Source organism: Streptomyces sp. NPDC053750, from assembly GCF_044544295.1.
Taxonomy (GTDB): Bacteria; Actinomycetota; Actinomycetes; order Streptomycetales; family Streptomycetaceae; genus Streptomyces.
Genome location: NZ_JBITXB010000018.1, coordinates 57,672 through 156,934 on the forward strand (window position 1 = coordinate 57,672; position 99,263 = coordinate 156,934).

93 protein-coding genes and 5 pseudogenes (1 of these 98 only partly in view) are annotated in these 99,263 nt (G+C 72.6%); 39 read left to right on the forward strand and 59 right to left on the reverse strand.

The features are described 5' to 3' along the window. The 6 genes and pseudogenes from ACIGO6_RS34355 to ACIGO6_RS34380 form a co-directional block, all read left to right on the forward strand. Window positions 1–477 carry the 3' end of an acyl-CoA synthetase gene (locus ACIGO6_RS34355; protein WP_399883256.1) on the forward strand. The gene continues 1,029 nt to the left of window position 1, outside the view, so 477 of the gene's 1,506 nt are visible here — the last part of the coding sequence; the start codon falls outside the window, past its left edge; the stop codon is at window positions 475–477. Window positions 478–553: 76 nt separating this feature from the next. Further along, a pseudogene (locus ACIGO6_RS34360) lies at window positions 554–818 on the forward strand (alpha/beta fold hydrolase); the annotation flags it as partial. Window positions 819–854: 36 nt separating this feature from the next. Next, window positions 855–1,097, forward strand: coding sequence for a DUF397 domain-containing protein (locus tag ACIGO6_RS34365; RefSeq protein ID WP_399883258.1), 243 nt, complete (start codon window positions 855–857; stop codon window positions 1,095–1,097). Between the two features lie 185 nt (window positions 1,098–1,282). Continuing rightward, a complete protein-coding gene (locus ACIGO6_RS34370; RefSeq protein WP_399883260.1) occupies window positions 1,283–2,191 on the forward strand; it encodes a universal stress protein in 909 nt (302 codons plus the stop codon). A 372-nt stretch (window positions 2,192–2,563) separates the two neighbouring features. Further along, complete coding sequence (locus tag ACIGO6_RS34375) at window positions 2,564–3,184, forward strand: CGNR zinc finger domain-containing protein (RefSeq protein ID WP_399883262.1); 621 nt, start codon at window positions 2,564–2,566, stop codon at window positions 3,182–3,184. A gap of 58 nt (window positions 3,185–3,242) precedes the next feature. After that, window positions 3,243–3,740 carry a hypothetical protein gene (locus tag ACIGO6_RS34380; protein ID WP_399883264.1) on the forward strand — a complete coding sequence of 166 codons (498 nt, stop codon included), beginning with the start codon at window positions 3,243–3,245 and terminating at the stop codon, window positions 3,738–3,740. Window positions 3,741–3,744: 4 nt separating this feature from the next. Here the strand turns inward: ACIGO6_RS34380 and ACIGO6_RS34385 are convergent, their stop codons facing one another. Then, window positions 3,745–5,664 (reverse strand): N-acetylmuramoyl-L-alanine amidase, encoded by a 1,920-nt coding sequence (locus ACIGO6_RS34385; RefSeq protein WP_399883430.1) that lies wholly within the window; start codon window positions 5,662–5,664, stop codon window positions 3,745–3,747. Between the two features lie 282 nt (window positions 5,665–5,946). Beyond that, a complete protein-coding gene (locus tag ACIGO6_RS34390) occupies window positions 5,947–7,089 on the reverse strand; it encodes an aminoglycoside phosphotransferase family protein (RefSeq protein WP_399883266.1) in 1,143 nt (380 codons plus the stop codon). Between the two features lie 297 nt (window positions 7,090–7,386). Here ACIGO6_RS34390 and ACIGO6_RS34395 point away from each other — a divergent pair, with 297 nt between their 5' ends. Continuing rightward, complete coding sequence (locus ACIGO6_RS34395) at window positions 7,387–8,916, forward strand: hypothetical protein (protein ID WP_399883268.1); 1,530 nt, start codon at window positions 7,387–7,389, stop codon at window positions 8,914–8,916. Window positions 8,917–8,931: 15 nt separating this feature from the next. Here the strand turns inward: ACIGO6_RS34395 and ACIGO6_RS34400 are convergent, their stop codons facing one another. The 4 genes from ACIGO6_RS34400 to ACIGO6_RS34415 form a co-directional block, all read right to left on the reverse strand. Further along, on the reverse strand, window positions 8,932–10,257 hold the full coding sequence (locus ACIGO6_RS34400; protein WP_399883270.1) for a SpoIIE family protein phosphatase: 1,326 nt from the start codon (window positions 10,255–10,257) through the stop codon (window positions 8,932–8,934). A 283-nt stretch (window positions 10,258–10,540) separates the two neighbouring features. Further along, window positions 10,541–11,560 carry a Gfo/Idh/MocA family protein gene (locus ACIGO6_RS34405; protein WP_399883272.1) on the reverse strand — a complete coding sequence of 340 codons (1,020 nt, stop codon included), beginning with the start codon at window positions 11,558–11,560 and terminating at the stop codon, window positions 10,541–10,543. A gap of 105 nt (window positions 11,561–11,665) precedes the next feature. Then, window positions 11,666–12,760 carry a chemotaxis protein gene (locus ACIGO6_RS34410; RefSeq protein ID WP_399883274.1) on the reverse strand — a complete coding sequence of 365 codons (1,095 nt, stop codon included), beginning with the start codon at window positions 12,758–12,760 and terminating at the stop codon, window positions 11,666–11,668. Between the two features lie 52 nt (window positions 12,761–12,812). Continuing rightward, on the reverse strand, window positions 12,813–14,429 hold the full coding sequence (locus tag ACIGO6_RS34415; RefSeq protein WP_399883276.1) for an alpha/beta hydrolase: 1,617 nt from the start codon (window positions 14,427–14,429) through the stop codon (window positions 12,813–12,815). A 259-nt stretch (window positions 14,430–14,688) separates the two neighbouring features. On the opposite strand from ACIGO6_RS34415, the gene ACIGO6_RS34420 reads away from it, so the two are divergent. Further along, window positions 14,689–15,381 carry a chaplin family protein gene (locus tag ACIGO6_RS34420; RefSeq protein ID WP_399883278.1) on the forward strand — a complete coding sequence of 231 codons (693 nt, stop codon included), beginning with the start codon at window positions 14,689–14,691 and terminating at the stop codon, window positions 15,379–15,381. A gap of 173 nt (window positions 15,382–15,554) precedes the next feature. Here ACIGO6_RS34420 and ACIGO6_RS34425 read toward each other — a convergent pair whose 3' ends face one another. Beyond that, complete coding sequence (locus ACIGO6_RS34425; protein ID WP_399883432.1) at window positions 15,555–16,040, reverse strand: nucleoside deaminase; 486 nt, start codon at window positions 16,038–16,040, stop codon at window positions 15,555–15,557. A 175-nt stretch (window positions 16,041–16,215) separates the two neighbouring features. Between ACIGO6_RS34425 and ACIGO6_RS34430 the strand changes: the two genes are divergently transcribed. Further along, on the forward strand, window positions 16,216–17,181 hold the full coding sequence (locus ACIGO6_RS34430; protein ID WP_399883280.1) for an NAD-dependent epimerase/dehydratase family protein: 966 nt from the start codon (window positions 16,216–16,218) through the stop codon (window positions 17,179–17,181). Between the two features lie 61 nt (window positions 17,182–17,242). Here the strand turns inward: ACIGO6_RS34430 and ACIGO6_RS34435 are convergent, their stop codons facing one another. Beyond that, window positions 17,243–17,512 (reverse strand): GlsB/YeaQ/YmgE family stress response membrane protein, encoded by a 270-nt coding sequence (locus tag ACIGO6_RS34435; protein WP_399883282.1) that lies wholly within the window; start codon window positions 17,510–17,512, stop codon window positions 17,243–17,245. A 154-nt stretch (window positions 17,513–17,666) separates the two neighbouring features. Next, complete coding sequence (locus tag ACIGO6_RS34440; protein WP_399883284.1) at window positions 17,667–18,107, reverse strand: SPW repeat protein; 441 nt, start codon at window positions 18,105–18,107, stop codon at window positions 17,667–17,669. A gap of 320 nt (window positions 18,108–18,427) precedes the next feature. On the opposite strand from ACIGO6_RS34440, the gene ACIGO6_RS34445 reads away from it, so the two are divergent. Together ACIGO6_RS34445 and ACIGO6_RS34450 are read left to right on the forward strand one after the other, a co-directional pair. Beyond that, window positions 18,428–19,318, forward strand: coding sequence for a glycoside hydrolase family 19 protein (locus tag ACIGO6_RS34445; protein WP_399883286.1), 891 nt, complete (start codon window positions 18,428–18,430; stop codon window positions 19,316–19,318). Between the two features lie 30 nt (window positions 19,319–19,348). After that, complete coding sequence (locus tag ACIGO6_RS34450) at window positions 19,349–20,248, forward strand: aldo/keto reductase (RefSeq protein ID WP_399883288.1); 900 nt, start codon at window positions 19,349–19,351, stop codon at window positions 20,246–20,248. Between the two features lie 4 nt (window positions 20,249–20,252). On the opposite strand, the gene ACIGO6_RS34455 is transcribed toward ACIGO6_RS34450, so the two are convergent. Continuing rightward, entirely contained in the window at window positions 20,253–20,711 is a 459-nt protein-coding gene (locus ACIGO6_RS34455) for a pyridoxamine 5'-phosphate oxidase family protein (RefSeq protein WP_399883290.1), read from the reverse strand. A gap of 171 nt (window positions 20,712–20,882) precedes the next feature. Between ACIGO6_RS34455 and ACIGO6_RS34460 the strand changes: the two genes are divergently transcribed. Then, the gene (locus ACIGO6_RS34460) at window positions 20,883–21,278 is read left to right on the forward strand and encodes a VOC family protein (protein ID WP_399883292.1); all 396 of its coding nucleotides are present in this window, start codon (window positions 20,883–20,885) and stop codon (window positions 21,276–21,278) included. A 47-nt stretch (window positions 21,279–21,325) separates the two neighbouring features. After that, window positions 21,326–22,405, forward strand: coding sequence for an adenosine deaminase (locus ACIGO6_RS34465; RefSeq protein WP_399883294.1), 1,080 nt, complete (start codon window positions 21,326–21,328; stop codon window positions 22,403–22,405). Here the strand turns inward: ACIGO6_RS34465 and ACIGO6_RS34470 are convergent. After that, window positions 22,387–22,902 carry a DinB family protein gene (locus ACIGO6_RS34470; protein ID WP_399883296.1) on the reverse strand — a complete coding sequence of 172 codons (516 nt, stop codon included), beginning with the start codon at window positions 22,900–22,902 and terminating at the stop codon, window positions 22,387–22,389. The two genes, ACIGO6_RS34465 and ACIGO6_RS34470, sit on opposite strands and share 19 nt — an antisense overlap. Window positions 22,903–22,927: 25 nt before the next feature. Next, window positions 22,928–23,812 carry a LysR substrate-binding domain-containing protein gene (locus ACIGO6_RS34475; RefSeq protein ID WP_399883298.1) on the reverse strand — a complete coding sequence of 295 codons (885 nt, stop codon included), beginning with the start codon at window positions 23,810–23,812 and terminating at the stop codon, window positions 22,928–22,930. Window positions 23,813–23,939: 127 nt separating this feature from the next. Between ACIGO6_RS34475 and mgrA the strand changes: the two genes are divergently transcribed. From mgrA to ACIGO6_RS34500, 5 genes and pseudogenes are all read left to right on the forward strand, one after another. Then, window positions 23,940–24,932 carry an L-glyceraldehyde 3-phosphate reductase gene (gene mgrA, locus ACIGO6_RS34480; protein WP_399883300.1) on the forward strand — a complete coding sequence of 331 codons (993 nt, stop codon included), beginning with the start codon at window positions 23,940–23,942 and terminating at the stop codon, window positions 24,930–24,932. 259 nt (window positions 24,933–25,191) lie between these two features. Continuing rightward, window positions 25,192–25,602 (forward strand): hypothetical protein, encoded by a 411-nt coding sequence (locus ACIGO6_RS34485; protein ID WP_399883302.1) that lies wholly within the window; start codon window positions 25,192–25,194, stop codon window positions 25,600–25,602. A gap of 46 nt (window positions 25,603–25,648) precedes the next feature. Beyond that, the gene (locus tag ACIGO6_RS34490) at window positions 25,649–25,819 is read left to right on the forward strand and encodes a hypothetical protein (protein ID WP_399883304.1); all 171 of its coding nucleotides are present in this window, start codon (window positions 25,649–25,651) and stop codon (window positions 25,817–25,819) included. A gap of 272 nt (window positions 25,820–26,091) precedes the next feature. Then, a pseudogene (locus tag ACIGO6_RS34495) lies at window positions 26,092–26,220 on the forward strand (Atu4866 domain-containing protein); the annotation flags it as partial. Then, a complete protein-coding gene (locus ACIGO6_RS34500) occupies window positions 26,217–26,951 on the forward strand; it encodes an SDR family oxidoreductase (protein WP_399883306.1) in 735 nt (244 codons plus the stop codon). The pseudogene ACIGO6_RS34495 and the gene ACIGO6_RS34500, both read left to right, overlap by 4 nt. A gap of 185 nt (window positions 26,952–27,136) precedes the next feature. On the opposite strand, the gene ACIGO6_RS34505 is transcribed toward ACIGO6_RS34500, so the two are convergent. Further along, window positions 27,137–27,691, reverse strand: coding sequence for a GNAT family N-acetyltransferase (locus tag ACIGO6_RS34505; protein ID WP_399883434.1), 555 nt, complete (start codon window positions 27,689–27,691; stop codon window positions 27,137–27,139). A 76-nt stretch (window positions 27,692–27,767) separates the two neighbouring features. Beyond that, complete coding sequence (locus ACIGO6_RS34510) at window positions 27,768–28,037, reverse strand: hypothetical protein (RefSeq protein WP_399883308.1); 270 nt, start codon at window positions 28,035–28,037, stop codon at window positions 27,768–27,770. A gap of 381 nt (window positions 28,038–28,418) precedes the next feature. On the opposite strand from ACIGO6_RS34510, the gene ACIGO6_RS34515 reads away from it, so the two are divergent. Then, on the forward strand, window positions 28,419–29,756 hold the full coding sequence (locus tag ACIGO6_RS34515) for a cytochrome P450 (protein ID WP_399883310.1): 1,338 nt from the start codon (window positions 28,419–28,421) through the stop codon (window positions 29,754–29,756). A gap of 123 nt (window positions 29,757–29,879) precedes the next feature. Then, window positions 29,880–30,122, forward strand: a pseudogene (locus ACIGO6_RS34520) (cytochrome P450); the annotation flags it as partial. Window positions 30,123–30,678: 556 nt separating this feature from the next. Here ACIGO6_RS34520 and ACIGO6_RS34525 read toward each other — a convergent pair. The 8 genes from ACIGO6_RS34525 to ACIGO6_RS34560 all read right to left on the reverse strand — a co-directional run bounded on the left by ACIGO6_RS34525 (window position 30,679) and on the right by ACIGO6_RS34560 (window position 38,687). Beyond that, window positions 30,679–31,326: a ScbR family autoregulator-binding transcription factor gene (locus ACIGO6_RS34525; protein ID WP_399883313.1), complete on the reverse strand. Its 648-nt coding sequence runs from the start codon at window positions 31,324–31,326 to the stop codon at window positions 30,679–30,681. Window positions 31,327–31,525: 199 nt separating this feature from the next. Beyond that, on the reverse strand, window positions 31,526–32,386 hold the full coding sequence (locus ACIGO6_RS34530) for an aldo/keto reductase (RefSeq protein WP_399883315.1): 861 nt from the start codon (window positions 32,384–32,386) through the stop codon (window positions 31,526–31,528). Between the two features lie 47 nt (window positions 32,387–32,433). Further along, entirely contained in the window at window positions 32,434–33,432 is a 999-nt protein-coding gene (locus ACIGO6_RS34535; RefSeq protein ID WP_399883317.1) for an aldo/keto reductase family protein, read from the reverse strand. A gap of 30 nt (window positions 33,433–33,462) precedes the next feature. Beyond that, complete coding sequence (locus ACIGO6_RS34540) at window positions 33,463–34,848, reverse strand: MFS transporter (protein WP_399883319.1); 1,386 nt, start codon at window positions 34,846–34,848, stop codon at window positions 33,463–33,465. Window positions 34,849–35,147: 299 nt separating this feature from the next. Beyond that, window positions 35,148–36,026 carry a helix-turn-helix transcriptional regulator gene (locus ACIGO6_RS34545; RefSeq protein ID WP_399883321.1) on the reverse strand — a complete coding sequence of 293 codons (879 nt, stop codon included), beginning with the start codon at window positions 36,024–36,026 and terminating at the stop codon, window positions 35,148–35,150. 293 nt (window positions 36,027–36,319) lie between these two features. Continuing rightward, a complete protein-coding gene (locus tag ACIGO6_RS34550; protein ID WP_399883323.1) occupies window positions 36,320–37,615 on the reverse strand; it encodes a streptophobe family protein in 1,296 nt (431 codons plus the stop codon). Window positions 37,616–37,689: 74 nt separating this feature from the next. Next, window positions 37,690–38,106 carry a PRC-barrel domain-containing protein gene (locus ACIGO6_RS34555; protein WP_399883325.1) on the reverse strand — a complete coding sequence of 139 codons (417 nt, stop codon included), beginning with the start codon at window positions 38,104–38,106 and terminating at the stop codon, window positions 37,690–37,692. Next, window positions 38,103–38,687, reverse strand: coding sequence for a PRC-barrel domain-containing protein (locus ACIGO6_RS34560; RefSeq protein WP_399883327.1), 585 nt, complete (start codon window positions 38,685–38,687; stop codon window positions 38,103–38,105). Before ACIGO6_RS34560 ends, ACIGO6_RS34555 begins: the two co-directional genes overlap by 4 nt. Window positions 38,688–38,832: 145 nt before the next feature. On the opposite strand from ACIGO6_RS34560, the gene ACIGO6_RS34565 reads away from it, so the two are divergent. Then, a complete protein-coding gene (locus ACIGO6_RS34565) occupies window positions 38,833–39,288 on the forward strand; it encodes an ATP-binding protein (protein ID WP_399883329.1) in 456 nt (151 codons plus the stop codon). Between the two features lie 24 nt (window positions 39,289–39,312). On the opposite strand, the gene ACIGO6_RS34570 is transcribed toward ACIGO6_RS34565, so the two are convergent. Next, on the reverse strand, window positions 39,313–40,200 hold the full coding sequence (locus tag ACIGO6_RS34570) for an RNA polymerase sigma factor SigF (RefSeq protein WP_399883331.1): 888 nt from the start codon (window positions 40,198–40,200) through the stop codon (window positions 39,313–39,315). A 213-nt stretch (window positions 40,201–40,413) separates the two neighbouring features. Between ACIGO6_RS34570 and ACIGO6_RS34575 the strand changes: the two genes are divergently transcribed. Further along, window positions 40,414–40,836 carry a helix-turn-helix domain-containing protein gene (locus ACIGO6_RS34575; protein WP_399883333.1) on the forward strand — a complete coding sequence of 141 codons (423 nt, stop codon included), beginning with the start codon at window positions 40,414–40,416 and terminating at the stop codon, window positions 40,834–40,836. Window positions 40,837–40,876: 40 nt separating this feature from the next. Here ACIGO6_RS34575 and ACIGO6_RS34580 read toward each other — a convergent pair whose 3' ends face one another. Next, window positions 40,877–41,479, reverse strand: a complete 603-nt coding sequence (locus ACIGO6_RS34580) for a ClpP family protease (RefSeq protein WP_399883335.1) — start codon at window positions 41,477–41,479, stop codon at window positions 40,877–40,879. 1 nt (window position 41,480) lies between these two features. Then, the gene (locus tag ACIGO6_RS34585; RefSeq protein WP_399883337.1) at window positions 41,481–42,134 is read right to left on the reverse strand and encodes an ATP-dependent Clp protease proteolytic subunit; all 654 of its coding nucleotides are present in this window, start codon (window positions 42,132–42,134) and stop codon (window positions 41,481–41,483) included. A gap of 256 nt (window positions 42,135–42,390) precedes the next feature. Between ACIGO6_RS34585 and ACIGO6_RS34590 the strand changes: the two genes are divergently transcribed. The 4 genes from ACIGO6_RS34590 (at window position 42,391) to ACIGO6_RS34605 (ending at window position 45,514) form a co-directional block, all read left to right on the forward strand. Further along, entirely contained in the window at window positions 42,391–42,873 is a 483-nt protein-coding gene (locus ACIGO6_RS34590) for a VOC family protein (protein ID WP_399883339.1), read from the forward strand. Window positions 42,874–42,961: 88 nt separating this feature from the next. Then, complete coding sequence (locus ACIGO6_RS34595; RefSeq protein ID WP_399883341.1) at window positions 42,962–43,759, forward strand: VOC family protein; 798 nt, start codon at window positions 42,962–42,964, stop codon at window positions 43,757–43,759. 31 nt (window positions 43,760–43,790) lie between these two features. Then, window positions 43,791–44,489, forward strand: a complete 699-nt coding sequence (locus tag ACIGO6_RS34600; protein WP_399883343.1) for a ribonuclease H — start codon at window positions 43,791–43,793, stop codon at window positions 44,487–44,489. 41 nt (window positions 44,490–44,530) lie between these two features. Next, window positions 44,531–45,514: an aldo/keto reductase gene (locus ACIGO6_RS34605; protein ID WP_399883345.1), complete on the forward strand. Its 984-nt coding sequence runs from the start codon at window positions 44,531–44,533 to the stop codon at window positions 45,512–45,514. A gap of 41 nt (window positions 45,515–45,555) precedes the next feature. On the opposite strand, the gene ACIGO6_RS34610 is transcribed toward ACIGO6_RS34605, so the two are convergent. Continuing rightward, complete coding sequence (locus ACIGO6_RS34610) at window positions 45,556–45,903, reverse strand: hypothetical protein (RefSeq protein ID WP_399883347.1); 348 nt, start codon at window positions 45,901–45,903, stop codon at window positions 45,556–45,558. Between the two features lie 150 nt (window positions 45,904–46,053). Here ACIGO6_RS34610 and ACIGO6_RS34615 point away from each other — a divergent pair, with 150 nt between their 5' ends. Continuing rightward, on the forward strand, window positions 46,054–46,551 hold the full coding sequence (locus ACIGO6_RS34615; RefSeq protein ID WP_399883349.1) for a DUF6328 family protein: 498 nt from the start codon (window positions 46,054–46,056) through the stop codon (window positions 46,549–46,551). A gap of 16 nt (window positions 46,552–46,567) precedes the next feature. Here the strand turns inward: ACIGO6_RS34615 and ACIGO6_RS34620 are convergent, their stop codons facing one another. From ACIGO6_RS34620 to ACIGO6_RS34645, 6 genes are all read right to left on the reverse strand, one after another. Further along, entirely contained in the window at window positions 46,568–47,545 is a 978-nt protein-coding gene (locus tag ACIGO6_RS34620; protein WP_399883351.1) for an LLM class F420-dependent oxidoreductase, read from the reverse strand. Between the two features lie 69 nt (window positions 47,546–47,614). Beyond that, complete coding sequence (locus tag ACIGO6_RS34625) at window positions 47,615–49,207, reverse strand: serine/threonine protein kinase (protein ID WP_399883353.1); 1,593 nt, start codon at window positions 49,205–49,207, stop codon at window positions 47,615–47,617. Between the two features lie 137 nt (window positions 49,208–49,344). Further along, window positions 49,345–50,304 carry a threonine/serine dehydratase gene (locus ACIGO6_RS34630; protein WP_399883355.1) on the reverse strand — a complete coding sequence of 320 codons (960 nt, stop codon included), beginning with the start codon at window positions 50,302–50,304 and terminating at the stop codon, window positions 49,345–49,347. 98 nt (window positions 50,305–50,402) lie between these two features. After that, window positions 50,403–51,080 (reverse strand): AIM24 family protein, encoded by a 678-nt coding sequence (locus ACIGO6_RS34635; protein ID WP_399883357.1) that lies wholly within the window; start codon window positions 51,078–51,080, stop codon window positions 50,403–50,405. Between the two features lie 12 nt (window positions 51,081–51,092). Then, entirely contained in the window at window positions 51,093–52,409 is a 1,317-nt protein-coding gene (locus ACIGO6_RS34640) for a CAP domain-containing protein (protein ID WP_399883359.1), read from the reverse strand. A 122-nt stretch (window positions 52,410–52,531) separates the two neighbouring features. Beyond that, window positions 52,532–55,513, reverse strand: coding sequence for an AAA family ATPase (locus ACIGO6_RS34645; RefSeq protein WP_399883361.1), 2,982 nt, complete (start codon window positions 55,511–55,513; stop codon window positions 52,532–52,534). Window positions 55,514–55,642: 129 nt separating this feature from the next. On the opposite strand from ACIGO6_RS34645, the gene ACIGO6_RS34650 reads away from it, so the two are divergent. Further along, entirely contained in the window at window positions 55,643–56,518 is an 876-nt protein-coding gene (locus ACIGO6_RS34650; RefSeq protein WP_399883363.1) for a universal stress protein, read from the forward strand. Between the two features lie 21 nt (window positions 56,519–56,539). Here the strand turns inward: ACIGO6_RS34650 and ACIGO6_RS34655 are convergent, their stop codons facing one another. The 4 genes from ACIGO6_RS34655 to ACIGO6_RS34670 form a co-directional block, all read right to left on the reverse strand. Further along, entirely contained in the window at window positions 56,540–57,772 is a 1,233-nt protein-coding gene (locus ACIGO6_RS34655; RefSeq protein WP_399883365.1) for a DUF4032 domain-containing protein, read from the reverse strand. A 9-nt stretch (window positions 57,773–57,781) separates the two neighbouring features. After that, window positions 57,782–58,528 carry an MBL fold metallo-hydrolase gene (locus ACIGO6_RS34660; RefSeq protein ID WP_399883436.1) on the reverse strand — a complete coding sequence of 249 codons (747 nt, stop codon included), beginning with the start codon at window positions 58,526–58,528 and terminating at the stop codon, window positions 57,782–57,784. 50 nt (window positions 58,529–58,578) lie between these two features. Continuing rightward, complete coding sequence (locus tag ACIGO6_RS34665) at window positions 58,579–59,823, reverse strand: acyltransferase family protein (RefSeq protein WP_399883367.1); 1,245 nt, start codon at window positions 59,821–59,823, stop codon at window positions 58,579–58,581. A gap of 90 nt (window positions 59,824–59,913) precedes the next feature. Continuing rightward, complete coding sequence (locus tag ACIGO6_RS34670) at window positions 59,914–60,543, reverse strand: alpha-ketoglutarate-dependent dioxygenase AlkB (RefSeq protein ID WP_399883369.1); 630 nt, start codon at window positions 60,541–60,543, stop codon at window positions 59,914–59,916. A gap of 130 nt (window positions 60,544–60,673) precedes the next feature. On the opposite strand from ACIGO6_RS34670, the gene ACIGO6_RS34675 reads away from it, so the two are divergent. Both ACIGO6_RS34675 and ACIGO6_RS34680 read left to right on the forward strand, forming a co-directional pair. Beyond that, window positions 60,674–61,309 carry a TetR/AcrR family transcriptional regulator gene (locus ACIGO6_RS34675; protein WP_399883370.1) on the forward strand — a complete coding sequence of 212 codons (636 nt, stop codon included), beginning with the start codon at window positions 60,674–60,676 and terminating at the stop codon, window positions 61,307–61,309. 37 nt (window positions 61,310–61,346) lie between these two features. Continuing rightward, complete coding sequence (locus tag ACIGO6_RS34680) at window positions 61,347–63,020, forward strand: FAD-binding dehydrogenase (RefSeq protein ID WP_399883372.1); 1,674 nt, start codon at window positions 61,347–61,349, stop codon at window positions 63,018–63,020. 22 nt (window positions 63,021–63,042) lie between these two features. Here ACIGO6_RS34680 and ACIGO6_RS34685 read toward each other — a convergent pair whose 3' ends face one another. From ACIGO6_RS34685 to ACIGO6_RS34695, 3 genes are all read right to left on the reverse strand, one after another. Beyond that, window positions 63,043–63,396 carry a DUF488 domain-containing protein gene (locus ACIGO6_RS34685; protein WP_399883374.1) on the reverse strand — a complete coding sequence of 118 codons (354 nt, stop codon included), beginning with the start codon at window positions 63,394–63,396 and terminating at the stop codon, window positions 63,043–63,045. 133 nt (window positions 63,397–63,529) lie between these two features. Then, window positions 63,530–63,781 carry a WhiB family transcriptional regulator gene (locus ACIGO6_RS34690; protein ID WP_399883376.1) on the reverse strand — a complete coding sequence of 84 codons (252 nt, stop codon included), beginning with the start codon at window positions 63,779–63,781 and terminating at the stop codon, window positions 63,530–63,532. A gap of 113 nt (window positions 63,782–63,894) precedes the next feature. Beyond that, entirely contained in the window at window positions 63,895–64,815 is a 921-nt protein-coding gene (locus tag ACIGO6_RS34695) for a LysR family transcriptional regulator ArgP (RefSeq protein ID WP_399883378.1), read from the reverse strand. 77 nt (window positions 64,816–64,892) lie between these two features. Here ACIGO6_RS34695 and ACIGO6_RS34700 point away from each other — a divergent pair, with 77 nt between their 5' ends. Continuing rightward, window positions 64,893–65,507, forward strand: coding sequence for a LysE/ArgO family amino acid transporter (locus tag ACIGO6_RS34700; protein WP_399883380.1), 615 nt, complete (start codon window positions 64,893–64,895; stop codon window positions 65,505–65,507). A 70-nt stretch (window positions 65,508–65,577) separates the two neighbouring features. Beyond that, window positions 65,578–66,910 (forward strand): annotated as a pseudogene (locus ACIGO6_RS34705) (MFS transporter). 16 nt (window positions 66,911–66,926) lie between these two features. On the opposite strand, the gene ACIGO6_RS34710 reads toward ACIGO6_RS34705, so the two are convergent. The 3 genes from ACIGO6_RS34710 to ACIGO6_RS34720 form a co-directional block, all read right to left on the reverse strand. Continuing rightward, entirely contained in the window at window positions 66,927–67,382 is a 456-nt protein-coding gene (locus tag ACIGO6_RS34710) for a cyclic nucleotide-binding domain-containing protein (protein WP_399883382.1), read from the reverse strand. Window positions 67,383–67,675: 293 nt separating this feature from the next. Beyond that, window positions 67,676–69,145: an aminotransferase class I/II-fold pyridoxal phosphate-dependent enzyme gene (locus tag ACIGO6_RS34715; RefSeq protein ID WP_399883384.1), complete on the reverse strand. Its 1,470-nt coding sequence runs from the start codon at window positions 69,143–69,145 to the stop codon at window positions 67,676–67,678. Window positions 69,146–69,173: 28 nt separating this feature from the next. After that, entirely contained in the window at window positions 69,174–69,389 is a 216-nt protein-coding gene (locus ACIGO6_RS34720) for a hypothetical protein (protein ID WP_399883386.1), read from the reverse strand. A gap of 128 nt (window positions 69,390–69,517) precedes the next feature. Between ACIGO6_RS34720 and ACIGO6_RS34725 the strand changes: the two genes are divergently transcribed. The 4 genes from ACIGO6_RS34725 (at window position 69,518) to ACIGO6_RS34740 (ending at window position 72,379) form a co-directional block, all read left to right on the forward strand. After that, entirely contained in the window at window positions 69,518–69,964 is a 447-nt protein-coding gene (locus ACIGO6_RS34725; RefSeq protein WP_399883388.1) for an ATP-binding protein, read from the forward strand. A 173-nt stretch (window positions 69,965–70,137) separates the two neighbouring features. Further along, on the forward strand, window positions 70,138–71,016 hold the full coding sequence (locus ACIGO6_RS34730; protein ID WP_399883390.1) for a SigB/SigF/SigG family RNA polymerase sigma factor: 879 nt from the start codon (window positions 70,138–70,140) through the stop codon (window positions 71,014–71,016). A gap of 66 nt (window positions 71,017–71,082) precedes the next feature. Further along, window positions 71,083–71,916: a DUF1206 domain-containing protein gene (locus ACIGO6_RS34735; RefSeq protein WP_399883392.1), complete on the forward strand. Its 834-nt coding sequence runs from the start codon at window positions 71,083–71,085 to the stop codon at window positions 71,914–71,916. Between the two features lie 28 nt (window positions 71,917–71,944). Further along, entirely contained in the window at window positions 71,945–72,379 is a 435-nt protein-coding gene (locus ACIGO6_RS34740; RefSeq protein WP_399883394.1) for a hypothetical protein, read from the forward strand. 3 nt (window positions 72,380–72,382) lie between these two features. Here ACIGO6_RS34740 and ACIGO6_RS34745 read toward each other — a convergent pair whose 3' ends face one another. From ACIGO6_RS34745 to ACIGO6_RS34790, 10 genes are all read right to left on the reverse strand, one after another. Then, window positions 72,383–74,629 (reverse strand): FUSC family protein, encoded by a 2,247-nt coding sequence (locus ACIGO6_RS34745; RefSeq protein ID WP_399883396.1) that lies wholly within the window; start codon window positions 74,627–74,629, stop codon window positions 72,383–72,385. 98 nt (window positions 74,630–74,727) lie between these two features. Then, a complete protein-coding gene (locus ACIGO6_RS34750) occupies window positions 74,728–76,104 on the reverse strand; it encodes an NAD(P)/FAD-dependent oxidoreductase (protein ID WP_399883398.1) in 1,377 nt (458 codons plus the stop codon). Between the two features lie 215 nt (window positions 76,105–76,319). Next, window positions 76,320–78,059 (reverse strand): PP2C family protein-serine/threonine phosphatase, encoded by a 1,740-nt coding sequence (locus ACIGO6_RS34755; RefSeq protein ID WP_399883400.1) that lies wholly within the window; start codon window positions 78,057–78,059, stop codon window positions 76,320–76,322. Further along, entirely contained in the window at window positions 78,056–79,117 is a 1,062-nt protein-coding gene (locus tag ACIGO6_RS34760) for a SpoIIE family protein phosphatase (RefSeq protein WP_399883402.1), read from the reverse strand. Before ACIGO6_RS34760 ends, ACIGO6_RS34755 begins: the two co-directional genes overlap by 4 nt. After that, on the reverse strand, window positions 79,117–79,557 hold the full coding sequence (locus ACIGO6_RS34765) for an anti-sigma regulatory factor (protein WP_399883438.1): 441 nt from the start codon (window positions 79,555–79,557) through the stop codon (window positions 79,117–79,119). The genes ACIGO6_RS34760 and ACIGO6_RS34765 overlap by 1 nt, the downstream gene beginning before the upstream one ends. After that, window positions 79,557–79,979, reverse strand: a complete 423-nt coding sequence (locus ACIGO6_RS34770) for an STAS domain-containing protein (RefSeq protein ID WP_399883440.1) — start codon at window positions 79,977–79,979, stop codon at window positions 79,557–79,559. Before ACIGO6_RS34770 ends, ACIGO6_RS34765 begins: the two co-directional genes overlap by 1 nt. Before the next feature lie 5 nt (window positions 79,980–79,984). Further along, window positions 79,985–80,881 carry an STAS domain-containing protein gene (locus tag ACIGO6_RS34775; RefSeq protein ID WP_399883404.1) on the reverse strand — a complete coding sequence of 299 codons (897 nt, stop codon included), beginning with the start codon at window positions 80,879–80,881 and terminating at the stop codon, window positions 79,985–79,987. Window positions 80,882–81,037: 156 nt separating this feature from the next. Further along, window positions 81,038–81,430, reverse strand: a complete 393-nt coding sequence (locus ACIGO6_RS34780; RefSeq protein WP_399883406.1) for an STAS domain-containing protein — start codon at window positions 81,428–81,430, stop codon at window positions 81,038–81,040. A gap of 121 nt (window positions 81,431–81,551) precedes the next feature. Beyond that, the gene (locus ACIGO6_RS34785; protein WP_399883408.1) at window positions 81,552–84,026 is read right to left on the reverse strand and encodes a SpoIIE family protein phosphatase; all 2,475 of its coding nucleotides are present in this window, start codon (window positions 84,024–84,026) and stop codon (window positions 81,552–81,554) included. Window positions 84,027–84,123: 97 nt separating this feature from the next. After that, on the reverse strand, window positions 84,124–88,122 hold the full coding sequence (locus ACIGO6_RS34790; protein WP_399883410.1) for a HAMP domain-containing protein: 3,999 nt from the start codon (window positions 88,120–88,122) through the stop codon (window positions 84,124–84,126). Window positions 88,123–88,395: 273 nt separating this feature from the next. On the opposite strand from ACIGO6_RS34790, the gene ACIGO6_RS34795 reads away from it, so the two are divergent. Both ACIGO6_RS34795 and ACIGO6_RS34800 read left to right on the forward strand, forming a co-directional pair. Continuing rightward, window positions 88,396–88,767, forward strand: coding sequence for a PRC-barrel domain-containing protein (locus tag ACIGO6_RS34795; protein ID WP_399883412.1), 372 nt, complete (start codon window positions 88,396–88,398; stop codon window positions 88,765–88,767). A 73-nt stretch (window positions 88,768–88,840) separates the two neighbouring features. Further along, window positions 88,841–89,296 (forward strand): ATP-binding protein, encoded by a 456-nt coding sequence (locus ACIGO6_RS34800; RefSeq protein ID WP_399883414.1) that lies wholly within the window; start codon window positions 88,841–88,843, stop codon window positions 89,294–89,296. Between the two features lie 9 nt (window positions 89,297–89,305). Here the strand turns inward: ACIGO6_RS34800 and ACIGO6_RS34805 are convergent, their stop codons facing one another. After that, entirely contained in the window at window positions 89,306–89,740 is a 435-nt protein-coding gene (locus ACIGO6_RS34805) for an ATP-binding protein (RefSeq protein WP_399883416.1), read from the reverse strand. A 157-nt stretch (window positions 89,741–89,897) separates the two neighbouring features. After that, complete coding sequence (locus ACIGO6_RS34810; protein ID WP_399883418.1) at window positions 89,898–91,805, reverse strand: AMP-dependent synthetase/ligase; 1,908 nt, start codon at window positions 91,803–91,805, stop codon at window positions 89,898–89,900. A 154-nt stretch (window positions 91,806–91,959) separates the two neighbouring features. Between ACIGO6_RS34810 and ACIGO6_RS34815 the strand changes: the two genes are divergently transcribed. Continuing rightward, window positions 91,960–92,193: a DUF6480 family protein gene (locus ACIGO6_RS34815; RefSeq protein WP_399883420.1), complete on the forward strand. Its 234-nt coding sequence runs from the start codon at window positions 91,960–91,962 to the stop codon at window positions 92,191–92,193. Window positions 92,194–92,251: 58 nt separating this feature from the next. Here ACIGO6_RS34815 and ACIGO6_RS34820 read toward each other — a convergent pair whose 3' ends face one another. The 5 genes and pseudogenes from ACIGO6_RS34820 to ACIGO6_RS34840 form a co-directional block, all read right to left on the reverse strand. Beyond that, window positions 92,252–93,343, reverse strand: coding sequence for a glutamate--cysteine ligase (locus tag ACIGO6_RS34820; protein WP_399883422.1), 1,092 nt, complete (start codon window positions 93,341–93,343; stop codon window positions 92,252–92,254). Window positions 93,344–93,465: 122 nt separating this feature from the next. Further along, window positions 93,466–95,691, reverse strand: coding sequence for a 1,4-alpha-glucan branching enzyme (gene glgB, locus ACIGO6_RS34825; RefSeq protein WP_399883424.1), 2,226 nt, complete (start codon window positions 95,689–95,691; stop codon window positions 93,466–93,468). A 3-nt stretch (window positions 95,692–95,694) separates the two neighbouring features. Beyond that, complete coding sequence (locus tag ACIGO6_RS34830; RefSeq protein WP_399883426.1) at window positions 95,695–97,056, reverse strand: maltokinase; 1,362 nt, start codon at window positions 97,054–97,056, stop codon at window positions 95,695–95,697. A gap of 28 nt (window positions 97,057–97,084) precedes the next feature. After that, entirely contained in the window at window positions 97,085–98,803 is a 1,719-nt protein-coding gene (gene treS, locus ACIGO6_RS34835) for a maltose alpha-D-glucosyltransferase (protein ID WP_399883428.1), read from the reverse strand. Further along, window positions 98,800–99,263 (reverse strand): annotated as a pseudogene (locus ACIGO6_RS34840) (alpha-1,4-glucan--maltose-1-phosphate maltosyltransferase); the annotation flags it as partial. The gene treS and the pseudogene ACIGO6_RS34840, both read right to left, overlap by 4 nt.

The following is a 99,263-nucleotide window of genomic DNA, read 5'->3' on the forward strand; positions in this document are numbered from 1 at the left end:
GACGCGCCCGACGGCACCCCCGGCGAAGTCGTCTACCGCTCCCCGCAGTTGTGCGAGGGCTACTGGGACAAGCCCGAGGAGACGGAAGCGGCCTTCCGTGACGGTTGGTTCCACTCCGGCGACCTCGCCGTGCGGGACGCGGACGGGTACTTCACGATCGTCGACCGGGTCAAGGACGTCATCAACTCCGGTGGCGTACTGGTCGCCTCCCGCCAGGTGGAGGACGCCCTCTACACACACGAGGCCGTCGCCGAGGCCGCCGTTGTCGGCCTGCCCGACGAGCGCTGGATCGAGGCCGTCACGGCGATCGTCGTGACGCGCACAGAGGTCACGGAGGGCGAACTGATCGCCCACGCCCGCGAGAAGCTCACCGCGTTCAAGGCGCCCAAGCGCGTGCTGTTCGTGGACGCACTGCCCCGCAACGCCAGCGGGAAGATCCTCAAACGCGAGCTGCGGGACCGGTTCGCCGGTTCCTAGGGCCGCGGCCAGCCGGTCCTCCGCCGTCGCCGGCATGCCCAGCGCCCTGGGGGTGACGGCGATCAGGGCGAGACGCGCCACGCGTGCCGGGTGCACCGGCCCGGTCCTCGTCCTCGCCGGTGAGCTCGACGGAGGTCCCCCGGCCGGAACTCGCCCGCCGCTGCGCCGACGCCCTCCCGCACGCCGAGCTCGCCGTCCAGCCCGGTGCCGGGCACTGTCCGTGGCTGGACGATCCGCGGGCGTTCGTACGGCGTGTCGGGGCGTTCCTCGGTCAACCGCGGCGCCGATCTTCCGAAAGGCACCCGTCATGTGGCCTGTCGGCGGTCGGACCCGATCGCTAGGCTGGCCGCGGACGACGAATCGGGAGGAGCACCGACGTGGCCGAGAGCACCACCCACCAGCGCTCGCTCAAGGGCTGGGACAAGCCGGAGCTGGACCTCAGCAACGCGCAGTGGCAGTCCAGCAGCCGGGGCCTGGGGGATGTCCAGATCGCCTTTGTCGAGGGGTTCATCGCGATGCGGAACAGCGGCAGCCCGGAAAGCCCCTCTCTGATCTTCACCCCCGCGGAATGGGGCGCGTTCGTGTCGGGAGCGCGGGAAGGGGAGTTCGACCTCACGTGAGCCACCGGCCGGGGAGGTGAACCGGCCCGGGGTGGGGCCGTCCGTTGCGTCCGGTCCGTCCGGCCGATCCGGGGGTGTTCCGCCCGTTTTTCCGGACACGCGACCATGAGCGCCCTCGCGGAGGCGACGCCTGAGCGACGCTGACGCCGGGAGGGACAAGGTCGTACCCCGGAGGTGAGGAACCCATGAGCACCACCAGCCTGCCGGTCGTCGCGGCGGTCGACGGTTCGGACGACAGCCTGCGCGCCCTGGACTGGGCCCTCGACGCCGCCCACCGGCGCGAGGCACCGCTGCGGGTGGTGCACGTGCGCCAGTACGCCGCCTGGGCACAGGCCGACGTCCTGGTCGCGGGCCCGCCCGACACGGGCGAGGACCCGGTGCTCGACCAGGCCCGCGCCCACCTTCAGGGGCGGTCCTTCGGGGTCGCGACGGAGTACGTCGGCATGGAGGGCGTGCCGGGCGCCGTGCTCCCGGAACTGGGCGCCGACGCCCAGGCGCTGGTGCTCGGCTCCCGGGGCCGCGGCGGCTTCGCGAGCCTGCTGCTCGGCTCCAACGGCCTCGCCGCGGCCCGCGACGCCGAGTGCCCCGTCGTCGTGGTGCCCCGTCCCGGCCGCGAGGTCCACGGCGAGCCACCGGCCGAACCCGGCCCGCGGGTGGTCGTCGGCCTGCACGTGGACAGCCCCGACGACGCCACGCTGTCCTTCGCCTTCACCGAGGCCGCCCTGCGCGGCGCCCGGCTCCAGGTGGTCGCCGCCTACCCGTGGCCGGTGCAGACCTGGGCCGCCGCGGGCCAGATGATGCCCCTGGTGATCGACGAGGTGTCCGTCGAGACCGAGACCCGGGTCCTGGCCGACGGCTTCCTCGCCCCTTACCGGGGACGCCACCCCGACGTCCGGGTCGAGACGAACGTCGCACCCGGCGACGCCGCCGGACACCTCGTCGCGGCCTCCCGGGACGCGGAGCTGGTCGTCGTCGGCCGCCATCGCCGCCGCCTGCTGGCCCCCGCCCGCATGATGGGCTCCGTCACCCACGCCGTCCTGCTGCACGCGGCGGCCCCGATCGCGGTGGTACCACCGGCTCCGCCGGAGGACTGAGGGCGCCGTCCGCGCCGGGACCTCCGAAGCCCCGCGCCGTTCGCGGCAACGGCGGGCGCCCGACGGCCACGCGGTCGGAGAGGACGCCGCGCTGTCGGTCCTGGGGGACGTCCGGATGGCGGGGCGCCGGGGTGTCGTCGGCCGCGCGTCCGACTTCGACGGCCCGGACGGACCCCGCGACGGCCACGCGGTCGGTGAAGCCCGGACGGAGGCGCGCCAAGGTGTCACGGGCCAGAGTGCGTCGCCGGCCGCGCGTCCACCTTCGACGCCCCGTGCGAGCCCCGTCACGGCCACCTCCGAGGCCCCGCGCGCCCGCCCCCGGCACGACGCACCCGGCCTCCGGTGGAACCCGGCGTGCCTATCATCGGGCGCATGCAGGACTCGCCCCGCAGGGACACCCGGATCGCCCTCGACCTCGCGCTGACCGTCCGGCACGACGGGCGCGGCGGGGTCGTCGACGACCTGGCCGATGTCGCAGGGCTCGGCGCCTGGGTGCGGGCCCACCCAGACACCGTGCCGGACGCCGAGCGCTTCGCCGCCGACGCCCCGGCCCTGGCCGCCGTCCGCGAGGTGCGGTCCGCCGCCCGCGCCCTCTTCGCACGCGCCGTACGCCCCGGCGAACCGAGTCCCGCCGACGCCGCCCGCCTGCTCCCCGTCCCCGAGGCCCTGCGGTGCCTGAACACGGCAGCCGCGCGCACCCCCATCGTCCCCGTCCTGGACTGGCCCGACGCAGACGCAGACGCAGACGCCGACGCACCCGTCGTGCGCGCCCGGCCCGCGGCCGGTGCCCGGCCCGACCTCGCGGCGGCCCTCGCGCAGGCGGTGATCGGCTTCCTGACGGGCCCCGACCGGCAGCGGCTGCGGGCCTGTCACGCACCGCGCTGCGTGCGCTACTTCCTCAAGGAGCACCCCCGCCAGGAATGGTGCAGGCCGTCCTGCGGCAACCGGGCCCGGGTGGCCCGCCACCACGAACGGCAGAAGCGGACCGCGTAGCCCGACCGGGTACCCGCCCGCACGCCGTTCGCACGGTCCGGCCACGTACCATGGCGGCATGTCGTTCCTCCGCCGCCGCAGCGCAACGCCCGCCGGGCCCGACTTCGACGTACTGGCCATGGACCCGGGCGACTGGCCCGGGAATCTGGGCGCCGGACTGCTGCCCGCGCCCGACGGCAGCTGTCAGGGCGTCTTCCTGCGCTACGACCTGTTCGGCGGCCGCGGCCCCGCGATGATCATCGGCAACCTTCCGGAGGGCTCCCCGGCCCGCGAGGTCCCCGAGGGGGAGATCCCGTTCGAGGTGGCCCAGCTGCTGCTGGCCCTGGAGAACGACGAGGAGGTCACCGTCGTCGGCGCCGAGGACGTACCGGTGATGCAGGGCGACAACCTGCTGATCGTGCGCCGCCTCAAGCTCTCCGAGAGCCGGATCTCCTGCGTGCAGTTCGACCGCAGCGACAGCGTCCTGGTGACCATCGCCGCGTGGGACCGCCCCATCACCGACGACCTGTACGCCCTGCTGAAGCCGCTCCCGGCGGAGCTTTTCCAGCAGGGCTGACCGGCTACTTCCCCACGGCCCGGAGCGTGACGTCGGCGGCGCGCACGTACGCGACCCGGTGGCCGTACTGGATCTCGTAGTACTGGTCCTCGCCGACCACCACCCGGTGGGAGGCGTCGTCGAAGGTGGCCGCGTAGTAGTACTCGCCCGGCACCTTCTCCCCGACCACGTACTTCTGCCCCGCCGGCAGCCGGTACGGCAGCGGTGACACGGCCTGGGCGGGCACCCCCGCCGGGTAGGCGGCCTTCTCCGGGTACGCGCGGCCGTACACCGGGACGCTCGCCAGGCCCTTCTTCGGTGTGATCACCCGGCCCGAGGCGGGCACCACGACCGGGTTCTTCTTCGGGTTGTGGAACCAGGCCTTCTGGCCCAGGTACCAGATGGCCGTCCAGTCGCCCCACCGGTCGGCCACCGCGTACTGCTGGCCCGTGGAGACCCGCGACGACAGGTCGTTCACCCCGGTCGTCGGGGTGGTGCCCAGGCCGACGTCCCTGATCAGGGGCGCGTTCACATCGTGGTCGGAGTACAGCCGCACCTCGCTGGAGCCGTGCGCCGCGCACGGCTCGCCCTTGGTCTCACAGCCGGTGTACCCCGGGCGGTTCGTGTCGTAGTCGGGGCGGATCGTCACCAGGTCTGACTTCTTGCCGGCGGTCGGCTCGAAGGGGCTGCCGAGCAGCTGGAAGTAGTGCCGCCAGTCCCAGTACGGGCCCGGGTCGGTGTGCATGCCCGGGATCGTGGCGGTGGTCGTGCCCGGGACGTTGCCGTGGCCGAGGATGTGCTGCCGGTCCAGCGGGATGTCGTACTTCTTCGCCAGGTACTTCACCAGCCGCGCCGACGACCGGTACATCGCCTCCGTGTACCAGGCGTCCGGATCCGCCAGGAAACCCTCGTGCTCCAGGCCGATCGACTTCGCGTTGACGTACCAGTTGCCCGCGTGCCAGGCCACGTCCTTCGCCTTCACATGCTGCGCGATGTGACCGTCGGTGGAGCGGAGCGTGTAGTTCCAGGAGACGTAGGTCGGGTCCTGCACCATCCGGAGGACCCCGTTCCAGGCGCCCTCCGTGTCGTGCACGACGATGTACCGGATGCGCTGGGAGGCGGGCCGGTTCCCCAGGTCGTGGTTGCCGTAGTCGCCGTCCCCGAACTCCTCGTACGGTGCCGGGATCCACTCGCAGGACACCGACTTCGGGCACTCGGTGCCGGCCGCCGAAGCGGCACGCAGGCCGGTGCCTCCGAGCTGCGCGACGTCGGGGGCCACGTCGGGACGGGCGGTCAGCGCGACCCGCTGCCCGGCGTCCGTGGTCCGCTGCTCGCCGGTGCGGATCACCTCGTACACGTCGTTGGCGTACGCCGCCGCCGTCGCGGAGTCCTCCGCGCCCGAGAAACGGGCGACCGCCGCGTACCAGTCCGCCGGGTCCGCGCTGAGCGGCTCGCCCACGGCCCGCTGGGCGGCGGCGAGCAGCGCGGCGCCCCCGGACACGTTCGCGGCCGGGTCGGTGCGCAGCGCCGCGGGGCTCAGCCCGGTCAGCTCCGCCGCCTTCGGCAGCGTGGTCAGCCGGGCCGGCAACTCGGTGGGCAGCGCGGCGTCGGACGGGGGATGCAGCGGGGCGCGGGAGTCGTCGCCGCGCGGGTCCTCGGTGCCGTCGCTGTGGTGGGACGCCCCGGCCAGTGCCGTGCGGGCGTCGGTGAGGTGCATCGGGCCGTAGCCGCCGGTCACGCTCGGCGCACCGTCGTGCGCGTCCCAGCGGGACTGGAGGTAGGAGACGCCGAGCAGCACGCTCTGCGGCACGTGGTACTCGGCCGCTGCCGCGGCGAACGCCCGCTGGAGGCGGTCCGGGGCGGGCGGTGCGGCGGACGGCCCGGCGGCGGACGGTGCCGCGCCGAGCAGCGGCAGCAGCAGTGCCGCCGTGGCCAGGGCGGGCACGGTGGGGGATCCTCGCAAAGCGGCCTCCTGTGACGGTCGGGCGGAGCGGGACGTGCGGGGCCGGGCGTGGGTCAGTGGTACCCGGCGGTCCGACGATCCGTCAATCATGCCGTCGGCATGGTGATTTCCCACGTCAGTGAGGGGTCGGGCGAGTTTCGTGGCGGCGGCTCACGGGCCTGCGCGGCGTCAGTGGCGTACACCAGTGGCCCCGCGCCGAGGCAGGACGCACAAAAGTCCGCGGTGCGCCCCTGGGGAGCGCACCGCGGACCGTCGTCCCGTCCGTCAGCGCGTGCCGACCGCCGCGCGCACGGCCCTTCGGGCCATCTGGCAGTCGTCGTGCAGCCGCCGCAGCAGCAGCCGCTGCTCCTCGCCGGACGGCGCGGCGCCCGGGTGGACCGCCGTCGGCGGGGTCGGGGCCGTGTCGTGCATCGACCGCTGCACGGCCGTCTCGTACGTGCGGATCTCCCGGGTCAGCACGAGCATCAGATTCACCAGGAACGCGTCGCGCGCGGCCGGTCCCGCCGACTGGGCGAGCTGGCTGATCTGGCGGCGCGCCACCGGGGCGTCACCCAGCACCGCCCACAGGGTCGCCAGGTCGTAGCCGGGGAGATACCAGCCCGCGTGCTCCCAGTCCACCAGCACCGGACCGGCCGGGGACATCAGGATGTTGGACAGCAGCGCGTCACCGTGGCAGAACTGCCCCATGCCCTGGCGCCCGGCCGCGTGCGCGATGCCGTGCAGCAGCTTCTGCAGGTCACCCAGGTCCCGGTCGGTGAGCAGGCCCAGCTCGTGGTACCGGGAGATCCGGGCCGCGTAGTCCAGCGGGGCGTCGAAGGTGCCGGCCGGCGGGCGCCAGGCGTTGAGCCGGCAGATCGCGCCGAGCGCGGCCCTGATGTCCGCCCGCGGCGGAGCCTCCAGCGGGTGCCGCTGCAGCGCCGCCACCCGTCCCGGCATCCGCTCGATCACCAGCGTGCAGTTGTCCGGATCCGCTGCGATCAGCCTCGGCACCCGCACCGGGGGGCGGTGCCGGACGAACGAGCGGTATGCCCCTATCTCGTGCCGGATCCGCTCCGCCCAGGCGGGGGAGTGGTCCAGTAAACACTTGGCGACCGCGGTGCTGCGCCCGGTCGTACCGACCAGGAGCACGGACCGCCCGCTGCGGCGCAGCACCTGCACCGGGGCGAACTCCGGGCAGATCCGGTGCACGGAGGCGATCGCCGTGCGCAGTTGGGCGCCCTGCGGGCCGGACAGGTCGATTCTCCCGCTGAGCGGTTGGGTGCCGGGTCCCGCGCCGCGCCGCGCCCTGCTCGCCCCGAGCACCGGGGCCGCCGGACGCGCGGGGGCGAGGTAGGGGCCGCCGCCCGCCGCCGGGCGGGGGTGAAGCGATCGCTGCGGGGCGGACACGGAGGACGATGCTGCGTACATGGGCGAGACAGATCCCTTCGTGTGCCTGCTGTGCCTGCCGGAAGTGCGGTGCCCGACCGTTTCGTCGTGGCGTACGGAGGGCGCGCCTTCTTTTAAGCCTTCGCGCCACCCGCCCGGCCGCCCGGGGCCACCCTGGGGAGTAACCCCACGGCAACCGGGTCGGGGTGGCGCTTTCCTACCTGACACCCGTCCGCCCGTGGCACACCATCTGGCGCACCCTGGCGAACGGTGGCGAATAGTCGCCCGGCAACCGGCACGGGGCTACTGTCAACTCAGCCGAGAACCTGGGGGCTTGACGTGAGCGGAGAACCCAACACCCGTCTGTCGGACCTGTTCGGCCTGGCCGGCTGGTCCAAGGGCGAGCTCGCGAGGCTGGTCAACCGGCAGGCGGCGGCCATGGGCCACCCCCAGCTGGCGACCGACACCTCGCGGGTGCGGCGGTGGATCGACATGGGAGAGATCCCGCGCGATCCGGTGCCGCGGGTGCTGGCGGTTCTGTTCACCGAGCGTCTCGGCCGTGTCGTGACCATCGAGGACCTCGGTCTGGTCCGGCACGGGCGCGCGGGGAAACGGCAGGGCGGCGGGAGCGAGGAGCATCCCGACGGAGTGCCGTGGGCGCCCGAGCGGACCGCGGCGGTCCTCACCGAATTCACGGGAATGGACCTCATGCTCAACCGACGCGGCTTGGTGGGCGCGGGCGCCGCGCTCGCCGCGGGCTCCGCACTCAGCAGCGCCATGCACGACTGGCTGCACACCGACCCGGCCCTGGCTGCCGACGCACCCGACCTCCGCCACCCCCTGCACGCCGACCCCGCCGGGTTCGACCGCTACGAGGCCGCCCCCATCGGGTCCCAGGAAGTGGAGGAACTGGAGCGCTCGGTCGAAGTGTTCCGTGCCTGGGACGCCGCCCGTGGCGGCGGGCTCCAGCGCAAGGCCGTGGTGGGCCAGCTCAACGAGGTGGGCGGCATGCTCGCCTACCACCACCCACCCCATCTCCAGCGGCGCCTGTGGGGCGTCGCAGCCAACCTCGCCGTCCTCGCGGGCTGGATGTCGCACGACGTCGGCCTGGAGCCCACGGCCCAGAAGTACTTCGTCATCGCCGCCCACGCCGCGCGCGAGGGCGGCGACCGTCCCCGGGCCGGCGAGGCGCTCTCCCGGGCGGCCCGCCAGATGGTGCACCTGGGCCGGCCGGACGACGCGCTGGACCTGATGAAGCTCGCCACGTCCGGTTCCGGCGAGCGGCTGCTGCCGCGCACCCAGGCGATGTTCCACACCATCGAGGCGTGGGCGCAGGCGTCGATGGGCAAGGGCCAGGCGATGCGCCGCACCCTCGGGCGGGCCGAGGACCTGTTCGTCTCCGACCGGAACGACACCGAGCCGCCGGACTGGATGCAGACCTTCAAGGACGAGGATCTGTACGGCATGACGGCGCTCGCCTACCGCACGCTGGCCGAGTTCGACCCGGGCGCCGCGGCGCACGCCCAGCACTACGCCGAGAAGGCGCTGGAACTGAGGATCGACGGCCGCGAGCGGTCCAAGATCTTCGACCATCTGTCCATGGCCTCGGCCTGCTTCATCGCGGACGACCCGGAACAGGCGGACCGCTATGCCCGGTTGGCCCTGATGTCGATGGGCTCCAACTCCTCCCAGCGGACCTGGGACCGGCTCCGCCAGATGTACCGGCTCACCGCCCAGTACGCCGGTTACCCGAAGATCCAGGAGCTGCGGGAGGAGATCGAACTGGCGCTGCCGAAAGGCAAGTCGGCGGCCAAGTCGGCCAAGCCGGGCCGGGGAAAGGGCAGGGGCGGCAACATCGCTCCTGCGTAGACCCCGACACGCTCCCTACGGTGTCACCCGGGCCACCAGCAGGCAGGCGGCCGCCTCCTGCCCGGGGCACTCGCAGATTCCCTCCGTCACGATCCGTACGCCGTCCTGTGCGGAGTCCGCCTCGGTCAGGCGGGGTGCCAGCGCGAGAAGGTGCCGCACGGCTGCCGGCCCGAGTCCGCCGGTGTGCAGGAGCAGGAGGTCGCCGGCTTCGAGGGTCGCCTCGGCCTGCCCGGCCAGCCCGCGCCCCGTCCCCCTGCGGAACAGCAGTGGGGCGGGGCGTCCGGCGTGGGCCCATGTCAGGGTGCGGGTGTCGGGCCGGTAGGCGCAGTACACGGCGCCGCGCACGGGCGGCAGGGTGGTGGCCTCGAGTAACCGGGCGAGCCCGTCCGGGAGTTGCGCGGGGCGCGTGCCCGCCCGGGCCAGGCCGCGCAGGGCACCGATCAGCAGCGCCGGCGCCTGCGCGGTCTCGGCGTCCGGGCGGGTGAGGTCGCCGACGCTGAGCAGTGTCTCGTCGCCGCCGAGTGGGCAGGCGTCGTACCAGCCGCCGCCCCCGGGTGCGTGGGCCGTCGACGGCAGGTATGCGGCGGCCAGGTCCAGGCCCGGCCGCCCCAGGTGCGGGAACCGCAGGAGGCCGTGCCAGGGCGGCGGCACGGCTTCCCGCGGTTCGACCGCGGCCCGTCGCTCGCTGCCCGCGGACAGCGGATGGCGGCGGAGCGAGTCACGGGTCTCGCTCACCGCCCGCTGACTGCGCCGCAGTTCGCTGACGTCCCGCAGTACCGCCCACATCGAGGCGGTACTGCCGTCGGCGTCGAGCACGGGCTCGCCCATCATGTGCACGGTCCGCACGGTGTCGTCGGGGCGCACGATGCGGAACTCCCCGTCGATCGGCCGGGCGTCGACGAGGCAGCCCGTGACCATCGCGGTCAGCTTGGGCCGGTCCTCGGCGAGCACCACGGACGGGAGTTCGTCGAGACTGAGCGGGACGGACGCGGGGTCGCGGCCGAGGATCTGGAAGAGCTCCCCGGACCACTCGGCCTCGTCCGTCAGCAGGTTCCACTCTGCGCTGCCGACCCGGCTGAGCAGCGAACCGGGCCGTGGCGCGGGCGCCGGGCCGTCCCGCAGCTGCGCCAGATGCTCGTCCAGGTCGCTGAGCTGGTGCAGCGCCAGGTCGTACAGCGCACGCTGCCAGCGTCCGCGGGCGTCCGTGCCGTCGTCCTCGCTGTCCCGCCGCACCGCGTCCACATCGCCCCGCAGTCGCCGCGCCTGCGATATCAGCGCCTCGACCGAGCCGCGCCCCGGCGGCTGGGCGGCTGGGCGGTCCGCGGAGAGAGGGGACGACATGACGCACTCCGATGTGCAGACGGTACGACCAAGGCGGAACCGAGGCTGGCGGAAGGACCGTTACGACTGTTGCACAGCCCGCGACGCCCCGTAAGGGATTCGGCCACACACGTTACGGTGGTGCTCCCGGCATATGCCACAGTCTTCCCGGAGTGACTTCCGTGCGCGGACCGGGTACGCGCCCCGACGGTCAAGTCGTAGCGTTCGTACGTGACTTGACGGTCGTCGCAGCCCGATGGGGTCGTCGCGCTGGTGTTCGCCGAACCTGTGTTCTGGAACTGGTCTATGCCGGGTTGCTCAGGGCCGGCCGGGGCGCCAGGTCGACGGGTGCGCGGGCGCCCGTCTCCAGCGCCCGGACGCCGGCTTCGGCGACCGCGGAGGCGGCGTACCCGTCCCAGGTGTCCGGACCGGTGACCCGGCCCTGCCGGGTGGCGTCGACCCAGATCTGCACCTCGCGGTCATAGGCGTCCGCGAACCGTACGAGGTAGTCCTGCGCCACCTCCTCCCGGGCACCGCCCGCCGCCGTCACCACCATGGTGTGCGCCCGGCCGATCCGGGCGCTGCCCGCCTCGCAGACGGCCTCGCAGCGGACCTCGTAGCCGAAGCCGCAGTTGACGAAGACCTCGACGTCGACGACGGCCCCGCCCTCGGTCTCGAAGAGCACGAACTGCGGGTCGGACAGCCCCTCGGGCGCGCCCGCGGACGGCCGCGGCCGCAGCACGGTCACCGCGGTCAGCTCCTGACCCAGCAGCCAGCGGGCCGCGTCGATCTCGTGCGAGACGGAGCTGTTGACCAGCATCGCGGACGTGAAGTGCTGCGGGGAGGAGACGTTGCGGTGGACGCAGTGCAGCATCAGCGGCCGGCCCAGACGCCCGCTGTCCAGCAGCGACTTCAGCTGCCGGTACTCGGCGTCGTACCGCCGCATGAACCCGATCTGCGCCAGCCTCCGGCCGAGCCGCGCCTCCGCCTCCACCACGCGCAGCGCGCCCGCGGAGTCCGGCACCATGGGCTTCTCGCACAGCACCGGCAGCCCCCGCGCGAACGCGGCCAGCAGCGCCTCCTCGTGCGCCTCGCCGGGCGAGGCGACCAGGACCGCCTCGACGCCCGGCGCGTCGAGCGCGGCCTCGACGTCCGTGTGCACCACCACCCCGTCGATCCCGCCCACGGCCTCCTTGGCCCGCTCGGCGTCGGGGTCCGCGACGGCGGCGACCCTGGCGCCGCTCACCACCCGATCGAGGCGCCTTATGTGGTCGGCGCCCATGTGTCCCGCGCCCAGGACCGCCACACCCAGAAGTTCGCTCACGCTCCGCCGGCTCCTTCCCCGTCCCCGCGCACCCGCGAGGGCGGGTACGTGTACCGGGAACAGGGTTTCATGGTCGTCAAGAGGGGCCGGCTCTCTCGGCGGGCGTCAGTACCGCAGTACTCCCGCGATACCGTCCGCGTCCCCGAGCGCACCGTCCGGCACGAAGCGGACGTCGGCGCCGGTCTCCAGGCACTGTTCGACGATCTCGTCCACGATGTCGTCGCGGGCGTCGAGGTCGCCGGTCTCCGCCGGGATCAGATGGTCGCCGTCGTCGCGCATGGTCACCCGGAAGCCCTCCTCGACGGCGAGCAGCCGTACCCGGCCGGTGTGGGCGCTCACCCACAACTCGTCGACACCGGCCGCGAAGTCCTTGCGCCCGCGGGCCGCGTCCAGTTCCTTGGCCACCGCCTCGACGGACCCGCGCGCCTCGTTCTCGAGGACCGGCCGCACCGCCTGCCACACCGCCTCGGCGGTGCCGCGCGCGAGGCCCCCGTGCGGGACCAGCACCGCGTCCGCGGCGAGCGTGCCGGCCTCGTCGAACAGGGACAGCGCGGGGTCGGGGCCGGTGATGTACAGCGGCCGGGGATGCGTGCGCAGGATCCTGGCCATCGCGGCGTCGGCGTCGCGCAGGAACCTGCGGGTGCCCTCGTCCCGGAAGGTGCTCGGCGCGTCGCCGATCCGTTCCTGGCGCTCGGGGTCGAAGTCCTCCGCGGGCCGGTCGAGCGGGAAGCCCGCGATGCGCTCCTCGACGACCCGGCCCGCGCCGCCGCTCCACAGCGTGACGCGGTCGGTGGCGACCGACAGCACCCAGAACGGCCGCTCGGCGGCCTGCGCGGCGACGAGGTTGCGGGTCAGGAAGGTGTCCGAGAGGACCACCCGCTCGGGGACGGAACGGGCGAGCGTCCAGACCTGGTGCTCACCCGGGGCGGCGAAGATCGCGAGCCCGTCCTCGGCGTGCGTCAGGTCGACCTCGGCGAGCGCGCGGTCGAGCTCCCGGGCCACCTCCATACGCCGTTCCCGGGTGACCGCCGGGTCGTCCTCCAGCTGTTTCTTGGCCTCGGCGACCACATTGCGCAGCCGGACCGAATCCTGGGCGTTGTCCGGTTCGCGGCGGTGCGTCGGCGTCAGCACGGACACGGCCGGGTACGGACGGGGGCGCCGCAGTTCGGCGAGGGTGGCGGGACTCAGTTCGTGCTCCATGTCAGCACGATAGGACCAATGGGCATATCGGGCATTCGGAGCGTCCCGGTGCTCAGTCGTCCTCGGCGCCCGCGTCGTCGTCCTCGGCACCGCAGGAGCTGCCGTCGGGCGGCAGGGAGCCGTACAGCAGGAAGTCGTCGACCTTGCGGTGCACGCACTCGGAGGACGCGTAGCCGGTGTGCCCCTCGCCCTTGTTGTCGAGGACCACCGCCGACGGGCCGAGCCGCTCGGCCGTCTCCACGGTCCAGTGGTACGGCGTGGCCGGATCGCCCCGGGTGCCGACCAGCAGCATCTTCGCGGTGTCGAGATCCTTGACGTGCTCGCGGATGTAGTCGGTGCCCGGGGGACGGCCGTAGCACATCAGCACCTGGACCAGCCGGTACCGGCCGAAGACCGGCGAGACCTCCTCGTACCGCGCGCGCAGCCGCTCCAGGGATCCCGCGACCCGGTCGGCGCTGGGGCGGTCGGGGTCGTCCGCGCAGTTGATCGCCATCAGGGCGGCCGGCAGGTTGTCCATGGGGACGTCCTCAGGGTCGGTGAGGTCGCCGGCGGCGGCCACCCGGTGCTCGGCACGCCCGGCCGCACGGACCGGGAAGGTGACACCGCCGGACACGAACCCCTCCAGACCGCTGGTGTCGCCGCCCTCCATCAGCTGCGCGAGCGCCCGCTCCAGCGACGGCCACAGCTCCTTGCTGTACAGCGCCTGACCGATGGCGCCCACCATGTCCTGTCCGGTGAAGGGTTCGCCGAAGCCCGTCGGCAACGGGTCGGCGTCGAGCGAGGCGACGAGCTGCACGACCTGGCGACGGGCGGCCCGGGCATCCTGTCCGAACGGGCAGGCGATGTCCTCCACACACCATCCGAGGAAGTGCTCCAGCGCGGTCTGCTGCCCGCGCGCGCCCGCCAGGCCCTGCTCGGTCAGCGGTTCCGTCAGGGTGTCCACGCCGTCCAGGACCATCCGGCCCACCCTGTCGGGGAACCGGGCCGCGTAGACCGCGCCCAGCCGGGTGCCGTAGGAGAAGCCCAGGTAGTTGAGCCGGTCGTCGCCGAGCGCCCGGCGTATCACGTCCATGTCGCGCGCGGCGTCGACCGTGCCCATGTGGCGCAGCACGGGGCCGGAGTGCCGGGCGCACTCGGCGGCCGCGTCCCGCAGGCGCCGGAGCACGTCCTGCGGGTCGGTCAGCTCCTCGTCCCCGTCCGTCGCCTCCACGATGTCCATGGTGGCCGGGCCGCAGGAGACCGGCGAGGACCGGCCGACGCCGCGGGGGTCGAAGGTCACCACGTCGTAGCCGTTGGTCAGATGCATGAAGATCTTGCCGGACGAGGCGAGTTCACGGACACCGGAGCCGCCCGGCCCGCCGAAGTTCAGCAGCACGGAGCCCCGCGAGTCCCCGGTCGCCCGGTACCGGGCGAGCGCCAGGTCGAGGGTGGCGGCCTTGGGCCGGTCGTAGTCGAGCGGGACGGTGACCTTGCCGCACTGCAGGTCCTTCGACACGTCCATGCCCTCGCAGGCCGACCATCTGATCCTCTGGTCGTAGAACCGGGACAGGCCGGCCCCGGTGTCGTCCGCGCCGGCGGCGGGCAGCCCCGCACCCAGCAGGGCCAGCCCGAGCGCGCCGGTGACCGCGCAGCGCCGGGCCGAGAGCCGGGTCGACAGCTTGGCCAGCATCGATGCCTCCCGGGCGCCCCGTCGCGGACCGGTGGTCGGCGCCCTCGCTCACCATAAGCGGGCCCCGGACGACCCGCCTCCGGGCGCAGTTCCCGGCATCGAGGGGGCCTCCGTGCCCGTACGGACGCTTTGCCGCCAGTTCGACAAACCGGCCACTCGATGGAGTGAAAGGCAGATAAGCCATAACTCGGATGGTGCGCCCGCGTTTTAACCGGTGCGGGCGAGCGCCCGTGACCATGTCTGGAAGGCAGGGAACCTCATGAGAAGGGTTACCCGAAACGGTGTGTTCGCTGTCGCCGCCTCCGGCGCGCTGGCCGTGACGATGCCGGCGTACGCGGCGTTCGCGTCCGACGGCGCCACCGCCGACGGCCACGCGGCCGGCTCGCCCGGGGTGCTCTCGGGCAACACCGTCCAGGTCCCGGTGGACGTTCCGGTGAACGTGTGCGGGAACACGGTGAACGTGGTCGGGGTCCTCAACCCGGCCGTGGGCAACAGCTGCACCAACGCCGGGAGCGCCGAGGCGACGCGGGGGGCGGGCGACTCCACGGGCACGTCCACCGGCCCGTCCGGAGGGGCCGTGGCCGAGGGCGGGGCGACGGATTCCTCGGGCGTGCTCTCCGGCAACAGCGTGCAGGTGCCGGTCCACGTCCCGGTGAACGTGAGCGGCAACAGCGTGAACGTGGTCGGCATCGGCAACGCGGCCACCGGCAACGAGTCGACGAACTCCTCCGGCCGTCACGTCGACGAGCCGCAGCGCCCCGAGGTACCGGCGTCGAAGCCCTCCGCGCCCACCGAGGAGCGCGCGCAGCGGTCGTACACGGCGCCACGTGCCGTCGAATCCCTCGCGCACACGGGTACGGACGCGGCCGTGCCCACTCTCGCGGGCGGCGCCGCGCTCATCCTGGGCGGCGCCGTGCTCTACCGGCGTTTCCGCCCGCGCACGGACGCCTGAGCCGGACGCGATCCGCTCCTGAGCCGGACGCGATCCGGTCCTGATCCGGACGTGAAGCGATCCTGATGCGGTCCTGATCCGGATCCCCGATCCCGGCGCCCGATCCCGGCGCCCGGCCCCGTCGGCGAGCAGCCGGCGGGGCCGACGCGTTCCGTCTCCGCCCGCGCCGTGCGTCAGGCGCGCCCCGCGTGGAAGCGGTGGTGCAGGGCCCGGATCTCCTCCGTCAGCCGGGGCACCGGGCCCTCCACCGTCACGCCGGGTGCGACGTCGCCGATCGGCAGTGCGCGCACGGGCGGTGCGGGTACCCCCAACTCGCCGAGCCACGAGGCGAGTTGCTCGGAAGAGGCGACGTACACTATGCGCCCGAGGCCCACCCAGGCGTGGGCGGCGGCGCACATCGGGCAGTGCTCGCCCGACGTGTACACCGTGGCGGCGGCCCGCTCCTCGGGGGTGAGATGGGCGGCGGACCAGCGCGCGAGCTCGAACTCGGGGTGCCGGGTGTGGTCGCCGGAGGCCACCCGGTTGTGGTCCTCGGCCAGCACGGTGCCGTCCGCGCCCACCAGAACCGACCCGAACGGCTCGTCCCCGGCCTCCAGTGCCTCCGCCGCCAACTCCACGCAGCGGCGCAGATACGGCAGTTCGGCGTCCTTCACGACCATGGCGTACGGCCCTCCTCGCGACGTGATCCTCATCGGCAGCCTATGCCCGCCGGTCTTGCTATGACTCATCGCGACAGTTACAGTCTCTAACTAAAGGGAGTGGCCATAGCGACACTCCCGTCGGCAGTGCCGAGGCGCCGGGCGGCGTCTGGGCGACAGAGAGAAGAGGCCCGCCATGTCCGCAGCCGCCACCACTCCGCAGCCGCGCGCCCCGCACGCCGTCCTCGGGTCCGGCCCCGCCGGTACGGCGCTCGCCCGTGAGCTGGTGCGCAGGGGGCATCCCGTCCGACTCGTCGACCGGAAGGCCGACGGACCCGCGATCGAGGGAGTCGAGCGTTTCGCCGCCGACGTGAGCACGGCCGACGGTGCCCGGGCCGCCCTGGGCGATGCGGCCGTCGTGTACCACTGCGTCAACGTCGCCTATCACCTCCAGGTCGAGGTGATGCCCCGCGTGCAGGATGCCGTCCTGGCCGCGGTCGAGGCCCGCGGGGCCCGGCTGGTCGTGCTCGACACGCTCTACCCGTACGGCGAGACCGGGGGAGCGGTGATGACCGAGGACAGCCCGTGGCAGGCGACCGGCCGCAAGGGGCGGATGCGTGCCGAGCTCGACGAGCGGTACCTCGCCGCGCACCGGGCCGGCCGGGCGCGCGTGGTCCTCGGCCGCAGCGCCGACTTCGTCGGTCCCGGCGTCCTCAACTCGTCGCTCGGCGCCGCCGTCTTCCCGGGCGCGCTCACCGGCGGGGAGGTCGTCGGGATGGGTGACCTGGACCTGCTCCACAGCTACACCGACATCAGGGACGTGGCGGCCGGGCTCGCGACGCTCGGTGAGCGCCCGGAGGGCGACGGCCGTGTCTGGCACCTGCCGACCGCGCCCGCCGTCAGCACGCGCGAGATCCACACGATGATCGAGAAGCGCGTGGGCCGGCCGCTGAACGTCGTGGTGCTCGCGGAGCCCCGGCCCTTCGGGCCGTTCGACGAACGGTTCATGGCCGAGTACGCGGAGATGTTCTACCAGCACACGGAGGCCCAGATCGTGGACTCCACCGCCTTCGCGCAGGCCTTCGGGACGGTGCCGACGCCGCTGGCGGACACCGTGGACGCCACGGTGGTCTGGTACGAGGGGTGGCTGGCGAACCGGTGACGGTCGCACGGGTGCGGCGCGCCGGCCGGACCGGCGCGCCGCACCCGCGGGATGGCAGCCGTCAGCGGCGTGTGCGTGCCCGTGACCGGTCCAGCGCGGCCACGCCGAGTGCGGCCAGACCGATCTGGATGAGCCACTCGGCCCAGTCCACGCCGTCGGTGTCGGCGACGTCGAACGCCGCTGCGATCCAGGAGCCGATCAGCGCGGCCACGATGCCCACGAGGATCGTCCACAGGATGCCGATGCGCTGACGGCCCGGGACCACGAGTCGGCCCAGGACGCCGATGACGATGCCGATGACGATGGCACTGATGATCCCGTCGATCTCCATCTCCGCCCCTTCTCGTCAGTACCCCCGCAGTCATGCGGGTGCCCGCTGCGGGCGGGCGCAGTCCGCTCGGGCTTCACCTGCATTCCCCGTCGTGCGCGCGAGGGGGCCGGCCCCTGGAGGCAGGACCGGCCCGTGGTGTTCCTTTCCGGAGTGTCTAGGTCCTCGGGGCGCTCTTCGCCGCCGTGCCGGCGCAGACCATGCCCAGGACAAGGGCCAGGGCGCCGATGATGATGTTGTTCCAGATGACGCCGGCGTCGGGGCTCGTGCCGACGATCCATGGCGAGATGATCATCCACACACCCATCGCGCACATGGCCCAGCTGAGGCCGTACATGCGTTCCGGGGCGCGGGTGAATCCGAGGGCCAGCAGACCGATGGCGATACCCACGATCAGATTGTGGGCCACGAGCGAGGGCTGGCTGGTGGTGAAGTGGAGTATCCACGGGGACACAGCGCAGTAGAGGCCGAGCAGGAACACCGGCCCGTCCACGAGTGCCACGTCGCGACCGCCGAGCATGCGGGCGTAGCGTGCCTGCATTTCCTGAGCGTCGGGGTGGCTGGTGATGTCACCTCTGGTGTGCGAGACGTTGGCCATGAGTCGTCTCCTTCGACTTACCGGGCCGACCGCGTCCGGGGCGGTGTGCGGCAGCGCCGCATACACCCATTCTGCCCTTATTTGGTCCTTATGTGTAGTGGTGGGCGGGGGTGTGCGTCCCGACCCGACCGGAACCCGTGGGAGTTGAACTGGTCTAAACCCTTGACTGGTACATACCAAGACGGTTGAGTGTGCCTCCACACCCCCCACCACGGCCGCCCCCACGCCCTGGCCGGTCCCGCCGGCGCGTGCGCACAAGGCTCTGCCCCGCCCTGTCCTTGTACGGGAGCGGCCGTGCTCCCCCCCAAGGAGGCAGACCTGTGTCGAGGCGCCGTATGTCCGCCGTGATCACCGCACTCGCCCTCGCCGGAGCCGTCCCCGCGTTCCTGCCCGCCCCCGAGGCGTCCGCCGCCTCCTGCGCCGGCTACCCGGCCTGGTCGGCCGACGCGAACTACAACGCCGGCGACATCGTCCGCTACACGGACGGCAAGGCGTACATCGCCGAGCACGCCAACCCGGGCTACGACCCGCTGATCAGCACCTGGTACTGGGAGCCGTACGCCTGCGACGGCGGCTCCCAGACGCCGGTCGGCAACTTCGTGGTGACCGAGGCGCAGTTCAACCAGATGTTCCCGGGCAGGAACTCGTTCTACAGCTACAGCGGCCTCACCGCCGCGCTCAGCGCCTACCCCGGCTTCGCCAACACCGGCAGCGACACGGTGAAGAAGCAGGAGGCCGCCGCCTTCCTCGCCAACGTCAGCCACGAGACCGGCGGACTGGTGCACATCGTCGAGCAGAACACCGCCAACTACCCCCACTACTGCGACTGGAGCCGGCCCTACGGCTGCCCGGCCGGCCAGGCCGCCTACTACGGGCGCGGTCCCATCCAGCTGAGCTGGAACTTCAACTACAAGGCAGCGGGCGACGCGCTCGGCATCGACCTGCTGAACAACCCCTGGCTGGTGCAGAACGACTCGGCCGTCGCCTGGAAGACCGCCCTGTGGTACTGGAACACCCAGTCCGGGCCCGGCAGCACGACCGCGCACAACGCCATGGTGAGCGGCGCCGGTTTCGGCCAGACGATCCGCTCCATCAACGGCTCCCTGGAGTGCGACGGCAAGAATCCCGCGCAGGTCCAGAGCCGCGTCACCAAGTACCAGCAGTTCAGCCAGATCCTCGGCGTCTCCCCGGGCGGAAACCTGTACTGCTGACCCGCGCCGCGTGTGTGCGACACTCCGCCGATGACCTCGGAAACGATCACCGCGGAGTCCGCGGGCACCTGGCACCTCGGCGACCTGCCCGTCCGCCGCGTCGGCTTCGGCGCGATGCGGTTGACGGGCAGCGCCGCCTTCCACCTCGGCACCCCGAGCGACCGCGAGCGCTCCCTCGCGGTGCTGCGCAGCGCGGTCGACCTCGGCGTCAACCACATCGACACCGCCGCCTTCTACTTCTCGACCCTGCGCTCCGCCAACGAACTGATCAACAGCGCACTGGCGCCGTACGCCGACGACCTGGTCATCGCCACGAAGGTCGGCCCGTACCGCGAGTGGTCGGGGGAGTGGGGTACCTCCGCCCGTCCCGAGGACCTCCGCGCCCACGTCGAGGAGAACCTGCGTCAGCTCGGCCGGGACCACCTCGACGTCGTCTACCTGCGCCGCATGCGGCAGGAGTCGATCGCCGAGCACTTCGGCGCCCTCGCCGAACTGCGCGAGGCGGGCCTCATCCGCCACCTCGGCATCTCCGACGTCGAGCCGCGGCACCTCGCCGAGGCCCAGGCCATCGCGCCCGTGGTCGCGGTCCAGAACCGCTACGGCCTCGGCTTCCACGACCCCGCCACCGACGCACTCCTCACCCAGTGCCGCACGCAGGGCATCGCCTTCGTGCCGTTCTACGCCATCGCCGGCGAGGCCGGACCCCAGGGCGCCGGCGCCGCCCACGACGACGAGGTCCGCACCGTCGCCCGGACGCACGGCGCGAGCCCCGCCCAGGTCCGGATCGCCTGGACCCTGCACCAGGGCCCGAACGTCCTCGCCATCCCCGGCACCGGCGACCCCGGGCACCTCGCCGAGAACGTGGCCGCGGGCGCCCTGCGCCTCACCGAGGAGGACCTGGCGCTGCTCGACGGCGCACGGACGGGCTGACGCACTACACGGTCCAGGCGCCGTCCCGCATGAGGTGCCGCTGTTTCAGCTCGCGCTCCTCGTGCCACGCCTGTACCGCGAGCGGACGCACCCGGAACCAGGCGTACGACGCGCTGTCCTCGCGCGGATCCCAGCCGGTCTTCGCGAGGAACGCCTCGGCCGCCCCGGGCGGCGCCTCCCGCAGCCCGAACGTCTCCACGGTGCCGTCGATCAGGACGACGTTCCGGGTGTGCCCGAACGCCAGCCGGGTCCGGCCGCCGTCCCGCAGGTTGCGCCCGGTCGGGTTGGTGAGCCGCGTGCACAGCCAGACCGACCCCTCGTGCCACACGAACCACAGCGGAACCATGCACGGCAGCCCTTGGGCGTCCGCCGTGGCCACCCAGATGTCGATCTCCCGTTCCAGACGGTCCAGCACGTCCTGCTTGCGTTGCGCGGGCTCGCGCGGTGGTGCGGTGATCTTCATGCCGGTGACGGTAATGGACGGGCCGCGTGCGGGCCTCGGGCGCGAGGCCTAGGACCGAAGGCTCACGAGGCTCAGGACCGAAGCCTCACGAGGCCCAGGAGCGAGGACTGGCGTCCCGGTGAGTTTTACGTATAACCTCTCCCGTCAATCGCCCGTCCCCGAAAGGCCCCGATGGCACGCATCGCCCTGGTCACCCTCGTCGTCGACGACTACGACGAGGCGATCCGCTTCTACACCGAGGCCCTCGGCTTCCGCCTCGCCGAGGACACGCCCCGGCCCGACGGCTCCCGCTGGGTCGTCGTCGAGCCCGGTGATCCGGCGCAGAGCACCGCCCTGCTGCTGGCGCGCGCCAAGGGCGAGGTCCAGCGTGCGCGGATCGGCGACCAGACGGGCGGGCGCGTCGGGTTCTTCCTGTACACCGACGACTTCGCCCGGGCGCACGCCCGGATGAAGGCCGCCGGTGTGACCTTCCTGGAGGAGCCCCGGCACGAGCCCTACGGGTCGGTCGCCGTCTTCCAGGACCTGTACGGCAACCGCTGGGACCTGCTCCAGCCCGCCGCCTCCTGACCTTCCCCGCACTCCCGTCCAGCACTCTCCGAGGAGCGAACCGCACCATGTCATCTACGCGCATAGACGCCGAGAGCCTCCGCCGCCTCCCCAAGGCGGTGCTGCACGACCACCTCGACGGCGGCCTGCGCCCCGCGACCGTCGTGGAGCTGGCCGAGTCCGTCGGACACACCCTGCCCACCACCGACCCCGGCGAGCTGGCCGCCTGGTACTACGAGGCCGCCAACTCCGGCGACCTGGTGCGCTACATCGCCACCTTCGAGCACACCCTCGCCGTGATGCAGAACCGCGAGGGCCTGCTGCGCACCGCCGAGGAGTACGTCCTCGACCTCGCCGCCGACGGCGTCGTCTACGGCGAGGTCCGCTACGCCCCCGAGCTGATGCTGAAGGGCGGTCTGGCCCTCGCCGAGGTCGTCGAGACCGTCCAGGAGGGCCTGGCGGCCGGCATGGCCAAGGCGGCCGCCGCCGGCACGCCGGTCCGCGTCGGCACGCTGCTGTGCGGCATGCGGATGTTCGACCGCACCCGCGCCACCGCCGACCTCGCGGTCGCGTTCCGGGACGCCGGTGTCGTCGGCTTCGACATCGCCGGCGCCGAGGACGGCTTCCCGCCCGCCGACCACCTCGACGCCTTCGAACACCTGCGCCGCGAGAACGTGCCCTTCACCATCCACGCCGGCGAGGCGCACGGGCTGCCCAGCATCCACCAGGCCCTCCAGGTGTGCGGCGCCCAGCGCATCGGCCACGGCGTGCGCATCACCGACGACATCCCCGACCTCGCGGCGGGCAAGCTCGGCCGGCTCGCCGGCTGGGTGCGCGACCGCCGTATCGCCCTGGAGATGTGCCCCACCTCCAACCTCCAGACCGGCGCCGCGACCTCGATCGCCGAGCACCCGATCACCGCGCTGAAGGACCTCGGCTTCCGCGTCACCCTCAACACCGACAACCGACTCGTCTCCGGCACGACGATGACCCGGGAGATGTCCCTCCTCGTCGAGCAGGCCGGCTGGGGTGTCGAGGACCTGCGCACGGTGACGGTGAACGCCCTCAAGAGCGCCTTCATCCCGTTCGACGAGCGCATGGCCCTGATCGAGGACGTCGTCCTGCCGGGCTACGCCTCCGCGCTCTGAACGAGCCCGCGCACATAGGCGGCCTGTCCGACGTGCTGGAGATCGTCGGACAGGACGCTGACCAGGCGTACGCCCAGCGTGACCGGCGGGTCCCAGTTGTCGTCCACGACCTGCTCCAGGTCCTTGGCGGCCACGGAGCGCAGGGCACCGAGCGTCTGCTCGTGCACGGCGTCGTAGTAGCCGCTCAGCAGGTCGGCCGAGTCGACCCGCACCTTCGCGACCTGGGTGGAGCTGTGGCCGTACCCGGTGTCCCCGCGGGGCAGGCCCAGCCCGAAGCGCTTCTCCCAGTCCTGGGTCAGCCATACCTGGTCCAGCCCGAAGGCGTCCGCGATGTGGTCGTCCTGGACCCGGGTGAGGTGCCAGACCAGCCAGGCGACGGAGTTCGCGTCGTCGGCAGGGCGGGCGTTCAGGCCGTCGGGGTCCAGGCCCTCGACGACGGCGTGGACTTCTTCCTGGATGCGGCCGTAGGCCTCGATGAGGATGTCCTTCGCATGCATGCGTCCACCATCGCGCAGTCGGCCCTCATGCGCTCCCCGTTCCCAGCAGTCCCATCAGGGCCCGCGCGGCGGGGCTGGTGCCTTGCGCGGGCGGCAGCAGCGCGATCGTCTCGTACTCCGTCCCGCCGGAGTCCTTCAGCGGCAGCGAGGTGAGCGAGGACCGCTTGTGCCGGAAGTGCCGTGGCACGACCGCGATGCCCAGGTTCTCGTCGATCAGGTCGAGCAGGCCGTGCACGTCGTTCACCTCCAGCGGGACGGTCCGCCGTACGCCCGCCGCGGCGAAGACGGCGTCGGTGACGCGACGCGGGCCCCAGTCCGGGTGGAAGTCGACGAAGACCTCGTCGGCGAGATCGTGCGGGGTGAGCACCGCGCCGCCCGCCGCGAGCCGGTGACCGGGGTGGCACAGCACCGTCATCGGCTCACCCGCCAGCGACACCGAACGCAGCTGGTCGGTGTCCGCCTGGGTCCGGTAGGCGAAGGCCAGGTCGAGCCGCCCGGCCGCGACCTCCTCGGCCAGCTCGCCCGACCCCGCCTGGCGCAACCGGATCTCCACGTCCGGATGCCGGCGCCGGAACCCGGCCAGCAGCCCCGCCACCGGCACCCCGGCGATGCACTGCTCGGCGCCCAGGGAGAGCGTGCCGCGCAGCACGCCCTGCACCGCGGCCACCGCCTCGTGCGCCGACCGCACCTGTGCGAGGATCCGCTGCGCCTCGCCCAGCAGCGCCCGTCCGGCCTCCGTCAGCGTCACCCGGCGGGTCGTGCGCACGAACAGCGGCGCCCGCAACTCCCGCTCCAGCGCCCGGATGGACGCCGACAGGCCGGACTGGGAAACCAGCAGCCGTTCCGCCGCGCGGGTGAAGTGCTGGTCCTCGGCGACCGCGACGAAGTGCTGGAGGTGGCGCAGTTCCATGATTGAGAAGCCTAACCGCTGAATCCCATCGGATTCTTCTGTTGGACCACTGTCCGCAGGTCACGACAGAGTGGGGAGCGGTTCCGCCAAAGACCCGTACCTCGGGTGCCAACCCCCTGGAGTCGCGTTGTACACCGCACACCCCGACCGCTACGCGGACATGCCCTACCGGCGCACCGGACGCAGCGGCCTGAAGCTCCCCGCGCTCTCGCTCGGCCTGTGGCACAACTTCGGCCCGGACCGCCCCGTCGAGACCCAGCGCGCCATCCTGCGCCGCGCCTTCGACCTCGGCGTCACCCACTTCGACCTCGCCAACAACTACGGCCCGCCGCCCGGCGCCGCCGAGTCCGCCCTCGGCGAGGCCCTCAAGGCCGACTTCGCGCCGTACCGCGACGAGCTGGTCGTCTCCACCAAGGCCGGGTACCTGATGTGGCCCGGCCCGTACGGCGAGTGGGGCTCGCGCAAGTACCTGCTGTCGTCCCTGGACCAGAGCCTGACCCGGATGGGCCTGGACTACGTCGACATCTTCTACTCGCACCGCCCCGACCCGGACACTCCGCTCGAGGAGACGATGGGCGCCCTGCACACGGCGGTGCAGCAGGGCAAGGCGCTGTACGTCGGCGTCTCCAACTACTCCGCGGAGCAGACCCGGGAGGCCGCCCGCATCCTCGCCGACCTGGGCACCCCGCTCCTGATCCACCAGCCGCGCTACTCGATGCTGGACCGCCGTCCCGAGGCGGGCGGCCTGCTGGACACCCTCGACGAGCTCCAGGTCGGCTCCATCGCCTACTCCCCGCTGGAGCAGGGCCTGCTGACGGGCCGCTACCTCGACGGCATCCCGGAGGACTCGCGGGCCGCGAGCGACAGCCCGTTCCTGAACTCGGACGCGGTCACCGGGGAACTCGTCGGCAAGCTGCGCGCCCTCAACGAGATCGCGGCCTCCCGCGGCCAGTCGCTGGCCCAGATGGCCCTGGCCTGGGTGCTGCGCGAGGGCAGGGTGACCTCCGCCCTGGTCGGCGCGAGCAGCCCGCGGCAGCTGGAGGACAGCGTCTCGGCCGTCCGCAACCTCGCCTTCGACGCCGACGAGCTGGCCCGGATCGACCGGATCGCCGCGAAGTAGGGACACGCGCCGAGGTCCCGGAGGTGGTCGCCCGCCTCCGGGACCTTCGCGTGTGCCGGTGGCGGAGTCTTTCGGCCAACAATCGCCGTGAATATGCCAGGAGACTGGCCGGAAATTCATGGTGACAGTGGTTCAGTAGTGAACATACTCACCTCTAGGGCCTCTCACACCACGCGACAGCGCCCTCACGCACCGCACACGAGCGTCACGGACGCCATGCCGGACCGGCAGGCGGGCTGCGCGACGGGGGAGGGGAGCAGTGCACGACGAGTTCCTGTGCCATGTCACCGCCTACGGTGTCTGCGACGGCCGACGCATCGGAGTACCCCTGGGGACCTACCGGGCTCCCACCCTCGCCCTGGCCCTGTGGTGGCTCCGCGACCGCGCGACCTGGATCGCCGAGCGGCTGGACCCGCAGCCCGACCTCCCCCACTTACCGCGCGGCGCCCTGACTCCGGTCGCCGACGACGCCCCCGACGTGCCGCACGTGCTGCGCACCTGGTGCGCCGACGGCGGCCAACAGGAGCTGGTCGCCGACGAGTTGGCCGCAGGGCGCCTGGTGCGCATCGCGACCAGCGATGAGACCACCGAGTACGAACTGCTGGCCGAGTCCGTGGACGCACTGCGCATGCAGCGGGCCGCACCGCCGCTCGTCGTCCCTGTCGCCTGACACGGTCCCGTCGCATGGCGTGGTCCCCGACGGAGACCGGGAAAAGGTGGCGTCCAAGCCGCCCTCGGCGTTCCAGCAAGCACTCAAGGATCGCGCCGCCGAACTAGGCCCGGACATCCTGGCCGCCGTCGAGGCCGCCATCAACGACTGGCGCGACAGCACGAGCGGGGGCACCGAGGCGGACACCGCCGGTGCGAGGTCGTTCTCCGGCCAGTAGGCTCCCGAATCCGTCCCCGAGCCGCGTACCGGCGTTGCAGCGGTGTCCGGGACGGCGAACGCAGAAGCGGCGCAGCCCAAGTAATCCGCGTTCACCCCGGCCGGCCAGGGCCGCGACCTCCCCATGGCGCAGTCCGGCGCCCCCTGCGCACGCCGTAGCTCACCATGCCGACGACCTGCGGCCGCAGGGGCGGTGTGCTGCCTGGGTGCGGTGCACCCAGGCAGCACACGTCCTGGTCTGCGGTCTTCGACCTGTCCAGACTCGGTCGGGTCCGCCACACGGTGACCGGCAGCCACTTCGACTACGTCGACGACTCCGGGTTCACCGCGACGGGCGACATCCGTGACGGGGTACTCCACCACGAGCACCTGGTGCTCTACCGAGAGGAAACGCAGGTATGAAAGACGCAGCCAAGGTCGTGGCGGTCACCGGAGCGAGCAGCGGGATCGGAGAGGCGACCGCCCGCCGGCTTGCCGCCGATGGCCACAGCTTGTTCCTCGGGGCACGACGCACCGATCGACTCGATGCGTTGACCAAGGAGATCACCACCGCGGGCGGCACTGCGGCGTTCCGTCGGCTGGACGTCACGGATGCCGCCGACGTCCAGGCCTTCATGTCCGCCGCCCACGAGCGCTACGGCCGACTGGACGTGGTGGTCAACAACGCCGGAGTGATGCCGCTCTCGCCGCTGGAAGCGCTGAAGACCGATGAGTGGGACCGAATGATCGACGTGAACGTGCGGGGTGTCCTGCACGGTATCGCCGCCGCACTGCCCATGATGCGTGCTCAGGGCGGCGGGCACTTCGTGAACATCGCCTCCGTCGGCGCGTACGAGGTCTCTCCCACCGCAGCCGTCTACTGCGCGACCAAGTTCGCCGTCCGCGCGATCTCCGAAGGACTGCGCCAGGAGTCCACCGGGGACATCCGGGTCACTCTCGTCTCCCCGGGCGTGACCGAGTCCGAACTCGCCGACAGCATCTCGGACCCTGCTGCCAGGGAGGCCATGAACACCTACCGCGCCGTGGCTCTGCCCGCCTCCGCCATAGCGGAGGCCATTGCCTACGCGATTTCCCAGCCTTCGGAGGTCGACGTCAACGAAATCGTCGTCCGCCCCTCCGCAAGCGCCCAGTGACCCGCGGTAGCGCCACACCTGTTGCACGCGGCAGTCTCGATCACACCGGCGCCGAGCCGGGCAGCGCACCAGCCCGGTGTCGGCGGACACGTACACCGAGCGCCGGCCGTGGCCCTGAAGGAGATCGGTGTCCGGCCGGCGCGGCGGACCATGTGCGGCCGCAGGGCGGCGGACAGTGATGAGACCTAGCCCGGCGCTGAGGCCCACTCGCGGTCGAGGATGGCGTGCACCACTGAGTCCCGCCATTGGCCCGCTTTGAGCACGTGCTCGCGCACGATGCCCTCTTCGGTCATGCCTGCGGCCGCCATGGTCTTGGCCGAGGCCTCGTTGAGAGGGGACCGGGCGCCCCAGATCCGATGCAGGCCCAGGTCGTCGAAGCCGAGGCCGAGCAGCAGCTGCACGGTTTCGAGGCCGTAACCCACGCCCCAGGCATCCGGCCGCAGCGCGAAGCCCATGGTGGCTCCGCGCTGCTGGTGGGGGTCGGCGGCCAGACGGCCGAACCCGATCGGTTCGTCGGTGTTCCGCTCCACCACAGCGACAGCGAATTCCGTTCGGGGCGTCACGGTGGCGGCCGCGATGGACCGGGCGACGATCTGCCCCACCTGCTCACGCGTACGTGGCTCGAACGACAGGTGTTCCGTCGCCTCGGGGCTGCCGTAGACGGCACATACCGCAGTGACATCGTCGATGGTGAGTTCGCGGAGGCGCAGGCGATGACTCGAACGGTCGACCGGGTACATGTCGGGCACTCTACCGCTGCGTTCCCGCCGGAAGGCCTGGGCGTCGGGGGCGTACACAGCGATCTCCTCGCGCAGGTCACGGGCCACAGCCGCGGTGCGGACGCTGCTGGTCATCAGTGCGTGCCGTACTCGCTGGGCGGAGCCGTCCACCTCGCCACTGACCCTGAACGGCCTGTTCTGCCTGAGCCGTGAGGTCCGTGTTGCCGTGGCCGAGGAGAGCCTCGGACTCCACGGTGCAGTACGCCTGCTGCTCCGGCGAGTAGGTGAGCAGGCCGCCGAGTCCGTCGAGGTCGTCCGGCTCGACGCAGTTCCGTCGCCGGACGGCTTCCGGGTTCGCGGTACGCACCGTCTCCTCATCGCCGATGACGGCCGCAGCACGCGCCTCGAGGCCGGGCAGCCACAGCCCGACCGTCCCGTTGAGGCTGGACGACGAGAGCGCCGCGCCTTGTAGTCCGCGTGCGGCCGCCGATCGTGTTCAGGTCCGCCGGACCGAACTGCCGTGAAAACTGGGCAAGTTGTGGCTACGGTGATACCCCGCCGGCCTGCTCGGCTCGTGCTGTGCACAGGCCGCCCGAGCGTAGCGAGGAAGTCGTGTGGGATCCGGCCCGTCTGACGTCATTCCCGTCCCGCCCGCGAGCGTGTGGGATGCCGAAGGGGGTGGCCGATGGCCGGCAGACGTCTCTCTCTGCTTACCGCACCGTGACCGCGCCAGAAGGAGCAAGACGACATGAATGTCCATTCCGCACCTGTGCCACCGCCGGGGTGCCCCGCTCATGACCCTGGCGGCAGAGTGCCGCTGTACGGCCCGGATTTCGCGGCCGATCCGCAGGCGTACTACGACTACCTGCGCCACTACGGGCCGACGGCACCCGTGGAACTCGCGCCGGGTGTGGAGGCCACCCTCGTCACGGACTACACGGCGGCGCTGAATCTGCTGCGCGATCCCGCATTCCGCAAGGACGCCCGCCAGTGGCGGGACCTCCACAGCGGCAAGGTTCCCGAGGACAGCCCGGTCGTGCCGCTGCTCGCGTACCGGCCGAACTGCATGTTCGCCGACGGTGCCGAGCACCAGCGGCTACGGCAAGCGGTGACCGAGAGCATGACCCGCATCGACTCCCGCCACCTGGCCCAGATCACCGAGCAGGTCTCCGCGTACCTCATCGCCCAGTTCAGCGCCCGCGGCTCGGCCGACCTGATGGCCGACTACGCCGGACAGCTCCCGCTGTTCGTCTTCAACGAACTGTTCGGCTGTCCTGCGGAGATCGGTGACCGGGTGCTGTTCGGCATCTCCGGCATGTTCGACGGAGTCAACGCCGCGGAGTCGGCCCAGCTGCTGCACGGGGCGGTCGGTGAGCTCGTATCCCTCAAGCGAGACCGGCCCGGCGACGACGTCACCTCGTGGCTGATGGAGCACGAGGCCGACCTGACCGACGACGAGATGGTCCATCAGCTCTCCCTGCTCCTCGGGGCGGGCGCGGAGCCGCTGCGGAATCTGATCGGCAACACCCTGCACCGCGTCCTCACCCACGACCGGGGTGCCTACCAGGACGTTCGCAATGCCATCAACGACACGCTGTGGAAGAACCCGCCCATAGCGAACTTCGCCGCCCACTATCCGGCGGACGACCGGATGTACGCCGGCCGGCAGGTGTCGGCGGGCCAGCTGATGATGGTCAGCTTCGCGGCCGCCAACACCGGCATGGCACAGACGGAGGACCACCATGCCGCCAATCGGGCCTCGCTGGCGTGGAGCGCCGGCCCGCACGCCTGCCCTTCGCAGAGGCCGGCGACGGGCATCACCGTCACCGCCGTCGACAACCTGCTCGGCCGGCTCCCGGACATCGAACTCGCGGTGCCGGCGCATCTGCTGACCTGGCGCCCCGGCCCCTTCCACCGCGCTCTGAGCGCGCTTCCCGTCCGCTTCGGCGCGGTCCAGGCAGTGGGGCGGCCCACTGCGCCGGTGTCCCCGCAGCACACGACGACACGGGCTGAGCACCCCGCAGAGCAACGCCGGGCCGGCGGCCCTGGGAAATGGACCCAGTTCCTGGCCTGGCTGAGGAAGTGACCGAACACCCCGTGCGCTCTGCACGGCGGCCCGCACGACGTAACCTGCCATCGAGGCACGACCGTTGCCCTGTATCCCACCCCGGTCCCCTCGAGACCGTGCCCCAGGAGTAAGCAAGCCGTCGTGGACGCCCACACCCCCGACGCGGTGCCCCCGCCCGGATGCCCCGCCCACGCCGACGGGCGAATACCGCCGTACGGGCCCGATTTCGCGGCCGACCCGCACGCCTACTACGACTACGCGCGGAATTACGGCCCCACCGCACCCGTCGAACTCGCCCCAGGTGTCGACGCCTCCCTCGTCACCGACTACGCGACGGCACTGCGCACTGCGCAGCCCCTGGGAAAGCCCTACGTCGATACCCGCTGGACGCTGCCTGCCCTCAACAGGCGGGCAGCTTCCCGCATCATTCGGAGGAACACAATGATCCGCCAGGAAACCGCCTGGGTCCTTTTCGCTGCCGGCCTGATCTTCACGGCATCACTGATCCTCGGGGTGTGGAAATGGCAGCAGTCGATATCGTCCCCAGACGGAACGGCACACCGATACGTCAACGTCGCACATAACTCCGGACTGATGTACAGCTTCGCGACATCGGCCATCGTGGCACCGCTTGTCCAGTTCTCCGGCTGGCCCTCCGCAGTGAACGTCGTCGCCGCAGCCGCGATCGTCGGCATGTTCATCGTGACGATCTCGAACTACGTGCGGCTCGGAATCCAGGCCCGAACCGACAACCAGATGCGCGACTTGAGGCCCAGCCTGCGCGGTGTACGCGAAGCGCTGATCATCGGTGAGATCGGCGGCACCGCCGTCCTGCTGACCGGCTTCGCCTCGGCCCAGTTGTAGCTCAGGACGGTCGCATCGCCGCGGGGCCGGGCGCGGCGCGCAGCCTGCCGCTCGCCGCATACACGTCACCGTACCGTCAGACCGTGACGGTCTCCCGTTCCAGAAGGGCCGCGAGGGTGAGGTAGCGGGCGCGCCGGGGCACCGGGACCATGCCGCGGATCCGGATGTACCACATCTCGGCGAGGCGACGGGGCTGGCGTCCAGCCGGTTCGATGGTGCCGCCCACGACACAGGTGCCGACGACGGAGGAGACGAGGGTGTGGGCGACGGAGTCGACGTCGATGTCCGGATGTATGTCGGACTGCCGTACGGCGTTCAGCAGCAGGGACGTGGCCGTCTCCCGCCACTCGGTGAAGGGGTGCGGCAGCGGCGGCCGTACCGGTACTCCCGCGGTGGCGAGCCGCGTACCGGCCCGCAGCACCGGCCCCTCCTCGTAGACCCGGGCCATGTCGAAGGTGAGGCGCATCAGCGCCTCCAGCGAGGAGTAGCCCCGCCCGTCCAGGTCCTTCACCAGCCGGCGGAAGGTGCGGAACTGCATCTCCATGATGGCCTGGGCGAGGTCTTCCTTCGCCGCGAAGTGGAAGTACAGGGCGCCCTTGGTGACCCCGGCGTGGGCGACGATCTCGCTCAGGCTGGTCGACTCGTAGCCGTGGCGGTCGAACAGGTCGGCGGCGGCACCGAGGATCGTCGCGCGGGTCTGCTCGGCGCGTAGCTGCCTCGCCATCGGCTGAACTCTCCCAGGCTGGAACTCAACAGACCGTGTGCCTGCTCTTACCCCCCGCACACGATAACTCACGGACTAACTGCCCATCAGATCAGCCCTGTGGAACCGCCGCGCACCGCGGACACCACGCTCCGGACCGCACCCCTCAGGGTGCAGCCCTGGCCGCGCCGTCCACAGGCAGCTCCGGAGCGGGGCGGGATCAGGTGTCGAACCGCACTCCACCGAGCCACTTGACTCCGGCGGGGTCGTGGTGGTCGAAGACCTGGCTGCGGCCCGTGTCCAGGTCGGCGATGCGGGCCATGTCGTCCTTGGTGAGCTGGAAGTCGAAGACGTCGAGGTTCTCCGCCATGCGTTGAGGGCGCACCGACTTCGGGATGACGACGATCTCCTGCTGGACGAGCCAGCGCAGGGCGATCTGGGCGACGGACTTGCCGTGGGTGCGGGCGATGTCGGCGAGGACGGGGTTGTCGAAGAAGCCCTGGCCGCCCTGGGACAGGGGTCCCCAGGCCTCGTGCCGGACGCCGTGCTCGCGCATCAGCTCGTGGTCGTCGGTGCGCTGGAAGAAGACGTGGGTCTCGATCTGGTTGACGGCGGGGACGATCTCGTTGTGGGTGATGAGGTCGGCGAGCCGGTCGGGGTAGAAGTTGCTGACGCCGATCGCCCGGATGCGGCCGGCCCGGCTGGGGTCCTCCATCGCCCGCCAGGCGCCGTAGTAGTCGCCGAAGGGCTGGTGGATCAGGTAGAGGTCGAGATGGTCGAGACCGAGGCGGTCGAGCGAGCGGTCGAAGGCGCGCTCGGTGCTGTCCTGACCGTAGTCCTGGATCCACAGCTTGGTGGTGACGAACAGTTCGTCACGGGGGATGCCGCTGGCGGCGATGGCCCGGCCGACGGCCCGCTCGTTCTCGTAGGCCGCGGCGGTGTCGATGAGACGGTAGCCGGCTTCGAGTGCGTCCTCGACCGCCTGCTGGGTCTGGTCGTCGGGGATCTGGAAGACGCCGAAGCCGAGGAGCGGCATCCGGACGCCGTTGTTGAGGGTGACGTAGGGAATCTGCGTGGTCATGAGGAGGGCCTTGCTCTTTCCGGTGGGTCGGGTGAGTGGTGGGGTGGTCAGCGGTGCAGGACGCCGGGCTGGGCGCCGGGGGCGAGGGTGGGGGTGGTGACGGGGACGTCGCCGAGCGCCTGGTCGACGGCGGCCAGCAGGTCGTCGGAGAGTGCGGTGCCGGAGGCGGCGGCGTTGGCGTGGACCTGTTCGGGGCGGGAGGCGCCGGTGATCGCGGAGGCGACCTCGGTGCGGCGCAGGACCCAGGCGAGAGCCAGGGTGGGCATGCTCATCCCGGCCTGTTCGGCGACGGCGACGAGGCGCTGGACCGCTTCGAGGGCGACGTCGCTGTAGACGAGGTCCTGGGAGACCGCCATGTCGGCGGAGGCGAAGCGGCTGCCCTCGGGGACGGGCTGTCCGGGCTTGTACTTGCCGGTCAGAACGCCCTGGGCGAGCGGGGACCAGACGATCTGGGAGATGCCGTTCGCGGCGCACAGGGGAAAGACCTCGGCCTCGGGGGCCTGCCACAGCATGGAGTACTGCGGCTGGGAGGAGACGAACAGGCCCGGGCCGGCGATGGCGATGCCGGCCTGGATCTGCTCGGGGGTCCACTCGCTGAAGCCGATGTAGCGGGCCTTGCCCTGCTCCACGACCTTCTGGAACGCCTCGACGGTGTCCTCGACCGGTACCGAGGGGTCGAAGCGGTGCGCCTGGTAGAGGTCGACGTAGTCGGTCTTCAGCCGGGTGAGGGAGGCGTCGGCCTGCTGGGCGATCTGCGCCGGGGACAGTCCCTGGTCGGCCGGGTCGTCCGACATCGGGCCCCAGACCTTGGTGGCCAGGATGTAGGAGTCACGCGGGTGGGCGGAGAGGATCTCGCCCCACGCCGTCTCGGCTGCGCCCTGGCCGTAGACGTTGGCGGTGTCAAAGAAGTTGATGCCCGCGTCGAACGCCGCTTCGGTGCAGGCGCGGGTCCGGTCGGCCTCGATGCCGCCGGAGTAGGTCAGCCAGGAGCCGAGGGAGATCTCCGAGACCTGAAGGTCCGAACTGCCGAGTGTGCGGTATCGCATGGTGTGCTCCTTCGGGAACGGGGGGTGTGGTCAGCGTCGGCGGGCCGACGGCTCGGGGGCGGGATCGACGCGGCGGGTGTCGGCCGGATCGGTGACGGATCGAGATGACGGATGGCCGACGGCTGGGTCCTGGCCTGCTTCTCCGCTCGGCCGGCCCGGTGCTGGTGCCGCCTTGCGGTGCGTGGCGGCCAGCAGGCCGAGCGGTACCAGTGCCAGCAGGGCGAGGATCACGCCGGCCAGCGGCGGCCCCTGCAGGTGCAGGGTGGAAGTGAGGGCGGCGCCGCCGATCCAGGAGCCGAGGGCGATGCCGACCTGGAACGCGGACGTGGCCAGCGCCATGGGCAGGGCCCGGCCGGCTCCGGCGACACGGACCACCTCACCGACCACGACCGGGTTGGTCGCGAAGCCGGCGGTACCGAGGAACACGACCAGGACCACGGCCACGACGCTGTGGGTCGCCCACAGGGTGAGCGCGGCCAGGACCGCGGCGGTGACCGCGGTGGCGGGGATGAGGGTGCCGTAGGGCTTGGCGTCACCGCGGCGTCCGCCGAGCGCGGTGCCGGCCAGCGCGCCGGCGCCGAAGCCGAACATGGCCAGCGGTACCGCCGCCTCGGCGAGGCCGGCGCGGTCGGTCAGCAGCGGGGCGACGTAGCTGTAGAAGGCCATGATGCCGCCCTGGACGAGCGCGATGGCCAAGTAGACCAGCCACAGGCGCGGGTGCTTGAGCGAGGCCGTCTCGGCGCGCAGGGTGCTGTCTGCCCCGCCGCGGTCGGCGGGCAGCCGGCGGACGATCACAGCGGCAGCGGCCACGGCGAGAGCGGCGAGCGCCCAGAAGGGGGTCTGCCAGCCGGACAGCTGACCTGCGGCCGTGCCCAGCGGCACACCGACGACGTTGGCGAGGGTGGTGCCGCCGACCATGACGCCCATGGCTCGGGTGCTGGCGGCCGGACCGGCGGCGGCGGTCGCGATCACCGCGCCCACGGCCCAGAACGTGCCGTTGCCCAGCGCCGCGGCGAACCGGCCCACCACGGCGAGCCCCAGACTGGAGCTCAGTGCGCCGACGACGTGGCCGGCGGCGAAGACGAGCAGTGCGGCGATCAATGCGGTGCGGCGCGGCAGGCGCAGGGTGGCCATGGACATCGCGGGCGCGCCGATCATCATGCCGACGGCGAAGACGGTGATCAGCATGCCGGCGCTGGACACGCTCACGCCAAGGGCGCCGGAGAGCTGCGGCAGCAGGCCGGTGACGATCATCTCGCTGGTGCCCATGACGAACGTGATGGCACCCAGCAGCCACACCACCGGCGGCAGCTTGACCTTCCCGGCATGGGCGGGCGCTCCGCCGCCGTGCTGCGGCGGAGCGCCCGCTGGAGGGCCTTGCCGGGTGGCGGGGGAGGGGGATGCGGTGGAAACCACCGGAGATCCTTTCGACGGGCGGCGCGTGCCGGAGCCGCCGGGAAGCGGCCGGGGGCGGCGGACGTGCCGTGGGGACGTACGGGCGGGGTCGTTCACACCCCGCCGGCATCTACGGAACCAGCTGCGGCCTGCGGCAGACAGTCACGCTCGTGAGGGGTAACGCCAGGGACCCCCTCCGCCCCGCCCCCGCGCAGGGGCGCGCCGGCACACGCAGGGCAGGACCCGGCCGTCCCGGCCGGCGGCGACGGCCACACGGCTGCCGGGAGAGCGTGGGGCCGGCCTCGTGGCCGGGTCTGGTGTCAGAGCTCGGACCGGGTCTGTGTGGCGGGCGTGTCCTGCTGCCGGGTGGCGGCCCAGCCGGCCAGCAGCTTCAGGGCGTCCGCGGCCGGAGTCCCGGGATCGGCGCTGTAGACGGTGATGGCCAGACCGTCGTCACCGGGCAGGTTCAACGTCTCGTGGACCAGCTCCATCTCGCCCACCGCCGGATGCAGGAACCGCTTCGTCCCCTCCGTGAAGACGTGCACGCCATGGGCACCCCACATGGTGCGGAAGGCGTCACTGCGGGTCGACAGCTCACCGATCAGGTTCGACAGCTCGCGATCGTAGGGGTTCTTGGCGGCCTCGACCCGCAGGACCCCCACGCCTTCGCGGGCCACCCGCTCCCAGTCGGGGTAGAGGCGGGTGGCCCGGGGGTCGAGGAAGACGAACCGGCAGGTGTTGGCCGGCTCTTTCTCGAACAGCTCGCAGTGCAGGGCCCGGGCGAGCGGGTTGGCGGCCAGGATGTCCATACGGTTGTTGCGCACGTACGCGGGCTGGTCGTGCAGACCCTCGACGATGCGCAGCACACTGGGCCGCACGGTCGCCTGCTTCGGCCGGCGCCGCCCCCGGGCAGGGCCGGTGCCGGCCGCCCGCGCCAGCGCGTACAGGTGGTCCCGCTCGGTGTCGTCCAGGCGCAGGGCCGTCGCCAGAGCGCCCAGGACGCTGTCGGAGGCCCCGGAGAGGTTGCCGCGCTCGAGGCGCGTGTAGTACTCGACGCTCACCCCGGCGAGCATGGCGACCTCGCCCCGGCGCAGTCCCGGTACCCGACGGTGCCCGTACACGGGTAGGCCCGCCTGCTCCGGGGTGATCCTGGCCCGGCGCGATTTCAGGAATGCGCTGACTTCTTCCTGGTTGTCCATGCGGCCAGCGTAGGAAGACGCCGACGCAGGTGGGGGACCCTGCCGTTACCCCCCCACGACACAGACTTCTTCCGGCATCGGTGACACCAGCCCGACCTTCAGCCACGGCGAATTCACCCAGCAGGCATGACCGGCACCCGGGCAGCTCTCCACACGGGCACGGCTCGTCGCGCACAGACCCGCGATCACAGCGAACCCAGCCGTTCGACCTGGAAGTGCACCGTCCGCCCCGTACCAGGCGAGACCACGACCGGCGACTGCACCGCACCGCAGCCGCACGCACCCGGCACCGCTCACCCGCGCCGATCGGGTGTCGGCCGTCTTCCCCGACCTGATCCGCCGTGCCGGCCCGCCCAGCGCGCGAGCAGCGCGCCGAGGAACCCGGCGACAAGCCCCCACAGCAGAGCGAGACCCACCGCTCCCCACAGCCGCGGGCGCAGGAACAAACGTCCCGACAGGGCGCCGTCCAGGTCGCCGATGCCCAGCACTGACAGGCCGAAGTGCGCGGAGATCCGGCCGACGAGGCCGATCATCAGCACCGTGAGCGCCAGCGCCACGGCCAGGTGTACGGCGTGCCGCCAGACCGGCAGGCCGGCCGGGGAGCGGGCCGCCGCCACGAACCCGGCGGCCAGGAGCAGCACGGCCGCGGCGACCAGGAGCCACCACATCCGCACGTCGCGCTCGGTGAGCGTGCCGAGGTTCAGCGTCGAGACGTCCGGCGTGCGCAGTACGTCGTCGAGCACCTGGGGCATCGGCAGCCCGAACGGTCCCTCCACACGCCCGTTCCAGGTGGCGCCGAGACCAATCGTGAGCGTGGGCCAGGCCAGGTTCGGCAGGCCGAGCAGCACCACGGCCAAGGTGTCCGCAGGGTGCCCCCGCGTCCCCGCGACGACCAGACCGACGACGACGCCGATGACGACGTAGGCGAGCAGCAGCGCGACCATCGCGTACGCGACCGGGCGCACCGACCTCTGCAGCCGCGGCAGCCGACCCGGCAGCGGCACCTCACGCGCCACCGACAGGGCGAGTACCAGCACGCCCGCCAGCCACAGCAGCCCGAACAGGACTGTCAGCCCGACGTCCGTGGTGAAGCCGACCCTCGGCGCGATGCCGAACAGGTCGCCGAGGTCGTCCAGCAGGCCTTCCCCGAGCGGGACCTCGAAGGTCTGGCGTGCGGCGAACGCCAGCCCGAGGAGGGCCAGGAGCCACAGGACGGCGATCCGCCCGGCCCAGCCGGCCAGCTCCGGGACACCGGCGACGGCACGGTGGCGCAGCGGCCGCAGGAAGCCCCGGGCGATCACGAGTGCGCCGGTCAGTGTGATGGACAGCGGCATCACGATCAGCCCCGCGTCGGTGTGGGCGTATCCTCCGGCGTCACCCGCCGGCTCCAGTGAGCCGCCCACGGCGGTGACCACGGTCGCCGTGACGACCCGGGGGAAGGCGTTGTCGGGCAGGTCCGTGGCCCCGGCCGCCCACAGCCCGAGCGCGGCGACGACTCCCATGGCGACCAGGCCGGCCAGCACCGTACCCAGGGCCTGGACCCAGCCGGGACGGGCGGTTGCCCGGTCGGAGGGGGTGCGTGCGCTCACGCTGCCACGCTAAGCAGCCTCCGGGCGGCGCGCCCGCCGACAGGGCCCGTCCGCGTCGGCCCGCGACCCGTGCCTCAGCCCGCCCGCACGACCAGCGCGTAGTCGCCGAGACCCAGCATGCGGTCGGCCGGCACCTCGCCCCGCGTGGTGAAGACCGTGAGGACCCGGCCGGTCTCCGGAGCGAACGCCACGTCCAGCACCGTGCCGTGCTCGGTGCCCGCCTCGGTCAGGACCCGACGGCCCAGCAGGTCGTGGCGGGGCGGGACCGTGTCGGGGGCGGTGGCGGCACGGAGCCGCACGGCGGTCGGGCCGATCGTGTGCACCGCGTCCCAGGCCAGGGCGGTCTCCCGGCGCAGGCGGCCGCCCCGGATCCGGAGGTGGCTGACCGTGCCGGACGCGGGGTCCACGGTCAGGGACGTCACCGTGCCGAGCGGCCCCGCCTCGGCCGGCAGCACCACGGGCAGCCCCCGCACCTCGGTGAACAGCATCACGGCAGCGAGCCTCGCCGGCGGCCGGGGACGCCCCCGACCAGGGCGGTGAAACCGGACAGGTCGTCGGCGACGTGCCGCACCGCGTCGTCGGGGAGCACGAGGGCCCGGCCGGTGACCGTGACGGTCTCGCCGCGCGGCACGTACACCCTGCGTCGGTGTCGCGTGGGACCGGGCACGAACCGTTTGCTCGCCGCCACCCGGAAGCCGACGACCCGGCCGCCGGTGCCGCCCTCCACCACGACGTCGAGCACCGTGCCGATCTCGGTGCCCGAGTCGGTCAGCACCCTCGCCCCCAGGATCCGGGACCGCAGGGCCTGCTGGTGCGCCATCATGGCGGCGGCGCTCACCAGGCCCCGCCGGTCCCGGATCATCACCGCGTCGTGGCCCAGCGCGTACACGGCCGGCCAGGGCAGGCCGTCCTTCAGGGGGCCGGACCACAGGCTCCGTCCCGTCAGGGTGAAACCGGTGATCCGGCTCGCCACGGCGTCGCATACGGTGTCCTTGACGTGGGCGACGGCGTCGCCGCCCAGGGTGACCACCGGCCGGGTGGTGAGGCTCCGTGCGGCCATCAGTTCGTTCATCGCACACCCTTCCCGCACCCCCGGGTTCCCCGCCCCACTGTGACGATGCCCGCAGTACGAGGAGACGGGGACTGCGGGGGCGGAGGCGGGGTACGAGGACGGGTGCAGCAGCGTCCGGCCAGTCCGGCTTCCGAGAGAGAAACGCATGACCGACCACCTGGACGGGGCAGTGATACCGACTGGTTTCGACGTACCCGTTGACCCGCTGAGGCGGGCGGCACACTACTCCGGCGAGCCGGGATGCATCGCGCAGGCGCGTGCCTTCGCCTCGCTCTTCCTCGACCAGCTCAGGACCGAGTGGTGCGCCACGATCGGCGGGCGCGCCGACGGCGCGGTGCTGCTGGTGGTGAGCGAGCTGGTCACCAACGCCGACCGGCACAGCGCGGGTCCGTACATCCTGGAGCTGGAGGGCACGGACGCCACCGTGGCGGTGACCGTCTACGACAGCAGCGGCGCGGTGCCCCAGCGCTTCCCCCGCGACCCCGAGCGCGTCGGCCGGCACGGCCTGGAGATCGTCCACGCCCTGGCACAGACGGTCGTCGTCGAACGGGTGCCGGTCGGCAAGCGGGTCCGCGCGGTGGTGCGCCTCACCGAGGAGTGAAACCGCCGGGGCGTGAAGCCGCCGTCAGGCGCAGCCGAGTTCGCCCAGCATGCCCTCGCGCAGCCGCGTGATGATCCGCTTGATCAGCCGGGAGACGTGCATCTGCGAGCAGCCGAGCTGCTCGCCGATCTCCGCCTGGGTGGCCTCCTCCACGAACCGCATGTGGATGATCCGCCGGTCGCGCTCACTGAGCTCGGCCATCAGCGGGGCGAGCGAATGGAAGTCCTCGACGAGCCGCAGCCCGTCCTCCTCGACACCGATGAAGTCGGCCAGCACCGACTCGCCGCTCTCGGGGCCGTCCCCGGTCAGGGCGGCGTCCAGCGACGAGGAGTTGTAGCCGTTGGAGGCGATCTGACCCTCGACCACCTCCTGCTCGCTGATGTTCATCAGGGTGGCGAGTTCGGCGACGGTGGGCTCGCGGTCCAGACGGGAGGAGAGCTCTTCGCGGGCCTTGGCCAGTTCCACGCGCAGTTCCTGGAGCCGCCGCGGCACGTGCACCGCCCAGGTGGTGTCACGGAAGAAGCGCTTGATCTCGCCGACGATGTACGGCAGCGCGAACGACGTGAACTCGACCTCGCGCGACAGTTCGAACCGGTCGATGGCCTTGATCAGGCCGATCATGCCGGTCTGGACGATGTCCTCCATGTCGTTCCCGCGACCGCGGAACCGGCCGGCGGCGAACCGCACGAGCGACATGTTCATCTCGATGAGCGTGTTGCGCGCGTACTGGTACTCGTGCGTGCCCTCTTCGATCTCCGCGAGCCGCTGGAAGAACTGACGGGACAGCTGCCGCGCGTCACGCGGCGCCACGGTGCGGGCGTCCACGACGCCCGGCAGTGATCCGGCACCCGTCCTGCTCTCCGCGGTCTCCTCGACGACCTGCGCTCCCGGCCGGATCACGGCGGTCTCCATTGCCTCTCCCACGAAAGTCACGGTTGGACGTCTCCCTAGGTTCTTCCCGCTTGCGGATACCCGGGGTGCGGCGACCCATGCCTCCCGATCTCAGCGTAGTCCCGGGCGCGGTGACCGGCATCTGCGGATGCGTCTGCGGAATTCCCGCGGATTTCCCTCTGGGCGGAACGCCGAACCCCTTCCGCCCGGTGATCCGGCTCCTAGGCTGGGGAGGTGACCAGCCACGTGCCGAACGAAGCCCGCGTCATTCCTCTGCGCCCACAGGCAGCGCGCCAACAGGCCGTGCGCCCGCAGCCGGTGCGCCCGGAGGACCGCCCCGCCGTCAGAGAGCCCCTGTGGCGCGACCTGGTCGGCGACGTCCTGCGGCGTGAACGCCTCGCCCAGGAACGCACGCTGAAGGAGGTGGCGGAGGCCGCCCGGATCTCCATGCCGTACCTGTCGGAGGTGGAGCGCGGCCGCAAGGAGGCGTCGTCGGAGGTGCTGGCCGCCGCCGCGGGCGCCCTCGGACTGGGCCTGGGCGACCTGCTGGTGCGGGCCCAGGGAGAGCTGGTCCGCCTCACCTCGCGGCACACCGGCGCCGGCCGGGACCGCGGTACCTCCGGTGCCCGCTACGACGGGATGTGCCTGGCCGCCTGACCCGCACGGGCCGGCGCCCCGCGGGCGCCGGCCCGGCCTGTCACACCCTCACCAGGCGTCGGCTGAGCACCTCGTCGGCCAGCCCGTACGCCACCGCTTCCTCGGCGGTGAACACCTTGTCGCGGTCCATGTCCGCGCGCAGTGTCGCGACGTCGTGGTGCGTGTGCCGGGCCAGCACCTCCTCCACCTGGGAGCGGATCCGCACCATCTCCTTGGCCTGGAGCGCCAGGTCGGAGACCGTGCCCTGCCGTCCACCGCTCGCCGGCTGCCCGAGCAGGACCCGTGCGTGCTCCAGCACGAACCGCCGGCCGGGGTCCCCGCCGGCCAGCAGCACGGCCGCTGTGGACGCCGCCTGCCCGACACAGAACGTCGAGATCGGCGCCTGTACGAACGTCATCGTGTCGTAGATCGCCATCAGCGACGTGAACGAGCCGCCGGGGGAGTTGATGTAGACGGCGATCTCGCTCTCCGGCGCCGAGGACTCCAGATGGAGGAGCTGTGCGATGACGACGTTGGCCACGCCGTCGTCGATCTCGGTGCCCAGGAAGATGATCCGCTCCGACAGCAGCCGGCTGAACACGTCGTAGGACCGCTCGCCCTGCGGAGTGCGCTCCACGACGTTCGGAATCGTGTAGGTCCCCATGTCACAGCCCCATCCGTCGCCTGGTGGCGGCCGGCCGCACGTCCGCGAGGGACTCGACGACCCGGTCCACCATTCCGTACTCCCTGGCCTCCTCGGCCGTGAACCAGCGGTCGCGGTCGCCGTCCCGTGAGATGGTCTCCGGGCTCTGGCCGGTGTGCTCGGCGGTGATCCGCTCGATGGTCCGCTTGGTGAACTCCAGGTTGTCCGCCTGGATCTCGATGTCGGCGGTGGTGCCCCCGATGCCCGCGGACGGCTGGTGCATCATGACCCGGGCGTTCGGAAGGGCGTAGCGCTTGCCGGCCGCGCCGACGCTCAGCAGGAACTGCCCCATGCTGGCGGCGAAGCCCATGGCGAGCGTCGAGACGTCGTTGGGGATCAGCCGCATCGTGTCGTAGATGGCGAGGCCCGCGTGGACGGAGCCGCCCGGGCTGTTGATGTACAGGCTGATGTCGGTGCGCGGGTCCTCCGCGGACAGGATCAGCAGCTGGGCGCAGACCCGGTTCGCGGAGACCTCGTCGACCTGCGTGCCCAGCAGCACGATCCGTTGCGCGAGCAGCTGCGCGGCCAGTTGGTCGTCGAACCGGGTCGGAGGGGTCTCGCCCTCCTGGGCCCGGGGCGGTGCGGCCGGGGCGGGGTCGGTGAAGAGTGGGGACATCGGCGCTCCTTGTCGCGTCGTCGGAGGAGTCGTACGCGGCTGACGGCGCCGCGGTTCCTCCACTCTCGGCCCGCCGCCGTGCCCGGCGGGGAATTCTCTGCCGGCGGCAGATTCGCCACGGGCAGAGCGCGTCCGAAACGTCCGGCGCCGCGACCGATGAGTTCCGCGGCCCGCGCCGGTCGACAGTGGTGACCGCAGTCACGCACCGCGTGCGGGCACCGCGCACACGCACCGCGAACACATCCAGGAGGTACTCATGAGCACCGACGGATTCACCACGTGTCTCTGGTTCGACGGCCAGGCGGAGGAGGCCGCCCACTTCTACGTCTCGCTCTTCAAGAACAGCGGTATCGGCCCCGTCACCCGCTACCCCGAGGGAGGGCACCAGCCCGCCGGCACCGTGCTCACCGTCGAGTTCACGGCCAACGGCCAGAAGTTCGTCGCGCTCAACGGCGGCCCGCAGTTCCGGTTCAACGAGGCGGTCTCGTTCCAGATCTCCTGCGAGAACCAGGAAGAGGTCGACCACTACTGGGCCAGGCTCACCGAGGGCGGCGGCGAGGAGGGCCCCTGCGGCTGGCTCAAGGACCGGTTCGGCGTCTCCTGGCAGGTCGTCCCGGTCCGGCTCGAGGAGATGTTCCGCGACCCGGATCCCGCGAAGGTGGCCCGCGCCAACGAAGCCATGATGGCGATGCACAAGCTCGACATCGCCGCGCTGGAGAAGGCGTACGCGGGGCAGTGAGCCGCGCGCCGGCGCGCGGAGCCCGGAGGGGCTGGCTAGCGTGAGGAAACGGACTGGAAACGGACTATTCGTATGAAAGGCGGCAGTCATGGCCGTACAGCCTGAAGGAGCCCCCTGCTGGGCCGACGCGATGTTCGGCGACCTCGAGGGAGCCAAACGCTTCTACGGCGACGTCCTCGGCTGGACGTTCGGCGAGTCGTCGTCGGAGTACGGCAACTACACGCAGTGCTATGCGGACGGCAAGGCGGTCGCCGCCGTGGTTCCGCCCATTCCGGGCCAGGAGGACCAGGCGCAGTGGTGCCTCTACTTCGCATCCCGGGACGCCGCGGCGACCGCGGAGCGGATCCGCGAGGCGGGCGGCGAGGTGGTGATGGAGCCGATGGAGGTCGGCGACTTCGGCACCATGTGCCTGGCCCGGGACCCGAGCGGGGTCGTGTTCGGCGTCTGGCAGGGCGGCACCCACGAGGGGTTCGAGGCGATGGCCGAGCCCGGTGCGTACTGCTGGGCCGAGGTCTTCACCCGGGAGCCCGAGAAGTCGGACGCCTTCTTCCCCGCCGTCTTCTCCTACTCGGCGAAGCAGATGGAGGACGACTCGGTGGACTTCCGCCTCTTCGACCTGGGCGAGAGCCCCGTGCTCGGCCGGATGGCCATGACGGAGGAGTTCCCGCCCGAGGTGCCGCCCTACATCAACGTGTACTTCACCGTCCCCGACTGCGACGCCGCCGTGGCCCGGGCCACCGAGCTCGGTGGCATTGTGCGGTTCGGGCCGATGGACACCCCCTTCGGCCGGTTCGCGGCGCTGAGCGACCCGCAGGGCGCGAGCTTCTCGGTGATCGACATCACGAAGACCGAGGGGGACATGCCGAAGCTCACGGACGTGTCCTGAGACCCGTCCGGGCACCCCGTCGCGCCATGGCATGATCGGGGCCATGCGTGAACGTGTTGTGGCCGCGTGCGACGGGGCTTCGAAGGGAAACCCGGGTCCGGCCGGCTGGGCCTGGGTGGTCGCCGACGCGTCGGAGAGTCCGGCCCGCTGGGAGGCGGGACCGCTGGGCAGGGCGACCAACAACGTCGCCGAACTGACGGCGCTGGAGCGCCTGCTGGCGTCGACCGACCCGGACGTACCGCTCGAGGTCCGCATGGACTCGCAGTACGCCATGAAGGCCGTCACCACCTGGCTGCCCGGCTGGAAGCGCAACGGCTGGAAGACGGCCGCGGGCAAGCCGGTCGCCAACCAGGAGCTGGTCGTGCGCATCGACGAGCTGCTCGGCGGGCGCTCGGTCGAGTTCCGCTACGTGCCGGCCCACCAGGTCGACGGCGACCGGCTCAACGACTTCGCCGACCGCGCCGCCAGCCAGGCGGCCACCGTCCAGGAGCCCGCGGGCAGCGGCCTCGGCTCACCGGAGCCGCCGCCGTCGCCGGACGTCCCGGCGGCCCGCAAGGCCCCGCGCCGTGGGCCGGGCACGGCCCGCAAGGGCGGCTCCTCCGCGCGCACCATCAAGGCGAAGTTCCCCGGGCGCTGCCTGTGCGGCCGTTCGTACGCGGCCGGGGAGCCCATCGCCAAGAACGACCAGGGCTGGGGCCACCCGGAGTGCCGCACGGCGGCGGCCGGCTAGCCACCGGGTGACGGACGTGCCGCGGGTGACAGACTGAAGGCATGGACGAGCGCACATTCCACAGGTCGAACCAGCACGCGTCGGTGGTCGGCCTCGGCACCTGGCAACTGGGTGCCGACTGGGGAGACGTCGACGACAAGGAAGCCCTCGCGGTACTGGAGGCGGCGGCCGAATCGGGGGTGACCTTCTTCGACACGGCCGACGTCTACGGCGACGGACGCAGCGAGGAGACCATCGCCGGCTTCCTGCGCGGCAGGCCCGACCTGCACGTGCTGGTCGCCACCAAGATGGGCCGCCGGGTCGAGCAGATCCCGCAGAACTACGTCCTCGACAACTTCCGCGACTGGAACGACCGTTCCCGGCGCAACCTCGGCGTCGACGTCATCGACCTGGTGCAGCTGCACTGCCCGCCGACCCCCGTCTACTTCACGGACGAGGTGTTCGACGCCCTGGACACCCTCGTCGAGGAGGAGCGCGTCGCGGCGTACGGCGTCAGCGTGGAGACCTGCGAGGAGGCACTGACCGCGATCGCCCGCCCGAACGTGGCGAGCGTGCAGATCATCCTCAACCCGTTCCGGATGAAGCCCCTGCGCGAGGTGCTGCCGGCGGCCCGTGAGGCCGGTGTCGGCATCATCGCCCGGGTGCCGCTGGCCTCGGGCCTGCTGTCGGGCAAGTACACCAAGGACACGGTCTTCGCCGAGAACGACCACCGCACCTTCAACCGGCACGGCGAGGCCTTCGACCAGGGCGAGACCTTCTCCGGCGTCGACTTCGCCACGGGCGTGGAGGCGGCCGCCGAGTTCGCCGCGCTCGCCCCCGAGGGGTACACCCCGGCCCAGCTGGCACTGCGCTGGATCGTCCAGCAGCCCGGTGTGACCACCGTCATCCCCGGCGCCCGTTCGCCCGAGCAGGCCCGCGCCAACACGGACGCCGCCCGGCTGCCGGAGCTGTCCGAGGGCACCCTCGCGGCGATCCGCGACCTCTACGACCGCCGTATCAAGGACCAGGTCGAAGGCCGCTGGTAGGGGTACGGGAGAACCTCACTGCACCAAGGACCTCAAGGACCTCACGGCACCAGGAGCAACTGCCGTTCCCGCTCCTGGTCGCCGGAGTCCGACCCTTCGTTCCGCACGGTGAACGCGTGGGTCAGCGTCTCGCTCGCCGCCTCGACGGCCTGCGGGGTGCCCTGCACGGTGACCGTCACCGGCGCGGACAGCGCGGTGCCCGCCCCTCGCGGTGCCGCGGACGCCGCCGGGGTGGCCGGGGAGTCGAAGGTCGCCGTACGCACCGTCGCCCGCTCGTCGGACGGCAGGCCGTCGGGTGCGCCGAACACCCCCTCCAGTGCGCGGACGACGGCCCGTGCGTCGTCGATGCCGCCGCCGCTGAGCGTCACGGTGAGCTGAGTGTCTGACATGCTGCGCCTTCCTCCCGGCCTGCGTCCGTCCCGGCCCGTGTAACCGTCCCCCGATCACCCAAACCGGGAGCCACTGCGCCGACAGGGCGCCTGCCGGCAGGGAACCCGGGAAGAGGGAAGAGGACGCACGCCACGGCTACGGGAGGCAAAGTGACGGACGCGGCTGAGGGCTCGGTCCGGCGCAGGGGGCGCAACGAGACCGAGGAGGAACGGGCGGACCGGATGTGGACCGAGCTGATCCAGGAGGTCCGCGTCGCGCAGATGGGCGTACAGATCCTGTTCGGCTTCCTGCTCACCGTCGTGTTCCAGCCCAAGTACGACTCCCTCTCGGACACCGATCAGATGATCTACCTGGTGACGGTGGTCCTCGGGGCCGTGACGACCGGCGCCCTGATCGGGCCCGTGTCCCTGCACCGCCTCGTGTCAGGACGGCGGGTGAAACCGCAGGCGGTGCGCTGGGCGTCCCGGCTGACCATCCTCGGCCTGGTGCTGCTGCTCGCCACGACGGCCTGCTCGCTGCTGCTGATCCTGCGCGTCGCCACCCACGACGGCTTCGTGCCGTATCTCGTCGCGGGCGTGGTGTTCTGGTACCTGCTGTGCTGGTTCGGCATCCCGCTGTGGACCCGGCACCGCCATACGGCACGCTGAGGGGTCGCCCACCTCGTTACGAACGGCCCAGCGCCTCGCGCAGCGCGGGCAGCAGCGTCTTCTCCGCCCAGTCCAGGAACGCGGGCTGTGTCTCGCCGCCGATCTGCACCAGGGCGATCTCGGTGAACCCGGCCTCGGCGTAGGGGCGTACGGCCTCGACGAAGGCGTCCGGGTCGTCGCCGCACGGGATCGACTCGGCGACGTCGTCGGGCGTCACGAACTGGGTGGCCGCCTCGAAGGAATCCGGGTGCGGCAGCTCGGAGTTGACCTTCCAGCCGCTGCCGAACCAGCGGAACTGCGCGTGGGCGCGCTTGATCGCCCTGTCCCGGTCGGGGTCGTAGGACACCGGCAACTGGCCGACGCGCGGCTTGCCCTCGCCGCCGTGCCGGTCGAAGGCCTCCACCAGCCCGGGCTTGGGCTCGGTGGCGATCAACAGGTCGGCGTGCTCGCCCGCCAGCGCGCAGGAACGCTCCCCGGAGACGGCGATGCCGAGGGGCGGCGGGCTGTCGGGCAGGTCCCACAGCCGGGCCGACTCCACGTCGAAGTGCGTGCCGCGGTGATTGACGTGGCCGCCCTCGAACAGCGCCCGGATGATCTGCACCGCCTCCTGGAGCATCTCGTGCCGCACGTCGACGGACGGCCAGCCGCCGCCCACCACGTGCTCGTTGAGGTTCTCACCCGAGCCGAGGCCGAGCCGGAACCGGCCCTCGGACAGCAACTGGAGGGTCGCGGCCTTCTGCGCCACCACCGCGGGGTGGTACCGGAACGTCGGACACGTCACGTACGTCATCAGCGGGATGCGGGAGGTCGCCTGCGCCGCGGCGCCCAGCACGCTCCACGCGTACGGTGCGTGGCCCTGCGAGCGCAGCCACGGGAAGTAGTGGTCCGACGTCACCGAGAAGTCGAAGCCGACCTCCTCGGCGCGCACCAGGTGGTCGACGAGCTCACGAGGGCCGGCCTGCTCGGTCATCATCGTGTATCCGATTTGCACCATAAGGGGCGGGTCCCCGCCCGGGCGCAGCGAAAACGCCGCCCACGGACATCCGTGGCTCGCCGCGCGGGGTCAGTCCGCGTCGTCCGTGTCCCAGCGGAACGTGGCCAGGAAGGCGGCGAGCGCCCGCTCGTTCGCGGTGTCGTCCCAATCGGCGGCCGGAGTCGACCAGCGCAGCGAGAAGCTGCGTCCTGAGCCGAGGAGGAAGCCGCGCCCGAAGGTGCGCACCCGGGTGCCGTCGTCCTGGGCGAACCATTGCATGTCGGCCGCCTCGCGCCCCCGGTACGTCGTCGCGCGGATCCCGCCGATCCGCCGGTAGCCGTCCGACCGTTCCAGACCGGGCTCGACGTCGTCGCGCCAGACCGCCACGGGATCCGCGCCCACGCGCTCGCCGTAGGTGACCGCGAGGGTGCGCGGGTCGCCGGCCGCGCCGAAGAAGACCCGGTACGTCCCGCCGGACGCGCGCGAGGTGTCCAGTCGCCGCCAGTTGGCGGGGAGGGCGACGGAGAACCCCTCCGGTGCGGCGTAGCGGCGGAACCCGGCCGGTACGGCGCCGCCCGGTGTGGACGGTGACGCCGTCGCGCTCGGCGGGGGAGCGGGGGAGGAGGGGGCGTCGCCGCCGCCGGACGGAGTGACGGGGGCCGAGGGGCGCCGCTGTGCGGCGGTGGGGGAGCCGCCGCCCGTGCCGGGCAGCCCGTGGGTGACGGCGAGCACGGCGACCGTGACGGTGACCACCGCCAGGGCGGTCCCGGCGGCCACCGTACGCCGGCGCCGGCCGCGGCCCGTGAGCCGGGCGGCGGCGCACGCGCCGCGCAACCGGGGGTGGGGCACCGCGGGCACGGTCACGTCGGGGTCACCGGTCAGTACCCGGGAGAGTGCCTCGCGGACCACCGGGCGGGTGAGCCGTTCCCGGGAGTTCTTGCGGAGCAGCCCCTGCACGGCCTGGGTGAGCGGACCGGCCCGCACCGGGGTGCGCAGCGGAAGCCGGTCCACGCCCCTCAGCGTCGCCTCGGGCCGGCCCCGGTCCCGGAACGGCGGACGGCCCTCGACCATCGTGTAGAGGATCGCGCCCAGCGTCCACAGATCGGCGGCGGGCCCGATCCGCTCGTCGCGGGCCTGCTCGGGCGACGCGTACGACGGGGCGGTGAGCCGTGGGGCGAGGGTGGCGCCGGCCAGTCCGAAGCCGGTGACGACGACGGAGCCCTCCTCGCGCACGAACACCTGCCCGGGGCTCAGCTCGCCGTGCGTGACCCCCTGGCCGTGCGCCGCCTCCAGCACCTCCAGCAGCTCCAGGCCGATGCGTGCCGCCCGCACATGATGGAACGTCCCCTGCCGGTCCAGCAGTTCGGCCAGCGGCACGCCGCCCACCCAATCGGTCACCGTCCACAGGGCGCCGTACTCCACGACCGCGTCGACCACCGTCGCGACCCGCCCGGGGCACAGCGACCGCATGGTCTCGCCGGTGCGGACGACGCGGCCGGTGAGCCGCCGGGCGCTCTCGGCGTCCGGTTCCTCCGGGAGGGCGATCTGCGTGACCAGACACGGGCCGCCCGTTCCGGCGTCCTCCGCCGACCAGCAGACGCGGTTGGTTTCCCGGTGGACGACCTGGAGCAGGCGGTACCGTCCGGCGACCAACTCGTGTGTGGAGACGTGCGCCCTGCCCATGGCCATCCCTCGTTCGCACCGCCGGCTCTCAGCTTGCCCAGAGGTACGGGCAAAGGGCCGGGGTGCGTTCAAGGGACGCCGAACCGGGGAGGTTTTCTGACCCTTCTTCAAAAACGGCGAGGGCGCAGGGCCCGGCGTCAGCGCGTCCCGAAGCGCTCCACCCAGGCCGCCATGTCGGCGGTCGTGGCGTTTCCGCCGCACACCACCAGTCCGACCCGGGCACCGTCACCCACGCGCTCCAGCACGCGCCGGGCCGCGGGCAGCAGACACCCGGCGGCCGGCTCGGTCCACACCTTCGCGTGCTCGGCGAGCGCGAGCGAACCCTCGACCGCCTCCCGGTCCGACACCACCAGCACCTCGGTGACCAGCGACGCCACATGGTCGTACGTCAACTGCGAGACGGACGGGGCACTGAGCGTGGTGACGATCGACGACAGCGCGACCGGCAGCGGCCCGCCCGCCGCCAGCGCCCGGGACATGGCCTCGGCGCCCTCGGTCTCCACACCCCAGATCCGCACGCCCGGCCGCAGCGCCCGAAGCGCCGCCGCCACGCCCGCGATCAGCCCGCCGCCCCCGATGCTCACGAGGACGTCGGTCAGCTCCCCGGCGTCCTCGGCGAACTCCAGCCCGACGGTGCCCTGGCCCGCGATCACCAGGGGGTCGTCGAAGGGGTGCACCAGGGTCAGCCCCTCCTCCTGCAGCCGGGTGACCAGCGCGAAGGCGCTGTCCATGCCGTCGGTCAGCCGCACCAGGGCGCCCGCCTCCTCGGCGATCTCCACGGAGCGGGCCGGTGCCGTGCGCGGCATGACCACCGTGGCCTTCACGTCGAGGGCGGCGGCCATGACCGCCACGGCGATCCCGTGGTTGCCGCCGCTGACCGCGACGACACCGGCGGCCCGCTCGGCCTCGGTCAGCGACAGCAGCTTCGCCGTCGCGCCGCGGGCCTTGAACGAGCCGGTGCGCTGGAGCAGCTCCAGCTTCGCGGTGACCGGGACGCCGAGCAGCGCGGACAGCCCGGGGCTGGGCACGGTCGGGGTGCGTACGACGTGTCCGGCGATCCGCTCGGCCGCGGCTTCGATCTCCGAGATCCCGATCAAGGCAGTCTTCCCTTCCGACGCGCGGGCGGTGATCCGCGTCCCCTCGCACCCTTTCGCGCGACGCGCCCGAGGTCAACACGGTTCCCGACCGGGTCGGCTCAGTGCTGCTGAGGTTTCTGAGGCGTCGCCTCACTCGGCCGTACGACGGCGAAGCCCTCGCCCTGGAGCATCAGCTGGACGGCCTCCCCGGAGCCGCCGCGCAGCATCGAGCCGATGGACTGCGAGCGGTGCAGGGAGGTCCCGAGCCCCGCGGACCAGCCGACGATCGCGTCCGTGTCGACGTAGACCGGGTACTGGGAGGAGACCGGGATGACCAGCGGGCTGCCCTCGCACACCAGCCCCAGCCGGCCGTGGCCCGTGAAGACGCTGTTGAACAGCCCGCCGCCCGCGATGCCCGAGCCCTTGACGGTGGATATGCGGTACGACAACGACGAGTCGAAGCACAGGACGTTGCGGCCGTTGACCGTGAACTCGTCGCCGGGCTCGATCTCCACGACGAAGCAGTTCTGCGCCTCGTGCGCGAACCAGGCCTCGCCCTGACCGCGCACTGCCATCAGCGGCAGGCCCTCGCCGGTGACGGCGCGTTTGAGCATGCCGCCCACGCCCTGGCCCTTGCGTTCGAACTGGAGGCTGCCGCGGTAGGCGATCATCGCGCCCTGACGGGCCAGCATGTCGCCGTTCACCGTGTACCGGATGCACTTGGAGTTCTCGACGGTCATGCCCGGCGCCGTGGCGGGCTGCACCATGTGCTCGCTGGAAAAGAGGTCACCCTTCATAGGGGGCATCCTTCAGCCGCCGAAGAGCTGCGTCCAGTAGGTACCCGCCCGGCCGCCCCCGGCGAGACCGACCCCGATGTGGGTGAAGTCCGCCTTGAGGATGTTGGCGCGGTGCCCGGGGCTGTTCATCCAGCCCTCCACCACGTCGGCGGCGGAGCGCTGGCCGCAGGCGATGTTCTCGCCGACCGTGCGCTGCGTGGCGCCCGCGGCGGCGGCCCGGTCCCAGGGTTTGCCGCCGTCCGGGTCGGTGTGCGAGTAGAAGTCGCGGGCCACCATGTCGGCGCTGTGCGCCTGCGCGGCGCCGGTCAGCCGGGCGTCGACCGCCAGCGCGGGCAGACCGGCCCCGGACCGCTCCCGGTTGGTGAGGTCGACGACCTCGGACGTCGTGCGGGCCAGGCCGTCCGAGGTGAGGGGCACGGCCCACAGCGCGGTCCAGTACGTGTCGCCCGAGGGGCCGCCGGTGACGTGGGCCCACCCGGCGTGGGTGAACGCGGCGTGGTGCAGGGTGCGCCGGGTCCGCTCGGCGCGCAGGCAGTACGCGACGAACTCGGCGGGTGTACGCGGGCCGGAGACCAGGTGCTCGCCGACGGTGAGATACGCGTATCCGGCGGAGACGACCCGCTGGTGGACCGAGACGCCGTCCCGGGTCTCGACGCTCAGCGTGCCCGCGGCGGCCATGGCGCCGGCGTGCGCCCGGGCCGCGGAGACCAGGCGGGGGTCGGCGGAGACGGGACGTGAACCGGCGGCCGCGCGGGCGGAGTTGACCAGCCCCAGGAAACCGTCGGCATCCGGTACGTGTGGTGGGCTCGGGGTGTTCGGTGCGGCCGAGGTGGGTTCGGGTGCCGGTGCGTCGTCGACGACCTCCACGCCGAAGTCCCGGGCGAGACCGGCGAGTCCGTCGGCGTACCCCTGACCGAGGGCGCGCAGCTTCCAGCCCGCGCCGCGCCGGTAGAGCTCCGCGAGGAGCAGGACGGTCTCCTGACGGGGGCGCGGCGGCGTGAACCGGGCGAGCGCGCGACCGCCGGCGTCGGTGACGTGGAGCGTGGGGGAGGGGAGGGCGTCCAGGGAGGCCCCCGGGTCCGAGGGGCTGACCACCACCGTCACCCGGGTGGCACCGGGGCGCAGTCGCGACGGATCGACGGTCAGCGTGTCGCCCCGCAGCCGGGCGCCGGGCGCGTCCGGCTGGTTGTAGAAGACGAAGTCGTCGTCACCGCCCACCTTGCCGCCGTCGTCCGTGACGAGCGCCGAGACGTCGAAACCACCGGGCACCCGCACGCTCACCCGGCCGCCCGGCAGGGGGACGTTGCCCCCGGGGACCAACTCGCTCATCCTGCCGCCCTGTGTCGTGATCACGCTCCGGTGGGGGTGGTGCCGGTGCCGGGTCAACGTCCGCGGGACCACGGGGGTTCCCGACACCGGCACCCGGGAGGAAGTGCGCGGCCGGGTGCCGGTCACCCGGAGGCGGACGGCTCCGGAGCGACCAGGCCCTGCCGGTAGGCGATCGCCACCGCCTCCGTACGGCTCGCCGCGCCCAGCTTGCCGAGGATGTTGGAGACGTGGACGCTCGCCGTCTTGGCGCTGATGTACAGCTCCTCGCCGATCTGGCGGTTGCTGCGGCCGACGGCGAGGAGCCGCAGCACGTCCTGTTCGCGGGCGGTCAGTGCCGCCGCACGGTCCCCCGGGGGCGCCGCGTCGGTGAGCCGCCCGCGGCGGACCAGGTCGTCGAGCCGATCGCGCAGCAGCGTGGCGCCGAGCCGGTCGGCCTCCCGCCGTACGGCGTCGGCCTCGGCGGTCGCCTCCTCGCGGCGGTCGGCCGCGAGCAGGGCCTCGGCCAGCCGCAGCCGGCAGCGTGCGCGCTCGTAGGCGTCGCCGTGCGCGAACCCGGCCACCGCCTTCTCCCAGGCCGCCACGTCCGGCCCGGACACGATCCGCGCCCACTCCGCCTCGGCGCGCGCCAGCCACGCCTGGCCCTCCGGGCCCTGCGGCCTGTCGCCGTCGCCGTGTCCGGCGGACGACCGGGCCTGTTCCAGCAGGTCGGCCGCGGTGTCCGCCCAGCGGCGGATCCCCGCCGCGTCCCCGCTCCCGCGCAGCTCCGTCACGGTGTCGGCGACCGACGACAGCGCGAGGGTGGCCAGCCGGACGGTGACGGCGGGCCGCGTGCCCGCGTCGTCGGTGAGCGTCTCGACGGTGGACCGCATCCACCGCACGGCGTCCTCCGCGTCCCCGCGCAGCGTCGCGGCGTCGGTCAGCACGACGCCCGCGACCATGGTGGCCATCCAGTCGAACGGCCCCTCCAGCAGGGCGCGGGCACGCTCGACGGCCCCGAAGTCGCCTCGCGCCAGTGCCACGTACAGCCCCGGGCCGACCGTGTGACCGCCCGCCGCGGGCGGCACACCGGCGTCGTCCGCGATCTCGCGCACGCACTCGTCCCACTGACCCAGCGTGTACTGCACCAACAGCCGCAGGTACCGCATCTCCCGCGGATACGCCGAGGACAGCAGTCCGGAGCGGCGGGCCCGGTCCAGTCCCTCGGCCGCCCAGTGCAGACACTCCTCCGGGTCACCGGCCTCGAAGCGGCCGATGGCGAGATTGAACAGGGCGCGCATCTCCACCTGTGCGTTGCCCGCCCGCCGCGCCAGCTCCCGCGCCTCCCGCAACCGGTCGCGACCCTCGGGGGTGCTGCGGTTGCCGCCCTCCAGAAAGGTGTGGGAGATCAACAGGTCGGCCCGGGCGTCCGGGACCTCCAGTTCCTCCGCGACGCGCAGCGCTCGGCGCACCACCCGCAGCGCGGTCTCGTTCTCCCCGACCTGACGGGCCGCCATCACATGCGTGGCCGCGGCCCACACCCACGTCGACGACGGAGGGTCGGCCGGGATCAGGTCGAGCGCCTCGCTGCTGTGGGCGAAGGCGGCCGACAGGTTGTCGACGTCGAGCAGGTTCCCGGCGAGCGTGTAGCGGACGCGGGCGGCGAGTTCCAGATCCGCGTCCTGACCGAGCCCGGCCAGCGCGGACCGGGTGAGGGAGACCGCGCGGTGCAGCTCCCCGGCGTGCGCGGCGGCGGCCGAGGCCCGCAGGGTGAGCGTCACGGCGTCGGGGCCGGCGGGCCGTGCGGAGGCGTCGACCGCCGACCACAGGTCGAGGGCCGCCTCGACGTGCCGCAGCTCCTCGGCGGGTGCCCCGACGCGCTGCGCGTGGTCGGCGGCCTCCAGGGAGGCGGCGAGCGCCTCCGGCAGGTCGTGGCTCTCGCGGTAGTGGTGGGCGCGCTCGGCCGCGCTGTCGGACCGGCGGTCGGGACCGGTGAGCAGCCGGGCGAACGCGCCGTGCAGCCGCGCCCGTTCACCGGGCAGCAGATCGGCGTAGACGGCCTCCCGCGCGAGGGCGTGCCGGAAGGAGTAGGCGTCGTCGTCGCCGGCGACGAGCAACTGCCGCCCCAGGGCCTCGCGCAGCGCCGACTCCAGCTCCTCCTCGGGCAGCCCGACGGCGTCCCGTAGCAGGTCGTGCCCCACACGGCGCCCGGCCACGGCGGCCGTGCGCAGCACCTGCTGGGCGGTGTCGGAGAGCTGCTCGAACCGGATGAGCAGGACGTCGGCCAGTCCGCTGGGCACGCCCCCGACGGGCGCGTCCGTGGCCGCGACCAGTTCCTCGGCGTAGAAGGCGTTGCCCTCGGCGCGCTCGACGATGCGGTGCACGGTGGCGTCCGGCAGCGGCCGGCCCCGCAGGGCACGCACCAGCCGGGCCACGTCGGCGTCCGGCAGGGGCCGCAGCTCCAGCCGCTCCACGGCGGGCAGGCGCACCAGCTCGGCCAGCAGCGGGCGCAGCGGATGGCGGCGGTGCAGGTCGTCCGCCCGGTACGAGGCGAACACGGTGAGCCGGTGACCGGGTGCCCCGCCCGTCGGCCGTTGCAGGACACCCCGGCTGAGCAGGAACCGCAGCAGGTCCCGGGAGGACTGGTCGGCCCAGTGCAGGTCCTCCAGGACCAGCAGCAACGGGGCTGCCCGGGCGAGCTCGGTCAGCAGGGCGGCCACGTCCTCGAACAGCCGCAGCCGCCCGCTCCCACCGCCCGTACGCGTGGGCGCGCTCCCGTCGTCCGCGCCGCCGCCGAGCAGCCGGCCGGCCACCGGATGCGCGGCCAGCACGGGTGCGAACCGCTCGTCGGCGGCGAGCACCCCGACGATCTCGGTGAACGGCAGATACGGCAGGCCCACGTCGCCCAGGTCGACGCAGTGCCCGGTGAGGACGGTCGTCCCGGCCGCGGCGGCCCGCCCGGCGACCTCGTCCAGCGTCCGGGTCTTGCCGACGCCGGCGTCCCCGGCGACGATCACCGCGCGTGCCTCACCGGCGCGGGCGCGCTCCAGCACGCCGGTGAGACGGGCGAGTTCATCGTCGCGTCCGACGAGCGGGCTGGTGGGTGAGGTCTGTGGCACGCCGCCCATCCTGGCACGCGGGCCCGACAGCCGGCCCCGGCCCGTCGGCCCACCCCGTCGGCCCACGCAGCGGCCTGACTGCGGGGGGTGGGAGAGACTGGTCCCATGGACGTGACCGCGACACAGGGAGGGACCGGCATGACGCGCCCGATCACGACAGGGGTGGACGGTTCGCAGGAGAGCCTGGCCGCACTGGCCTGGGCCGCCAGGGAGGCGGCCCGCCGCGGGACACCGCTGCACGTCGTGCACGCCTGGCGGTTCCAGGCACAGGACGCGGCGGGCACGGAGGGCCGGGACGCACAGGAGCAGTGGGTGCGCGCATCGGTCGCCGAGTCGGTCCGTACCGTCACCGAGCGGCACCCGGACCTCACGGTCTCCGCGGAGGTCCGCGAGGCCGACGACGCCGTCGCCGTGCTGCTCGCCGCCGCGGCCGACGCCGAGACGCTGGTGCTCGGCTCGCGCGGCCACGGCGCGGTCGTCGGCTTCCTGCTCGGCTCCGTCGGCCAGCAGGTGATCGCCGAGGCGACCCGACCCGTCGTCCTCGTACGGGCCGGGGACGAGGCCGCCGCCGAGGCCGCCGGCCGCGAGGTCGTCGTGGGCCAGCAGGGCGATCCGGAGGACAGCGCCGACGTGATCGGCTTCGCTTTCGAGGCGGCTGCCGCGCGGGGCGCCACCGTGCGGGCCGTGCGGGCCTGGACCCTGCCGCCGGTGTTCGCCTACAGCCCGGGCTCGATGCGTCTCGCCGACGAGGCGGGCGGCCTGGAGCCGTACGAGAAGAAGGCGCTCGGCGAGGCGCTCGCCCCGTGGCGCGAGCGGTTCCCCGACGTCCCGGTGATCGAGCACGTGGAGATGGGCAGCGCGGGTCAGGTGCTGCTGTCGGTGGCCGGCGGCGCCCAGCTGATGGTCGTCGGCCGCCGTGCCCGGCGTACGGCCGTCGGCGCCCGGATCGGCTCGGTGGCGCACGGTGTGCTGCACCACGCGGGCTGCCCGGTCGCGGTGATCCCGCACAGGTGACGCCCGCGCGGGCGAGGTGACTCAGTCCTCCGTGGGCTGCAGGGTCTCCCGGGCCCTGGGCAGGATGTTCGCGAGGTAGTCCGCGACGGCCGTGTCCAGGCCGATGTCGTGCTGGGCCCGCTCGGACAGGTACCAGCGGTGCTCCAGCAGCTCGTGGTAGATCTCGGCCGGGTCCATCGCGCCGCGCAGCTCGAGCGGCACGGCACGCACGGTGGGCCGGAAGACCTCGCGCACCCAGCGGTGGGCGAGGACCTCCGGCCGGGCACCGAGGGGGTCGCCCGGGGCGTAGTCGTCCTGGGTGGCCATCCAGCTCTCCAGGTCGTTCAGCAGCCGCCTGGCCTGGTTCTCCTCGGCGTCCAGGCCCGTCAGGCGCAGCAGCTGGCGCTGGTGGTGCCCGGCGTCGACGACCTTGGGCACGAAGGTGACGGTGTCGCCGTTGGAGGCGTGCTCGATCTGCATCTCGGCCACGTCGAAACCGAGGTCGTTGAGCCGCCGGATCCGGCGCTCGATGTAGTGGTACTTGCCCGCCGGGTAGACGGAGGTGCGGGTCAGCTCCTCCCACAGACTCCGGTAGCGGGCGCAGATCTCGGTTCCGAAGTCGATCGGGTCGACGGAGGGGTGCAGCGCCCCCGAGGCCTCCAGGTCGAGCAGCTCGCCGCTGATGTTCACGCGGGCGAGGTCGAGGTCGTAGTCGCGCTGTCCGTCGCTGAGCCGCGGGTGCAGCTCCCCGGTCTCGGCGTCCACCAGATACGCGGCGTAGGCGCCCGCGTCGCGCCGGAAGAGCGTGTTGGACAGCGAGCAGTCGCCCCAGGCGAACCCGGCCAGGTGCAGCCGGACCAGCAGCACCGCCAGGGCGTCCATCAGCCGGTGCATGGTCGCCGGACGCAGCGTCGTCTCGAACATCGACCGGTACGGCATGGAGCCGCCGAGGTGCCGGGTGATCAGCACCGGTTCCAGCGGCTCACCGGCGGTGTCGGTGCGGCCGGTGACCACGCCCAGCGCGTCCACCGCGGGTATGGCGAGCCGGTCCAGGTCGCGCAGCAGTTGGTACTCGCGCAGAGCGGGCCGTTCGGCCAGCTCCTTGACGGCGACCACCTCGTCCCCGGCCCTGGCGTAGCGGACGACGTGCCGGGAGATGCCGCGCGGCAGCGGCACGAGGTGTTTGTCGGGCCACTGCTCCAGCGGCAGCTGCCAGGGCAGTTCGAGCAGGAGGGCGGGATGCTCCGGATTGGTGGCACTGATCTGCAAGGCCATGCCCCGACTCTAGAACGCCCGTTCCCGGGCCAGTCGCGCGGCGTCCTTCATCGGGCCGCGGTGGAGGGGGCCGTGCCCCGGGAGCAGGAGGTCGCCGTCCAGTTCGGCGAGGATGCCGAGGGAGGCCACGGTGCGTGCCCGGTCGTGGTGGAACATGACGGGCAGCAGCTGTGGTCCCTCGATCCGGGAGATGGCGTGCCCGCTCACCAGCGCGTCGCCGGAGATCACCGCCCCGACGTCGGGGAGGTGGTAGACGCAGTGCCCGTCGGTGTGTCCGGGGGTGTGCACGGGCACGGGCCGGCCGGGCACGTCGAGGGCGCCGGCGGCCGGGAAGGGCGCCGGCGCGGTCACCGGGTGCTGCTGGGTGCCGCCGGAGCGCAGTACGTGCGCCGCCCAGGGCAGCACACCCGGCCGCCAGGCGTTGCGCAGCACCGTGCCGACCGACACCTGCTGGAGGAAGTCCCGCCGGGCATGGGGGACTTCGGCCTCGTGCAGGAGGACCGGCGTGCCGTGGGTGGCGCTCAGGTACTCGGCCGAGCCCAGGTGGTCGTTGTGGGCGTGGGTGATCAGCACGGCCACGACCGCCTCGGGTGCACTCCCCACCTCCGTCAGCGAGGCCAGGAGCCGTTCCCGGTCGCCGGGATAGCCGGTGTCGATCAGCGTGACGGCGTCCCCCTCCCTCAGGATCACCCAGTTGGTGTGGGAGCCGTGCACCAGGTAGGTGCCGTCCCCGACGTGCCGCACATCCGCTCGCATCATCGCCCCGCGCTCTGTTCGTCCCGGTTTGCCGGTACCAGGAAACCAGGTCAGACGGCCGGCGGAAGCGGTGAATCCGGCTCTGTCGGTCCCTGGGCGGCTCGGGAGCGTGCGGGTGTGCGCATCCCGAACAGGAATCGGGTAAGCGGCGTCCTGCGCACCCCGTATTCGTACCCGACGAGGACGACCGCCAGCGAGGCGGCCACGATCACCGCGTACTCGACCGCCATCGGCGCGGACCAGCCGACCACGCCGTACGCGAAGGCGACCACGACCGGCTGGTGGAGGACGTACAGGGGCAGCGCGGCGAGTGCCAGGTACCGCAGTACCGCCTCCCGGCGGCCCGTGCGGGGCCCGGTGCGCCCCGTCCGGTTCCGGGGCCGGTCCAGCAGGCCGAGGATCGAGACCACCCAGCACCAGCCGGCCGCCCCGAACACCGCCCGGGTGAACAGCGCGGACGGGGTCCACGCCGTGAACGGGTCGTCACCGGCGACGAAGCCGGGAGCGGTTCCGGCGAACAGCACCAGTCCGAGCAGACCCACCGGCAGCGCGGCGCGGCGCATCACCTCGCGGATCCGCCCGTCGTCGGCGAGGGCGAAACCGCACAGGAAGAACAGCAGGTAGGCCCAGCGGTTCCAGCCCGCGTAGTCCTCCTCCATGCCCAGCAGCGCGTTGACGGCGGCGAGCGGCAGCGCGGGGAGCAGGAGCAGGGCCGGGCGGCGGCGCAACGCGGGGGCCACGCGCTCGGCACCGGTCGTCAGCCGGGCCGCGACCGGGGCGAGCAGCAGGCAGAAGGCGAGCAGCAGGACGACGAACCACAGATGGCCGGTCTCGAAGTGGTCCCCCTCCAGGACGAAGGGGAAGTCGGCGAGGTCCGGGCGGACGGTCAGGAAGCGCGGCCAGAACCTCCCGTACGACTCGTCGTAGCCGGGATCGGCGGCGCGCAGGCGCAGCCACTGCGGGAGGGGGCACAGGACGACGGTCGCGAAGACCAGGGGGACGCCGAGGCGCAGCAGGCGTTCCCGCGCGAACCCGCCGGGCCCGCGGCGGCGGATCGAGTGCCGGGCGCCCAGACCGGCGACGAGGAACAGCATGGGCATGGCCCACACCACGCCGAACCCGGCGAGGACGGTGACGGCGTCCGTGGTCTGCGCGTTCTTGACGTAGAAGTCGTCGTCCGGTGAGAAGACGAGGGCGGCGTGGAAGAAGACGAGACCCACCACGACGAGGGCGCGCAGCGCGTCCAGCTCACCGCGCCGGCCGGCGTCCGCCCCACACCCCGCGTCCGCGCTCATCGGCCCTCCCGCCCGAGGTGCGCCCAGTGTGGGGCCAGCGAACCGGGGGAGGACAGACTTCCGGTACGGCGGGGGAACGGAGCCGGTGGTTCAGCGCACGCCGTGCGGGCGGAACTGGATGCTGATGCGCGGCCCGGCGGCGCGGGTGCTCTTGGGGACGCAGTGCTCCCAGGTGCGCTGGCAGGAACCGCCCATCACGATCAGGTCGCCGTGGCCCAGCGGGCGGCGCACCGTGTCGCCGCCACCGGCCGCCGGGCGCAGCAGCAGGTCGCGGGGTGCGCCGACCGAGAGGATGGCGACCATCGTGTCCTGGCGTGCGCCCCGCCCGATCCGGTCGCCGTGCCAGGCGACGCTGTCCCGGCCGTCGCGGTAGTGGCACAGCCCGGCCGTGGTGAACGGCTCGCCCAGTTCCCCGGCGTAGTACGCGGACAGCGCGTCGCGCGCCTCGTCCAGCAGCGGGTGCGGGAGCGGGTCGCCCGCGCCGTAGAACGCGAGCAGCCGGGGTACGTCGACCACCTGGTCGTACATGGCCCGCCGCTCGGCGCGCCACGGGACGTCGGCGGCCAGCCGCTCGAACAGCGTGTCGGCGCCGCTGAGCCACCCGGGGAGCAGGTCGATCCAGGCTCCGGAGCCGAGGTGGGTGCGACGCAGTCCGGCGAGCGAGCCGAGGCGGACCTCGTCGGTCTGGTCGAAGAGCGAGCCCTGGAGGTGCGTGGTCATGGGACCAGCGTACTCCTGATTCGAAAATGTGTTCTAGAAGCTCGGCGGGCGCGGATCGGCGTGTGCGAGGCCTTTGGATACGTCGGTGCATCCGATACATTCGCGTATCGAACGGAGGGCGGGTGCGACCATGACGGCGAAGGCGACGACCGGGCGCGTGACCAGGCGGCGCGCGCACACCCGCGCGAAGCTCCTGGACGCGGCGTTCGCGGTGTTCGCCGCCAAGGGGTTCGGCCGGGTGTCGATCGAGGAGGTCTGCGAGGCGGCCGGATACAGCCGGGGCGCCTTCTACTCGAACTTCGACAGCCTCGACGAGCTGTTCTTCGCCCTCTACCGCGACCGGGCCGAGCTGATCGCGGACCAGGTCTCCGGCGCCCTCGCGCTCGACGGGCCGGACCTCGACGTCCCCGCCGCCGTCGACCGCGTCACCGCGGCGCTGCTCCTGGACCGGGACTGGCTCCTCGTGAAGACCGACTTCCTGGTGCACGCCGCCCGCGACCCGGCCGTGGCGCGAACCCTCCTGGAACACCGGGCACGCCTCAGGCGCGCGATCGCCGACCGGCTGGCCCGAGCCCGCGGACACACCGCCCTGCCCGCCGTACTGGGCGACACCGAGGGCGCCGCACACGCCGTGGTCGCCGCGTACGACGGCGTCACCACCCAGCTGCTCCTCGACCGGGACGTCGAGCACGCCCGCGCCTGGCTGGGACAACTGCTCACCGCGCTGCTCACCGACGGCAGCACTCGTCCACGACCTCGTCAATGAGCTCGTCCATCACACGGAACAGGAAGGGACGGTCGCCATGGATGCCGACGTCATCGTGGTCGGAGCGGGCCTCGCGGGCCTGGTCGCGGCCCACGAACTGACCAGCCGGGGCAGGAGGGTCGCCCTCGTCGACCAGGAGAACGCGGCCAACCTCGGCGGCCAGGCCTTCTGGTCCTTCGGCGGCCTCTTCCTCGTCGACTCCCCGGAGCAGCGCCGCCTCGGCGTCAAGGACTCCTTCGACCTGGCCTGGAACGACTGGCAGGGCAGCGCCGCCTTCGACCGGACCGAGGACGAAGACTCCTGGGCGGTGCGCTGGGCCAGGGCGTACGTCGAGTGGGCGGCGGGGGAGAAGCGGTCCTGGCTGGCCGGACACGGCGTCACCTTCCTGCCCACCGTCGGCTGGGCCGAGCGCGGCGACCTCAGGGCCGGCGGGCACGGCAACTCCGTGCCCCGCTTCCACATCGCCTGGGGCACCGGCACGGGCGTCGTCGAGCCGTTCGTGCGCCATGCCCGGCAGGCCGCGCGGGACGGGCTGCTCACCTTCCACCACCGGCACCGCGTCGACCATCTGGTCGTCGAGGGCGGCACCGCGCGCGGCGTGCGCGGCACGGTCCTCGCCGAGGACCACTCGCCCCGCGGCGTCGCCTCCAGCCGCGAGGCGGTCGGCGCGTTCGAACTCACCGCCCAGGCCGTGATCGTCACCTCCGGCGGCATCGGCGCCGACCACGACCTCGTCCGCCGCCACTGGCCCGAGCGCCTCGGTACCCCGCCCGCTCGGATGGTCACCGGAGTCCCCGCCTACGTCGACGGGCGGATGCTCGGCATCAGCGCCGAGGCGGGCGCACGCCTGGTCAACCGCGACCGGATGTGGCACTACACCGAGGGCGTGCGCAACTGGGAGCCGATCTGGCCCGGCCACGGCATCCGCATCCTGCCCGGACCGTCCTCGATGTGGTTCGACGCCCTCGGCCGCCGCCTGCCCGAGCCCTGCCTCCCCGGCTACGACACCCTCGGCACCCTCCGTCATCTGCGCACGGCCGAGGGCTTGGCGGGACACGACCACTCCTGGTTCATCCTCACCCAGAAGATCGTCGAGAAGGAGTTCGCGCTCTCCGGCTCGGAACAGAACCCCGACATCACCGCCAAGGACCGCGCCGGATTCCTGCGCGAACGCGTCCTCGGCAAGGGCGCACCCGGCCCCGTGGACGCCTTCCTGCGCAACGGCGCCGACTTCGTGACCGCGCCGAACCTGGAGCAGCTGGTCGACCGGATGAACGGGCTCACCGAGAAGCCGCTCCTGGACACCGCCCTGATCCGGCGTCAGATAGAGGCCCGCGACCTCCAGATGGCCAACCCCTACGCCAAGGACGCCCAGGTCCAGGGCATCCGCAACGCCCGCCGCTACATCGGCGACCGCCTCGGCCGGGTCGCGACCCCGCACCGCATCCTCGACCCGGCGGCCGGCCCGCTGATCGGCGTCAAGCTGCACATCCTCACCCGCAAGACCCTCGGCGGCATCCAGACCGACCTCGACTCCCGCGCCCTGGGCGCCGACGGCACGCCGGTCGACGGCCTCTACGCGGCGGGCGAGGTGGCCGGCTTCGGCGGCGGCGGGGTGCACGGCTACAACGCGCTGGAGGGCACCTTCCTCGGCGGCTGCCTCTTCTCCGGCCGGGCCGCCGGCCGGGCCGCGGCACGGCAGACCGCCTGAGGCCGCGCCGCCGACCGCCTCCTCACTCCTCGTCGAGGAGGCGGCGCAGCACGGAGGCGTGGCCCCGGTCGGGGGACTTGGACGCGGTCACCAGCGTCACCGGGCCCTTGCGTGCCAGCTCCCGGACGTGGTCGAGGAGCTTCGCCGGCTCCGGGGCGGCCAGCTCGGCCTGGTACCGCGCGGCGAACTCCTCGTACGAGCCCTCGCCCGCGTGGTACCACTGGCGCAACTCGGCCGACGGGGTCAGCTCCTTGGGCCACTCGTCCACGTGCGCCGCGTCCTTCGCCACCCCCCGCGGCCACAGCCGGTCCACGAGGACCCGCACGCCGTCGTCCGGCTCGGGCGGGTCGTAGATGCGGCGCACACGGACGCTCATGTCCGGTCCTTCCCACGGGGGACTGCGGTGCTGCGAGCCTACGTCGGCACCGGTGGGGCGGCGGCGGGGCGTGAGCCGTTCGGGTCGGGGCACCCACCCGCCGGCCACGCCCGTCCTCCGCACGGCACGGGCGTCAGCCGGACCGCCTGCGCGTGGCCTCGCGGCGCTTGAGTGCTCGGCGTTCCGTCTCGCCGGTGCCGCCCCAGACGCCGATGGACTGCCCCGTGTCGAGCGCCCATCGCAGACACTGCTCCTGGACCGGGCAGCGCCGGCAGACCGCCTTCGCCTGCTCGGTCTGCAACGCGGCCGGGCCGGTGGTGCCGATCGGGAAGAACAGATCGGGGTCCTCCGTGCGGCATGCGGCGTGCTCTCGCCAGTTGTCCATCAAAGTCACCTGCGATCGGTAGCGTTCGCGGTCTCGGGAATGCCTTGCTCTGTTTCGGGTGACCTGTCGACAGGGGGTGAAACCGGCGCCGTGCCTTGGGGCTTGGCGTGTTCCTACCGCCGCAGGGCCCCCGCCGCGGCCGTCACCACCGCGTCGGCCACCGTCGCCAGCGCCGGGGAGTCGAGCTTCCACTGCTGCCAGTACAGCGGTAGGTCCACCGCCAGCTCCGGGGCGAAGGCGACGAGTCGGCCGGAGCGCAGCAGCGGCTCCGCCTGCGGTTCGGGCACCATGCCCCAGCCGAGGCCCGCGGCGACGGCCTCGACGAAGCCCTCCGAGGTCGGCACGTAGTGCCGCGCGGCACTCGCTCCGCCCCGCCCGAGCCGGCGCACGAAGCCGTCCTGGAAGTCGTCCTGCCGGTCGAAGACCATCACCGGCGCCTCGACGAGCACCTCGCGCAGCGGACCGTCCAGATGCCGCGCGGCGAAACCGGGTTCGGCGCACGGGACGTACCGCATGTGTCCCAGGGCCCGGACGGTGCAGCCCGGCACGGGGTCGGGCGACGAGGTGACCGCGGCCATCACCACGCCCTCCCGCAGCAGGGCCGCCGTGTGGGCCTCGTCCTCGCGGCGCAGCTCGAAACAGAGTTGCGGTTCCCGGGGGACACGCGTGAGGGCGTCGAGGAACCAGGTAGCGAGCGAGTCGGCGTTGACGGCGATCGAGACCCGGGTCGGCTCCCCGGCCGCCCCGCTCAGCCCCAGTTCGGCGTACGCGTCCCGTTCCAGCCGGGCCACCTGGCGGGCGAGGCGCACCAGCACCGCGCCGGACTCCGTCGGTCGCACCGGCTTGGTGCGCAGCAGCAGTACGCGGCCGGTGCGCTGCTCCAGCGCCTTCACCCGCTGGCTCACCGCGGACGGCGTCACGTGCAGCGCGGCGGCGGCCGCGTCGAACGTGCCCTCGTCCACCACGGCCAGCAGGGTGCGTACCTGGTCGAGTGGAAGATCCGCGAACGCCGCCATGGCAATCCCTGTCACCATCCTGTCATCACGAGTGCTAAGGATACGTAAGAATCTTTAGCTGTACGTCCTGTGATCGGCCGCTTAGCGTCAAGGGCATGACCAACGCCCTCAGCGCCGCGGCCGCCGGCTTCGGCACCGGCCTCTCGCTCATCGTCGCCATCGGCGCCCAGAACGCCTTCGTCCTGCGTCAGGGGATCCGCCGCGAAGCGGTCCTCGCCGTCGTCGGGATCTGCGCCCTGTCCGACGCCCTGCTCATCAGCCTCGGCGTCGGCGGGGTCGGCGCGGTGGTGGTGGCCTGGCCGGGTGCGCTGACCGCGATCGGCTGGATCGGCGGCGCCTTCCTGCTCTGCTACGGCGCCCTGGCCGCCCGGCGCGTGTTCCGGCCGGCCGGCGCGCTGCGGGCGGACGGCGACGCCGCGACCTCGCGCCGGCGGGCGGTCCTCACCTGCCTGGCGCTGACCTGGCTCAACCCGCACGTCTATCTCGACACCGTGTTCCTGCTGGGTTCGGTCGCCGCCGACCGGGGCTCGCTGCGCTGGACGTTCGGCCTGGGGGCCGCGGTCGCGAGCCTGTGCTGGTTCGCCGCGCTCGGCTTCGGCGCCCGCCACCTCGGCCGTTTCCTCGCCCGGCCCGTGGCCTGGCGGGTGCTCGACGGGCTGGTCGCCGCCACCATGATCGTCCTCGGGGTCACCCTCGTCGCCGGGGCCTGAGGAGACGCTCGAACGCGGCTGCGACACTGTTCCCCGCAACCGAAAGATGTAACGAGCACGTAGGAAGCGCGTGGACACCAGCGAGAGCAGCGGCGAGCGCAGCAGCGACGGCAGCACAGCGAGCGGCAGTGAAACCGGGTCGAAGGACCCCGTCGCCGACGGGGCCCCGCGGCGCGGCCTGCGCCGTTGGGCCATGGACACCCGCCCCCTGCGCCGCCCGGCCTACCGCAGGCTGTGGTCCTCGACCATCGTCACGGCCGTCGGCAGCCAGCTCACCGCGGTCGCCGTGCCCAAGCAGATCTACGACATCACCGGCTCCTCGGCCTGGGTGGGGGCCGCGAGCCTCGCGGGTCTGCTGCCGCTGATCGTGTTCGCGCTCTGGGGCGGCGCGGTCGCCGACACCATGGACCGCCGCAAGCTGCTGCTGATCACCAACGTCGGCATCGCGGTGACCTCGCTGCTCTTCTGGCTCCAGGCGGTCACCGGCCTCGAGTCGGTGGCCGCCCTGATGTTCCTGCTCGCCCTGCAGCAGGCCTTCTGGGGCCTGAACGCGCCGGCCCGCAACGCCTCCATCGCCCGCCTGGTCCCCGAGGAGGAACTCCCCGCCGCGAACGCGCTCGGCTCGACCGTCATGCAGACCGGGCAGGTCGTCGGCCCGCTGCTCGCCGGGGCCCTGATTCCCGTCGTCGGCCTGCCCGAGCTGTACCTGATCGACGCCCTGGCCCTGTGCGTCACCGTGTGGGCGGTGTACAGGCTGCCCGCCCTGCCGCCCCTCGCGGGCACCGCGGCCCGGCGCGCGGGCGTGCGCGAGGTCGTGGCCGGCTTCCGGTACATCGCCGGGCACAAGGTGCTGCTGCTGTCCTTCCTGGCCGACATCGTCGCCATGGTCCTGGGCATGCCGCGCGCTGTTCCCGCAACTCGCGGCCGAGACGTACGCCCCCTACGGCGAAGGACTCGCCCTCGGCCTGCTGTTCGCGGCGATCCCGGTCGGCGCGGTGGCCGGCGGGCTGTTCTCCGGCACCTTCTCCCGGGCGCGCCGCCACGGCTGGATGGTGATCGGCGCGGTCGTCGTCTGGGGCGCCGCCGTCACCGGCTTCGGACTGAGCGACAGCCTGTGGCTCGCGGTGGCGTTCCTGGCGGTGGCGGGCGTCGCCGACATGGTCTCCATGGTGTTCCGCGGGGCGATCCTCCTCTCCGCCGCGACCGACGAGATGCGCGGGCGCATGCAGGGCGTCTTCACCGTCGTCGTGGCGGGCGGCCCGCGCCTGGCCGACGTGCTGCACGGCGGCGCGGGCTCCGCCTTCGGCGCGCGGGAGGCGGTGGCCGGCGGCGGGCTGCTCGTCGTGGTGGTCATGCTGGCCCTGGCGGCGGCGACGCCGGCGCTGCGCCGCTACCGGGTCTGACGGCGCCGACGGCGCCTCACAGCGCGCCGCGCCCGTGCAGCGCGTAGTGCTCCATGAGCCGGCCCCTGGTGGTCTCCAGCCGGTGCGCGAGGATCTCGGCGACCGTCCGCACCAGGACGATGCCCAGCTGCGGGTCCTCCTCGCACAGGGTGAGCACCGAGGTGGCGTCGAACTCGTAGGCGCGCACCGGACTGAAGGCCTCGGCGCCGAAGTCCCACTCGTAGGGCGGGAACAGCCAGGACCAGCCGAGCAGGTCGCCCACGCCCAGGCTGGCGACCGTGACCCGCTGCAGGGACGTCACCTGCTGGGTCAGGGAGACGGCGCCGGAGCGGATGACCCAGAAGCGGTCGGCCCGGCCGCCCGCCTCGAAGATGCGGGCGTCCTCCGCGAAGGAGACCTCCCGGGCGAGTGCCGTCAGGCGTTCGCGCTGCGGCGGGGGGAGGGCGGTCAGCAGTTTGATCGCTTTGGTCATGGCACGGGGCTCCTCACCGGTGCGGCGGTTCCGGGGCTTTCCCTATGCCCATTTCAGTCGCTGTCGGCACCCTGAGCACCTCGGCGGACCGCAGTTCCTGTACGGATCGCGTGCCGGATCCGGGGGCGGCGGTACGCGGGCGTGAAAAAGCCCTGGCTGGACGGGGGAAGCCAGCCAGGGCCGTGAGCGGTGACGTACGAAGGACGCTCGGTCGACTCCGTCGCCACGTATGAATGAACGCTAAACCATCTTTGGGGGTTCCGTGAAACCGGGGGCGGGGTACGTGATCCGATTCACGTGGCGACGACCCTGACCGTCGCCAGTTCGGGATCGCTCGGGTCCGGGAGGTACATGCCGGCCTCCAGGCCGCTGCGCAGATACCGCAGGACGGGCCCGGTCAGCCGCTCACCGGGCAGGACGGCCGGGATGCCCGGCGGATACGGCGTGATCATCTCCGCCGCGACGCGCCCGGCGGCCCGGTCGAGCGGCACGTCCTCGGTGGGCCCGAAGAACGCGTCACGCGGCAGTGCCACCTGCGGCATCCGCAGGTCGGACGGCGAGGGCACCGCCACGCGCGGGGCGGTGCCGAGGCCCGGCGCGGCGCGCGCGAGGTCCTTGAGCGCGGCGAGGAGCTCGCCGGTGGTCTCCCGGTCGTCGCCGTGGGTGATCTGCGCGCCGATGCGGCGGTGGTCGGTCAGGTGCGCGACCAGACTCCGCTGCTCGCGCAGCCAGTCGGCCGCCTGGAAGCCCGACACGCCGAGCCCGGCGAGGTCGATGACGACGGGCAGCGGATCGAAGCCGTGGGCCAGCCCCGGGCCGCAGAAGTCGTCCCGGTCGTTGACGTGCATCCCGTCGATCTGCTCGACGGCGGCGCGGACGTCGGCCGCGAGCTCCAGCGCGCCGCCCATGAGCGCGTGGCCGTGCAACGCCATCTGACGGCGCCAGCCGTCCAGCCCGGCGAAGATCAGCGACGAGGGGCTGGTGGTGCCCAGCAGGTCCGCCCGCATCCCGAGCAGCTTCGGGGGGACCAGGTCACCGCGCAGATGGAACACCGAGCCCTGCTCCAGACCACTGCCCATCTTGTGGATGCTGGTCACGCAGATGTCGGCGCCCGCGTCCATCGCCCAGGACGGCAGCTCGGGGTGGAAGGGCAGGTGCGCGCCCCAGGCCTCGTCGACGATCAACGGCGCCGAGCGCCGGTGGCAGACCTCGGCGACGGCCCGCAGGTCGGCGCTCGCGCCGTACGGCGTCGGGCTGGTGACCAGGGCGCCCCTGGCGTCGGGATGGGCGGCGAACGCCTTCTCGAACTCCTCGGCGGACGGCGGATGGGCCAGATGCCGCTCGGCGTCCCAGCACGGCTCGACCCAGACCGGCTCGATGCCGGACAGGATCAGTCCGGAGACGACGGACTTGTGGGCGTCGCGGCCGACCAACAGCTTCTCGTGCGGCCCCGCGACCGCCAGCATCGCCGCCTTCACCGACAGGGAGCTCCCGCACGTCGAGAAGAACGTGTGATCGGCGTGCACGGCGTCGGCCATCAGCTCCTGGGCCCGCTGCAGCACCCGCCCCCGGGTGAGCCGGTCGTCGAGCCCGCCCGTCGCCAGCACGTCACCGTAGAAGACGGCGTCGCCCAGCACCTCACGCACCGCCGGGTCGGCACCCCGTGCCTGTTTGTGCCCCGGCGGCGTGAACGACAGCCGTCCCTCACGGCGGTATTCGACAAGTGCTTCCAGAACCGGTGCTCGGGTGTGGTCGGCGCTCATGCCGACCCGGTTCCCCGACGCGACCGCGTCATTCCGTTCGCCGGCCGGGGGTGAGCACCTCGTCCAGCACCCGCAGGACGGCCTCGTAGGCCATCGTTCGCACGGCGGCCGCCCGGGAGCCCTCCGGGTCGGTCGGCCGCAGTTCCTCTTCCCGCGCCCGCCAGGTCCGCTCCTGTTCCACCGCGCAGGCCCTCGCGCGGTGCATGCGGCGCAGCAGTTCGTCCGAGTCCACAACATCCGTCATGTACTCCGCGTACCCCGGCCCGGCGCCCGGATGGCCGTCGGGCCGGACGAAGGGCCGGAGGTTTGGGCGCACCGGGAGAGGTGAGCCGGAAGTGGTCCGGCCCATCTCACCGACGAGGGAGCTGACGGATGCGCGACAGGCACACGAGCCAACCCGTCGCCGAGCAGTGCGGCGCGGACCGGGGCCGGCGGCACCGGCCGTGCAGGCCCGCCGAGGCACGCAGAACCGTCGAACGCGTCGTCGCCGCGTGCTGCGGCGCCGACGGGCACGCCTCGTGCGACGCGGGCGCCCTGTCGGACGCCGTGCTCGTCGCCTCGGAACTGACCACCAACGCGATCCTGCACGGCGGCGGCATCACCGACTTCCAGGTCGACGTCGTCGGCCCGGGGGTGCGTCTGTCGGTGTGCGACCGCAGCCGCGAACTTCCGGTGGCCGTGCCGCGGACCGACGCCGAGGGCCGCCGTCGCGTCGGCGGCCGGGGCTGGCCGATCGTCTGCCGGCTGGCGTGTGACGTATGCGTGGCAGATCTTCCGTCGGGAGGCAAGCGCATCACCGTGGTCGTTCCGCTGTTCTGAGTACTTTTCGAGAAGCGGAGTTTGTCCCCCCGGGGCGGGGGCAGTCGCAAGTTCGTGCTTCGGACCGGAGGCGCAGCAGCGGGAGCGGTATGACTGCTCCGGCGCTCCGGGCGACCCGGACAGCGCCGTTCCCGCGGAATGTCCCCTGAGACCCCGTTCAGGAGCGAATCCGCATGCTCATCGAAACACCCACCGTCCGTTCCGGCCGTCCCGGTACCCCCGAGTCCACCGATGCCACCGCCGCTCCCGTCCGTCGTCGGCACGACGACGCCCCCGACACCATGGCGCTGTTCGGCCGGCTGGCCGGCCTCGAGGACGGACCGGAACGCGACGCCGTCCGCGACGAACTCGTCACGGCCTGGCTGCCCATGGCCCACCGCATCGCCGGGAGGTTCCGGGACCGCGGCGAGTCCATCGAGGACCTGCGGCAGGTCGCGGCGCTCGGCCTGGTGAAGGCCATCGACCGCTTCGACCCGGAGCGGGGAGCCTTCGAGAGCTACGCCGTGCCCACCATCACCGGCGAGGTCAAGCGTCACTTCCGAGACCGGATGTGGGCCCTGCGGGTGCCCCGCCGGGTCCAGGAACTGCGCAACAAGGTGCGCGTCGCGCGGCGCGAGCTCACCCAGAGCCCGGGCAGCCCCGAACCCTCCGTGGCCGCACTCGCCGCCCACACCGGGCTGACCGAGGACGAGGTCAGCGCCGGGATGGAGGCACTGGAGAGCTTCAGCACCCTGTCGCTGGACGCCGAACTGTCGGCCGGCGACGACGGCTACAGCCTCGCCGACACCCTCGGCTCGCTCGACTCGTCGTACGACACCGTGATCGACCGCGAGTCCGCCAAGGAGGGCCTGCGCAGGCTGCCCGAACGCGAGCGCGCCATTCTCTACATGCGCTTCTTCGAGGACATGACGCAGAGCCGTATCGCCGACCACCTGGGCATCTCGCAGATGCACGTCTCGCGGCTCATCAGCCGCAGCTGCGCCCGGGTGCGCGACGAGGCGATGGGACAGCGGACGGGCCACCGGCGCACCGGCCGGCCGGTGCGCACCTGACGGACGGCCCGGGCGGCGACGCCACAGGGCGGGTCAGGGAGGGAAACCCAGGGAGGGGAGATCCAGATGGACGCACGTGTCATGGCCCGCACCGGCCGCAGCCGGGCCCGGCGGGCGGCGAACGGATCCGCCGCCGAGGGGGCGGCCCGGGCGGGCCTCACCGCTCGAGGCGTGATCTACCTGCTGGTCGGCGTCCTGGCCCTGCAGATCGCCTTCGGGACCGGAAACCGGCAGGCGGACCGGGGCGGCGCCCTGGCCGAGCTGGCGGACAAGCCGTTCGGGGCCGTACTGCTGTGGGCGCTCGGTCTCGGGCTCGTCGGCATGGCCCTGTGGCGGCTGTCCGAGGCGCTGTTCGGCGCCACGGGCAAGGACGGGCACACGGCGAAGAAGCGACTGCCGGCCGCGGCCCGCTGTGTCTTCTACGCGTTCGTCGCCTACTCCGTCCTGGCCTTCGCGACCGGCTCCGGAAGCAACGGCTCCAGTGACCGGCAGTCCCGGGACGTCACGGCACGGGTGATGGAGATGCCCGCCGGGCGGTGGATCGTGGGGATCGCCGGCGCCGGGATCGTCGTCGCCGGAGTGGTGATCGGCGTCCAGGCGCTGCGCCGCAGCTACCGCAGGAAGCTGAAGCTCGGCGCGCTCGACGCCCGGGCCCGGCGGCTGCTCGACGTCACCGGTGTCGGCGGCGGTGCCGCGCGCGGGATCGTGTTCGCGGCGGCGGGCGCCTTCGCGGTGCGGGCGGCGGTCGACTACCGGCCCGACCGGGCCAAGGGGCTCGACGACACCCTCCGCTCCTTCGCCGACACCCCCCTCGGCCCCTGGCTGCTGGTCTGCGTCGCCGCGGGGCTCGTGCTCTTCGGCGTGTTCTCCTTCGCCCTCGCACGATGGCGCAGGGTCTGAGCCGCGCGGCACGGGGAACACGGGGCGCATGAACGAACACGAGATTCCTCCGCCGGACGGACGTCCCGTGGACGTCTACCTCGACCTCCTGCGCATCCGCATGGAGACCGACGACTACCAGCTGCTGCTCAGCGTGGTGGAACCCGTCCTCCAGGCCATCGACGAGCACCAGATGCCCACCATCGACTTCTCCCTGGACGGCGACAACGCCGAGGCCCTGCCCCAGGAGATCCGGGACGAGGCCGCGCTGGTCATCGCCACCGCGGTCACCGGCCGGCTGGACAACGAGGTCGTCGAGATCAGCACCGACGAGACCGGCCCCGTCCGGGTCGTCACCGATGCCGCCACCGCCTCCGACCCCGAACGGCTCGGCGAGATCGCCGACTACCTCAAGGAACGCCACCGGCAGAACGAGGAACTGCGCGGCATCGCCGAGGCCAGCGGTCTGCCCAGCGACTTCTGACCGTCACCGCTGAGGCGTCCTGACGGGCACGTCCAGCGGCCGGGCCAGACCCACCACCGCCTCGTCCAGCCGCTCCAGGTGCCGCAGTACCCGGCCCGTGATACGGCCGTACCGCGGCACCCCGGCGGCGTCCGGCTGCAACAGCGAGGCGATGCTCGGGCCGGTCTCCACCTCGGTCTGCGCGTCCTTGTCGGCGACGCGCGCGGCGATCGCCTCGATGTTGCGCACCGTGCGCCGCACCGCCCCGCGCAGCCGGGGGTCGGCCGCGATCGAGGGGTGCGTGGGCAGCAGCTCCGCCGTCGCGGCCAGCGACCGCGCGTGGTAGGCGCAGGTCTCCAGCAGCGCGACCACGTACTGGGCCGTGTCGCGCCGGGCCCGCAACGGCGTGATCGGATGCGTGAGCGGCTGGGTGGCGGCACGCAGGTCGCCCAGCGCCTGGTCCAGCTCCCGCGCCGTGTCCAGCAGGTCGGCGGCGGGCCCGCCGCTGAGCTGGTCGACGGCGCCCTCGGTGACGTCCGTGAGCCGCTCCAGCACCGTGCCGAGCAGTTCGTTCGTCCGCCGGTCGGTGCGTATCGGCAGTACCAGTGCCGCCGCGACGATTCCGCAGGCGGCGCCGAGTGCCGTCTCCTCGATGCGCAGCAACAGCACCGACAGGCTGTAGGTGTGCAGCAGCGTGTACAGCAGCCCGAGCATCGCGGTGACGAAGAACGACATCAGCGTGTACGACAGCGGAGCCGTGTAGAACATCGCGAAGATGAGCACCAGCACCAGCCCGAACGCGGTCCAGGTGTGGTTCCCGACCAGGCCGGCCAGCACGATGCCGGCCACGGCCCCGAGCACGGTGCCCAGCAGACGGCGGTAGCCCTTGACCAGGATCTCGCCGGTGGACGTGGTGTTGATGAAGACGATCCAGCAGGTGAGGACCGCCCAGTACCAGCGCTGCGTGGACAGGAACTCCCCGCCGACGATGGCCAGCGAGGACCCCACGGCGACCTGCACCGCCGCCCGCGTGGTGGGCCGCCGCAGCCCGGTGGGCTCCGTCTCCGGCGTACTCTCCTCGCCCGCGTCGATGGCGGCGTCCTCGGCGTCCAGCTCCTCGCGAGAGCGGGTGGTCGCCGGCGTGTCGTCCGACTCGTCCTGCGGCCCGTCCAGGGCGATCCTGAGGCCCATGACCGCACGTGCGGTCTCACCGATGCCGCGGAACACGTCCTGCACGGCCGGTGTCGCCTCGGGCAGGTTCTCCTCGTCGCGGTAGCCCAGGAGCCGGTTGCGCAGATGGGACAGCGCGGTACCGCGGGCCTCGGCGGGCGGACGCAGCACCAGGGTGCGCAGCGCCCCGAGATCGCGGCGCAGGGTCTCCGTGGCCTCACCGGGCGCCGGTGAGCGTCCCACCGAGGGGGCCGGCGCGCCCGGCAGATGCAGGGTCAGGGTGTCGGCCCGCTCGGCGCTGCGCGCGGTCAGCAGCAGCAGGCCCAGCCGCTCCGCGGCGATCTCGGCGTCCGCGATGCGCCGCTGCACCAGCCGCGCCGTGGACTCGTCGGGCGTGCCGTCCTCCAGCCGGGACTGGATCATCAGCGCCGTCTCGTGCAGCCGCGCGGTGCCCTCGCGCAGGTGCTCCAGCGTCCTGTCGATCTCCTGCGGACCGGCGTCCAGCAGATCGATCTGGGCGGAGATCAGCTGGGCCAGCCGGGCCCGGAAGGCCTGCCGCAGCCGTTGCAGGACGCCCGCCGGCGTGGCCGGTACGACCCCGAAGCGCACCACCGCGCTGCACACGAACGCCACGGCGATGGCGCCCCACAGCCCCGGCAGCACCGACACCTTCGCGCCGACGAACAGGGACAGGAAGTAGACCTGGAAGCCGATCAGGCCGAGGGCGGTACCTCGGTCGCCGAACCGGCGGACGAAGACGGCGCAGAAGATCAGGACGACGAAGAAGACGTCACCGATGACGACCCGCGAGGTGAGCAGCGCGCTGAGCGACACCGACGCCAGCGCGACGGGCAGGCCCAGCGCCAGCGTGACGGCCTGCGGGCCGCGCTCCTTCTCCCGGATGGCGAAGGTGGCCACCATCGCCGTCATGGCACCCGCCACCAGATGGGTGACGTCCGCTCCGGCCACGGCGAGTACCGCCAGCGTCAGGGCGATGGCGCCCACCGTCCGCAGGCCCGCCGTCAGCCGCAGCAGCCCGGGATCGGACGCGGCGACGCGGTCCCGCAGTCGTGTCCGCACCGCGCGCCCCGCTGCCTTCACGCCGCCGTACACTCCCGATTCACAGCCGATTCCCGGCCGGTTCGCGCCGAGATCCACTTGTCAGCATGTCATGCCGCGCACCGGCCCCCGACGTGGGGTCACTGCGCCGCCCGGCCCGCCCCCTCGACCTGCTCGCGCACCTGCTCCGGCGTCAGGTACGCGTCGGTGTACTCGAAGTCCCGCAGCTTGGCCGGCTTGCGCGCCTGGAAACCGGTGCGCACGAAATCGTCCCCGGCGACCGCGTTGAGCGCCCAGTTGGTCGCCACCCGGGCCTTGGCCACGCCCGTGCGCAGCGCCGACCAGTGGTAGCCGCGCGCCACCGCCTGGGCGGGCAGGCCCTTCAGCTCGACGCCCAGCGGCTTGGAGACCGCGTCGGTGCCACCGAGGTCGACGACCAGACCCAGGTCCTTGTGCACGTACGGCCGCATCGGCTGGTTGCGCAGGGTGGCGATGAGGTTCTCGGCGACGTGCCGGCCCTGCCGCATCGCGTGCTGGGCGGTGGGCGGGCAGACGGCGCCCGCCTGGCCCTTGGCGAGGTCGGGGACGGCGGCGGAGTCGCCGAGCGCGAACACGCCGTCGTGGTTCGGCAGACACATCTCGGCGGTGACCGCGAGCCGCCCCTTGACCGTCTCCGCGCCCAGCGTGGCGATGAGCGGGCTCGCGACCACCCCGGCCGTCCAGATCAGCGTACGGGTGGGCACCACCCGGCCGTTGGTGAAGGTGACCTCCTCGGGGCCGGCCTTGTCGATGGACACGCCCAGGGAGATCTCGATGCCGCGCCGCGTCAGGACCTCCTGCGCGTCACGGCCGAGCTTCTCGCCCAGCTCGGGCATCAGCTTCGGGGCGATGTCGATCAGATGCCACTTGATCAGGCTCGGGTCGAGCCGGTTGTAGCGCTTGACGGCCGCATGCGTCAGCCGCTGCAGACAGGCGGCCGTCTCGGTGCCCGCGTAACCGCCGCCGACCACCACGAACTGCAGCCGGGAGGCGCGCTCCACCGGGTCCTGGCTCGCGTCGGCCAGGTCCAGCTGTGAGATGACGTGGTCACGGATGTACGCGGCCTCCGCCAGCGTCTTCATGCCGAACGCGTGGTCGGTGAGCCCCGGGATGTCGAAGGTGCGGGTGATGCTTCCGGGGGCCAGCACGATGTAGTCGTACGGCTCGTTGACGATCTGGTCGGTGATGGTGCGCACCACGCAGACCTTGGCCTTGAGATCGACCCCGATCGCGCCGCCGGGGATGATCCGGGTCCGGTACTTGCTGCTGCGGCGCAGGGACAGCGCGATCGACTGGGGCGTCAGCACCCCGGAGGCGACCTGGGGCAGCAGCGGCAGATAGAGCTGGTAGGAGAACGGTGTCACCAGGGTGACGTCGGCTTCGGCGGGGGAGAGCTTCCGCTCCAGACGGCGGACGCACTCCACGCCGGCGAAACCTGCGCCGACCACCAGGATCCTGGGTCGTGTCACGGTGTTCATCCCTTTCTGCGGCTCCGGGCGGTCTGCCGCGAACGCCCTTCGCCTGCCCGTGGATCGCCGCTTCGCACCTCGACGATCCCACCGCGCCCACGGCGATCCGGCGAGCCGGACGCGGCAGGCAGGCGACACGTGCTGATCACCACCATGCCCCGTCCGGGCCCGGAGCGCACCGGGCGGGAGGGAACAACCCGAACCTCCCGCGGGCGTGTGGCGGGTCAGGCGCGCCCGGGACCGCGCAGGTGGCACAGCAGCAGGCACACGTCGTCGTCGCGCTCGGAGTCGCTGAGCAGGGGATGCAGAATCCCGTCCGCCGCCCCCTCCAGGTCCGCCTCCAGCCGTGCCGGGCCGAACGAGCCGAGCGCCTCTGCGAGCCGTGCGATGCCCGGGTCTATGCCCCGGGCGCGCCGCTCCACCAGGCCGTCCGTGTACAGCGCGAGGGTCGAACCGGGCGCCAGCCGCACCGTGTGGTCGGCGATCTCCTGCCTCAGCGGAATGCCGAGCATCGCGCCGGGTTTGTCGTCCAGGGTCTGCACCCGCCCGTCCGGGGTGCGCAGCACCGGCGGCGGATGACCGGCGGCGGCCCACGTCATCGTGGGGTCGTCGGGGTGGAAACGCGCGATGACGGCGGTGGCGAACAGGTCGGGCTGGAGGTGGTGCAGGAACGTGTGCAGCCGGGTCAGCAGTCGGCCGGGGCTGCCGCCGTCGACGGCGTACGCACGCAGCGCGGTGCGCAGCTGACTCATCATCACGGCCGCCCGCAGCCCGTGCCCGGTGACGTCGCCCACCACGGCGATGACGCCGCCGTCGGGCTGGCGGAACGCGTCGTACCAGTCGCCGCCGATGTTCAGCCCGTGCGTGGCCGGCAGATAGCGCGCGGCCAGGGCGAGACCGGGCGGGGCGGGCAGCTCCGTCAGCAGGGCGCGCTGCAGCGTCTCGGCGATGTCGCGGTTGTGCTGGTAGCGCTGGGCGTGGTCGATGGCGATGCTGGCCCGCCGGGTCAGCTCGATCAGCATGACGGCGTCGTCCGGGTCCCAGCGTTCCCCGGGTGGGGACAGGGTCACCACGCCCAGGGGCGCCTGCCGCGTCGGCAGCGGGATGCACAGCAGGGGCCGCTTCGGGTTTAGCGCCGAGGGCGGCTGGTCGTCGACGCCGGGCAGCCCGCCCGGGTGCGCGGCGGCGTACTGCGGCCGTCCGGTGCGGGCCGCGACCACGGCGGCCGCAGGGTGGGCGGGTTCCCGCCGGTCACCGTCCTGGTCGAACAGCCAGACGTCGACACTCCTGGCGTACTCGGGCACCAGCAGCTCCGGCAGCCGGCGCACGATCTCGTGATGATCGAGCGACGCCGTCAGCACCGCGCTCGCGTCCGCCAGGAACGTGAGCCTGCGCCGGGCGTTCTCCGCCTCCCTGCGCGCCTTGCGCTCGGCGGCGAACGCCTCTCGCTGGGCCCGCCCGGCCGCGTCCAGCTCGGCGTGCAGCGCCACCACGCCCTGGTTCGTCTGCTGGAGCTCCTCCCGGTGGAAGTCGACCAGGCCCTCCTGCTCGGTGAGCCGGTCCAGCACCAGCGCCGTGTCCTCGTCCGCACCCAGCAGCGCCTCCGCCAGCGCGGCCGGGTCGTCCGCCACGGCGTCGGCGTCGACGGTCGGTACGGCCTCGGGGCAGGGGACGGTGACCCGCCACGGGGGCTCTCCGGCAGCGGCGGCGTCACGCGAGGGGGTCACCACGGCGTGCAGCACCCCCGCGCCGGCCTCCGGGGTGCCGTCCGAAGCGGTGCCCGCCTCCAGGGTGAGCCGCCAGGTGCCGCCCTTGGTCAGGCACAACCGCAGCTGCGCGCTGAGGGAGGCCGCCAGCCGCGTGCGCTCCAGGGGCGGCACCCCGTACGCCGAGGCCAGCCGCGCCGTGGAGATGCGCGCCTGTGCCGCGTCGACGACGTCGGTGATCTGCCAGGTTCGGGTCATGGGCGGTCCGGGGTCGGGGCCAGTACGGCGACGGCGGTGTCGTCCCGCACCGGGCGGGCCGGACTGCTGGCGTCACGGACGGTCACGGCGGCCGTCACCGCCGGGTCGGTCGTCGCGCGGCAGGTGTCGGACGTCGGTGTCCAGCGACTCGGCAGACCGTCGCTGTGCAGGACCAGCACCCGGTCGTCCGCCCAGACGGCCTCCTGCTCGCGCAGCGTCGCGGGCCGGTGGGTGCCGACGATGCCGGGCCGGGACACCAGGTGCCGCCACGTGCCGCCCTCGCACAGTCGCGCCCCGACGTTGCCGATGCCGGCGAACCTGAGGGATCCGGCACCCGGGTCGACCTGGGCCACCGCGACGGCCGCGCCGCGCGTGCCGGTCAACGCCGTGTCGAGCCGCCGCAGCACCTCGGCGGGCGTGAGGTGGGCCGCGCCGCGCAGGGCCTCCACGGCCGCGGTCGAGGCGCGGGACGCCTCGGGGCCGTGACCCAACCCGTCGGCCAGCATCAGGGTGACCCGGTCCCCGGACCGGACCCAGGCCCAGGCGTCGCCCGAGTACTCGGCGCCGCCGAACGGGACGTTCACCGCGCCCGCCCGCACCCGCGCCGCCGGGCCCCGCTCCGCGGCACGGACGCCGGGGACGGCGCCGACCCGGGCGACCACCACCGTGCCCCGGCCCGGGACGCTGTGCAGGTCGAAGTGGTCGGCGAGGCGCGCGCAGGTGCCGAGACCGGCGCCGAGGGAACGCGTCGTGCTGAAACCGTCGCTCAGGGCGGCGGATACGTTGGCGATCCCGGGGCCGTGGTCGACCGTGGTGACCTGCACGAGCAGGGTGTCCTCCAGGCCGGCCGCGAGGACGGGCGGGGCGACGACGTCGATGAGGACCTGGCCGCCCCCGGCGTGCTTGAGCAGGTTGGTGGCCAGCTCGGTCGCCACCAGCGCCGCGGTGGCCGTGCGCTGCTCGTCCAGCCCGGCCAGGGCCGCCGCGTGCTCCGCGGCCACCCGGGCGTCGCGCACCCGGGTCGAGTCGTGCACCGGCACGTCCCACACCCGGGGCATCAGGACTCCTCCCGCGGGCGCGGGGGCCGGCCCACCCAGGAGGTGACCCGCACGGTGGTGCCCGCCCCCGGATCGCTCTCGATCGCGAAGTCGTGCACCAGGCGCCGCGCGCCGCCCAGCCCCATGCCCAGCCCGCCGCCCGAGGTGAAACCGTCGCTGAGCGCCTGCTCCAGGTCGGCGATGCCCGGTCCCTCGTCGCTGAAGGTCAGCCGCAGTCCCCGTGCGCCCGACTCGGTCAGGGACTCCGTCTCCATCGTTCCGCCGCCGCCGTACACGAGCGTGTTGCGGGCCAGTTCGCTGGCCGCCGTGACCAGCTTGGTCTGGTCGACCAGACCGAAGCCGAGCTGGGCGGCCGCCTGCCGTACGTGCTGACGTACCCACACCAGATCCAGGTCCGAACGGATCGGCAGGCGGGCCTGCGCGCCCGCGGCAGTGTCCATCATGGACGCTCCCGGCGCAGGCCGCCGTAGCGGGACGACGGAGCATGCCGCGTGAGCAGGTCCATGGCCACCTCGGTGCTGAGCGCGGTGTGCACGCCCGGCAGCGTGAGGCCCAGCTCCACCAGGGTGATGGCGACCGCCGGCCGCATGCCGACGACGACCGTCCGGGCGGCCAGCAGCTCGGTCTGCCCGGCGATCTCGGCCAGGACCCGGCCGAGGAAGGAGTCGACGATCTCCACACCGGAGATGTCGATGATCACACCGGTGGCCCCGCTGCGGGAGATGGTCTCGGCGAGGTCCTGCTGGAGCTGCTGTGCCGTGCTGTCGTGCAGGTCGCCCTGAAGGGTGACCAGCAGCACCTCGCCGAGCCGGAGGACCGGGACATGGCCTGTCACGGGGCCCTGGTGGGGTCCCGGGAACATCTCGCTCACCGCGCGACCGGGCCGTTCGCGCCGGGGTTCACGATGCCGATCCCGAGCTGGTGCAGGACGTACCCCAGGGCGTCGGCGAGGCTCGACCGGGTGACCACGGTGCCCAGGTCCAGGCCGAGGTGGACCATGGTCTGCGCGATCGCGGGCCGGATCCCGGAGATGATGCACTCGGCGCCCATCAGCCGGGCCGCCGCGACCGTCTTCATCAGGTGCTGGGCGACGAGCGAGTCGACGGTCGGGACCCCGGTGATGTCCAGGATCGCGTAACGCGCCTGCTGCTCGACGATGGACTCCAGCAGGGTCTCCATGACGACCTGGCTGCGGGCGCTGTCCAGCGTCCCGATCAGCGGAACGGCCACGATGCCGTCCCACAGCTTGATGACGGGCGTGGCCACCTCCAGCAGCTGCAGCCGCTGACGGTCGATGAGCGCCTGTCCCTCGCTGAGCGCCGTCTGCATGACCACGACCCGCAGGGTGCCCATCAGCACGCTCAGCGTCGTGACACAGGACCGGGCGTGCTCGGCCGAGGCGTCCGGCAGGTCGGACAGCAGCAGGTTCTCGACGGGCGGGCGCAGCGCGGCCAGCTCGCTGGAGACCTGCGCGGTGCTCAGACCCGCGCGGGAGCGCGCCGCGCCCATCCGCGCCAACTGCTCGCGCACCGTGGTGAATCCGGCGGCGTCCGGATCCTCCACCCGGGCCGCGTCCGCGACTTGGGCCAGCGCGTCCACCACGGCCTTGCCCGCCTCGACCGCCTCGTCGCGCGAGACGGTGAACACGGCCCGGAACAAGGGCTCGTCCGCCCAGCGCTGGGCGATCTGCTCACGGCGCCGCCGCAGGAAGTCCCTGACCTCGTGCGTCGGCGATCCCGCTGTTCCCTCCGCCTGTTCCGGCACCTGTTCCACTCCTCATCCGCGTAGCGCCGCACCGCGACCCGTGGGCAACGTGTGGGCAACGTGACTCTGCCGGGCGTCAACTGTAACCACCCGCCGACCTCGTACGACACCTGCTCCCGCACGAGCGGTCCGGATGGGCGCCGGGGAGGAGGGGTCTCAGGCTTCAGGTATCCGGGGACCCTCCGGCTGCGCGTCGACGCGGGAGAGCGCCTCGTCGAGGCTCTCGGAGACCGGCACCGTGATGCTCACGCCCGTCAGGTCCAGGACGCGGCGCACCGCCGGGGCGGGGGAGATGATGTGCACGCTGCCCGGCAGCTCGCGGGCCTCCTGGTAGACCCGCAGGATGATGTTCATGCCGGACGAGTCCATGAACGGGACCTCGGACAGGTCCAGCAGGAAGTGCCGTCGGCCGTGGTGGAGTTGGTTGGCCAGATGGTGCTGGAACTCGGTCGCGGTGTCGACGTCCAGGTACCCCTCCACCCTGAGCAGCGCGACTTCCTCCCGGGGCAGCGTCACCTCGACGGACAGCGGGTTCTGGGCTATGGGCACGTGTACCTCCAACAAACAATGCGGCCGGCGCGGTGGCCGGTCATGTCCCACCGCGCCGGGCGGATACCCGCGAATCCGATCGCCATACCTGTCCGGCCGCGCCCGGCTCCCGTGGCGTCCCTCACCCCACCCGGATACCCACGAGACAGGTGTCGTCGTCCGTGTCCGACCTGCTGTAGGTGAGCAGCCGGTCCAGGTGTTGGTCGAGGGTGTTCGGCGTGGGACGGACGGTGCTCAGCAGCTGGGTCAGCGACTCCTCCACCGAGCGGTCGCGACGTTCGATCAGACCGTCGGTGTACATCAGCAGCGTGTCCTCGGCGGCCAGCTGCAGCTCGGCCTCCTCGTACGCCGCCTCGGGCGCCGCACCCAGCAGCATGCCCCTGACCAACGGCAGCGGTCCGACCTGCGCGCCCCGCACCAGCACCGGCGGCAGATGGCCCGCCCTGGCCCAGCGCAGCGTGCGCCGGGCCGGGTCGTACAGACCGCACACCGCCGTGGCGGTGACCCCGCCCGTCAGGTGGTGCGCGACGATGTTCAGCCACGACAGCAGCTGGCCCGGCCCGGCGCCGGTCACCGCGAGGCCGCGCAGCGCGTTGCGCAGGACGACCATGCTGGTCGCGGCCTCTATACCGTGCCCCGCCACGTCCCCCACGCACAGCAGGACCAGCCCGTTCGGCAGCATCACGGCGTCGTACCAGTCGCCGCCCACGAGCTGCTCCGTCTCCGCGGGCCGGTAGCGGACGGCCACCTGGAGGTCGGGCACCGTCAGCGGGGTCTGTGCGGGCGGCATGATGGCGTGCTGCAACTGCAGGGCGAGGCGGTTGCGCTCGATGGCCTGTTGCTCGGTGTGGGCCAGCTGGTCGCGCGTCGCGGCGAGTGCCACCTCCGTCCAGTGCTGGGCCGAGATGTCCTGGTAGGCCCCCCGTACGAGGAGGAGGCGGTCGTCGGTGTCCAGGACCGGTTCGGCCACCACCCGGACATGCCGGGTCACCCCGTCGGGCCGCTGGAGCCGGAATGCCGCCGAGGCCGGCCGCCGGTGGTGCAGGAGCGTGCGCAGGAAGCGGCCGATGGTGACGGCGTCGTCCGGATGGGTGTGCGCGGTCAGCTCCTCCAGAGGCACCGGGACGCTCGCCTGCGGACGCCCGTACAGGTCGAACAGCTGCCCGTTCCAGGTGATCTCACCGGTCAGCAGGTTCTCCTCGAAGCCGCCGATGCGACCGAGGCGCTGGGCGTGCTGGAGCAGGCTGGCCAGCCGTGCCGCCTCGTCCTCGATGCGCCAGATGAGCAGGACGGCGTTGCCGTGCCGGCTGACGCTGATGTCCGCGACCGCTGAGAGCGGCACCTGGTCAACCAGGGCGGTCAGGTTCATCCGACGGGCCCGGAACGGCTCGCCGGTGGCGTACACCCGCTCGACGTTCTGGAACAGCTCACTGTTTCCGGCGGCCATCGGATAGGCCTCAAGCAGCAGCGCGCCGCCCACGACGGCACGCGGCCGTCCGGCGGGGTCCAGGAAGCGCTTGTTCACGTGCTGGATGCGGAAGTCCGCCAGGTGCCCGGCGGCGTCCAGGTGCGGCACCAGGACCAGCGCGGGATCGTACAGCCCGTCGGCAAGATCCATCAGCTCCGCCGCGTCCGGCACGACCCGTGGCTCCTGCCCGGCGCCGTGCGGCGGCGGGCAGGACTCCAGCGTGTGCGCGCACAGCTCCGCCAGGGCCTCGACCTGGCGCACCACCTGTGGCGGCTGCGTGGCCACGGGCGTCGGCCAGGCGATCTCCAGCACACCGTGGATGCGCCCTCCGGTCCCGGCGGGCACGGCGACCCTGCCGCCGTCCGGGTACTGGTGCCGGCCCACGCTGGGCAGCCCGGTCCGGGCCAGGGACGTGATCCACTGCCCCGCCCGTTCGGTCAGTCCGCACCGGGCCACCGTCGCCACGTCCGGCGGCACATAACGCCAGCGGGCGGCCTCGGTCGGCGAGAACCCCGCGCTGCCGGCCAGCGTGAGCGACCCGTCGGACCCGGCCGCCCAGATGGCCACGGCGACCGCGCCGAGTGGGCGCAGCGCCTGTTCCAGCAGGGCGTCGGCGACGGCCTGGGTGTCGTCCGCGGCCAGCGCGCCGCTCTCGGCCGCCCGCAGGCGCACGGCGGCCGACTCGGCCACCGTCTCCCCGGCGTCCGCGGTGCCCGTGCCGTCCGTTCCCTGCGAGACGTCCGTCGCCTGCACGGCCGCGGTGGCCGCGAGGAAGGCGTTCGTCACCTCCGACATCCGGTCCCGGGCGGCCTGGTTGATGACGTCGACGGCGAACTCCAGAGGCGTCACCTGGGACTGCTCGGCCAGTTCGGCAAGCTGCCGGGCGGCCTGCGCCGGACCGCAGCCGAGCCGCGCGACGAGGATGCCCTTGGCGAGCTCGACCAGGGCCCGGCCCTCGGCCTCTGCCTGGGCGGCCCGCACCTCGCGGCTCAGCCGGTCCACCGTGGCCGCCAGCCGGCCCACGGGCGACAGCGGAGTCATCGCGCGCAGGCCGGCGGCCGGTACCTCGGCCGCGCGGGACTGCGGCTCGCCCCCGGACTGGTCGCGGGGCTGATCGGTCATGCTCATGACGGGAACGCTCCTCGGCTGGAGACCGTCACGGTCCGCGACGGGACCCGCCGCGCACCGCCCGGCCCACCGGTGTACGGGACGGGGGCCGGCATGCTCATGCGGGCAGCCACCGCCGGACGCGGGCGATGAGATCCTGGGCGTCGACCGGCTTGGTCACGTAGTCGCTGGCGCCGGAGGCGAGGCTCTTCTCCCGGTCGCCCGGCATCGCCTTGGCCGTCACCGCGATGATCGGCAGCTCGGCGTACCGGGGCATCCGGCGGATCTCGGCCGTCGCCGTGTAGCCGTCCATCTCCGGCATCATCACGTCCATCAGGACGAGCGCGACGTCCGGGTGGTCGACCAGGGTCTCGATGCCCCGGCGGCCGTTCTCCGCGTGCAGGACCCCGAACCCGTGCAGTTCCAGGATCCCGCTGAGTGCGAACAGATTGCGCGCGTCGTCGTCGACGACGAGCACCGTGCGCCCGGCCCGCGACGCGTCCACGGGATGCGGCGCCGCTTGCTGCGGCTCCTCGTGACGGACCAGGGAGAGCACGTCCCCGGGCTCCTCGGCGGCCAGGTGCAGGGCGATGCGCTCGCGCAGTTCGTCCAGGCTGGACAGGAACTCCAGCGCCCCACCCGCCGCGCCGGAGCGCAGGTTCTCCTCCAGCGCCGCGTCCGCGCGGTGCCCGCTGTGCACGAGCACCGGCACGCTCGCCAGCGCCGAATCGCCCCGCAGGGCCTGCAGGAAGCGGGACGCCTCGGCGTCCGGCATGCCCAGCTCGAGGACGACGCAGTGGCACGGCTCGGCCGCCAGCGCGCCCGCCGCCTCCTGCGCCCCGACGGCCGTGATGACGTCGAGCGGGGGCCGGTCACCCGTGTCGTCCCGCCCGTGCGCCAGGTCGGCGACCACGCTCTCCGCGACCAGGGTCAGCAACCCGCGCGGCCGCTCCTCGACGACGAGCAGCCGCCGCGGGCGCTGCCGGTGGCCGCCCGCCGGCTCGGGCACCGGTGCCAGGCGCGTGAGCACGTCGGCGGGCGACTCGGCCGGCGCGTGCTCCGTGCTCCGGCCGCGCAGCAGCTCCTCGAAGTCGGGCCGGGCCACCGGCAGGAACAGCGTGAACGTGCTGCCCCGGTCGGGTGTGCTGTCCACCGTGACGGCGCCACCGAGCAGTTGGGCGATCTCCCGGGTGATGGACAGACCGAGCCCGGTGCCGCCGTACTTGCGGCTCGTCGTGCCGTCCGCCTGCTGGAACGCGCCGAAGACCGACTCCAGGTTCTGCTCGGGGATGCCGATGCCCGTGTCCTTCACCCGGAAGGCCACCACGGCACCGCCCCGGACCACGCCCCTGGGCACCTCGTGGTCCTGCGCGGGCTCGACGGTCAGTTCCACCCCGCCCCGCTCGGTGAACTTCACCGCGTTGGACAGCAGGTTGCGCAGCACCTGACGCAGCCGGGAGTCGTCGGTCAGCAGGTCCGCCGGCGCTCCGGCGGCCGTCGACACCGTGAACTCCAGGCCCTTCTGCGTGGTCATGGGCCGGAAGGTGGCCTCGACGTACTCGATCAGCTGCCGCAGCGCCACGCGCTCGGGGGAGACGTCCATCTTCCCGGCCTCGACCTTCGACAGGTCCAGGATGTCGTTGATCAGCTGGAGCAGGTCCGAGCCCGCGGAGTGGATGATGCCCGCGTACTCGACCTGCTTCGGGGTCAGGTTGCGAGACGGGTTCTGGGCCAGCAACTGGGCCAGGATCAGCAGGCTGTTGAGCGGGGTGCGCAGCTCGTGGCTCATGTTCGCCAGGAACTCCGACTTGTACTTCGAGGCCAGCGACAGCTGCTGGGCCCGGGCCTCCAGCTCCTGCCGCGCCTGCTCGATCTGCAGGTTCTTCGCCTCGATGTCCCGGTTCTGCGTCGCGAGCAGGGACGCCTTGTCCTCCAGCTCGGCGTTGGACCGCTGCAACTCCTCCTGCTGCGCCTGGAGTTCCGCCGAGCTGGCCCGGAGCTCGGCGGTCAGACGCTGCGACTCGGCGAGCAGTTCGTCGGTGCGGGCGTTGGCCACGATCGTGTTGACGTTCACGCCGATGGTCTCCATCAGCAGTTCCAGGAAGTCCAGGTTGATCTGCGTGAACGCAGCGACCGATGCCAATTCGATGACGCCGAGGACCTGCCCCTCGACCACGATGGGCACCAACACCAGAGCGGTCGGCACCACCTCGCCGAGTCCCGACGAGATGGTCACGTAGCCCGGCGGCAGGTCGTCCACCACGATGGTGCGCCGGCTGCGCGCGGCCTGGCCGACCAGGGTGCGGCCGAAGGCGATGCGGGTGGGCCGGGTCGCGTCCTCGGGCCCGCCGTAGGAGCCGACGAGCCGCAGCTCGGGACCGTCGTCGCCGTCCTCGGCCAGGTAGAACGCACCGTACTGGGCCGACACCAGCGGCACCAGCTCGTCCATGATGAGCTCGGCGACCACGGGCAGGTCCCGATGGCCCTGCATCAAGCCGGAGATGCGGGCGAGGTTGGTCTTGAGCCAGTCCTGCTCCTGGTTGGCCCGGGTGGTCTCGCGCAGGGACTCCACCATGGAATTGATGTTGTCCTTGAGCTCGGCGACCTCGCCGGACGCCTCCACGTTGATGGAGCGGGTCAGGTCTCCCTCGGCGACGGCGGAGGTGACCTCGGCGATCGCGCGGACCTGGCGGGTGAGGTTGCCGGCCAGCTCGTTGACGTTCTCCGTGAGGCGCTTCCATGTGCCGGAGACGCCCTCCACCTCGGCCTGGCCGCCGAGCCTGCCCTCGGTGCCGACCTCACGGGCCACGCGGGTGACCTCGTCGGCGAAGGCGGAGAGCTGGTCGACCATTGTGTTGATCGTCGTCTTGAGTTCGAGGATCTCGCCGCGCGCGTCGACGTCGATCTTCTTCGACAGGTCGCCCCGGGCCACCGCGGTCGTCACCAGGGCGATATTGCGTACCTGGCCGGTGAGGTTGTTGGCCATCGAGTTGACGTTGTCGGTGAGATCCTTCCAGGTGCCGGCGACGTTCGGTACGTGCGCCTGGCCGCCGAGCCTGCCCTCGGTGCCGACCTCGCGGGCCACGCGGGTGACCTCGTCGGCGAACGCCGACAGCGTGTCGACCATCGTGTTGATGACGCCGGCCAGCGCCGCTACCTCGCCCTCGGCCTCGACCGTGATCCGCTGGGAGAGGTCACCCCGGGCCACGGCGGTGGCGACCTGGGCGATGGAGCGGACCTGGCCGGTCAGGTTGGACGCCATTACGTTGACGTTGTCCGTGAGGTCCTTCCAGGTGCCCGACACCCCGGGAACCTGGGCCTGCCCGCCCAGGTTCCCGGCCGTGCCGACCTCGCGGGCGACGCGGGTGACCTCGTCGGCGAAGGCGGAGAGCTGGTCGACCATCGTGTTGATGGTGTTCTTCAGCTCCAGGATCTCGCCCCGGGCGTCCACGGTGATCTTCTGGGAGAGGTCGCCCTTGGCCACGGCCGTCGCCACCTGGGCGACATTGCGGACCTGGTTGGTGAGGTTGCCCGCCATGAAGTTCACCGAGTCGGTGAGGTCGCGCCAGGTGCCCCTGACGCCCTGGACGTCGGCCTGGCCGCCGAGCCGCCCCTCGGTGCCGACCTCGCGGGCGACGCGGGTGACCTCGTCGGCGAAGGCGGAGAGCTGGTCGACCATCGTGTTGATGGTGTTCTTCAGCTCCAGGATCTCGCCCCGGGCGTCCACGTCGATCTTCTGCGACAGGTCGCCCTTCGCCACTGCGGTGGCCACCTGGGCGATGTCACGGACCTGGGTGGTCAGGTTGCCCGCCATGGCGTTGACCGAGTCCGTCAGGTCGGCCCAGGTGCCCGAGACCCCCGGCACCTTCGCCTGTCCGCCGAGGGTCCCTTCGGTGCCGACCTCGCGGGACACCCGGGTCACCTCGGAGGTGAACACGGACAACTGGTCCAGCATGCCGTTGAAGACCTGGGCGATGTCGCCCATCAGGCCGTCCGCGTCCTCCGGCAGACGCCTGCCGAAGTCCCCGTCCCGCACGGCAGTCAGTCCCGCCAGGAGTCTGCGCAACTCCTGGTCGCCCGGTCCCGCGTCCACGGTTCCGGTGCTCTCGCTGGTCATGCGCACCCTCGTTCCGCTCCCCAGGAGCCCTCGGATCCGAGGGCTCGAAACCCCCTCCGGACCGATCGCACGGTCCGGCCGGTTGTGCGTGCAAATCCGCTGTTCACGGATCTGCTCGATGAGAAAAATACGTCAGAGACTAACCCAGTCCTGTGATGCGCACAAAACGGTGTGCCCGGTCCGAGGGCGGGTATCTGCTGCGCAGGAGCCGGTTCGGCCCACGGCGTTCGCCCGGCTCCTCAGACGCCATCGACGCGGGAGGGACGGGACAGCGTGCCGACGGAGAGCATCTGGTCGTACGCGGCCGGCAGCGGTCACGTGGCGGGGCAGGACCTGACGGGCTGCACCGTCGTCGCGAGCGACGGCACCATCGGGCACGTGGACCGGCAGGCGGAGCACTTCGGCATGCGGCACCTCGTCGTCGACACCGGCGTCTGGGTCTTCGGCCGGAGCGTGCTCGTGCCGGTCGGTGTGATCAGGGGCATCGACCCCGAGGCCCGCACGGTCACGGTGGCCTGCACCAGGGCCGAGGTGAAGGCGGCGCCCCGGTTCAGGACCGACAGCGAGACGATGGACCGGGAGTATCTGGCGACCGTCGGCGACTACTACCGTCGGCTGCCGCCGCGGGAGCCCACCGCGGACTGACCCGGTGCCGAACGACAGCACGGCGCACACCAGGCACATCAGCACCAGGGACACCAGCAGGGACACCACTGACATGGAACCAACCGACGGGACCACCACGGCCCGGGCCGATCTCACGCCGCAGGGCGCACCGGCACCGGGCCCCGTGACCAGCGCGGCGACGGCCCGTGCGTACGCGGAGTCGGTGGCGCGCGCACAGTGGGGCGCCTCCGGGCGCGGGGTGCGGGAGGAGGACGTCGTCGACCTGCTCCTCGTGGTCTCGGAGCTGGTCACCAACGCGATCCGGCACGGCGACGGACTCGCCGGTTTCGAGGCCCGGGCCACGGACGAGGGCATGTGGATCGCCGTGCACGACCACAGCGCGGTGGTGCCCCGGGCGGCGTCCGCGTTCCCCACCCGCCACCGGGGCAGTGGCTACGGCTGGCCGCTCGTCGCCCGCCTGGCGCGGGACATCGCCGTCGACCGACGGCCCCGGGGAGGCAAGACGATCAGCGTGCTGGTGCCCCTGCGCGAGACCGGCGCCCCCTGAGCGGCGCGGTCACCAGGGCAGGAAGACGTGGATGTCCTTGCCCTGCTCGCCGGTGACGACGCTCACCTGGTCGGACAGGGTGTGGATCAGGTGCCAGCCGATACCGCCGCCGCCGCTGCTCGGGTGGAAGGGACGCGGCGCGGGCTCCTTCGTACTGGTGTCGTGCATGACGACGTGCACCCCGTCGAACGTGCGGCGCAGCCGCAGCTCGAACGGCCCCGGGGCGTACTGCACCGCGTTCGCCGCCAGCTCCGTGACGACGAGGAGTATGTCGTCCCAGTGTTCGGGCTGGGCGGGCGGTGCCGCTCGGGCCAGGTCGCAGAGGAATTCCTCCGCGACCAGGCGCGCACCGGTGACATTGTGCAGCTCCCCGGTGAAGCTGGCGGTGCGGTTCGTGATCTCCTCGGAAGCCAGTGTCCTGTCCCAACGCGACTCGGCTGCCATTTCGCCTTCCCGGCCCGGCACGTCCGGGCGTAGTTCCCTTCGCTCTGCAATCCCCTTCGTTTGTTAGTTCCCGTGCCGGACGAGCCTAGTCGCGCCGGTGTGCCGGGCCGGGGGCGCTGCGGGGGACGGCGAGGGAACCCGGAGGATCAGTGCCGGTTCACCGGAAGAACACGCTGTCCGAGTCGTCCCGGCCGGCCGGCTCAAGGGGCGGTGTCCGCGGCCGGCGGTGCGCCCGCGCTTCGTACATCGCGTCGATCTCGAAGGCGTACGTCCGTACGATCTCGTCCCGGCGGAGCTTCATCGACGGGGTGAGCAGCCCGCCCGCCACGTCGAAGGGCTCCGGCAGGACGCGGAAGACCCGGATGGACTCCGAGCGGGACACGGCACTGTTGGCCGCGGCGACGGCCCGCGCGACCTCCTCCCGCAGCGCGTTCTCCTCACGGGCCTCGCGGGCCGGGGCGTCGCCCTGCAGCGCCAGGCCCGCACGCCAGTGCGTCAGGAACTCCGGGTCCAGGGTGATCAGGGCACCGACGCAGGGCCGGTTGTCGCCCACGACGACGGCCTGGTGGACGAGGGGGTGCATCCGCAGCCGCTGCTCCAGCGCGGCCGGGGCCACGCTCTTGCCGCCGCTGGTGATGATGATGTCCTTCTTGCGGCCCGTGATCGCCAGATAGTTCTCGTCGTCCAGGTGCCCGAGGTCTCCGGTGGCCAGCCAGCCGCCGCGCAGCACCTGGCGGGAGGCGGCCTCGTCACCGATGTACCCCTGGAACAGCGACGGCCCGCGCACCAGGATCTCCCCGTCGTCGGCCACCCGGATCTCCATGCCGGGCAGGACCTGTCCGACGGTGCCGGACTTCTCCCGGCCCAGCGGCTGCATCGTCAGCCCGCCGCTGGTCTCGGTGAGGCCGTACCCGTCGTGGACATAGACGCCGATGCCCTCGTAGAAGAGGGAGAGCTCGCGGCTGAGCGGTGAGCCGCCGGACGTCGCGCGGCGCACCCGGCCGCCGAGCGCCGTCCGCAGCCGGCGGTACACCGTCCGCTCGTACAGGGCGTGCTGAAGACGCAGGTCGAAGCCCGGCCCGGACCCCCTGCCCAGCCGCTGGCGTTCCAGGGCGGCGGCGAAGTCCCGCGCCGTGTCGGCGGCCCGCTCGAACAGCGCCCCGCGGCCCGCCTGCTGGGCGGTGCGCAGGAAAGTCTTGTAGAGCTTCTCCAGGACCGACGGGACGGCGTAGAGATACGTCGGCCGGAAGGAACGCAGGGCCGAGGACAGCGCCTCCTCGGTCGTCGCGGGCTCGTGAGCCATGAGCAGTCCGCCCCGGATGCACAGGCTCTGGATCATCAGCCCGTACACATGGGAGAAGGGCAGGAAGGCGAGGACAGAGCCCTGCTCCCCGGGCGGCGCCACCGTGTGGCCCCAGCCCTCGATCAGCGTGTCGCACGGACTGGCCAGACCGCGGTGGCTCAGCGCGCAGCCCAGGGCACGGCCGGAGGTGCCCGAGGTGTAGGCGACGACCGCGGTGGAGTCCGGCAACACGATGCGGCGCATGGAGTCGACCGTGGCGAACGGGAGGAACGCGCCGCGGGCCACGAGCGTGTCCACCGCACCCGCGTCCAGTTGCCAGACATGGCGCAGCGAAGGCAGCGAGGCGCAGACCGAGCCGACGGTCATCACGCTCTGCTCGTCCTCGACCACCACGGCCACGCAGCCCGCGTCCCGCAGGATCCACTCGACCTGGTCGCGCGAGGAGGTCGGATAGACCGGCACGACCTCGGCGCCCACCGTCCACAGCGCGTAGCTGAAGAGCGTCCACTCGTACCGGGTGCGGGCCAGGATCGCCACCCGGTCTCCCGGCGAGATCCCGCAGGCGATCAGCCCCTTGGCCAGGTCGACGACCTCGTCGCGGAACTCCACGGCCGTCACCTCCTGCCATACGGCCGGATCGGGCCCGGTGCGGCGGGCGAGCATCGGCACGGCCGGGTTCAGGGAAGCCGTCTCGAAGAGGCTGTCGGCGAGCCCGCCGGTCAGGGGCGGGACGGCCGGGGGAGCGAGAGCGACGTCGCGCATGCGCTGGCTCCTGACGTGTTACGGACGGTGACACCACCGACGGGTACCGTCATCGGCAGCCCTCGGAATCTAGCCGAGCCGCAGTCGGCGGGGGACCGGGACGGCAGAAGTGTTCCCACCCGGTGATCCCGGCGGATCGGGGGACCCGGACGGCATGAGACACGCGAACCCCGACCCCGAACCCGAACGCACCCCCGGACTGGAACAGGGAGGCGGTGTGCCGCCCGGCGAAACCCCGCCGGGGGAGAGCAGTATGTCCGAGGCCGGCCCGTGGGAGGGCAACAATCCGCCCAAGGGCTGGGCCAAGGGACCCCTGATCGTGATCTTCGCCCTGGTGCTGCTCATCGCGGCGGGCTTCCTGGGCTACGCCCTGGTGCTGATGCTGTGACCCGGTGCTGTGACCTGCTGCGGTGACGGGCACCGGGAGCGACACCCCGCCGGGCGTCTCACGCCGCCTGGGTCCGGCGTACGCACTCGGTGACGACGTCCCGCAGACTGCCGGTGCGCGCCAGCAGCTCGCGCTGCACGCGCGCCCCGTTGCCGTGCCGCAACAGCGCGGCGACACCCTCCCGCACCCGGTCCAGGTCGCCGTCGGCGGCCAGCGACTCCCCGACGTGCTCCAGCAGCGCCCGTACGACCGCCTCGGCCGGCATCCGCCGCATCGTCGCGGGGTGGAGCAGTTCACCGGTGAGCCCCGACCGGGCGGCCCGCCACGCGGCCAGGCGGAGCAGGCTCACACTGGGCTCGGCCGGCGCCCTGCCCTCCCGCCACTCCCGGGCGGCCGTCCCGACCAGGGCGCGGGCCAGGGCGGCGACGAGGACGGCGGTCCCGGCGTCCAGGCAGACGTCCGCGACCCGGAACTCGACCGTCGGGTACCGCCGGGACAGCCGGACGTCGAAGTAGATCATCCCCTCGTCGAGGATCGTGCCGGTGGCGACCATGTCCGCGACCCGCCGGTGATAGCGCTCCGCCGAACCGAACAGCTCGGTCGGACCGGCCGACGGCCAGCGCTGCCAGACCCGGCTGCGGTAGCTGCTGTACGAGGAGTCCTTCCCCTGCCAGAACGGGGAGTTCGCACTCAGCGCGGCCAGCACCGGCAGCCAGGGCCGCACCCGGTCGATCACCGCGACGCCCTCCTCGTCCGACGCGACCGAGACGTGCACGTGGCAGCCCAGGACGAGCTGTTCGTGGACCACGACGCCGTACTGCTCGGCCATCCACCGGTAGCGGCGGTTGATGCCGACTGCGGGGCTGACCGGCAGCGGTGAGGTGGCGAGCGCGGCGACGGTGCACCCGCTCCCTGCGGCGTGCCGCCCGGCCTCCTCGCGGCAGCGGACGATCTCTGCGTGCAACCGCTCCATGTCCGCCTGCGGATGCGTGGCGAACTCGAGCATCTGCTCGTGCAGTTCATTCTCGAACACCTCGTGCTCGGCATCGTCCTGCGCTGCCCGGGCGAGCACGGCGGCGGACAGTGCCCGCGGCTCGCCGGACTCGGGATCGACCAGGAGGAGCTCCTCCTCCACTCCGACGGTGCGCACGTGTTGCCGCCTTTCTGCGAGCCGGCCGCGACGACGGGGCTCTCCCGGTCCTGGGCCGACCGGGCCCAGGACCCCGACTGCCCCCGGAAGGGCGGTCGGACACCTGGTCGCGCCGCCGGGCCTCACAGGGCGTACGGCACCAGCCACACCGTGGCCAGCGGCGGCAGCGTGATCCTGATGCCGCCGTCCTCCGGTTTGACCGGGTCGGCGTTGGTCACGCCGCTGCCGCCGTACTCGGGGGCATCGGTGTTGAGGACCTCCTGCCAGGCGGTGCCGTCGTCCGGGACGGCGAGCCCGTACTCGTGCCGGACCACCGGCGAGAAGTTCGACACCGCGAGCAGCGCGCCGCCGTCCCTGTCGAACCGCAGGAACGCGAAGACGTTGTCCTCGGCCGCGTCCACGGCGACCCACCGGAAGCCGGCCGGATCGGTGTCCCGCTGCCACAGGGCCGGCGTCCGGGCGTAGCGGGTGTTGAGGTCGCGGACCAGGTCCTGCACGCCCCGGTGGTCACCCGCCGAGTGGTACCCCTCGTCGAGCAGCCACCACTCGGGGCCCTGTTTCTCCGACCACTCGGCGCCCTGCGCGAACTCCTGCCCCATGAACAGCAGCTGCTTGCCGGGGTGGGCCCACATGAAGCCGAGGTAGGCGCGGACGTTCGCCCGCCGCTGCCACCAGTCGCCCGGCATCTTCGACACCAGCGCCTGCTTGCCGTGCACGACCTCGTCGTGGGAGATCGGCAGCACGTAGTTCTCGCTGTAGGCGTACACCATGGAGAAGGTCATCTCGTGGTGGTGGTACTTGCGGTGCACCGGCTCGTGCGCGATGTACTCCAGCGAGTCGTGCATCCAGCCCATGTTCCACTTCAGGCCGAAGCCGAGCCCGCCGGCGTCGGTCGGCCGGGTCACCCCGCCCCAGGCGGTCGACTCCTCGGCGATCGTCACCACACCGGGGCACCGCCGGTAGACGGTCGCGTTCATCTCCTGGAGGAACGCCATGGCCGCCAGGTCCTCCCGGCCGCCGTACTGGTTGGGCTCCCACTGGCCCGAGTCGCGCGAGTAGTCCAGGTAGAGCATCGAGGCGACCGCGTCGACCCGCAGCCCGTCGATGTGGAACTCCTCGCACCAGTACACGGCGTTGGCGACCAGGAAGTTGCGCACCTCGGTGCGGGCGAAGTCGAAGGTGTACGTCCCCCAGTCCGGGTGGGTCGCGCGCCGGTCGTCCCCGGGCTCGTACAGCGGGTCCCCGTCGAAGCGGGCCAGCGCCCAGTCGTCCTTCGGGAAGTGCGCCGGCACCCAGTCCATGATCACGCCGAGGCCCGCCCGGTGCAGGGCGTCGACCAGGTACCGGAAGTCGTCCGGCGAGCCGAGCCGCGCGGTCGGCGCATAGAAGCCGGTGACCTGGTAGCCCCAGGACGGGCCGTACGGGTGCTCGGCGACCGGCATCAGCTCGACGTGGGTGAAGCCGAGGTCCTTGACGTACGCGGGCAGCACGTCGGCCAGCTCGCGGTAGGTCAGCCCCGGCCGCCAGGACGGCAGGTGCACCTCGTACACCGAGAACGGCGCCTCGTGCACCGGCGTGTCGGCCCGGGTCCGCATCCACTCCCCGTCGCCCCACTCGTACTGCGAGGCGGTCACCACGGACGCGGTGTTCGGCGGCTCCTCGGCCGCGCGGGCCATCGGGTCGGCCTTGAGGAAGCGGTGGCCGTAGCGGGAGTGGATCTCGAACTTGTAGCGGGTGCCCTCGCCGACGCCCGGCAGGAACAGCTCCCACACACCGGACGAGCCGAGCGAGCGCATCGGGAACGCCGTGCCGTCCCAGTGGGTGAAGTCCGTGGCGAGCCGCACCCCCTGCGCGTTGGGCGCCCACACCGTGAACCGGGTGCCGGAGACGCCCTCGTGCGTCAGGGGCTGCGCGCCCAGCGCCCGCCACAGCTGCTCGTGCCGGCCCTCACTGATCAGATGCAGGTCGAGCTCGCCGAGGGCGGGCAGGAAGCGGTACGGGTCCTGGACCTCCTGCCCGCCGCCCTCCTCGTACGTCACGACGAGCGTGTAGGCGGGGATCTCCGCCAGCGGCAGCACACCGGAGAAGAGGCCCTCCTCCTCCGACACGAGCGGGTGCCGCTCGCCGTCGACGACCACGCTCACCTCACGGGCGAAGGGGCGCAGGGCCCGGAAGGCGATGCCGCCCGGGACCGGGTGGGCGCCGAGCAGGGCGTGCGGGTCGTGGTGGGCGCCCGCCAGGAGGCGCCCCCGGTCGGTCGGGTCCAGCGGCGGCGCGGCCGCGCACGCCGCGGGGGCCTGCGGGACGGGGCCGGACGGCTCGGGGAGCGAGGTGTCGCGGAGGGCCACGGGTCAGTCTCCTCTCACGGCGAGTCGTTCGATCGCCGCCATGGGTACGGGAAGCCAGTCGGGGCGGTGCCGGGCCTCGTACAGCACCTCATACACGGCGCGATCCGTCTCGTAGGCGCGCAGCAGGCCGTGCTTCTTACGGGGGTCCCACCCGGCGCGGTCGGCGTACCCCGCGCAGAAGGCCTCCCGGCAGCGCCGCGCCCACTCCGGGCGCCACGGGCGGCGCTGCCGGGCGGCGTAGTCGAAGGAGCGCAGCATGCCCGCGATGTCCCGCACGGGGGAGTGGGCGCTGCGCCGTTCGGCGAGCGGGCGGGACGGCTCGCCCTCGAAGTCGATGACGAACCAGTCCCGGCCGGCCCGCAGCACCTGCCCCAGGTGCAGGTCGCCGTGGATGCGCTGGGCCGGCGGCCCGGAGTCGCAGGTGGTCAGCGCCGCGAAGGCGGCCCGCAGCCCCGGGACGAAGGGCTGCAGCGCCGGTACGCAGTGCGCGGCGGCGGTCAGCCGCTCGGTCATCGCCGCCGCCGTGCGGCCGTTCTCCCCGGGGGGCCCGGCCGGGAAGGCCGAGGCCAGCGCGAGGTGCACGTCGGCCATGGCCTGCCCCAGCTCGTGGGCCTGCACGGTGAAGTCGTCCCCGGCGGCCAGCGCGTCCAGGGAGAGCGTCCAGCCGTCGGCGGCGTCGTGCAGGAACGGCTGGAGCACGCCGAGCGTCGCTCCGTAGGGATGGGTCGTCCGCATCCACGCCACCGGCGCGGGGACCCGGCCGCAGCCCTGCCGGGCCAGCGCGTCCGGCACCTCGAGGTCTGGATTGATGCCGGGCTGGATGCGCCGGAAGAGCTTGAGGATGAACTCGTCGCCGTAGATCAGCGACGAGTTGGACTGCTCGGCGTCCAGCAGCCGCGGCACGAGTCCGCCGGGCACCGGCCGCGCGGGGTCGCACTCGAAGCGCAGCGGTCCCGCCTTGCCGGGCCGGCGCAGCCGCTCCAGGAGCAGCTGGGCCGTCCGGGGGTCGTGCAGTGCGTCGTAGACCGTCCGGCCGGCCAGCGGGCCCTCCTGCACCTGCCCGATGACCGCCCGCCCCAGGCGCGGCGACGGCTGCTCGCGCACACCGAGCAGCAGTTGGTAGCAGTCTCCGGCCGGGGGAGCGCCGCCGGGGGCGGGCACGGGGCCGTGCCCGGTGTGCACCAGCAGGTGCAGACAGCCCGGGAACAGCTCGGTCATCGACAGCAGTCCGAGCTCGGCCACGGGCCGGTCCTTGCCCGCGAACCAGCGCTGCCGCGGCAGCCACTCCCGCAGCAGACCGTCGAGCGACGCCATCGGCTCGGTGCGCCGCGCGGCTCTCGGGCGCAGGGGTGCGGTCTTCGGCATGGTGACGCGTCCTTTCCTCGGCCCGAGCTCAGACGCGGCGGCCGATGCGGGATGCGACTCGGGTGAGCCGGAACCAGTAGAAGCCGTGGCCCCCGAGGGTCAGCAGGTACGGCAGTTCGCCGATCGCGGGGAAGCGGACTCCGCCGAAGAGCTCGACCGGGTGGCGGCCGGCGAACTCGCGAAGGTCGAGCTCGGTGGGCTGGGCGAATCGCGCGAAGTTGTGGACGCAGAGCACCAGGTCGTCCTCGTGTTCCCGCAGGAAGGCCAGCACCGCCGGGTTGGAGGAGGGCAGTTCGGTGTAGGTGCCCAGGCCGAAGGCGGGGTTCTGCTTGCGGATCTCGATCATCCGGCGGGTCCAGTGCAGCAGGGACGAGGGCGAGGCCATGGATGCCTCGACGTTCGTGACCTGGTAGCCGTAGACCGGGTCCATGATCGTGGGCAGGTAGAGCCGTCCGGGGTCGCAGGTGGAGAACCCGGCATTGCGGTCGGGGGTCCACTGCATGGGGGTGCGGACCGCGTCGCGGTCGCCGAGCCAGATGTTGTCGCCCATGCCGATCTCGTCGCCGTAGTAGAGGATCGGCGAGCCGGGCAGGGAGAGCAGCAGGGCCGTGAACAGCTCGATCTGGTCGCGGTCGTTGTCCAGCAGGGTGGCGAGCCGGCGCCGGATGCCGATGTTGGCGCGCATGCGGGGGTCCTTGGCGTACTCGGCCCACATGTAGTCGCGCTCTTCGTCGGTGACCATCTCCAGGGTCAGCTCGTCGTGGTTGCGCAGGAAGATGCCCCACTGGCAGCCCGAGGGGATGGCCGGGGTCTTGGCCAGGATCTCGGAGACCGGGTAGCGGGACTCGCGGCGCACCGCCATGAAGATGCGGGGCATGACGGGGAAGTGGAAGGCCATGTGGCACTCGTCGCCGCCGGAGGCGTAGTCGCCGAAGTAGTCGACGACGTCCTCGGGCCACTGGTTGGCCTCCGCCAGCAGGACCGTGTCCGGGTACTGCGCGTCGATCTCCTTGCGCACCCGCTTGAGGAACTCGTGACTGGCGGGAAGATTCTCGCAGTTGGTGCCCTCTTCGGCGTACAGATAGGGCACGGCGTCGAGCCGGAAGCCGTCGATGCCCAGGTCCAGCCAGAACTTCAGCGCCGCCAGCATCTCCTCCTGGACCGCCGGGTTCTCGTAGTTGAGGTCGGGCTGGTGGGAGAAGAAGCGGTGCCAGAAGTACTGCCCCCGGACCGGGTCGTAGGTCCAGTTCGAGGCCTCGGTGTCGACGAAGATGATGCGGGCGTCGGCGTACCGGGTGTCGTCGTCCGCCCAGACGTAGTAGTCGCCGTAGGGGCCGTCCGGATTGCTGCGTGACTCCTGGAACCACGGGTGCTGGTCGCTGGTGTGGTTCATGACGAAGTCGATGATCACGCGCATGCCGCGCTGGTGGGCGGCGTCGACGAACTCGACGAAGTCGGCGAGGTCGCCGAACTCGGGCAGGACGGCGGTGTAGTCGGAGACGTCGTAGCCGCCGTCGCGCAGGGGTGACTTGAAGAAGGGCGGGAGCCAGAGGCAGTCCACGCCCAGCCATTGGAGGTAGTCCAGTTTGGCGGTGAGGCCCTTGAGGTCACCGACGCCGTCGCCGTTGCTGTCCTGGAAGGAGCGGACGAGGACCTCGTAGAAGACGGCTCGTTTGAACCAGTCCGGGTCCCGGTCCTTGGCCGGTGTGTCCTCGAAGGTGTCCGGCACGGGCTCGTTGACGGTCATGAGGCTGCTGAACCTTCCTGCTGTGGCGCGGCGGCGGACGACCGCTGGACGTGGAAGACGTGCGCGGGGGCCCGGCCGGGCTCCAGGCGTACGTAGTTCGTCCTGCCCCAGTGGTAGGTCTCCCCCGTGAGTTCGTCGTGGACCGGCACCGACTCGTGCCGGCCCAGGCCGAGCTGCGGCATGTCGAGCGAGATCGTGGCCTCCTGTGTGCGATGGGGGTCGAGGTTGGCGACCACCAGCACGACGTCGGGTCCCTCGCGCTTGCTGTACGCGATGAGCGCGTCGTTGTCGGTCTGGTGGAAGCGGAGGTTCCTGAGCCGGTGCAGCGCGGGATGGTTGCGCCGGATGGTGTTGAGCCTGGTGATGAGGGGGGCGATGGTGCGGCCCTCGCGGGCGGCGGCGGCCCAGTCGCGGGGTTTGAGCTGGTACTTCTCGCTGTCGAGGTATTCCTCGCTGCCCT

Excerpts from the sequence above, each read along its gene's own strand:
- ACIGO6_RS34515 (WP_399883310.1), top strand. The coding sequence starts at position 28,419 with ATGAATGTCCATTCCGCACCTGTGCCACCGCCGGGGTGCCCCGCTCAT.
- ACIGO6_RS34370 (WP_399883260.1), top strand. The coding sequence starts at position 1,283 with ATGAGCACCACCAGCCTGCCGGTCGTCGCGGCGGTCGACGGTTCGGAC.
- ACIGO6_RS34815 (WP_399883420.1), top strand. The coding sequence starts at position 91,960 with ATGAGACACGCGAACCCCGACCCCGAACCCGAACGCACCCCCGGACTG.
- treS (WP_399883428.1), bottom strand. The coding sequence starts at position 98,803 with ATGACCGTCAACGAGCCCGTGCCGGACACCTTCGAGGACACACCGGCC.
- ACIGO6_RS34770 (WP_399883440.1), bottom strand. The coding sequence starts at position 79,979 with ATGTTCCCGGGACCCCACCAGGGCCCCGTGACAGGCCATGTCCCGGTC.
- ACIGO6_RS34685 (WP_399883374.1), bottom strand. The coding sequence starts at position 63,396 with ATGAGCGTCCGTGTGCGCCGCATCTACGACCCGCCCGAGCCGGACGAC.
- ACIGO6_RS34675 (WP_399883370.1), top strand. The coding sequence starts at position 60,674 with ATGACGGCGAAGGCGACGACCGGGCGCGTGACCAGGCGGCGCGCGCAC.
- ACIGO6_RS34470 (WP_399883296.1), bottom strand. The coding sequence starts at position 22,902 with ATGCATGCGAAGGACATCCTCATCGAGGCCTACGGCCGCATCCAGGAA.
- ACIGO6_RS34805 (WP_399883416.1), bottom strand. The coding sequence starts at position 89,740 with ATGGCAGCCGAGTCGCGTTGGGACAGGACACTGGCTTCCGAGGAGATC.
- ACIGO6_RS34700 (WP_399883380.1), top strand. The coding sequence starts at position 64,893 with ATGACCAACGCCCTCAGCGCCGCGGCCGCCGGCTTCGGCACCGGCCTC.
- ACIGO6_RS34660 (WP_399883436.1), bottom strand. The coding sequence starts at position 58,528 with ATGCGAGCGGATGTGCGGCACGTCGGGGACGGCACCTACCTGGTGCAC.
- ACIGO6_RS34750 (WP_399883398.1), bottom strand. The coding sequence starts at position 76,104 with ATGAACACCGTGACACGACCCAGGATCCTGGTGGTCGGCGCAGGTTTC.
- ACIGO6_RS34450 (WP_399883288.1), top strand. The coding sequence starts at position 19,349 with ATGACCTCGGAAACGATCACCGCGGAGTCCGCGGGCACCTGGCACCTC.
- ACIGO6_RS34640 (WP_399883359.1), bottom strand. The coding sequence starts at position 52,409 with ATGAGCGAGTTGGTCCCCGGGGGCAACGTCCCCCTGCCGGGCGGCCGG.
- ACIGO6_RS34585 (WP_399883337.1), bottom strand. The coding sequence starts at position 42,134 with ATGTCCCCACTCTTCACCGACCCCGCCCCGGCCGCACCGCCCCGGGCC.
- ACIGO6_RS34530 (WP_399883315.1), bottom strand. The coding sequence starts at position 32,386 with ATGACCACGCAGATTCCCTACGTCACCCTCAACAACGGCGTCCGGATG.
- ACIGO6_RS34535 (WP_399883317.1), bottom strand. The coding sequence starts at position 33,432 with ATGCGATACCGCACACTCGGCAGTTCGGACCTTCAGGTCTCGGAGATC.
- ACIGO6_RS34440 (WP_399883284.1), bottom strand. The coding sequence starts at position 18,107 with ATGGCCAACGTCTCGCACACCAGAGGTGACATCACCAGCCACCCCGAC.
- ACIGO6_RS34505 (WP_399883434.1), bottom strand. The coding sequence starts at position 27,691 with ATGTACCCGGTCGACCGTTCGAGTCATCGCCTGCGCCTCCGCGAACTC.
- ACIGO6_RS34595 (WP_399883341.1), top strand. The coding sequence starts at position 42,962 with ATGGCCGTACAGCCTGAAGGAGCCCCCTGCTGGGCCGACGCGATGTTC.
- ACIGO6_RS34670 (WP_399883369.1), bottom strand. The coding sequence starts at position 60,543 with ATGACCACGCACCTCCAGGGCTCGCTCTTCGACCAGACCGACGAGGTC.
- ACIGO6_RS34610 (WP_399883347.1), bottom strand. The coding sequence starts at position 45,903 with ATGTCAGACACTCAGCTCACCGTGACGCTCAGCGGCGGCGGCATCGAC.
- ACIGO6_RS34600 (WP_399883343.1), top strand. The coding sequence starts at position 43,791 with ATGATCGGGGCCATGCGTGAACGTGTTGTGGCCGCGTGCGACGGGGCT.
- ACIGO6_RS34415 (WP_399883276.1), bottom strand. The coding sequence starts at position 14,429 with ATGCTGGCCAAGCTGTCGACCCGGCTCTCGGCCCGGCGCTGCGCGGTC.
- ACIGO6_RS34810 (WP_399883418.1), bottom strand. The coding sequence starts at position 91,805 with ATGCGCGACGTCGCTCTCGCTCCCCCGGCCGTCCCGCCCCTGACCGGC.
- ACIGO6_RS34570 (WP_399883331.1), bottom strand. The coding sequence starts at position 40,200 with ATGGAGACCGCCGTGATCCGGCCGGGAGCGCAGGTCGTCGAGGAGACC.
- ACIGO6_RS34715 (WP_399883384.1), bottom strand. The coding sequence starts at position 69,145 with ATGAGCGCCGACCACACCCGAGCACCGGTTCTGGAAGCACTTGTCGAA.
- ACIGO6_RS34590 (WP_399883339.1), top strand. The coding sequence starts at position 42,391 with ATGAGCACCGACGGATTCACCACGTGTCTCTGGTTCGACGGCCAGGCG.
- ACIGO6_RS34690 (WP_399883376.1), bottom strand. The coding sequence starts at position 63,781 with ATGGACAACTGGCGAGAGCACGCCGCATGCCGCACGGAGGACCCCGAT.
- ACIGO6_RS34400 (WP_399883270.1), bottom strand. The coding sequence starts at position 10,257 with ATGTCGTCCCCTCTCTCCGCGGACCGCCCAGCCGCCCAGCCGCCGGGG.
- ACIGO6_RS34580 (WP_399883335.1), bottom strand. The coding sequence starts at position 41,479 with ATGGGGACCTACACGATTCCGAACGTCGTGGAGCGCACTCCGCAGGGC.
- ACIGO6_RS34605 (WP_399883345.1), top strand. The coding sequence starts at position 44,531 with ATGGACGAGCGCACATTCCACAGGTCGAACCAGCACGCGTCGGTGGTC.
- ACIGO6_RS34665 (WP_399883367.1), bottom strand. The coding sequence starts at position 59,823 with ATGAGCGCGGACGCGGGGTGTGGGGCGGACGCCGGCCGGCGCGGTGAG.
- ACIGO6_RS34650 (WP_399883363.1), top strand. The coding sequence starts at position 55,643 with ATGACGCGCCCGATCACGACAGGGGTGGACGGTTCGCAGGAGAGCCTG.
- ACIGO6_RS34375 (WP_399883262.1), top strand. The coding sequence starts at position 2,564 with ATGCAGGACTCGCCCCGCAGGGACACCCGGATCGCCCTCGACCTCGCG.
- ACIGO6_RS34760 (WP_399883402.1), bottom strand. The coding sequence starts at position 79,117 with ATGCCCCGGGTGTGGGACGTGCCGGTGCACGACTCGACCCGGGTGCGC.
- ACIGO6_RS34695 (WP_399883378.1), bottom strand. The coding sequence starts at position 64,815 with ATGGTGACAGGGATTGCCATGGCGGCGTTCGCGGATCTTCCACTCGAC.
- ACIGO6_RS34620 (WP_399883351.1), bottom strand. The coding sequence starts at position 47,545 with ATGGTGCAAATCGGATACACGATGATGACCGAGCAGGCCGGCCCTCGT.
- ACIGO6_RS34560 (WP_399883327.1), bottom strand. The coding sequence starts at position 38,687 with ATGAACGAACTGATGGCCGCACGGAGCCTCACCACCCGGCCGGTGGTC.
- ACIGO6_RS34425 (WP_399883432.1), bottom strand. The coding sequence starts at position 16,040 with ATGGTCGTGAAGGACGCCGAACTGCCGTATCTGCGCCGCTGCGTGGAG.
- ACIGO6_RS34740 (WP_399883394.1), top strand. The coding sequence starts at position 71,945 with ATGAACGAACACGAGATTCCTCCGCCGGACGGACGTCCCGTGGACGTC.
- ACIGO6_RS34735 (WP_399883392.1), top strand. The coding sequence starts at position 71,083 with ATGGACGCACGTGTCATGGCCCGCACCGGCCGCAGCCGGGCCCGGCGG.
- ACIGO6_RS34430 (WP_399883280.1), top strand. The coding sequence starts at position 16,216 with ATGTCCGCAGCCGCCACCACTCCGCAGCCGCGCGCCCCGCACGCCGTC.
- ACIGO6_RS34655 (WP_399883365.1), bottom strand. The coding sequence starts at position 57,772 with ATGGCCTTGCAGATCAGTGCCACCAATCCGGAGCATCCCGCCCTCCTG.
- ACIGO6_RS34420 (WP_399883278.1), top strand. The coding sequence starts at position 14,689 with ATGAGAAGGGTTACCCGAAACGGTGTGTTCGCTGTCGCCGCCTCCGGC.
- ACIGO6_RS34645 (WP_399883361.1), bottom strand. The coding sequence starts at position 55,513 with ATGGGCGGCGTGCCACAGACCTCACCCACCAGCCCGCTCGTCGGACGC.
- ACIGO6_RS34765 (WP_399883438.1), bottom strand. The coding sequence starts at position 79,557 with ATGGACACTGCCGCGGGCGCGCAGGCCCGCCTGCCGATCCGTTCGGAC.
- ACIGO6_RS34435 (WP_399883282.1), bottom strand. The coding sequence starts at position 17,512 with ATGGAGATCGACGGGATCATCAGTGCCATCGTCATCGGCATCGTCATC.
- ACIGO6_RS34455 (WP_399883290.1), bottom strand. The coding sequence starts at position 20,711 with ATGAAGATCACCGCACCACCGCGCGAGCCCGCGCAACGCAAGCAGGAC.
- ACIGO6_RS34720 (WP_399883386.1), bottom strand. The coding sequence starts at position 69,389 with ATGACGGATGTTGTGGACTCGGACGAACTGCTGCGCCGCATGCACCGC.
- ACIGO6_RS34545 (WP_399883321.1), bottom strand. The coding sequence starts at position 36,026 with ATGGACAACCAGGAAGAAGTCAGCGCATTCCTGAAATCGCGCCGGGCC.
- ACIGO6_RS34680 (WP_399883372.1), top strand. The coding sequence starts at position 61,347 with ATGGATGCCGACGTCATCGTGGTCGGAGCGGGCCTCGCGGGCCTGGTC.
- ACIGO6_RS34710 (WP_399883382.1), bottom strand. The coding sequence starts at position 67,382 with ATGACCAAAGCGATCAAACTGCTGACCGCCCTCCCCCCGCCGCAGCGC.
- ACIGO6_RS34380 (WP_399883264.1), top strand. The coding sequence starts at position 3,243 with ATGTCGTTCCTCCGCCGCCGCAGCGCAACGCCCGCCGGGCCCGACTTC.
- ACIGO6_RS34410 (WP_399883274.1), bottom strand. The coding sequence starts at position 12,760 with ATGGAGCACGAACTGAGTCCCGCCACCCTCGCCGAACTGCGGCGCCCC.
- ACIGO6_RS34830 (WP_399883426.1), bottom strand. The coding sequence starts at position 97,056 with ATGCCGAAGACCGCACCCCTGCGCCCGAGAGCCGCGCGGCGCACCGAG.
- ACIGO6_RS34460 (WP_399883292.1), top strand. The coding sequence starts at position 20,883 with ATGGCACGCATCGCCCTGGTCACCCTCGTCGTCGACGACTACGACGAG.
- ACIGO6_RS34525 (WP_399883313.1), bottom strand. The coding sequence starts at position 31,326 with ATGGCGAGGCAGCTACGCGCCGAGCAGACCCGCGCGACGATCCTCGGT.
- ACIGO6_RS34465 (WP_399883294.1), top strand. The coding sequence starts at position 21,326 with ATGTCATCTACGCGCATAGACGCCGAGAGCCTCCGCCGCCTCCCCAAG.
- ACIGO6_RS34625 (WP_399883353.1), bottom strand. The coding sequence starts at position 49,207 with ATGGGCAGGGCGCACGTCTCCACACACGAGTTGGTCGCCGGACGGTAC.
- ACIGO6_RS34565 (WP_399883329.1), top strand. The coding sequence starts at position 38,833 with ATGACCGACCACCTGGACGGGGCAGTGATACCGACTGGTTTCGACGTA.
- ACIGO6_RS34390 (WP_399883266.1), bottom strand. The coding sequence starts at position 7,089 with ATGTACGCAGCATCGTCCTCCGTGTCCGCCCCGCAGCGATCGCTTCAC.
- ACIGO6_RS34800 (WP_399883414.1), top strand. The coding sequence starts at position 88,841 with ATGGAACCAACCGACGGGACCACCACGGCCCGGGCCGATCTCACGCCG.
- ACIGO6_RS34500 (WP_399883306.1), top strand. The coding sequence starts at position 26,217 with ATGAAAGACGCAGCCAAGGTCGTGGCGGTCACCGGAGCGAGCAGCGGG.
- ACIGO6_RS34790 (WP_399883410.1), bottom strand. The coding sequence starts at position 88,122 with ATGACCAGCGAGAGCACCGGAACCGTGGACGCGGGACCGGGCGACCAG.
- ACIGO6_RS34785 (WP_399883408.1), bottom strand. The coding sequence starts at position 84,026 with ATGAGCATGACCGATCAGCCCCGCGACCAGTCCGGGGGCGAGCCGCAG.
- ACIGO6_RS34475 (WP_399883298.1), bottom strand. The coding sequence starts at position 23,812 with ATGGAACTGCGCCACCTCCAGCACTTCGTCGCGGTCGCCGAGGACCAG.
- ACIGO6_RS34730 (WP_399883390.1), top strand. The coding sequence starts at position 70,138 with ATGCTCATCGAAACACCCACCGTCCGTTCCGGCCGTCCCGGTACCCCC.
- ACIGO6_RS34725 (WP_399883388.1), top strand. The coding sequence starts at position 69,518 with ATGCGCGACAGGCACACGAGCCAACCCGTCGCCGAGCAGTGCGGCGCG.
- ACIGO6_RS34755 (WP_399883400.1), bottom strand. The coding sequence starts at position 78,059 with ATGACCCGAACCTGGCAGATCACCGACGTCGTCGACGCGGCACAGGCG.
- ACIGO6_RS34635 (WP_399883357.1), bottom strand. The coding sequence starts at position 51,080 with ATGAAGGGTGACCTCTTTTCCAGCGAGCACATGGTGCAGCCCGCCACG.